Raw genomic sequence first — 115,343 nt, forward strand, 5'->3', positions numbered from 1 at the left:
GATTTCGTGACAGAGGACCTGGCACTTGGTCCCCCCGCGAGGCCGGCCAGCCGTGGAGCCCGCGTGATCGCCGGCTCGCCCGTCGGCTCGCGTTGGACCCCGGCGTGACCAACCGGCTGATCAACCAGGCGTGGTGGTCAATCCGCACCCGAAGGAGAAATGGTTACGGACTCCTGGAGGGACACGGTTGATTGGTCCACTCCGGCGGGTGTGGCGCTCAAGCGGCTGGTTGGCATCCTGCCTCGGGACCGGCTTGACGCGAAGGACGTCGAGGCATTTCGGGTCGTGTTGCGCAGGACGGGGCACCCGACCGAGACCGAACTGATCCACGAGCTGCAAATGGCGGTGGATCTGTTCCGTCCGAGCTTCGACGAAGAGAAAGGCCATGACCTGGAGAACAACTGCCGCCGGCTCTGGCCGCTGATTTACGGTCGCGAGTTTGACCCGCGCACGGAGATCATCGCACCCGCCCTCCGGAAACGCCGCGAGGGCTACGGTGAGCCGACCCGCGATTACAAACAGGAGCTGCGAGAGACGCTGAGTGAATGCCGAGCGTCGTACACGCCATGGGGTCGCATCCGAGCACTTTCCATCCTGAGACCCGACAGGCTCCATTTGCCTCCAACCACTTGTCTCCCAAGGCGGGAATTCAACTGCCGTCTCGAAACTGAAGGAATCCCGCACCGGCACCGCCACCGACCCCTGAACCCGGTCAGGAGTCCGCGAGTTCGTCGAGACGCCGCCGCAGGCGCCGCAATGGCACGATGTGGACGAGGGGTGCCGGTGACCGGGGGCGGGGTTCCATGGAGCCGACGCGATGGACGACATCCATAAACTCCTCCAGGACGTCCTGGAAGCGGCCGGTCTCCGCCGATGCCATCATCGTCTTGCGAGCGGCCGTGACGAACTCATCACCCGCCCCGCCGTCCTCTCCCTGACGGGAGAGAAATTCGGCGAAATCGGCGATCACAGCCAGAGTGGTCGGGATGTCCACGATCAGGGCGGTGGTGCCCGAGCGGCTCACGGCAAGCCTGGCGTGGATCGGACGCGGCCGTCCCGCCGCCAAAACCTCGACCGGCTTGAGGTCAAACCCTGCCCCGGAACCGCGGGACAGGGCGTCAAACAGCGCTCCATGCCGCGCCGGGTCGAACTCGGAAATCTCCTGGGGAATCCCGACGACAATGCCGGACAGCCGGTGGTTTCCGTGGCTGGAAACGGTGGCATGCACCGGGTGTTTCGGATCCCGCACGGCATCAATCAAAGGCCGCAGGAAATTAAAGTAATATCCGGTCGCAAGCCCACGAGCGAGGTGATAGCCGCTGGCCTCATTCCGGGCACCGTCCACACGCCGGATGATCAGGATTGCTGCCAGGATAAAGGCCCCCAGCCCGGCGAGGATGGCCGCCAGCGGCTCGAGCCATCCGTGGCCCTCGTCCGGTCCGACAAAAAGACCCTCATACAGCCAGAGGGCCGTGACCACAAAGGACAGCAACAGGAAGAGCGCCCCCGCCGGCGGCCAGGCGCTGACGATGACGCGAATCCGGGTCGCCCAGTGACGAATGCGTGTCCAGTCCATGACGGCCGCCGCGCTTCAGATCAGGCAATCAACTCCAGGATGGGACTGCCGCTCGAGATCATGATCGGGCGGCCCTGGGCGTCGGTCACCTCGCTCCGCGGGTCAATTCCCATGAGATAATAGAGGGTCGCTGCGAGGTCGTCGGGAGTGACCGGATCCGCGGAGGGATGACTCCCGGTGGCGTCGCTAGCTCCGTGGACGTAGCCGCGCTTCACACCCCCACCGGCGAGCAGAACCGTGTAACAGTGCGGCCAATGGTCGCGGCTGGCGTTGGCATTGATCTTCGGCGTCCGGCCGAACTCGCCCATCCAGACCACGAGCGTGTCCTCCAGCATGCCGCGCTGCTCCAGATCCAGGATCAGCGTGGGCAGCGTCTGCTCGGTGATCGGCAGGTGGTATTGTTCGATGATCGGGAACATCCGGGTGTTGTTGAACCCATGCGTGTCCCAACCCCCGCCGTCCGTCCGCTGTCCGCCGATGTTGTCACTGAAGTAACAGGTGGTGAAGCGCACCCCGCGTTCGGCGAGCCGCCGGGCCAGGACGCACCCCTGGCCGTAGGTGGTGCGCCCGTAGGCTTCGCGGACCCGATCCGGTTCGTCGGCGAGGTTGAAGGCCTCGCGGATGCGCGGACTGTTGAGCATGGCCAGCGCCTTGGCGTAGTAGGCGTCCAGGCCCCGGGCCTCCGCGCTGAAATCCATGAGCTGCGCCTGGCGATCAATGAGCTGTTGCAACCCCCGGCGATGACGGAGGCGGTCCATGCTCAACCCCTCCGGCAGGCTGAACTGCGGCAGGCTGAATCCCGGTTCATTGGGATCCGAAGACACAAACAGCGGGTCATGCTGCTTGCCGAGAAAGCTGGCAAATTGTCCCGGTGTGGGGGTGCCGTCCGCGATGATGTGCGGGTAGGACACATAGGTCGGCATGGCCGGATCCTGGGAATCCAAAAGCCGGCTGGCGATGGACCCGTAGCCGGGAAAAAGATCAATGGATTCGCGCAGGCGCTGGTCGTCGCTCGGCGGCGCCTTGCCCGTCAGGGCATAGTAGCCGGCCGAGTTGTGATTGGTCATCTTGTGATGGACACCCCGGATGAGCGACACCCGGTCCATGATGCCGGCCGTCCTTGGCAGACGGTCGCTGACCTCGATGTCGGGACAGGCCGAGCGCATCGGACGGTGCGGCCCCCGGACCGCCTCTTCCGCATCCGGCTTCATGTCGAAGGTTTCGAGGTGGCTGGGACCGCCCCATTGGAATAGAAAGATCACCTGACGCGCCCGTACGGGCGGGCGGACGCCACCATATTGGCTGGACGCGCGGAGGATCTTCGGCAGCGAAAGGCCAAGCAGGCCCATGGCGCCAGCCTGAATCATCGTTCGGCGGCTCAGCGGATGGGACGGCAACCAGGAGGAGCAGGGATGGGACATGGCGTTCAGTGGCGCAGGAGAAACTCCTTGGCGTTGATCAGGCTCCAAGCGATGTCCTCCAGGGTTTCCCGACGGTTCGAGGGCTCCCGAAGCAGGGGCAGCAGAACCTCCTGCTCCTCAACACCGGGAGGGCGGGTCAGCGCGGCCCAAAACAGGGTTTCGAGGGCCGTGTCCGGATCGCTTGCTGGATCCGCAAGCGCGGTCAGACGGTTGTCCGGGTGCTGCAGCAGCCTTGCCAATCCGGGTCCGCTGGTAAGCGTGAAGACCTGACTTAGGGAGCTTTCGTTGCTGCGCTCGCAGCCACACACGGTGGTCCTTGGCGGCTTGCCGAACTCCTTGAGGAAACGGTCGGCGTCCGTGGCCCGGGAGCGGCGTCCGCCAAGACGCACCCCGGGGATTCCTGCGGCGGAAGGGTTCCCAGGGTAGCTTCCAAACTCCGGCGGCACCCCGAGCACTTGATGGATGGCGTCCAGCAGGGTTTCCGCAGGCAGACGACGGACGGTGGGATGCGAATAATGGAGCGGGTCCCCGAAGTTCTCCGTCGGCGGCGTGCTCGACAGCTGCCATGTCCGGGACTGGCAGATGAGCCGGATCAATGGACGGGCGCGCATTCCGTTTTCGACGAAGAAGGTGGTCAATGCGTCCAGCAGGCGCGGATTCGAGGGCGGGTTCGTCAGGCGGAAGTCGTCCACCGGCTCGACAATCCCGGTCCCCATCAGGTGGGCCCAGATCCGGTTCACCTGCACCCGGGCGAAGAGCGGATGATCGGGCCGGGTCATCCATTCCGCCAGGTGCTCCAACGTCGCGGCCTCCGGAGCCGTGGCGCCGCCATCCCCGAGAAAACCGGGCGTGGGTTCGGCCCCGGACCTCGGATGCTTCAACTCGCGCTTGTCACCAACGAACACGACCTGCTCGCCGACGAATTCCATCTTGTCGTTTTCATCACGGCGGTCGTTCCGGAGAATCGTGTACTCTAGGCGGTCAAACACCGCGGCGAAGCCGTAATAGTCTTCCTGGGTCCAGCGCTCGAACGGATGCTGGTGACATTTGGCGCAGCTCAGCCGGGTTCCGAGAAACACCTGCGCAACGGCCTCCGACCGCAGCGTGGGTTCCCGCAGCGCCCGGTAGAAGTTCGCGGGCGGATGCTGGTAGGTGCTGCCCTGTCCGGAAACGATCGAACGGACGAACACGTCGAGCGGCAGGTCTTCCGCCACGCTCTGCCGGATCCAACGGTGGAACACCGTGACGCCGGTGGAATCCAGAAGCCGTTCCTCCACGCGGAGGAGATCGGCCCACTTCATCGCCCAGTGATCGGCAAATTCCGGACTTGCCAGCATCGCTTCAATCAATCGGTCCCGTTTCCCGGGCGACGGATCGGCCACGAAGGCCCGGGCCTCTTCCGCAGAGGGCAGCCGTCCGGTGAGGTCCAACCAGGCGCGGCGGGCAAAGGTGGCGTCGGCGGCGTCGGCGGAGGGCCTCAGTCGTCGCTCTCGCAGACGCTCGAAGACCGCCTCGTCCACCAGGTTGCGCGGTGCCGGCCCGCGCCCTGTCAATGGAGGCCGGTCGGGGATGAAGGCCAGGCGCACCGGTGTCTGCAGATGCTGAAACCGCACCACGACGGTGGTGTCACCCGGCGCGTCCGCGCTCACCACGCCCTCCGGGGACACCGTGGCGAGCAGGTTGGACGGCTCGTACACCGCCCAACGCGTGATATCGCGGGAAGTTCCGTCCGAAAAATGGGCGGTGACGGCGAGGGCCACCTCCCGAACCGGTTCGACGAGCAAGGCCTCCCGGGGGGCGACGGTCAGCCGGTCCAGCACCGGCGTCGTGGGGGGATCCGGGCGGGCGCCGCCGGCAATCCAGTCCCGGAGCAGGTTGAACGACTCGCTGCCGGCGGCAAACCGTCGCCCGCCCTCATGTTCCACCAGTTCCGCCGGTTTGCGCAGGAGGAGGCTCTGCTCCGGCTCATCCACGTGAAGGCGGCGACCGCGTCGGTTGGCGGTCAGCGTGGCGAAATCCTCCTCCGGAGACTCGCCGCGAAGCGAGAGCTTGAGCTTTCCCTTGCCGCTTGCACTGCCATGACAGGCGCCCGTATTGCACCCTGCCTTGCTCAGGAGCGGCATCACCTCGTGTCGGAACGAGGGGGAAGCGGGAACCTCCTCATCGGACCAGAGGGTCTGAGCCATCACCGCAGCAGCGAGAACCACGCAAATCCTCAATCGCGGGGCCCGCCGACGGCACGCCCCGCCCCAGGCCTCATCAGGGCGGGGATGCAGGATCATCTGCGTGGAAACGTGTGCGCTCTGGAACGGCCTGACAAGCCTGCCCTGGCCCCGAAGGCAGCCGGGTGGGGAGCCTCCGACGAGCCGTGTCCGTCGGGAGCTCCGGCGACGCCTGACGTCGGCGCCCGTGGTGCTTTGCCCGCCTGAGGGACAGGCGTTGGTGACCCAATGTTGGACGGCGCTCCTTTGGACGCATCGTTGGTGCGTTCATCCACACCGAATTGCACCGGGTGGACGGCCCTCACCTTCAAATTCCCGTCATCAGTATCCGCGGCCCGGTGATCGAGGTTTACGGATGCGCAAGGCCCGCACCGCGAGCGGGACCGGGCTCGCAGTCACGGCAAGGTTTGTGGCTTGACGGCCCGCGAATCACGCAGTAACGACCGACTTATGGGGTTGTCCTCTCGGTCCAATACGGCGGGGGTCGGGCATGAGTCGCGCGGTTGCCGGCTCAGAGCCTCTCGCCAGGTGCAAGACCCAGGCATTGATCGGGCCGGGTCGGGGCAACCGCATCCGTCCGTCAGCATTGTCGGGGCGGCTGTCACCCAACCGGAATTGTGAACATGAAAACACTCTTCAAACCTCTGTCTCTTGGTTTGTCACTCCTTGTTTGCCTCCGAGCAGGCAGCGTGACAATTACTCTCATCAACAACGAAACACCCGCCTACTACAACGGCTCGATTGGGACACTGCTCAACGGCACCTCGAGCGCCTTTCCGGAATTGGGAGACCCGAGTCTGGATTTTCCTGATCCACCTGATCTAAGCCCGGCTCAGGTCGTCCTGGGGGCCTGGCTGAATCCTTCCCCCGTTCTGCCACCCCAATATTGGACCCCCATCCCGGTACAAGTTCCCAGAAAGTGGCCGGTGGGAACTGAAACGGCCATCGTCTATCCGATCGTGGTTCCATCCGGCGGATACAGGAATGTCACCATGAGATTTGGTGTCGATAATGGGATCTTTGTCTGGCTCAATGGCCAGTATCTCGGCGGCCATATGCGTCCCGGAATTGCCATCCTCGGCGAGCACGAGTTCGCCGTCGAAAGCCTCCCCGGGGGCCTCCACCATCTCCAGGTGCTGCGTGAGGATCACGGCAGCACAGCGGATTATCTGGTGGAGGTCACTGCGGAAACCGATCCTGCGCCCGTCCTCGCGGAGGTATCCGTCGCAGTCGAGGTCTCTTGGAACAGCGCTCCCGGGGGTCTCTATCAGGTCCAAAGAGCCACCAGGCTGAATCCATCCGCCTGGCACAACCATGGATTGCCCGTCGAGGGGGATGGAAGCAGGACATCGGTTTTCGACCGCACTGGGGACCTTGAATATCAGTTCTACCAGGTTCTGAGAATCCGATGAATGCCCGGCGCTATCACGAGGCGTCATGGTTCCGCGAGCCGACGGGCCAAACAGAGGGACCGGTCGTTGGTGGCCCTCTGCCTGAGGGTGCGTTTCGAGCGGCGGGCACCGGGGCTACCCCCACACCTCGAGGACCGCCTCAACGACACGCGACACCGGGATGCCCTGGAGACACCGGAAATCCACCGGACATTCCCGGAGGAAGCAGGGCGCGCAGGGCACACCTGCCCTCAGCAGCCGGTGCCGGGGATCCCCGGGCAGGCCGGGCGCGGTCAATGCGGGCGAAGTGCTGCCGAAGGGCACCACGACGGGTGCGCCCACGGCCGCGGCGGCGTGCATCGGGCCGGTGTCGTTGGTGAGAACTACCCGGCAGAGGCTGAGGGCAGCCAGCAGTTCGCGAAGTGAGGTCCGGCCTGCCAGCACCCTGAGCGTGGGCGCCGCCGTCGCCAGTTCATCGGCCAGCGCCGAGGCCAGCCCCACATCGGCCAGGCCGCCGAACACGGCGATCCCGCATCCGCGCTCCCGATGCACCGCGGCCGCCGCGGCCGCGAAACGTTCCACCGGCCACCGTTTGGCCGGCCCGTACTCCGCACCCGGGTTGAGTCCAAGCCACTGCGACCCCGGCTGGAAACCGAACCGGCGCCGGACCGCCTCGATCTCCGCCGGAGTCACGTGAAGGCGCGGCGGCAACGGTTCCCGGATGGCCCCCAGATGCGCCACCAGGTGGAGATAATGAAACATCTGATGCGCGTGCCCGTCTGCAACAGGCGCGGATCCTTCCGTCCAAACACGCGCACCCGGCGCGGCAACCAGCAGGTCCCGGATTTCAGCCGGAGTGCGCTTGCGCATCCGCCCCGCGCCGGGTCCCGGCTGCACGACGTCCGTCAGGAGCGCATTCCGCCACGGCCGGGCGCCCCCGATCCGACGTGGGACGCCCCCCAGCCAGGACTCCAGTGCAGCCCGGGGCGAATTCGGAAACAGCAGTGCCGCGTCGAACCGCCCCCGCCGGAGCCGGCGTCCGACCGAAAGCACGCCCTGGTGCGACCCGATGGACAACACCTCGTCAATCGCCGGATGCCCGATCCAAAGATCGGCCAGCTTCGAGGGCGTGATCAAAGCGATATGGGCGTCCGGGTATCGCTCGCGGAGACGAAACAACGCCGGCGTGGTCATGATCGCATCGCCAAGCCAGTTGACCCCCCGGACCACCAGTCGCGCGGACGCGCCCTGCCTTTGGCGAACACGGGAGGACATGGCCTCTATGCCGGCACCAGGGAGGTTCCGTTTCCACCGCCGGCGCTCGCCTTGACCTGGGCCGGTGACGCGGGCTTCCACCGGCGGTGGACCCAAAACCAATTTGCCGGATCCCGCCGAACGGCCGCCTCGTAGGCCGCATTCAGATCACGCGTCACCGCCTCCACCGAACGACGGCGTCCACCCTCATGCACAGGAATCTCTTCGCCCACCTCGATCCGCCAGCGGAGCGGGCTCACTTGGAAGCAGAAGGCGGGAAGCAGGGGGCGCCGGTATCGGAGGGCGAACAGCGCCGGGCTGACGCTGCAGGAACAGGCGTGTCCCAGAAAGGGAAGCCACGCGCCCTTGGGACCGGCGTGCTGGTCGGCAAGGAGGACCAGCCAGGAACTCCCCGTGCTCAAGGCCGCCTTCATCGCGTCGCTCTCGCTGCGGCGTTCAAAGAACTGGACCCCCCAACGGGTACGAAATTCCTGCATGAGGCTGTTGAACACCGGCTGACGCAAAGCGCGGTATGTCGAGATAAACCGGAGGTCCGGGCGGGCACTGGGGAGACGCTCGAACAGTTCAAAATTCCCGAAGTGACCGATGGCAAGGATGCCGCAGCGCCCGTCCGGCTGGGTCAGGCGCTCCATGCCCCGCCATTCAAGGTGAGGCTCCAATGCGAAGGCGGGCATGGCGGCAATCTTGATCAGGCTGAAATAGTTGGTCGCGATGCGCAGGTAGTTCTCGCGGGCGATGGACCGGATCGCCGCGTTCGACAGCTCCCGCCCGAAAACGCGTTGGAGGTTCCCGATCGCCACCCGGCGATGACGGCCATCCACCCACCAGGCCACCTGGCCACCAGCCCTTCCCAGGCCGGCCACGAGCCAGAGGGGCAGACAACGCAAACCGGCGATGGAGGCGCGGAGGACCCAAAGGAAGAAGGCGTTCATGGAGGGGTCTGGGACCGCTGGTGGCTTGAGGCGGGTTTCCAACGCCGATGCACCCAAAACCAGTTGGCCGGGTCGCGCCGGATGGCCTCCTCAAACCGCCTGTTTATTTCCCGCGTGATGTCTTCCACGGTACGCCGCCGGCCACCATCCGTCTCTGGAATCCAGTCGCCGAATTCCCACCGCCAGCGGACCGGTCCGGTGCGATAGCAGATGGCGGTGATGATCGGATGCCGGTGGCGGAGTGCGAAGACGGCGGGGCCCGGGCTGCACGAGCAGGGGTGTCCGAGCAGGGGCAGCCACAATCCGCGATCACCGGCATGTTGATCGGCCAGGAGCGCGAGCCAGGTGGTGCCGCTGGCAAGCGCCTCCTTGAGCCGGCCAGCCTCGGTGCGGCGTTCGAAGTATGCCACGCCCTCCCGACGGCGCAGATCCTGCATCAGCCGGTTGAACGCCGGCTGCCGCAAGGCCCGGTAGGTGGTGGCAAACTGCTGCGGTGGCATCCCGGGCGGCAGTTGGGCGGGCAGGCGGGTGAACAGCTCGAAATTGCCGAAGTGCCCGATGACCAGAACCCCGGCCCGGCCGTCGGGACGGTGCAACCGCTCCACACCGTGCCATTCGACATGCGGCGCGATTTCGGCATCCGTCATGCCGCCGATCTTGGCGAGACTGAGGTAGTTTTCAGCGAGCCGCAGGTAGTTCTCCCGCGCGATGGCGTATCGTGCTGCCGGGGACAAGGTGTCGCCAAAGACCCGTTCCAGATTCGACAGCGCCACGCGTCGTCGCCGCCCGTCCAACTGCCACCCCAGCCGCCCGATCGCCCGCCCCAGCCGTGCCACCGTGGCCAGCGGAAGCCGTTGCAACGATCGGATGACCCCGAGCCCGAGCCCATGCAAGAGGTCGTTCATCGCACCTGTTTGAAACAAATGCGACGCACGGCGTCATCAAAGCCCTCAGCACCGGCGATGATCTTGATCTCGACCCGCATGAAATAGATGGGAAGATCGCGCCGATCAATCTTGGGAAAACGCACCGCGTCCTTCTGGGTGGTCACCAGCATGCCGGCACCCCGCTTCTTGGCACGGTTAATGGCGTCGAGCACCTCCTGCTGGCTGAAGCGATGGTGGTCGGCGAAACGCCGGGCCAGGACGATCCGGGCGCCCAGCTCCGACAGCTTGCCCTCAAAGCTCTCCGGCTGCGCGATCCCGCTCAGGCTGGCCACCTTGCAATCCTGCACCAGCCCAAGTCCATGGCGCTCACCGGTGAAGACATCCTGGAAGTACAGCGGGTGATGCACGCACTCCACCATCTCGGCTCTCGGGTTGTGGTGACGCAGCCGGGCGCGGAGGTCGTTCATGGACTGCGCCGCCTCCGGGGTGGAGCGGTCCACCTTGGTCAGGAAAATCACCTTGGCCCGCGCGATGTGTGAGGGAGGCTCCCGCAGCGTGCCCCGCGGCAGCAGGTGTCCATTGCCGAACGGCTGCTGGGCATCCACCAGCACGACATCTGTTCGACGACCGGCAAGGCGCCAGTATTGGAAGCCGTCGTCCAGCAGCAGCGTGTCGCATCCGAAGTGCTCCACCGCGTAGCGACCTGACTTGACCCGGTCCTTGTCCACCAGCACCACGACGTCCCGCAGGTTGCTCGCCAGCATGTACGGCTCGTCACCGGAGGATTCCGAATCCAGCAGCAGGGACTGTCCGTCGCTGACCACCCGCGGCGGCGTGGTGTCCTCACGCAGCATCAGCTTGTCGAGCAGCCGCTCGCGCAGGGGTTTCGGACGCGACCGGTAGCCACGCGACAGGATGGCGACCGTGCGCCCGGCGTCCTGGAGGGCCCGTGCAAATTTCTCGACCACGGGGGTCTTGCCCGTGCCGCCGACGGTGAGGTTGCCGACGGCGATCACCTGCACCCCGAGCGTCGCGTCGCGCAGCAGCCGGACGTTGTACAGAAACCGACGCAACTTCACGGCGCCGGCGAATCCCTTGGAGAGCAGGAGCAACAGGAATCGGACCATCGCCGCCTTCTTCCCGGGCCGATTGTGGATGATGACGTCGAGCAGCCAGGTCTCCGCACTCTCGATGAACTGGCTCCACGCTTCGCGCATCTACCGGCGATGATGCCGCGGGGGCGGTCCGGTTCAAAGCGGCAAGGCAACGGCGGGCGGCGGAGGCTCCGGTGCGGCTCATCGCTCAAGCCGGTAAAAATCCATCAGGTCCCCCAGTTGGGCCTGAATCCCCTCCCGCGTCATTCCGAACTCCTCCAAGGTGTACTCGTGGGTGCTCTTGAACCCGCGCTGCCGGTCGGTGGCTGCGGTCAAGCGCGCCCGAAAGGATTCCGACACCGGCCAGTCCAGATGCCGATACAGGGCCTCAATGGCTTCGCCGGGGTTGCGCACCAGATCGCGGTAGTCCAGACAGTAGTACCGCGCCGGATCCACCCGGGTTCGAAACTCGAAGAGGTGGCGGTACCAGTCCACCGCCAACTGCGCATACTCCCGGGCAACGGGGCCGTCCTTGGCAATCTCCGGGGAGTGCGCCTTCCAGACGGGCACGAACAGACTGACGTGTGACGGCAGCGAACGGTAGGGGTGACGGACGATGGTGATGAAGACCGCGTCGGGAAATTCGGCATTCAGTGAATCGAGGGTTCCGCAGGACTGAGTCGCCTTTGAGAGCAGCGTCCTGCCGGGCCCGTTCGCGTACAGATGCCGCTGGAGGCAGCTCCGGTAATACCGCATCAGGCGCACACGGTCCCCGGCCGGCAGGGAATCCGGGAACCCCGCCTCCCGAAGTTCCCGGATGAACGGGAAGAGCATGTACACGGCCTCCGAGGCGAAGGCGTAGAGGAACAGGGCATCGTCTTCCTCGGGCTGGTTGAGCCGCATCTTGTGCCGGTCGTCCCAGCCGCCAAACCAGCGCTTCTCAAACCACCCCAGCAGCCGTTCGGCGGGACGCCCCGCCCGCCGGTCCATCCAGGCGACGCCGTCAATCAGGCGCTGGAAGCACACGGCCGGGAAGATGGTCTGATACATCTTCAGGTGGACGAATCGCTCCTCGTCCAGGCTCAGCAGCTTCTGGGTCAGGGTCGTTCCGGACCTGGGGGGAGCGATGATGAACACGGGCTTGCGCACCGGCTGACGTCGAAACCCCGGAAACAGCAGGTGATCCATGAGGCGCCCGAGGGCCACCGCCACCAGAAACAACAGGAACAACCCTGAAAAAAACAGCACATAGGCCCAGCGCCGAAGCCGAAAGGGCTGACAGCCCAGCGAGAGCCACAGGGCGCGAAAGAACAAACGGCTGTTGAAATACATCGGGCATGCCGTGCCCCGGTGCGGAAGCCCGGGGCAACCGGAACCCGGGAGGAAACGGGACCCTCGGGGCGACGTCCAGCATCAGATACACCGCCGATGCGTTCTTTTCCGCCGTCACGGTTGCGTCCCACCGGCCGGCAGATGACCGTGCAGATACCGGGTGAGCAGATGAAACAGGTGCCGGCGCGTATTGTGACCTTCGGCAATCGAATGGCTCCGGTTCGGATAGGCCATCATGGAGAACGGTTTGTTGTGGGCGACCAGCTCGTTGATCAGCGCCTCCATGCCCTGGTAATGGACATTGTCGTCGCCCGTACCATGAACCAGCAGGAGATCCCCCTGAAGTTGATGGGCATGGCTGAGCGGGGAACCGAGGCGGTATCCCTCGGGATTCGTGGCGGGCAGGCCCATGTAGCGCTCCTGGTAAATGGTGTCGTACAACCGCTGGTTGGGCACCGAAGCCACCGCCATCCCCATCCGGTAAACCTCCGGATGTTGGAAGAGAGCGTTCAGGGTCATCGAACCCCCGCCACTCCAGCCCCAGATGCCAATTCGCTGCGGATCCATCCAGTCCCAGCGCCGCAGCAAGGACCGCACCGCCTCCGCCTGGTCGGACGGCGCGAGGATTCCAATCTGACGGTGTACAATTTTTCTCCAGTCGCGGCCCCGGGGAGCAGGGGTGCCCCGGTTGTCCACGCTCATGACAACATAGCCCTGCTGGGTGAGCATCCAATGCCACAGGCCCGTTCGACCCGGCCAGGCGTCGCGCACGGTCTGGCCCCACGGCTCGCCATAGACGTAAAACAGAACCGGGTACCTCCTCGAAGGATCGAAGTCGTGAGGCTTGAGCACCCAGCCGTCCAGGACCGTGCCGTCGCCGATCCCGACCTGAAAGAATTCCGCGGCGGGCCGGACGAGCGCCTCCGTCTTCTCGCGGAGCGTGGAGTTGTCCTCAAGGATGCGAAGGGATTCGTGGTCCGGGAGGCGGACCACCCCGGTCACGGGCGGCCGCGTGAACGTCGAGAAGGTATGGATGGCCCAGCGGGCCTCCGGGGAGAGGACATAGCGATGGGTGCCGGCCTGATCCGCAGGCGTGAGGCGGGTGACCTCGCCGCCGTCCAGGCGGACGCGGTAGAGGTAGCGCTCGGCGGGACGGTCGGGAGACGCCGCGAAATAAAGCCAGCCGCCCGCATCATCCACGCCCTCGATGGCCATGACATCGAAGGCACCCCTGGTGATCTGTTCTGCACGTCCGCCATCACGGTGGACCCGGTAGGCATGACGCCAACCGTCGCGTTCGCTGAGCCAGACAAACTGCCGTCCCGCGTCGAACCAGAGCACCGGGTTCTCGGACTCCAACCAGGCGGCATCGGTTTCCTCAAGGATCAGACGAGGTGCGCCCGTGGCCGCATTGGCGAGCAGGACCCGGTTGGTGTTCTGCACGCGGTTGAACTGCTGGATGAGCACCTCGGTGGAATTCGATGCCCAGTTCATCGCGGCGGGGTAGTGCTCGCGCGGATCCCCGGGAATGGACAGCCAGCGGGTCTCACCGCCGGACGCGCTGACGACGCCGATCCGGGCGGCGGCGTTCCGGGAACCCGTCTTGGGATACGGAAAATGGGTCAGGCGCGGGTAGAGACCGGCCGTGTGATCTACGAGCGGGAACTCCGCAACCCCGGACGTGTCGAGCTGCCAGTAGGCAATGGCGTGTCCGTCAGGACTCCACCGAAAACCGTCCCGGAGTTGGAATTCCTCCTCATACACCCAGTCGAAGGTTCCGTTGATCTGCGTCGGAATTTCGCTGGCGGTCAGCGCGGTGATCCGGCCCTCCGCGAGGTCTTCCACGTACAGATTGCGGTCCCGGACGTAGGCGACGTGCCGTCCGTCGGGCGAGAACTTCGCGAAGCTCAGGCTCGACGGTGGGGCGTCCCCTCCCAGCCGGGTCAGTTCCCGACTGGTCACGTCAGCGACCCAATAGTCACCCCGGCTGTTCTCGCGCCAGACCCGTCGGGCGTTCGTGAACAGCAGCACCCGCGATTCGTCGCCGGAGAGCTCGAAGCGTTCGATGGACAGCGGACCCGGCTCGCCAGGTGGCGTCAACGCGTGTGCCGGAAGGATCACGTTTGTGCGTCCCGTGGCGGCGTCGCATCGGATCAGGTCACGCCCGCCGCCACCGGCGCGTGGCCGGGCAAGGGTGAAGTACCCGGATTGATGGCGGCTCCAGACGATTTCCGGGACGGATTCCTCGCGGAACTCCTCCCCGTCGAAGAGCCGGTCCACCGTCAGCAGCGGCGCGTGGATGGCGTTGGTTTCGCCGGCGTCGTCCGCCCAAGATTGCAAGCCTTGGAGCAGCCCGAAAACCAGGGCGGCGATGAACCTGAGGCGGAGGCTCCGGCGGCCGATGCAGTCGCTGCGCATGGCCCGATGCTTCGCGACAGTCCGCTGGAATGTCAAAAGCACGCCAGTCCCCGGCGCCGTTTGAAGTTGGTCCCATTTCAAGCCCATGGCGCAAGCGATGTCCGGTGTTGGACAATCGAAGGCTGGCCCAGCCCGGCATCCGGGAGTACCGAACCAGCGTGAGGTTGTACTTTCCGCTCTTTGCGCCGGTCCTGGCTATCGGATGGGTCCCCTTCGCCGACGCGGCGGATGCCACTTTTCTTCGTCTGGCCAAGGGTACCGCCCACCGCCAAACCGGCGCCGACTCCCATCAACTCATGCCAGGTGCCTGGCAGTTCGAGGCTGCAGTAACGGCCGGGCGCCCTGGCAGCATCCTGGCTGCCACGGTGACACCGCCCGGTCGTCCGGAGACCGCGATGCGACTTGATGATATGGAGTGGTGGCATGGCGCCGTCCATTCCAGCGAAGCTGCGCTCGACGATGCGTATCCACCCGGAACCTACACGATCCGGGTGACCGGGCAGACGGACGGGGTGCAAGGTTTCTACCAAGCAGAAATCCTCCCGTGAGGCTTCGAGCCGAACGGCCCTGCTCCCCCTTGAGTCCTACTCCTGGGGATACACCAGCACCCGGTCGTGGACGACGAGGATCAGGTCGTTCCTGCCGTCTCCGGTCACGTCGGCCACCACCGCCTCCCGAGGTTCGGGGACCTCGTTGCGGCGCTGGCGAAAGGTCCGTTCCTCAAACACCGGCCAGCGATTGCCCGGTTCCAGGCGGTTGGGAGCCTCGAACCGCACCAGGTCCACGTAGTGCCTGGCGGTCTCAAGAAATACCAGGTCCTTGCGTCCGTCACTGTCGAGATCGCCGCTGGTGACATCGTGCAGCCAGCCGTCCCGGATCGGCGTCTCGTAGCTGTCCAGTTCGGCCATGTCCCATACCTCGCCGGAAAACTGCTTCCAGGCGACGGCGTTGCTCCCGATGAAACCGACCGAGTTGGTCTCGCGTCCTCCCAGGGCCAGGGGGACCAGGCGGGTGAACTCGGTGACCGGAAGCGAGGTGTTGCGCACGGACCTCCAGACCCCGCCGGGGTCGCGGCGCGCGACGGTCAACGCCTTGCGGTCGGAGTCCAACAGGAACAACAGCGGGGCCTCCCCGCCGGGCTGGGGCACTGCAGCGGCTCCGGCGATGCGCGAACTGCTCGTGGCGCCGTTGATCTGGTCGCGCACCGAGAAGGTCCAGCTGGGATTCCCCGGCGAGTCCGCCACCAGCACCACCGCCCGCAGGAAGTTCCGCTGCGGCAGCAGCAGTTCGGCGCGTCCGTCGCCATCCACGTCAGCCGTGATCATCCATGGCGCCTCCAGGGAACCGCCGGGCGGCGTGACGTCCACCTCCTGGAACCGGTCGCCGTCCACCGGCGCGGCACGCTGCACAAAGACCTTCACCTTCTCGTACGGCGACAGTGCCACCAGGTCGTTCAGCCCGTCCTGGTTGGCGTCATGAAATGCAAGCACCGCCGGACTGCCCTTGTATTCCTCGGCAATGCGGCGCGTGAGGACGTCGCCTTCGGCGGACCGCAGGACCAGTTCGCGCACGGTTGCGGATTCCTCCTTGCCATCCTTGCCCGGACGCTTCTCGTCCCGCTCCTGAAGCACCGCCAGTCGGGGGGCCTCCCCGGACTTGAGGGTCCCGACCGCGATCGCCATGGGTCGCCCGGTCAAAGGGATCAGCTGCGGAAACGGGAACCGCCCGGAGGCGTCCAGCGCGGTGATGCCCACCTGGCGTTCATCGGCGCTCAACAGGAAGAGCTCGGGCTTGCCATCTCCATCCCAGTCGGCGGCCACCAGGTCCGATACCCCCGAGAGGCTCGGAAAGTTTCGGGGGGCCGTGAGGGAGCCGTCGGGGCGCTGCAGCCACAAGGTCAGCTGGCCGCCGCCGGGGTCGCCGGCGACGAGGTCGGGCAGGCCATCTCCGCTGACATCGGCCCACACCACGCCCCGGCGCGGCTTGTCGGTGCGCGTCAGGGGAAGCACCGAGAATTGCCCGTCCACCAGTGCACCGACCAGCGGATCGGCCGCCCGCAGGGCAAAATGGGCAAGGGCGGCGCGGCCTGACTTGGCGGCGATGGTGATCACCTCGGTGCGGCCGTCGTCGTCGAGATCGTCCGCCCAATAGCTGCGAATGCTGGTGAGGGGCAGATGGATTTCCGGGCCGAACTGGCCGTCGGCCTGCTGCAACCGGAAGCGGAACGGATTGGCGTGATCCCAGTTCACAAAGAGGAGGTCCTTTCGTCCGTCCCCGTTGAGGTCGAGCACCTGGACTGCCTTGACCACCCCGGTGTAGGGAAGGCGCTCAGGCTCCCCGAGGCCGCCGTCGGGTTCCTGCCGCAGCAGGTAGAGGTGCTTCTCCGCGAGCAGCAGCAGGTCGGCCCGTCCATCGGCGTTGATGTCGCCGGAGGTGAGCGCGTTGTAATCGGGCGCCCCGTCGTCGAGCGGATAGCGGCGCGGCTGCGACCAGCCGTTGGTGCCAAGGTTGAACTGGACGATCAATTCCTTGGGCTCTCCGAAGTAGGCGATGTCGGTGCGTCCGTCGCCATTGAGGTCGGCGGCCGTGAGCGAGGTGATGCGCTTTTCAGACGCGATGGACTCGACCCGGAACCGCGCATCACCGGGCAGTTCATTCAGGTCCCGACGCCCCACTTTCAAGGGTGTCGCGGGCGCATTGGTGTCGCCGGTGCGGTTGTACAGGAGGTTGATCTTCGACCGCAGGTTATTGACGACGACCAGATCCTTCAGCCCGTCGCCATCGAGGTCGGCGACATGCAGGAAGGCGATGCCCAGGTCGAGCGGGAAGACCTCAGGTCCTGAGAACGCGAACCCTCCGTCCGTTTCCGAAGCCGCGACCGCAGCTCCACCCAGCAACGCGACGACCACCGGCAACATCCGCTTCGACATGGCCCAACCTTCGCCAGTCCCGCGCCGCGGGCAAGGCGCGGTTCGGCCCATCGCTCCGCCGGTTCACGACCCGGAGCCGGGGCGCTGCGGATCGAAGGGATCGTCGGTCCAGTCCACCGGGAGTCCCTCCAGGAATGAATTGAACCAGGATTCGGGCGGCGCGCTGAACTCACGTTCCGCGCCGCGCCACGGGAACCACAGCCGGCCGGCGTGCAGTGCCTGGCAGGGAACCAGAAGCCGGGCCCGCTGCCCCGCCGTCAGCCGGCGCTGCACAAACGCAAGGTAGGCCGCGGGCTCAGGGCCGTAGAGCTTGTCGCCGACCACCGGATGCCCGAGGTGCGCCAGGTGGATGCGGATCTGGTGCTTGCGTCCGGTGTCCGGCCGCAGCCGCAGCAGCGTGAAGGTGCCCTCCGGGCGGTGCACGATTCGCTCGCGCCACCACGAGGTCCGGGCCGGTGCCCCGTCGGGGCGGACGCAATCCCGCACCGCCACCTCGCTCGCCAGATCCCGGCCCAGCGGTGCGTCGCAGACGCCCCGGACCCCCGGCACCTCCCCGTACACCAGGGCGACATACTCCTTGGTAACCAGTCCCATTTCCCAGGCGCGACGCAGCTCGAGGGAGGCGTCCGGCGTCTTGCCGAAGACCATGACCCCGCTGGTCTCCCGATCCAGCCGATGGACCATCTGAGGTTCCGAGCCCAATCCGAGGTGAAGCCGGACCCTCCCGATCAGGCTCGACCAGGCATCCCCCTTGGTGGGGTGACAGACCAGCCCCGCGGGCTTGTGAATTACCAGCAGCTCGGAGTCCTCATGAATGACCGGAAACAACGGCATCCTCCGGACAATGATGGTGGTCGCCGGCCGGCGGCGCGAGGCGGTATCCAGTCCACCAGAGCCAGCGCCACCTCCCCGGGACCGGATGCCTCCAAGGCGGCCCCGCGAACGCTCTGCGGCGGCCGACCTAATCGAAATCCCCAGAAAAGTGAGTCAAACTGATCCGGCGGACTGCTTGACGCAGGGTCCCCTCCCGGTAGGTTGCCATCCGAGCAACGCTTCCGCGTGCCCGTCCGGAATCCTCCGGTGCGAGCACGCGGAATTTTTCACCCGAAAGTCACGTCGTCCATGAGCGAAGTCGCCCAAGCCCCGGAAACAACCGGGGGCCCGTCAAAACTCACCAAGATCACCGAGGCGGTCATCCGGATCGCCGGCAACTCCCAAGACGGCATCCAGGCCATTGGCGGTTTCCTCGCCCGCCTTGCGGGGCGGAGCGAACAGGAGGTCATGACCTTCATGACGATTCCCTCGACGATCTCGGGGGGGCCCTCGATTTTTCAGGTGCGGATTGCCTCCGGCGAGGTGCTGTCCGCGGGCGATGAGGCCGACATGCTCCTGGCGTTCTACCAGCACAGCTACGACGAGCACATCCATTCGCTCAAGCTCGGCGGGATCGTGCTGTACGACTCCGACCATGTCACCCCGAAGCCCGACTGGCTGGACAACTACCGTCATGTCGGCGTGGCCATCTCCAGCAAGACGGTCGAGGCCATCGGCGGGACCGGCCGGGACAAGGGCAAGAACATCTTCGCCCTCGGATTGCTCGCCCGGATTTTTGACCTGAACGTGCCCAAGCTGGCCAAACTCATCGAGGAGCGTTTTGGCGGCAAGGATCCGGCGGTCGTGGGCAACGCGCTGACCTGTTTCCAGGCCGGATACGGACACGAGCTGCAGGACCTGCTGAAGACCTACCAGCTGCAGCATGCCGAGCTGAAGGGGCATTCGCAGGTGGTGATGAACGGCAACGAGGCGCTTGCCTACGGCCTGCTGGCCGCCGGGGTCCGGTTCGGTGCCGGCTACCCCATCACCCCGTGGTCCGACATCATGGAACTGCTGCGCCGGGAGCTGCCGAAATACGGCGGCATGTTTGTGCAGTGCGAGGACGAGATCGCCTCCATCTCCATGGCCCTTGGGGCCAGCTATGCCGGCCGGGTGGCGGTGACGGGATCCTCGGGGCCGGGGATCTCCCTCAAGACGGAGGCGCTCGGTTGGGCTTCGATGGCGGAAATGCCGCTGATCATCGTGGACGTGCAGCGTGGCGGACCCTCGACCGGCATGCCCACCAACATCGAGCAGTCCGACCTCAACATCGCCTGCTTCGGCGGCCACGGAGACAGCCCGCGAGTGGTGATCGCGCCCAGCTCGGTGGAGGACTGCTTCTACACCGCGATCGAGGCGGTGAACATCGCCCGCAAGTACAGCACACCGGTCATCATCCTCTCCGATCAGGGCATCGCGACGCGCATCGAGGCGTTCGTCGAGCCCGACCTGAAGTCGGTGTGCCAGGACCTGACTCCCGACCTCACCCCGGTGGCCGATCACAAGCCCTATGATCTTTCGGCTCCGGATGGCATCACCCGGCATCTCGCCCCGGGCACCCGGGTTGCCAGCGGCAAGTATCCAGTGGTGACCGGGCTTGAACACGACGAACTCGGCCACCCCACCGGCTCGCCCAAGCTGCACATGACGATGACCGCCAAGCGCCGCAACAAGCTCAAGCGCCTGGCCGCGGACCTGCCGATACCGGTCACCTACGGCCCCAACGAGGGCCAGGTGCTTCTGGTCGGCTGGGGCAGCACCCAGGGACCGCTGCGGGAATGCGTGGACCGGTTCCGGGGACTGGGCGATGCGGTGTCGTCGCTTCACATCAAGTACGTGAACCCGCTGCCCAACGGCCTGGATGAGGTGTTCAAGGGATTCCGCCACATCTTCGTGGTGGAACTGAACGACGAGGGTCTGTACGGCGTCGGCCAGATGGCCTCCCTCCTCCGCGCGCGTTTTGCCGATCCGCGGATTCGCGGGATCAACAAGTCGGACGGGCAGGTCTGGAAGGTGAAGGAGATCATGGACCGTGTCCGCGCCGCCCTGACACCCCCTCTGTCCGGAGTCGTTGCCTGACCGGACCCCGGACTGATTTTTCCCCACCACCGACGCCCATGAGCACCAACCCGTTCGCCTACGCCGCCCTGCCCCGCACCACGACCCCGCCGGACACGTTGACCGTGACGCCGCTGGAGGATGCCGACCGCAAACCACTCACCAAGAAGGAGGTCTCGGCCGACCATCCGACCTGGTGCCCCGGCTGCGGTGACTTTTCCGTACTGGCCCTCTACTTCAAGCTGATCGAGAAGCGAAAGCTCTGGCATGAGAAGATCACCACGGTGGCCGGCATCGGGTGCTCCAGCCGGTTCCCCTATTTCGTGCAGGCCCACGGCGCCCATTACATCCATGGCCGGGCGCTCCCGTTCGCGAGCGGCATTTCGCTGAGCCGCCCGGACCTGCACGTCTTCGTGTTCGGAGGGGACGGCGACGCCTTCTCCATCGGGGGCAATCACTTCAGCCACACCGCGCGGAAGAACATCAAGATGACCTACGTGGTCATGGACAACTTTGTGTACGGGCTGACCAAGAAGCAGACCTCGCCGACCTCGCCGATCGGGTTCAAGTCGAAGACCGACGTCTGGGGGTCCACGGATCGTCCGATCAACCCGCTCAAGCAGGCGATCGCCGCGGGGGCCACCTTCGTCGCGCGCACGACGCATACCAATGCCGCCCATGTGCTGAAGATGATGGAAGCCGCGATGGACCATGACGGATTCGGGTTCATCGAGTGCCTGAGCGAGTGCATTGAATTCTATCCGGGTGCCTTCGACGCGTCGAATCCGCGCAAGGGGGGCCAGTTCGTAGAGGTCCCGGCGGATCACGACGTGACCGATGAGTTTGCCGCCTATCGCCTCGCGGACGAGCCGTTTCCCGGACGCTTCGGCATCTTCTACCAGGTGAAGCGGCCGACGAAGAACTTCAATGAGGCCACCTTGATTGCTGAACACCGGTCCAAGGTCGGGACGCTGGCGGACTGGGAGATCCTCCAGCGCAGCTTCGACCGGACCAAGTAGGACACTGGCGACGCCGACATGGCGTCCGGAATCCCCTCCCAGCGACCCCGGCGTCCCACCGGGGCTTTTCTTTGCCCCGACCGAAACCATCGTTGAATACCCGGCTCGGGCTTTCCAACCTGACCCCCCAGGGGCCCGCCATGAACGAATCCTCCCACCTCGACGAACTGCTCGCCTCGCGAGCAACCACCTCCCGCCGCCCGATCGAACCCTGCACCGTGGTGATCTTCGGCGCCTCGGGAGATCTCACCTCCCGAAAGCTGATCCCCGCCCTGTACCACCTCGCTCTGGAGCAGGCCCTGCCGAGGCCCTACCGCATCATCGGATTCGCCCGCAGGGAAAAGACCGACGCGTCCTTCCGCGCGGAACTCCGGGAGGCCCTCGGCAAGTTTTCCCGGACGCAGCCCGTGGACGAAACGGTCTGGAGTGCGTTTGCGTCACGGCTCCAATACTGCCAGGCCGACATCTCCGATCCGGCCGGGTATGCCCGGCTTCGGGATCTGGTGAACGCCACCGACGACGACCGGCTCCGTCAAAACCTGTTGTTCTACCTGGCAACCAATCCCAGCCAGTTCGGCGAGATTGCCTCCCACCTCAACGAGGTCGGTCTGCTGGAGAAATGTGAGAACGGCGGCGCGATGAAGCGCCTGGTGGTCGAGAAGCCCTTCGGGCATGACCTGCCCAGCGCCCAGGCGCTCAATGCCGAGTTGATCCGTCACGCCCACGAAAGCCAGGTCTTCCGCATTGACCACTACCTCGGGAAGGAAACGGTCCAGAACATCCTCACCTTCCGTTTCAGCAACGGAATCTTCGAGCACTTGTGGAACCGGGACAGCGTGGACCACGTCCAGATCACCGTCGCGGAAAAGCTCGGCGTCGGCGCGAGGGGCGGCTACTACGAGGAGTCGGGGGCCATGCGCGACATGCTCCAGAATCATGTGCTCCAGGTGCTGTCGCTCATCGCCATGGAGCCTCCCGTCTCGCTGGAGGCGGAGAATGTTCGCGACGAAAAGGTAAAGCTGCTGAAGTCCATTCGCCCGATGACGCCGCGCGACATCGCGAGCCATGTGGTGCGGGGACAATATTTTGCCGGGGATGTGGACGGCGACCCGCGTCCGGCCTACCGGAGCGAGCCCAAGGTGAACCCCAAGTCGAATGTGGAGACCTTTGTCGCCATGCAGCTCGCGATTGACAACTGGCGGTGGAGCGGAGTGCCGTTCTACCTCCGCACGGGAAAAAACCTTCCCGTCAGCGCCAGCGAGGTGCGGATCCAGTTCAAGCCCGCGCCAAACATCCTCTTCGCCGCCCGCTCCGACGCCCAGCTCGACCCCAATTCACTGACCCTGCGCCTGCAACCCGAGGAAGGCATCGCCCTCCGCTTCAACGGCAAGGTCCCCGGCGCGGCGACGGAGCTGCGCCCGGTGCGCATGCAGTTCAGCTACGACACCGAATTCGGTGCCTACACCCCCGAGGCGTACGAACGATTGCTCCTGGAAGCCATCGCCGGCAATGCGACGCTCTTCATCCGGCGCGACGAGGTCGAAACGGCCTGGGGCATCGTGGACTCCATCCGGGACGCGTGGCGCGACAAGCCGCTGACCAACCGGGAGTTCTACCTCGCGGGGACCTGGGGGCCGACGGCGGCGGACGAGTTGCTCGCAGCCGACGGACGGGAATGGCGAAATCCGCAGGTCCGGAAATAGGACGGAGACCGACCGAATTCGTGACCCCGCCGGCCGTTGGGTCCACCCTGCGGCCATGAACGGACCGCGGAATCCGGAGCGGCGGGGTTTCCTCAAAGCGCTGGGGGCCGTCACCGGCACGGGAGTTCTGGCGGGATGCACCACCGGAACCTCGCGCCGCATCGCCCCCGGGAGGATTGCCGCCGAAAACGCGTTGCCGGGCACCCGCGACTGGATGCTCACCCAGACCCGGGTGGATCCTCCGACGCGCTGGCGCTGTCCGTGGATCGAGGGCTACGTGTCGCGGACGTCCGTCCGCGCGGGTGAGACGCTGGAGTTCCACGTCAGCACCCGCCCCGCAAGCCCCTTCGTCATCGAAGTGTTTCGCCTGGGCTGGTATGGCGGGGAGGGGGGACGCCGGATGGTGACGCTTGGACCGTTCGAAGGTCGGATGCAATCGGACCCACCGGTCGGCCCCCGCCGGCTGCGCGACGCCGCCTGGGAACCGTGTACCTCGTTGAGGATCCCTCCGGATTGGATCAGCGGCGTCTACCTGGGAAAGCTCACCGGACTTCGCGAGGGTCTCCAGAGCTATGTCATCTTCGTGGTGCGGGACGATCGACACGCCGATTTCCTGTTCCAGTGCAGTGACTTCACCTGGCAGGCCTACAACCGGTGGCCGGACCACTTCTCGCTGTATGACGACGGCCGCAGCGAATGGTACTGGGGCGGCGGGGTGCAGGTGGGATTCAACAGACCCTACAGCCGTTATTGCCAGATCTTTGATGCGCCGTTGTCCCAGGGATCCGGCGAATTTCTGCTGTGGGAGTTTCCGGTCGCCTTCTGGCTGGAGCAGCAGGGGTACGACGTGACTTACGTGTCCAATCTCGACACCCATCTGGATCCGGCCGGGCTCCGCCGCGCCCGCGGACTCCTTTCGGTGGGGCACGACGAATACTGGACGATCGAAATGTTCCGGAATGTCCGGTCCGCGATCCAGTCGGGAGTCCATGTCGCCTTCCTGTCCGGGAACACCTGCTGTGGTCGGATCGTTCTCGGGCCGGACACCGCAGGACGTCCGCACCGAGTGTTCGAGCGGGTGGGGGTGTTTGGCCCCCCGGGCGGCACCCGGGATTTCGTTGCCATGGCCTCCCTGCTTCACGAACGGCCCTACGCCAATGAACTGATCGGAGCCCACAGCACGGGTCCGGTGACGGGGGGCGCCGACTGGACCTGCGTCCGCCCGGACCACTGGCTGTTCCACGGCACCGGGATGCGCCACGGAGAGGGCATTCCCGGCCTCGTGGGCTGGGAGTGGCACGGCGATCCCGCACCCATTCCCGGCCTCGAAGTCGTGGCCTCCGGGCCGACCCAGGAGACCCCTGGACAGCTCAACGGCGGCACTTTCACTGCCACGGTGTATCCGGGCCCCAAGGGCAACGTGGTCTTCAACGCATCCACCATCTGGTGGGGTGACGGTCTTTCGGCACCACCTGGGTACCAAAGGCCGGCGGTCTACACCTCACCGCAAGGACCGGACCCGCGCGTTCAACAGATCACCCGCAATCTCCTCGGACGGATGCTCGACGACTGATCCGGGTCCCGGCGCTTCCACTCAAACCGCCCGCCCATCGGCACGCGGCGACGAGATCACCGGTGGCCTCGGATCCTCCGACGAGCGCGCGCGCCGGATGGCGATAAACTCCCCCGCGTTCTCCAGCGTCAGCAGTCCGACGAGACGCTGTTGCCACATGACCGGCGCCATGGGCACCGGAGATTCACTGAGGCGTCCCAGCGCGGGTTCGAGCGGCTCGTCCGCCTGAAGCGTGATGAAATCGGTGCGCATGGCCGTTCGCGCGGGTGCCGTGGCGCCGGATCGGCGCAAGGCCTCCAGCAGTTCGGTGCGGCTCAACACCCCAGCCACGGCCGGTCCGTCCATCACCGGAAACTCCGATTGGGAATCACTGATGATCAGGTTGGCGACTTGATCCAGCGGGTCGTCCACAGACACCGAATGGAACCGGGTCAGCATTGCCTGGCCGACCACCGCGCCCCCCATGGCGGTCCGCGCCTCCGTGGCGCGCGCCTCGCCACCGGCGCCCAACCAGACAAACACCGCGATGAACAGCAGCAGGTACATTTGGAAGTAGATCGCCACCCCGGCGAACACGAGCGCCATGAACTTGCCGACGGTGGCCGCAATGCGGGTCGCGCGGACAGGGCCCATCTGCATCGCGAGCAGCGCCCGGAGAATGCGCCCGCCGTCCATCGGAAACGCCGGCAGCAGGTTGAAGGCAACCAACGAGACGTTCACAAGCAGCAGGCGTTGCGCCAGACCGATGGCATCCAGTGGCCCCCGCGGGAGGAGGGACTGCTGACCGAGGATCAGGAAGGCGGCAAGTGCTCCCCCGATGGCGACATTGACCAGGGGGCCCGCGATGGCGATCACGAGTTCGTGGCGCGGGTTGTCCGGGATGCGCTCCAGTCGGGCGACGCCGCCGATCGGGAGGAGGGTGATGTCCCGCGTGCCGATCCCGTAATGCCGGGCGGCGAGGGCATGGCCAAACTCGTGAAGCAACACGCAACCGAAGAGCGATCCATACAACAGGACGCCACCGGCCGCCGCGATCAAACTGCCTCCCTGAAGGCCTACCACGGCCAGGAGAAGCAGAAAGGTTGCGTGGACGTACACATCCACGCCCCACCAGCGGCCGACCTTGAAGGACCATTTCATGTTGGCAGCAATCCCTAACCCGGACCGACCGAAGGTCAACGACCCGAGGCCCCCGGGGCCAGTCTATTTCCCGAGACAGAATTGCCGGAAGATGACGTCCAGGAGGTCCTCGGTGGAGGTGGCACCCACGATCTCGCCCACGGCGCCGGCGGCCGCCCGCAGCTCCAATGCGGCAAATTCCGGCGATTCCCCGACATGCAGCGACGTCCTCGATCGCTCCAGCGCCTCGGCAGCTCGCCGCAGGGCGTCGTCCTGCCGCGCATTCACCGTGACCGGCAGGGCCTCCCCCGGCGCCCGGCCGCTCCAGACGAGCGACTCAATGGTGCCGCGGAGTTCCTCGAGTCCCTCGCTGGTGGCACAACTGACGGCAACCTCGCGGTGGCCCGGCGGCATCAGAAGCCGGCGCGGCAGGTCCGCCTTGTTGACGACCGCCACCACCGTCCGGCCCTTCCACCGACCCAGGAGTTGTTCATCAGCCGGATCCATCGGCACGGAACCGTCCATCACATGCAGGATCAATTCCGCGGCCGCCGCGGCCGCCTCGCTGCGTCGCACGCCCTCACGCTCCACATCGCCGGCCGCGTCGCGCAGGCCTGCCGTGTCAATGAACACCACGGGGATTCCCCGCACGGAGGCGGTTTCCTCCACCGTGTCCCGAGTGGTGCCCGCCTCCGGCGAAACGATGGCCCGTTCATGGCCCAGCAGGCGGTTCAGCAGCGACGACTTGCCCGCATTGGGCCGTCCCACGATCGCCGCCCGGATGCCGCGGCGGAGCACCTGTCCGTCGCCCGCAGTCCTGCGCAAAGCGGCAAGGGCGGTTGCCGCCTCCTCCAACCGCAACTGGAGCCGGGCCCCCGTGTCCGGGGAAATGTCCTCCTCCGGAAAATCCAGCTGGGCCTCGATGTGGGCCAGCACCTGCATCAGTGCATCGCGAATCGCATGCACCCGGGCCGAGAGCGATCCGGCCAGCTGGGCCTGCGCGGCCGCCGCCGCCAGCACGGTGCGGGCGTGGATCAGGTCCGCCACCGCCTCCGCCTGGGCGAGGTCCAGGCGGCCGTTGACGAAGGCGCGCTGCGTGAACTCACCCGGCAGTGCCGGACGCGCCCCGGCGGCCAGGATCGCCTCCAGAACCTGCCGGGCCACCACAATTCCGCCATGGCAGGAGATTTCGACGGTGTCCTCACGCGTGTAGGTCCTTGGGGCGCGTAACACCGTAAGCAGCACCTCGTCCAGCCGCGTTCCCGACCGAACCACATGGCCATAATGGACCGTGTGGCTCGCGGCCTCCGAAGGCCGCTGAGAGCGGGATCCCGCGGGAACGAACACGGCATCACCCACTTCAACGGCAGCAGGTCCCGACACCCGCAGAACCGCCAGGCCGCCTTCACCCAGCGGCGTCGCCACCGCGGCGATGGTGTCCCGGGAGGATGGAATGGGCGTCACAGGAAACGGCGCCGGAAGTTCAGGCTTCCCGGTCACGCAGGCAGCCGCCCCGTTGGATCGCCTCCCGACGCCCGAGGAGGAACAGCCGCGCCTTCTCGTAGCTCCGGCGCCGGAGAAAATGGACCAGTTCCGGGTCGGCGCTCGACGGCAGTTCGCCGGTCATCCGGTCGAGTGCCGCGAGCAGCGGACGCACGTCGGCTGCCCCCGACCCGACGGCGGCGTCGAGCTTCATCAGTGCAGTCAGCAGGCGGGATTCGACAGGTTCCATGCGCTTCGGGAGATCAAGCGGCCTGCGGGATCGCGGTCGAATCCGGCGGCGCGGGTAGCGGACCGGATCCCGCCGGCTCGTAAAAGGTATTTCGGCGGACCGGCTCCCGTCCGGCCTCCCGGATGGCACGGACGAAGTGACGTTCGGACAGGGCCTGAGGCGACCGGGCGCCGGCCATGTGAAAGATGTGCTCCTCCAGAATGGTCCCATGCAGGTCGTCCGCCCCGTAGCTCAAGGCCACCTGGGCCATCTTCAGTCCCATCCCGACCCAGTAGGCGGTGATGTGGTCGAAGTTGTCGAGGAAGAGCCGGGCCACGGCGATGGTGCGCAACTGGTCAAAACCCGAGGGAGCATGGGCCACCGGGATGCCATTGTTCTCCGGCTGATACGGAAGGGGAACGAATCCTGAGAAGCCGGCGGTTTCATCCTGAAGTTGTCGAAGCATCCCGAGGTGATGAACCCGGTCTTCAAGGGATTCCACGTGGCCGTAGAGCAGGGTGCAGGTGCTGCGTCCCCCGAGTTGATGCCAGGTACGATGGACGTCCAGGTATTCCTCGGCCGACTCCTTGCCGCGGGCGATCTGCTCCCGGACGCGAGGCCGGAAGATCTCCGCCCCCCCTCCGGTGAGTGAATCCAGTCCGGCATCGCGCAGCGCCAGCAGCGTGTCCCGGACCGGGGTCCCGGCCAGCCAGGCCAGATGCAGGATTTCGATGGCGGTGAAGCACTTGAGCTGCAGCCGGGGATCCAACGCCTTCAGGGAGCGCAGGAATCCGGTGTAGTACGAAAACGGCAATGAGGGGTGAAGGCCCCCCACAATGTGCAGCTCAGTGATCCCAAGCGCCAAAGCCTCCCGTGCCTTCTGCACCATGTCCTCGACCGTGAGCTCGAAGCCGTCCGCATCCCGCTTCTTCCGGCTGAAGGCGCAGAACTGGCAGCTCAGGATGCAATAGTTGGAGTAGTTGATGTAGCGGTTGAGGATGTACGTGGCCCGCAGCCCGTTTCGACGGCGGTTCACCGAATCGGCGAGCGCGCCGAGCGCATTCAGATCGCGACACGAAAACAGCCGCAGGGCGTCGGCTTCAGAAAGCCGTTCACCTGCGGTCACCCGCGCGGCCACATCGGCCAGTTCACCCGATTGCCACAAGGCCTCCACCCCGGGATTTTAACCCCGGAACGGCGTGGACGCGATCGCGGAAAACGCGAGGACGGCCGGTTCACAGATTCAGAGCTCGCTGGCCGCCGCTGTGCCGACCACACAGGTCAGCACGGCAAACAGCACAACAAAGCCGGCTAAGAATAGAATGCTCATGCTCCAACAATGGCATTGCGCCGCGAGCGGCGCGGTTAGGGGACACCGCAATTGAGCATGCGAGGCCAACGGCCGCAAGGAACCTGCGGGGAAACTTTGGAAGGTGGGGATCGCCGGAAACTTGGTCTCGTCCGGGACCCGGGAGAAACGCGCCAGCGCGACCGGCGCCCTAGCCGGGCAACTCCTCAAGCGCCCACCCCCGGTTCGCGAGCCGTCACAGCTCGCTCGCGACCGCGGTGCCCACCAGCAACACGAGCACGGCAAAGAGGACGACGAATCCTGCAACGAACCAAATGACCATGGACCAGCAACGACTCGGGATGAACCAGCACTTCTGGGGTGTGCGTCATGCCATCACGACGGTCTTCGCTCCGCAAGTGACAGCGATCGATTGCGAATAACTTTTCGCGTTCACCGCCCCCCAACTTCTCCTTTCGCACCGGTCGGGAACCCTTCAGACTCCACAGCATCATGAGGCGCCTGGGTTTTCTGGTCCTGACGGCGGTTCTATTTTTCGGGTCGGGCGGCCCCGGCCGGGCGGGCGTCACTCAGGAGTTTCGCAGCCAGACCTCGCTGGGAGTCCGCACCGCCGACACCCTGTCGCAGATCACGGGCATTGCCATCTCTCCCCTTCTCGGCATGGGCGCCCTCGGTGCCTACAAATACTACCGCACGCCGGAGATCGAGCGGGCCCGTCTGCCATGGTATGCCCAGCCGTGGTTCTTCAGTGCGGCCCTGCTGGTCGTGGGATTGTGCATGGCCAAGGACGCCGCCGGTCCCGCCGTTCCGACGGCTTTGAAGAAGCCCTTGAACCTTCTGGAACTCTTTGAAAACAAGGCCAGTGCGCTGCTGGCGACCGGGGTCATTGTTCCGTTGGCTCTCGAGCTGTTTGAGCATCTGAAGGCGGTGGATTCCACCGAGCTGGATTTCGCGGGAGCCCACCTGGCCGCCGCCAACCTGCACGTGTTGGGCGGCCTCATCGCAGTCCCCTTCGCGCTGGCCATCTACGCGGTCGTGTGGCTGGTGTCCCACACGATCAACGTGCTCGTCCTGATCAGCCCCTTCACCACGGTAGACGCCGCGCTCAAGTCGTTGCGCGCAGGCATCCTGGGCACCGTGGTTGGTGCCGGAGCCCTCGACGACCGGCTCGGGGCCGGTTGGGCCATCGTGGTGGTCCTGATCTGCGTCCTGCTGGCGCCTTGGGCGTTCCGGACGGTGGTGTTCGGCACTGTATTTGCCTGGGATCTGGTGACCTTCCGACGCCGGCGGTTTGTCCCGGAGCGTTCCGGAAACTGGATGTTCAGCGCGCGCCCCATCGGGACCGCCCCCTCGCGAGCCTTCGGCCTCCTTCGCACGACGGCAATTGGCGGGCTGGAGTTTGTGTGGAGGCCTTGGCTGGTGTTTCCGGCTCGGGTCGAGCCGCTGCCCGAGGGGCGGTACTGGGTCGGAAGGGGGTTGATCCACTCTCAAATCCTTCGACAGGAGGGCGATCGCCCGGCGGACGTCTTCAACCTCCCACCCCGTTGTAGTAGCCATGAGGACGCCATCGCCCGCGTGTACGAAATGGATGGGGTCCGCCCCGTGGGACTACGCGCAGCATGGGCGTGGCTGAAGGGGCTTTTCCGGTCCGGGCCCTCACTCCAATCCGTTGGCAGTCCCGGCAACCGCACACCCGCGTTTGATTAGGCCGACGTTTGGTCCCTCGGCCTCCTCTTGGAGCCCTGCCTTCGGGGCAGGGAAACTTCAGCGCCCGGTGACGGAGGTCCACCACCGGCGGGGCTCGTCCACCAGCAGCTCCCGAAACAGATGCTGGACCTCCGCAGCCCGCGGTTCCTCCAGCCGCTGGCAAAGCCAGAACGCCGCCGAAAACGCCGCGGCCACCAGCGCAAAAAAGACCGTGTAGCGCGTCCAAATGAACCCAAGCACCGAGGCCTGCCACGGCCCGATCGCATCCAGCAGCAATCCCCAACCCACTGGTGAAATGCCCAGCGCCAGCTGCCACACCACCATGAACAACGCAAAGAAGTGGTTCCGTCCAAGCCGGGGAACAATCTCCATGGCCAGGCGGTTGTTGGCGGCGGTGAACAGGGCGTTCACCAGGCCAAACAGCATCATCAGCGGCACGGTCAACGCAGCCGTCGGGGCGATGGCGCCTCCGGCGGCCAGCCACCATCCCGCACCGATCACAAATCCCAGGACCATGGAGAATGCCAGCAGGGGTTTGCTGCCCAGGCGGTCAAGGCGGTGCCCGGCCAGCCAGGGCGACAGCACGCCCCCAATGAACGAAAGCGACATGAGGTACAGGATGCGATCCTCGGGAATGCCCGCACCGGTCTTGAGGAAGGCGACAATGAAGGTGGTCAATCCTCCGAATGCAATGGACCAGGCGACGTTGACCCGCAGCAGTTTCCGGAACGGTGGGTGCGCGGCCAGGGTGCGCCAGGGAACGTTTCCACTGCCATCGCCCGGTTCCGCGGGGGGCGGCACATCCGGAATCCTTCGCAGGTGGCGCAGGCTGACGGCGCCGGTCACTGCTGCGAACAGAAACACCGCCGTGAACCGGATCGGACCCCCATCGGCACCGAGAACGAAACCGCAAAAGGCAAAGGTGAGGACGCTGGCCCCGTTCATGCAGACTTGATCGCGCGCGAAATGGCGTCCGCGCAGCGCCACGGGGACCAATTCGGTCACCCACGGGAGCCAGGCGGCGCTGGCCACGCCCCGCGAGATGTTGAACACCAGCAGAAGCACCAGCATCAGGACGAGGCGGGTTGTGGCGTCCAGAAACGTGCTGGTGAGAGGCACCAGGGCCATCAGAAAGATCATGCCCACGCGCAGCGACCAGCCGGCCACGAGGAAGCGCCGATACCCCACCCGGTTCACGAAACGGGCCGCCGGCAGTTGCGCGATGACCAGGATCGGCATCATGCCGGCGAGGATGCCGAGAACGGTGGCGCTGGCTCCCAGCGACTTGGCATACAACACCATCGGGCTTCCCAGCACGGGCTGGAACGACAGGGCATTGAACACCGAAAACCAGTAGAGCGGCGCCAAGGCACTCGGGATTCGATGCGCCCCGGACTCGGAGGACCCCGTGCTGCCCGCTTCACTCACCCCGGAGAGGGTGCCGCGACCGGGTCCCGGCGGTCCACCACGGACGGCAAACTTCCGTTTCCCCGCTGGCATCCGCCGCCTGCGCTTGGCTAGCGTCCCCCTCCCGAGAGTATGGATTCACCAACCCTGCCGGAGTTCTTACGCCTCGCGGAACAGGGCAACCTCATTCCTGTGACGCGGCGGCTGCTTGCCGATTTCGAAACGCCGCTGTCGGCGTACTGGAAGCTTCGCGGTCAGGGGGAGTCCTTCTTGTTCGAGTCGGTCGAGGGCGGTGAACACCTTGGACGCTACTCGTTCGTCGGCTGCAACCCGCGGGCCATCATCCGCCAATCCGGCGGCCAGGTCGAAATCCGGGAAAACGGCCGCCCCGCAGAGCGTATGGAAGTTTCCCTTCGGCCTTCGGGGACCCAGGTGCGCGACGGTCTGGAGGTGGTCCAGCGGGTGCTCGGCCGCTACCGACCGGTGCCGCGCGGCGGCCTGCCCCGGTTCACGGGTGGCGCCGTGGGTTTCCTCGGTTACGAGTTCATCCACGATGTGGAGCCCATTGTGCCCCGACCGACCCGGGACGAACTGGGAACACCGACGCTCTACTTCCTGATCGCCGACGAGCTGTTGATCTTTGACCGGGTGGCCCAGACCCTGACGGTTCTGGTCAATGCGGTGATCGAACCCGGACAACAGCCGGAAGAGGCCTACGAGGAGGCGGTTGAGGAGATCGGGCGCATCGTTGAACTCCTGGATCAACCCGTGTCGCATCATCCGGTGGAGCTGCCGGACGAGGTGCCGGCGGCCCCCTTTGTCTCGAACACGTCCCGGGAGACGTTCCATGCGAACGTGCGCCGCGCGCAGGAATACATCGTGGCCGGCGACATCATCCAGGTGGTCGGCTCCCAGCGCTTCACCGCGCCGTTCGATGCCTCGCCCTTTGACCTCTACCGCGCGGCGCGCACCATCAATCCGTCGCCATACATGTTCCTGCTGGAACTCGACGGCTTTTCCCTGGTGGGTGCGTCACCCGAGCTGCACGTCCGGTGCGTGGACCGCCACGTGGAGATCCGGCCCATCGCCGGAACCCGCCCACGGGGTCGGACCCCTGAAGAGGACACCGCGAACGCCGCGGAGCTGCTGGCGGATCCCAAGGAGTGCGCCGAGCACGTGATGCTGGTGGACCTCGCACGCAACGACATTGGCCGCGTCTGCGAGTACGGCAGTGTCCGGGTTCGGGACCTCATGGTCATCGAGCGGTACAGCCACGTGATGCACATCGTCTCCCAAGTGGAGGGCACGTTGAGCGCCGACCGCAACGCATTCGACCTGATGCGAACGACGTTCCCCGCGGGCACGCTGAGCGGCGCGCCCAAGATCCGCGCGATGCAGTTGATCTCCGAAATGGAGGGGACCACCCGCGGGCCCTACGGGGGCTGCGTGGGCTATTTCGGATTCAACGGCAATTCTGACCACTGCATCACGATCCGCACCGCCCTGGTGAAGGACGGCATGGCGCACGTCCAGGCGGGTGGCGGCTGGGTGACGGACTCCACTCCGGAGGGCGAATTCCAGGAGACCATCAACAAGTCCAAGGCCATGCTGAAGGCGGTGGCCATGGCGGGCGCCTTTGCCGGTCGCAATGGTCCCGGGCGTCCGCCCCGATAATTCCGGTGCCCCCTCGGGGGCAGCCCCGGTAGCCTTTTCCCCCGAAACATGAAGCAAAAAGCCTACGCAGCCGCAGGCGTGGACATTGACCTCGGCAACCGGGTGAAGCGCACGCTCCCCGAGCTGCTGGCCTCAACGCACCGGCGGGGAGTTCTGGGAACGGTCGGCGGTTTTGGTGGGCTGTTCGCGCTTGATGTCCGCAAGTACCGGGAGCCGGTCCTGGTGTCATCCGTGGACGGTGTCGGGACCAAGCTGAAGCTCGCTTTCGCGCTCGACCGTCACGACACGATCGGCGAGGACCTCGTCAACCACTGCGTCAACGACATTGCCGTCCTGGGTGCTGAGCCGCTTTTTTTCCTGGACTACCTGGGCACCGGGCTCCTGAAGCCCCGGGTGTTCCAGCAGATCCTTCGCGGCTTTGTCCGCGGCTGCACCGCCAACGGCTGTGCGCTGATCGGCGGCGAGACGGCTCAGATGCCCGGGTTCTATCAGCCCGGAGAGTACGACTTGAGCGGCACCATCGTCGGGGTGGTCGAGAAATCCCGTCTCGTGAACGGGCCACGGAACGTGCGCCGTGGGGATCTCGTGCTCGGCATCGCGTCCAGCGGACTGCACACCAACGGGTACTCCCTCGCCCGAAAAATCCTCTTCGAGCAACTTGGGCTGAACCCCGCGAGCCGGGTGCCAGGAGTTCGCGGATCCCTCGGCGCGGAACTCCTGCGGGTCCACGTCACTTATGGGCCGCTGGTCCAATCCCTCCTGCGCCGGTTCAACCGCGCCGGTGCGTCCCCGGGAATCCGGGCCCTGGCTCATATCACCGGAGGCGGGTTTGTGGACAACATTCCACGCACGCTGCCGGGACATTGCGATGTGGAGATCCTCAAGGATTCCTGGGAACGATCGGCCCTCTTCCGATTTCTGGAGGCCCGCAGCGGCGTTCCCCAGGCGGAGCTGTATCAGGTGTTCAACATGGGCATCGGCATGACGGTCACCGTCGCGCCCGACGCCGCCGACGCCGTCCTCGGCGCGATTCGACGGGCCGGCCATGCTGCTTGGCCGATCGGACGGGTGATCCCCGGGTCCGGTCGCTGCCAGCTCCGTTGATCCATTGATGCCGCCGGGGATCCAACGCCAAGGAGCACGCTGGGAAAGGCTTAGACCCGGCGAGCAAGCTCGCCGGGTCCGGGCTCAGGGTGTTGACTCGTTTCCGCTTGGCTGTCTGGGAGTATCCACCCCGTTCGCGGTTGGTTCTGAGTTCTGGGTTTGAAGCGTCGCGACCCTCACGCAAGGTTCTTGTTCGGTGGCGAGTTGCCTAGTGTCGTTGCCTCGGATTTATGTCACTAGCCTGGTAGTGACAAATGTCACTATCGACAGGGCTTGCCCGATTCCCTCACGGTTGCCGACAAGCACCTGATGAACCTTCCTCCTGCGGCCTCCGACCGGGTGGGGCGACTCGGCGCGGCGGGATGGCCCGGCCCCGTGCTGGTGGCCCTGGGTGGACTGGTGGCGACCGGGCTGTTGGTGCACACGCTGGTCCGATTGGATCGAGAGCAGGCCGCTCGCACGTTGCAGCAGGTGGTCCACGGGTGTTGCAAGCAGGTGGAGGCGCGCCTGGATGCTCTGGTCGCCCGATTGTCCTTGGCCGAGTACCTGCTGGTGCACCGCGGCCCCCCCGACGAACGGGCGTGGCAGGCCTGGTTTGACGCCCGTGTCCGCGATGCGTTTCCCGAGGTCCTCGCGCTGGCCTACTGCCCGCAGTCCATGCTTCCCGAGGCGGCCGATCTGGATGACCGCCGGCCGATCCCCCTCGTCTCGTACGCGACCCGTGATCCAGTGGCAGATGACCCGGGTGGGATGGCCCGGACGATTGAGATCCACAAGGGTGATCCGGGCGATCTGATCGCAACGCTTGAGGAGGCGCGGTCACTGGGATCCCCGCGACTCAGCGCGTTTCTGGACGCCGGATTGAAGCCGGGGATGCTCTGGATGCTGCTTCCCGTGCCGGCGGACGGAACCCACCTGCCGGATTCCGGAAATCTGGCCGGCATGCTGATGGCCATGCTGGATCCACGGGTGCTGGAGGGCGGCATGTCGCCGGCAGTGCAGCGGCGCTGGCGCGTTCAGCGCTCCGACAACACATGGCAGGGACCTCCGGATTCCTGGAGACAGGCGCAGGTGCCGGGCCGGGTGGCCATCACCGAAACGACGCGAAGTTGGTGGCTCGGCAGGCAATTCGAGTACGCCTTTTGGCTGCCTGCGGCGTCTTTCCGGGATCGGGTCCAGTCCCGTGCGGGCGCAGCCGCCTTGTTCGGGGTCGCCGGGACCGGATTCCTCACCGGCCTGGTGTGGATTCAGAGCCGGACCCGCCGGGACCAGGTGTCCACGGCCCTGCAGCTCCGCGCGGCGAATGAACGGCTGGCGACGGTGACCCGCGAGCGGGAACGCCTCAGCCGGGACCTTCATGACGGGACAATCCAGAGCATTTACGCAATGGGCTTCGACCTGCAGCGCGTTCGGGCCATCCTCGAAGACGACCCGTCGGAAGCCCGGGACGAAATCACGCGGATCCTGTCCGGCCTGAACGAGGTGGTGACGGAGCTCCGCGAGTTCATTCTGCAGGCGGAACCGGCAGGAGCGGAGCCACAGCGCGTGGACGCCGTGCTGCGATCCCTGGTGGGGCGAATCCGACGCAACACCAAAGCAGAAGTCAGCCTCGATCTGGCCCCCGAGGCCGCCACCCTTGTGCCCCCGCAACAGGCCCTCGACCTCCTCCAGATCGTTCGCGAGGCGGTGACGAACAGCATTCGTCACGCCTTCCCACGCCAGATCGGCATTGCACTGACACGCGATGGCCGGGACTGGAGGTTGACGATCGCGGACGACGGCGCCGGTTTTGATTCGCAACGAATTCCTGGGCGTCCGGGACACGGCCTGCATAACCTTCAGGAGCGCGCCAACGAACTGGGCGGCGACTGTGTGATTGTCTCCGTTCCCGGCACCGGCACCGCCGTTCGGGTCATTTTTCCGGTGCTCGGGGACCCCGATGCCCCCGGGGAGGTCTGATGCCTGCTTCCAATCGAATCCTGTCCGCCCCGCGTCCGGCCCGCCCGGACGGCATCCGGGTCCTGCTTGTGGATGACCATGAGATTGTCCGCATCGGCCTGCGCACCGTCCTGAGCCGGGATCCACGCTTTCAGGTCGTCGGGGAAGCCGAGACCGCATCCGGCGCCCTCGATCAAGCCCTCCGGCTGAAGCCCGACGTCGTCCTGTTGGACCTGCGGCTGCCCGATCGGTCCGGCGTGGATGTCTGCCGGGAACTCAAACAGCGGGGATCGCGGCCCAGTGTGCTGTGCCTCACCTCCTATGCGGACGAGCGCACGATTCTGGCCGCCATGGACGCCGGAGCGGACGGCTATCTGCTCAAGGAAGTGGACGGACTCAACATCGGCGATGCCATCGAGACGATCGCCCGCGGCGGCTCGGTGATGGATCCGCGAGTCACCCGCCGCTTCCTGAGCGCCGTCCGGGATCCAGGCGGGGGCACCATCCAGCTTCGACGCCAGCTGGAACGGATCTCCCCCCAGGAGCGGCGGGTGATGGACCTGGTGGCGAATGGCAAGACGAACAAGGAAATCGCCGAGGCGCTCAGGCTGCGCGCTGGAACGGTCCGCAATTACTTGGCGACCATCTTCCAGAAGCTGGGAGTCGCGCGCCGGGCCGAGGCCGTCGCCCTGTGGATCCGTGCCAACGAGGGATCCGATCACCGGGACGATGACCCCCGAAATCCCATTTAGTACGCACCCGTACCATTTCAGTTGCCAGCGGGAGTGGATGCTTCCATTGTGCTCCGGTAGCTTGGAATCTTGCCGGCTTATGAAGCGTCTTGCTGTCGTCCTATTGATTCTTTCGGCGGGACTCCGTCCCGCGGGTGCCGCCGTGAGCGGATGGCTGAGCTGGCGCGGACCTCTGGCGACCTCGGTCTCCCTCGAGACCAATCTGCCGGTGAAGCTCGACGGACTAAGGCCGCTTTGGACCGCTGACTTCCCAGGGCAAAGCACACCGGTGATTGCCGGGGACCGGCTCTACATCAACGGGTATCTCGGCGACGATGCGTCCCTGCAAGAGACCCTCCGCTGCTACGATGCCGGCACCGGGCGCCTGCTGTGGGAGCACCGGGAGAGCGACTTTCTGTCGGACACGATCTACCTGCGCTATTCGACCTCGTCTCCGACGATTGATCCCGAAACCGGCAATGTGTACGTGCAGTTTACGCAGGGAATTTTCGCCGCCTTCACTGCGGAGGGGGAATTGCTGTGGAAGCACTCGATGATGGAGGAGTTCGGCCGCCTGACGTTCCCGAACTCGCGCACCGGATCTCCAGTGGTGGATCGCGAGCTGGTCATCACCCGCGGCATCATGAGCGCCTGGGGGGCCCACGGGGCCGCCGGGGACCGGTTTTACGCGTTCGACACAAAGACCGGCGAGCTGGTGTGGAGCTCGGCTCCGGGGGGGCGTCCGCAGGACAACACCTTCTCCCATCCCATCCTGGATTTCTGGAACGGTCGGCGGGTGCTGTACAGCGCGGGCGGGGACAGCACGATCCTTGCGCTGAACGCCCGAACCGGCGAGCCGATCTGGCGGTTTCCCTTCGCCAAAGCCGGGGCCAAGGGGGGAATCAATGCCTCGCTGATCCGCTTTGGCGACACCCTCATTGCGGTGCATGAGTCGGAGAACCTCGACTCCTCGGAGATCGGGCGGATGGCGGCGTTTCGCATCCCGGCACCCTCGGAAGTCCGCCCCACAAACGCCCTTTCGCCGGTCGAGTTCAGTGCGGAGCAACTTGAGGTGTGGCGCAACCACATCGGATCCCTCGCCAGCTCGCCGGTGCTCGTCGGTGACACCGTGTACGAAGTCACCGGGACGGGCGATCTCGCGGCAATCAATGCCCGTACAGGCGACGTCCTGTGGAAAAAGAAGCTGGCCATTGAGCAGCGTCAGAGCACGCCCCTGTACGCCAACGGTCACCTCTACGTTGCGATGTACATCGCCTCCGAGGGTGCGGAGACGGCAGGCGAGGAGTCCGGAGCCCATGGGGACCTGTGGGTGCTGAAGCCGGGTGCCGACGGCGCCGAGGTGGTGAGTCGCGTGGCGCTCGAAGGCCGGTGCTACGGTTCGCCGGTCGGTTTCAACGGGCGCCTGTACCTGCAGACGGATCGCAAACTCTACGCATGGGGACCCGCCACGCCTTCAGCCGGTCTTTCGGGCCCTCCGGAACCCGCGCCATGGCCGGCTCCCGGTCCCGCCGCGCAGCTTCAGATCATTCCCTACGAAGTGCTCCTGCGTCCGGGTCAGACGCAGTCGTTCCGGATCCGGGTGCTGGACGCCAACGGGTTCACCGTCCGGGAGTCTGTGGATCCCTCCGCGGCCCGATGGGAGCCCTACATTCCCCCGACGGCCCTAGTCCGCGCGACGTTGAATGCCACGGTCAACAGCTCGGGTCAGCTGGTGGCGGACACCTCCCCGGTGGGCAGCGCCGGTCAGTTCAAGGCGACCTGGGCATCACCGGATGGCCGCGAGGTTTCAGGTTTCATGAAGGGCCGTATCCTTCCCTATCCACCGGTGACTTTCGACTTCGAGGAATTCGAGCTGTCCAACACGACCACCAACACGATTGAGCCACCGACGTCGTTTGCCTACCCCCCCCTCCCGTGGAATTCGGCCCGGTTCCGGTTCGAGGTTCGCAACCAAACCGACGCTGCGGGGGCCGCCAGCAAGGCGTTGGTGAAAACCATCGAGAACAAACTGTTTCAACGAGGCCAGATCTTCTTTGGGTTCCCGACCGCCTCCAACTACACCATTGAGGCCGACATCCTGAGCGAGGGCAACCGTCGCAAAATGTCGGAAGGCGGGCTCATCAACCAGCGCTACGCGGTGATCCTGAAGGGCAACTCCCAGGAACTGGAGGTCAATTCCAATCAGGAGCGTCTGAAGGTCGCCACGCCTTTCCGGTGGTCCCCGAACACCTGGTACCGGCTCAAGGTCCGTGTGGACGAGAATCCCGACGGCAGCGGCGTCGTGCGCGGCAAGGCCTGGAAGCGCGGCGACCCCGAGCCCGGGGCCTGGACCGCCGAGGTGGCCGTGCCTCGGGTTCACCGCAACGGATCCCCGGGCCTTTTTGGCTTCGCTCCCCAGGAAATGCGGGTGGCCTTCGACAACATCTCCGTGACTCCCAATTGAACCGCATCGGGCCCTGAGACACATCCCCACGAGTTCCCATGATGAAGATCCTCCCCCTCCTGACCCTCCCGCTGCTGGCCTCCGGATTCGCCTCCCGCGCCGACGACTGGCCCCAGTGGGGCGGCAACGATCCGGGCCGCAACATGTATTCGCCGGCCCGGGGTCTGCCCGACCGGTTCGATCCGGGCCGCATGAAGCCGGGCACTGAGGAGATCGCCATGGACACCACGAAGAACGTTCGGTGGGTCGCCAAGCTGGGCTCCCAAAGCTATGCCAATCCGGTGGTGTCCGGCGGCAGGGTCTTCGTAGGCACCAACAATGAGTCCCCCCGGGACCGCCGGCACCTCGGGGATCGCAGCGTGCTGTACGCGTTCGATGAGAATTCGGGCGACTTCCTCTGGCAGCTGGTGGTGCCGAAACTCAAGTCGGGGAAGGTCAATGACTGGGAAAATCTCGGACTGCTCTCCGCGCCGCTCGTGGTGGGCAACCGGCTCTGGGTCGTCACCAGCCGCTGCGAGGTGCTCTGCCTCGACACAGAGGGCATGGCCAACGGGAATGACGGCCCGTACAAGGACGAGGCCCTGTACGTCACCCTCGACACCGGCAAACCGCCCGTCGAACCCGGGCCGAAGGACGCCGACATCATCTGGCGGTATGACATGATGGAAGAACTCGGCGCCTTTCCCCACAATGCGTCGAACTGCTCGGTGATCCTCGTGGATGGCAAGCTCTTCGTCTGCACCTCCAACGGACAGGATTGGACGCATGTGAACATCCCATCGCCCAACTCGCCCAGCTTCATTGCGCTCGACCCGGAGACCGGGGAACTGCTGGGGGAGGACAACGCCGGGATCGGACACCGGATCTATCACGGTCAGTGGTCGTCTCCCTCGGCGGGGAGGGTGGACGGGCGCTGGCAGGTGTACTTCGGGGGAGGGGACGGTGTCCTCTATGCATTTGGCACGACCCCGGAGAAGGGAAGCGGCCAGCCGATGGTCAAGGTGTTCCCAAACCAGCCGGACCAGATCGAGGATTCCGAGGTGGACTACATCAAGAAGATCTGGTGGGTGGACTGCGTGCCTCCCGAATACAAGACCCGCAATGGACGGCCGATCAAATACCCGGCGGCGGACGGCCCCAGCGAGATCAATTCCACGCCGGTGTTTTATGACGGACGCGTCTATGTGGCCATTGGCCAGGACCCGGAGCACGGCGAGGGCGTGGGACGTCTGGTTTGCGTGGATCCCTCCGGCAAAACCGGCGACATCACCGAAGGCGGCATCGTCTGGGACTACAAGGGCATCAAGCGCTCCATTTCCACGGTCAGCGTTGATCCCGGAAACGGTCTGTTGTTCATCGGCGATTTCTCGGGGTACGTCCATTGCCTGGATGTCAGGACCGGGAAGCTCCACTGGATCTACGACATGAAGGCGCACATGTGGGGTTCGACATTTGTGGCCGACGGCAAGGTGTATGTCGGGGATGAGGACGGGGATTTTGTGGTTCTGGCCTCGAAGGCCGGCGACAAGGCGACGCTGATCAGCGAGACCAACCTCGGCGCACCGATCTACGGCACGCCCATTGTGGCCAACAACACCCTTTACATCATGAGCCAGACCCACCTTTACGCCGTCGGCGCCGACGCAAGGCCGGTCGGCACCGACGCCCCCAAGGAGAACGAGGTGGGGACCAAGTAGACCGCCTGCATCCCCTGGATTTCCCGCGGGAGTCGCCCCCGGGAACGCTTTCAATTCCTATCCCCCATGCCCATACCCACCGTGCCCGAGGCCGAAGTCGCCACCGCCCGGGAAGCCCTCAACCGCCATCTGATCGAAATCGTCTCCTGGCATTTCAGTCCGGCGACCGGGTGCCCCTTCTGGCTCGACTGGGCGGCCCGGCACTTCGACCCGCGACAGGAAATCCGGAGCGTCGAGGACCTGCAGAAATTCCCGCACTTCCAGGACGAATTTCTCCGGGACCTCCAGCCGGAAGTCTGGGTGCCGGCGGCGTACCAGGGGCAGCCGTACAACATTTTCGAGACGGGTGGCACGACCGGCATGCCCAAGCAGCGCATCGGCTGGAACGATTACAAGGTGGACTACTCGGAGTTCAGTGACAAAATTGCCGATGCTCATTTTCCACGCGGCGGTGCATGGCTGATGATGGGGCCCACCGGGCCCCGCCGCCTGCGTCTGGCGATCGAGCATCTGGCCAATGTCCGGGGCAGTTCCTGCTACTTCATTGATCTGGATCCGCGCTTCGTGAAGAAACTCCTGGCGAACCGTCAGTTCGACGTGGCGAAGCAGTACATGGCGCATGTGGTGGACCAGGCGGTGACCATCCTCAAGCACCGCAAGGTCACGGGCCTCTTCACCACGCCCAAGCTCCTTGAGGCGCTGGCGGAGAAGGTCAACCTGTGGGATGCGGGGATCCGCGGCGTGTTCTGCGGCGGCACGTCCATGAAGCCCCAGGAGGTGCGCTTTCTCGTGGAGGAACTGCTCGAGGGGCGGATCGGCTTCTACCCGACCTATGGGAACACCCTCATGGGACTCGCGGCCAGTGTGCCGTTGCTGCCCGAGGACCAGTTCAGCGTCACCTACTATGCCCCTCAACCACGGGCCGTGCTGCGTGTGGTCCGACCCGATGCCACGAACGAACTCGTGAACTATGGCGAGTTCGGGCGGGTCGAGCTCACCACCCTGACCCGTGAATTCTTCATGCCGCGTTTCCTCGAACGCGACGAGGCGATCCGACGGCCGCCGCGACCCCCGTACGCCTGGGACGGCGTCGGTGACGTCCGGCCCTTCGGCGCGATGGAAAAGACCATCGTCGAGGGTGTGTACTGACACTGCCGCCAGTCCGGTGACCGCAGTTCCCGGTCGTCGCGGTCAAAGAATTCTCGCCCGGGCGGACAATTTCGGTCCAGTCTTCGACAAGCCATGGATGGACCCGGACGGCGTCCGCGCCGGATGGTGTCCCGTCGTCCGGCTGCAGATTTCCCCGAGGTCTCCGGGGCATCGAATCGCAGCGGGACGGCAGGGCACCGGGTTTGACAACGGGCCCGTGAATACCGGAAGCGATGATCACAACGACCCATCCGCCCCGGGGCCGCCGCCTGCAGGCGGCCCTTGAGCACGCCAGCGGGGACAAGCGGTTCCGGATCCTGGACACGCACCTCAAGCGCCATCAACACCGTCCGGATGCCCTGATCGAGATCCTTCATCGGGCCCAGGAGTTGTTCGGATACCTTGAGGAGGATCTGCTGCTGTATGTGGCACACGCGCTGAAGCTGCCGCCCGGACGGGTGTATGGGGTCGCCACCTTCTACCACTTCTTTACCCTCAAGCCCCAGGGAGAACACACCTGCGTCGTCTGCCTCGGCACGGCCTGCTACGTCAAGGGTGCGAGGGAAATCCTGAGGGCGGTCGAGGCGGCGGCCGGTGTCCCGTCGGGACAGACGACGCCCGACAAGCGGGTTTCCCTGCTCTCCGCCCGCTGCATCGGTGCGTGCGGAGTGGCGCCCGCGGTGGTTTATGACGGAACGGTGTCCGTCCGACAGACTCCGGAGCTGGCTGCGGATCGGATCCGGCAATGGAGGTCCCATGGATCTGGCTGAACTTGAAGCGATCGCCGGGCGCGAACAGACGTCACGAAAGCGGTGGACCCTCCGTTGCTGCGCCGCCGCCGGTTGCCTGTCGCTTGATGCGGACGCCACCCGGGTGGCGCTGACGGAGGCCGTGCGAACTGCGGGGCTTGAGGATCAGGTGGAGGTCCGGCCGGTCGGCTGCCTGCGCCTCTGCTGCCAGGGGCCTCTGGTCCGGGCGGATCCCGACAACACACTGTTTGAGAAGGTTGAACCCGACCAGGCGGCGGCGGTCCTGGCGGTGGTTACGGACGGTCCCGGAAAGGACCCCGGCGTCCGGATCGGCGATCCCGGTCACCCGTTCTTCACCCGCCAGGTATCGGTCGTCCTTTCGGACAGCGGACAGGTGGATCCCGGACGAATCGAGTCCGCGATCGCCGCGGGCGCCTATCTGGGGCTGCACACCGCACTGCTGGAGCGCACGCCGTCCGAGGTGGTGGAAACCATCCAGCGGAGCGGTCTTCGCGGTCGCGGCGGCGCCGGGTACCCGACGGGTCTCAAATGGTCCACCGTGGCCCGGTCACCCGGCCCGCGGAAGTTTGTGATTTGCAATGCAGACGAAGGGGATCCGGGGGCCTTCATGGATCGCAGCGTGCTGGAGAGCGACCCGCACCGGATTCTGGAGGGAATGGCCATCGCCGCATACGCGGTGGGCGCGGACCAGGGATACATCTACGTACGTGCCGAGTATCCCATCGCCATCCGCCGCCTCCAGGAAGCCATCCGCCAGGCGCGTCAGCGGGGCCTCGTCGGCAGCGGCATCTTCGAGTCACCGTTTCATTTCAACGTCGAGCTGCGCATCGGCGCCGGCGCGTTCGTCTGCGGCGAGGAGACCGCGCTGATGGCGTCGGTCGAGGGGCGCCGGGGCACGCCGAGGCCCCGGCCCCCCTTTCCCGCCGAGAGTGGCCTATGGGAATGCCCCACGCTGATCAACAACGTCGAGACCTTCGCCAATGTGCCTCCGATCCTCCGCCACGGTGCGGACTGGTTCGCCGGAATCGGCACCGACCGCAGCAAGGGAACCAAGGTGTTCGCGCTGGCCGGGCGCATCACCAACACCGGCCTGATCGAGGTGCCGATGGGCACGTCGCTCCGCGAAATCGTCCAGTCCATGGGCGGCGGCGCCCCGGGTGGCGCGACCATCAAGGCGGTCCAGACCGGAGGTCCTTCCGGAGGCTGCATTCCCGCCGGCCTCCTCGACACGCCGGTGGATTACGAATCCCTGGCGGCGCTGGGTTCCATCATGGGATCGGGCGGAATGATCGTGATGGACGCCTCCACCGACATGGTGGACGTGGCCCGGTACTTCATGGATTTCTGCCGCGACGAATCCTGTGGCAAATGCATCCCGTGCCGTGCTGGTACCGTGCAAATGCACCGGCTGCTGACCCGAATTCTGGAAAGCAGGGCCACGGCGGGGGATCTCACCCAGCTCGAGGCGCTCTGCGATCTGGTCCGGCACACCAGCCTTTGCGGACTGGGTCAGACGGCTCCCAACCCGGTCCTGAGCACCCTCCGTCATTTCCGCCGGGAGTACGAGGAACGTCTCCGCCCGGATCCGGACACCGCCAATCCCCGCCACCCGGCCCCGGGGGCACCGTAATCCTCCCTGCCATGGCCGCCCGCACCCTGACCATTGACGGCACGCCCACCAGCGCCGCCGAGGGATCCAGCCTGCTCCATGCGGCGCGCGACGCGGGCATCACGATCCCCACCCTCTGTCATCTCGACGGCGTGGACGACGTCGGGGCCTGCCGACTGTGTCTCGTGGAGATCGAGGGGGAGTCCAGGCTCCTGCCGGCCTGCGCCACGCAGGTGGCGGAGGGGATGCGGGTGCGCACCGCAACCGCACGCCTTCGGGAGTACCGCCGGATGCTTCTTGAACTGCTCTTTGCCGAGCGCAACCACGTCTGCGCCGTCTGCGTCGCCAACGGGCACTGCGAGCTCCAAACCCTGGCGTGGCAGCACGGGATGGATCATGTCCGCTTCGAGTACCAGTTCCCCCGGTGGGAGGTGGACCTCACCCATCCACGATTCGGCATGGACCACAACCGCTGCATTCTGTGCACCCGGTGCGTGCGCACCTGCTGGGAGCTGGAGGGGGCGGGCACCAAAAACGTGTCGGGACGCGGTGCCGCCTCGCAGATCATCACCGACCTCAATCAGCCCTGGGGTGAATCCGACACCTGCACCGGCTGCGGCAAATGTGTCCAGGCCTGCCCGACCGGCGCGCTGTTTGAGCGGGGCGTCACCACCGGTGAAATGGAGCGGGACCGCGTCCGACTCGAATCCCTGGCGCAGACACGGAAAGGGGGACCATGGAGCGCCTGAAACTGGCCACCGTGTGGTTTGGCGGCTGCTCGGGCTGCCACATGTCGTTTCTCGATCTGGACGAATTCCTCATCACCCTGGCCGGACGCGTGGCGTTCGTGTACGGGCCGCTGGTGGATTCGAAGGAGTACCCGGAGTCCGTGGACGTCGTGCTGGTCGAGGGGGCGATCTGCAACGAGGAGCATGTGACGCTCGCCCGCCAGATCCGCCGCAAGACCCGCCTCGTGGTCTCCCTCGGCGATTGCGCGGTCACCACCAACGTCACCGGCATGCGCAATCCGCTGGGGGGGCCGGAAGTGATCCTGAGCCGCGCCTTTGTGGAGCTGGCGGATGTCCATGCCGGACTCCCGGACGCCCCCGGCCTGCTGCCAACGTTGCTGGACCGGGCGGTGCCGGTGCACGAGGTGATCCGGGTGGATCACTTCCTCCCGGGCTGTCCGCCACCGGCCCCGCACATCCGGGCCCTGCTGGAGCACCTCCTGGACGGGGGACCCCCGCTGGCGGAGCCGCAGTTGAAGTTCGGCTGATCCGCCGGCAAACCCGACCATGGCCCAGCGCATCGTCATTGACCCGGTCACCCGCATTGAGGGGCATGCGAAGATCAGCATCTACCTCGACGACGAGGGCCGGGTGCACGATGCGCAATTTCACGTCGTGGAGTTCCGGGGATTCGAGCGGTTCTGCGAGGGCCGCACGCTCGGAGAAATGCCGTCCCTGACCGCACGCACCTGCGGCATCTGCCCGGTAAGCCATCTGCTCGCATCGGCCCGGGCGGGTGACCAGATCCTTGCGGTCGAGGTGCCGCCCCCCGCCGTGAAGCTCCGGCGCCTGATGAACCTCGGCCAGATCGTCCAGTCGCACGCGCTCAGCTTCTTCCACCTGAGTGCTCCCGATTTTCTGCTGGGTTGGGAAACCCCGCCAGCGCGCCGGAACGTGTTCGGGTTGCTCGGGGAGCATGAGGATCTCGTCCGCGCCGGCATCCGGCTGAGGCAGTTCGGACAGGAAATCATCGAGCATCTGGGGGGGCGGAAGATCCATCCCGCCTGGGCCGTTCCGGGGGGCGTGCGCTCCGGCCTGGGCCTCGAGGGGCGCGATGCCATCCGCCGCCGGCTACCCGAGGCCTTTGAAACCACCGCGCGAGTCACCGCGTTGTTCAAGGGGCTGTTTGATGGATTGCGGGAGGAAATCGGGGCGTTTGGCAACTTTCCCTCGCTCTTCCTCGGCCTGGCGGGACCGGGTGGCGAATGGGAGCACCACGAGGGAACCCTGCGCTTCTCCGACAGCTCGGGGAACCTCGTTGCCGACGGCATTCCCCCGGCGGACTACCGGCAGTTCATCGGCGAGGCGGTGCAGTCCTCGTCGTACCTCAAGTCGCCGTACTACCGGCCGCTGGGATTCCCCGACGGCATGTACCGCGTGGGGCCGCTGGCCCGCCTCAACATCTGCACCACGATGGGATCGCCGCGGGCCCAGGCGGAATGGCTCGAATTCCGCCAGCTCGGGCAGGGCGCGGTGACGTCGTGCTTCCATTACCATTTTGCGCGGCTCATCGAGATCCTGGCCTGCCTCGAACGGATCGAGATGCTCCTGGAGGATCCGGCATTGCAGTCGGAGGACCTGCGTGCCGACGCCGGCATCAACCGCCTGCACGGCGTCGGTGTCAGCGAGGCGCCGCGCGGAACCCTGTTTCACGACTACGAGGTGGACCGGAACGGGCTGGTCCGGAAGGTCAACCTCATCATCGCCACCGGACAGAACAACCTGGCAATGAACCGGACGGTCGCGCAAATCGCCCGTCATTACGTCCGGGGACAGAAAATCCCCGAAGAGACGCTGAACCGCATTGAGCACGGCATCCGGTGTTTCGACCCGTGCCTCAGCTGTTCCACACACGCCGCGGGCAGGATGCCGCTGCACGTGGTGCTGATCGGAGCCGACGGGAGCGTCCTCGACGACATCCGGCGGCCGTGAACTCCTGGCTGCTGGTGATTGGTTACGGCAACACCCTGCGGGGCGATGACGCCGCCGGCCCGATCGCGGCCGGGGCTGTGGCGTCTCTGGGATTGCCCGGAACGCGGGTCGAGACGCGTCACCAGTTGGTCCCGGAACTGAGCGCCGACATTGCCACCGCGGGCATCGTGATTTTCATGGATGCCGGGACGCTCACCGACCGGGACCCGCCCCGGGTGACGCAGTTGCGATCCCTGCGCGTGACCGGGCGGCCCATGCGACAGCCGTTGTTCGGGCACCATCTGGACCCGTCCGCGGTCCTTGCGGTTGCGGCGCGGGTTTACGGGCGGCGACCCGCCGCGTGGCTGCTCACCATCACCGCCGAGGCTTTCGAAGCGGGTTCGGCACCTTCGCCGCGCTGCACGCAGGGGATCGCCGAGGCGACCCGGATCGTCGTGTCCATTGCCCGGTGCCGCCGCCTGGCGATGCGATTCCTCCCGGACGCCGGGGTTTCCTGAGGTCATGCACGAAGCGGGCATCATGGCGGAGGCTCTGGAGATGGCGACGGCCGAGGCGGTGCGGGCCGGCGGGTCGCGAATCCACCGGTTGCGCCTCCGCGTCGGTGCGTTGAGCGGAGTGGTGCCGGAGGCCCTGGAGTTTGCCTTTGCCGCCCTCGCGCCGGGATCCGCGGCAGACCAAGCCCGCCTGGAGATCGAACCGGTCCCGGCTGTGGGCTGGTGTGCGCCGTGCCGGACCGCGTTTCCAGCGGGCGATGGTGGGGAACGCTGCCCCGGTTGTCGCCGTCCACCGACAACGCTCTGCCAGGGGCTTGAGCTTGAGCTGGCTTCGGTGGAAATATCGTGAGGCTCCGATATGTGCGAGGAATGTGGATGCGGACTGGAAAATGCGGCGAGTCGCGAGGCGACGTTGCCTTCCGATCATGCCCACCCCCGTTCCCACTCCCACCCTCATCCCCCGGCAGGACCCTCCGGCAGCGCGGAATCCGGGCACGGCGGTCCCGGAGAGGATTCCCCGGAAGGTGCCAGGATCCTCTCGGTGCAACGCCATCTCTTGGAACGAAATGAGCGCATGGCCGAGCGAAACCGGGGTTTCTTCGCTGCAAAGCAGCTCTTGGTGGTGAACGTCCTGTCGGCTCCCGGCTCCGGAAAGACGCTGCTGCTCGAGGAGACCGCTCACCGACTTTCCGGACGTCTCCGCACCGGCGTCGTGGTTGGCGATCTGGCCACCGACCGGGACGCGGCGCGCCTGCGGGCGGCCGGCGTGCCGGTGGTCCAGATCACGACCGGCACCTTGTGCCATCTGGAGGCCGACATGGTGGCCCGCGCCGTCGCCGCGCTCGACCTCGATGCGCTCGACCTGCTTCTGATTGAGAACGTCGGCAACCTCGTCTGCCCGGCCTCCTACGACCTGGGCGAGGATTTGCGGGCGGTGCTGCTGTCGGTCACCGAGGGCGAGGACAAGCCGCTCAAGTACCCCCCGTTGTTTCACTCGGCCGACGTCGCCCTGGTGACCAAGTGCGACCTGGCCAACGCCACCGGATTCGATCGCGAAACGGCGCTCGCGAATCTCCGGCAGATCAGCCACCACGCTCGGATCTTCGAGGTCTCCGCACGGACCGGCGAGGGTCTCGCTGACTGGTGCGACCATCTCGAGGCACGCCGGAGACACAAGGCGTCGCCCCTGCGGCCCCAAGCCGGATGAATTCCGTCCCGCCGTCGCCGCACGCGGAACGGATGGAATTCGAGATCCGTGGGATGGTTCAGGGGGTCGGGTTCCGCCCGTTCGTTCACCAGTTGGGCGTCGGGATGGGCCTTTCGGGATGGGTGAGGAACACGCCCCGGGGGGTCCGGATCGTCGTTGAAGGTGGGACCGAACCGCTCGGCACCTTCCAGTCGCGGCTGCGTCCGGAAGCACCCCCGGGGAGTTGGATCGAGGACATCGAGGTGCGCCGGACCGCCGCATCCGGCCTGCGCGGATTCGAGATCCTGGAGAGCGAAGTCTCCGGGTCGCCCGACACTTCGGTTCCAGTGGACCTTGCCGTCTGTGCCGACTGCGTAAGGGAAGTACTCGATCCCGCAAACCGCCGGTACCGTCATCCGTTCACCAACTGCACCCGGTGCGGCCCGCGCTTCACCATCATCGAGCGCATGCCCTACGACCGGGAGCGCACGTCCATGAAGTGCTTCGCGATGTGTGCGCCGTGCCGTTCGGAGTTCTTCGATCCCGCAGACCGCCGGTTCCACGCCCAACCCAACGCATGCCCGGATTGCGGGCCCCGGCTGGCGCTCTGGTCGCCGGAAGGAGCGGTGCTGTCCACCGGCGATGACGCGTTGCGGGAGGCGGCGGCAGCCTTGCGTCGTGGACGGATCGTTGCGGTGAAGGGACTTGGCGGATTCCAGTTATTGGTCACCGCCGACCAACCGGAGGCCGTTGCGCGGCTCCGCGAACGCAAGCAGCGGGAGGAGAAGCCGTTCGCCGTCATGCTCGCGGATCTCAAGGCCGTACGCAGTTGGTGCCGGATCCGGCCGCTGGAGGCGCGCCTGTTGTCCGGCCCGGAGGCGCCCATCGTCCTGCTCCGGAGACACGCGGACACTCCGGGGCTCGAAGGGGTCGCACCGGGGAACCCGCTCCTTGGAGTGCTGCTGCCCTGCACCGCGCTGCATCACCTGCTGCTCCGGGAGGTCGGGGGGCCGGTGGTGGCCACCAGCGGCAACCGCCATGACGAACCCATCTGCGGCGACGAACACCAAGCCCTCGACCGGCTCGCCGGCATGGCGGACCAGTTCCTGGTGCATGACCGTCCGATGATTCGGGCGCTCGATGATTCGGTGGTCACCGTCGTCGCGGGACGCGCCCTCGTCCTGCGCCGGGCCCGCGGTTTCGTGCCGCGACCGATCCCACTTCCACCACCGGACGCTCCGGAGGGCCGCCGCACCGCCGCGACGCTCCTCGCAGTCGGGGGCCACCTGAAAAACACCGTGGCTCTCGCGGTCAACGGCCGGGCGTTCCTGAGTCAGCACATTGGAGACCTCGAGACTGCCGCGTCGCTGGAGGCGCATCACCAGATGATCGAGGACCTGCAGCAACTGCAGGGCGCGACGGCATCCGTTGCGGTCACCGATGCCCATCCGGAATATGCGTCCACACGCGCCGCCAGAGCATCCGGAGGTCCGACGATCGCCGTCCAACATCACCACGCCCACCTGCTGTCCTGCCTGGCCGACAACCGCATGGGGCCGCCCGCCTTTGGCGTGATCTGGGACGGTTCGGGCGACGGACGCGACGGCACGCTGTGGGGCGGCGAGTTCCTGATCGTCCGGGAGGTCGGTCTGGGATTCGAGAGGATCGGCACGCTGCGGCCCTTTCGGCTGCCCGGAGGCGAGGCCGCCATCCGTGAGCCGCGCCGCGCCGCCCTTGGCCTCCTTCATGCGTTGCTCGGGGATCGCCTGTGGACCCTGGGGGACCTGCCGGCACTGGAAGCCTTCACGCGTCCGGAACAAGCCACGCTCCGCCAGATGCTCAATCGCGGCGTCCAGTCCCCATGGACCTCCAGCGTCGGTCGCCTGCTCGATGCCGTGGCCTCCCTGACCGGGCTCCGGCAACGCTCGCGCTTCGAGGGGCAGGCCGCCATGGAACTCGAATTCGCCGCCGAGTCGGCCCCGCGCAATGCCGGTCGCAGCCCGGGGCTGGCCTGGGTTCCGAACCCGGCCGCCCCAGGCGAGGCGGCCGGGAATCGGGCCCGACTTGTCCTCGACTGGGGTCCGTTTGTCTTGGAACTGATCGAAGCCCACCGAGGCGGTGTCCCAGCCCGGATCCAGTCACGCCGGCTGCACGAGGCACTTGCCGACGCCGCGGTGGCGGCTGCGGTCCGGGTTGGACTTGAACGGGTGGTCCTCAGCGGCGGATGCTTCCAGAACCGGCTCCTGACCCGCCTGGCCGTCCGCCGGCTCCGTCATGCGGGCCTTCGTCCGGTCTGGCACCGTCAGGTGCCGCCCAATGACGGGGGCCTGGCGCTCGGTCAGTTGATGGCCGCGTCGGGAACCACTGCCAACGACAGCAACGAACCATGTGCCTCGCTCTTCCAGGACAGATCGTAAGCGTGTCGGGGACCGACCCGCTTTGGCGCGAGGCGCGCGTGGATTTCTGCGGCGTGATCAAGGTGGTCAGCCTGGCCTGCGTGCCCGGGGCCGCCGTCGGGGATTACGTGCTCGTCCATGCCGGCATGGCCATCAGCATCGTGGACGAGGAGGAGGCCCGGGCGGTGCTTGAGCACTTCCAGGAGATGGAGGAGGCCGTCGTTGGCGAGGACGGTGGCGGACCATGAAACATCTGGACGAGTTCCGCGATGCCGAACTGGTGCGGCGCGTGACGGCGGCCCTTCGGCGGACCGTCACCCGCCCGTGGACCCTGATGGAGGTGTGCGGTGGGCAGACTCATGCCATCCTCCGATTCGGATTGGACCGGCTCCTTCCCGACACCCTCACCCTGCTCCACGGACCGGGCTGCCCCGTCTGCGTCACGCCCGCCGAGGCCATGGACCACGCCCTCGCAATCGCCAGCGTGCCCGGGGTCCTCTTCTGCTCCTTCGGCGACATGCTCCGCGTCCCCGGCTCCCGGATGAATCTGCTCGCGGCAAGAGCCGCCGGAGCAGACGTCCGGGTGGTGTACTCACCGCTGGACGCCGTCCGTCTGGCGGCCGCGAATCCCGGCCGCGAGGTGGTGTTCTTCGCTGTCGGTTTCGAAACCACCGCACCGGCCACCGCGCTGGCGGTGCGCCAGGCCGCCGCGCTGGATCTGCGGAACTTCTCCCTCCTGCTTGCCCATGTCCTCGTGCCCCCGGCGTTGGAGAGCCTGCTCGCCGCACCCGACTGCCGGATCCAGGCGTTTCTCGCTGCGGGGCACGTATGCGCGGTCATGGGACACCGCGCCTACGAACCCATCGCAGCCACGCACCGGGTTCCCATCGTGGTGACCGGGTTCGAGCCGCTCGACATCCTTGACGGCGTTCTCCGGTGCGTCCGACAACTGGAGGCCGGGCGCGCCGAGGTCGAGAACGCCTACCGGCGCGTCGTCCGGCCGGATGGCAATCCTTCCGCCGTGGATCTGATCAAAGAGGTCTTCATTCCCGTCCCACGCTCGTGGCGCGGAATCGGCGTGCTCCCGCACAGCGGCCTCGGCCTCCGGGAGGCGTACGCCCGGTTCGATGCCACCCACCGATTCGAAATCCCCGCGGGCACAGACCCGGAGACAGGCGACTGCCGCAGTGGCGACGTGTTGCTCGGACGGATTCGCCCCACGGAATGCCCCCATTTTGGAACCCGTTGCACTCCCGATCGTCCCCTCGGCGCCACAATGGTGTCCACAGAGGGCGCCTGCGCGGCGTATTTTCGCTACCGGGAGGGCGTGGCATGAACCCGACTGAGGCGGCCGGCCTGTCCTGTCCGCCGCCCATGCCGGACCCACCCCGGATCCTGCTGGGCCACGGGGGGGGAGGGCGCCTGACCCGCGAGCTGGTCGCGCGTCTGATGCTCCCCGCCTTTGCGAACCCGGCCCTCGATCAGCGGCACGATGCCGCGGTGGTCGACGCCGGCGGACCCCGTCTGGCATTCACCACCGACGCCCATGTGGTGCATCCGCTGTTTTTTCCCGGCGGTGATCTGGGGAGTCTTGCCGTGATCGGCACCCTGAATGATCTCGCCATGAGTGGCGCGCATCCGGCAGCGCTCAGCGTCGCGTTCATCCTTGAGGAGGGGCTCGCCCTGGAGACGCTCCAGCGCCTGGTGAGGTCCATGCGAGATGCCGCGGCCGCGGCCGGGGTCCCGGTCGTCACGGGAGACACCAAAGTGGTCGAAAGGGGACGAGGACACGGTGTCTTCGTGACGACCGCGGGGATTGGATGGATCCGGCACGGACTGGCCATCGGCCCCTCCGCGGTGCGCCCGGGGGACGTCGTGATCCTCAGCGGTGACCTTGGCCGCCATGGGGTGGCCATCCTCGCCACCCGCGAGGGGCTGCAATTCGAGAGCACCATTGAGAGCGATTGTGCGTCCCTGGTCGGACCCGCACTGGCGCTCGTGGATGCCGGCATCTCCGTGCACTGCCTGCGGGACCTGACCCGGGGCGGCGCGGCGGCGGCCCTTCACGAAATCGCCACCGACGCCGGGGTCACCCTCTCGCTGGAGGAGTCCAGCATCCCGGTGCGCGGGGATGTTCGCGCCGCCTGCGAGTTACTGGGCCTGGATCCTCTCCAGGTCGCCTGCGAGGGGCGGTTCGCAGCCGTGGTGCCGGCATCCCAAGGTGACGCGGCCCTCGACGTTCTGCGCCGCCATCCAGTGTCGGCCGGATCGGTGAAGGTCGGCACCGTTTCGGCGCCCGGACGGGTGCCGGTGTTGCTGCGAAGTCCGCTGGGTCCCTCCCGGGTCCTTGATCCGGGATCCGGCGAGCAACTGCCGCGCATCTGCTGAACTGCGGAGAGGACGTCAGCGCCTGGACGATTTCAAACCCGCCCCGGACGGCCGTCTTGGGCGAATCTGGGTCACTTTGTAGGGCTGTCCCTTCGCGTCGTAGGTGACCCACTCGCCCACCGATTCACCGCCGTCGAAATGGCCCGATCGAAGCTTCACACCATTGCGTCGGAACCATTCCCAATACCCGTGCGGCCTGCCGTCCCGCATGAGGCCGCGCGCCCAGAGGCTGCCATCCTTGTGGCGTTCCTCGTGTACAGTCGTGGGGGCGGCAGCGGTTCGAGGCATGGTTTCGCCGGTGATGGGTGCGGAATGGGTGGCGGTGCACGGAAGGTCACCACCATGTGAAGGCCGGATCCGGTCGCGGGCCGGTGTAGTTCCACTGGTAGGCCTCGCGGGGGAACATGAAGAACTCGGTGTGCCCGTCGCCGAACAGCACGTTGAATTTGTATTGGCCGCGGTAATTGTGCCACTGGCTCCAAGGGTCGTTTTTGTTGCGGTCCGCCCACCAAGGCCAGTCTCCCTGGATGAGCTTGTTGGCAGCGCTGATGGCGATTTCGCTGGTCTTGATCGGGGTGCCCTGCGGCGAGCCCCGGGGCGCCCGGGAGTCGCCGGTGACGTGCTTGACCCGCAGCGTCTCGACCGCCCAGACGGTCAGGTAGCTGTTGCCCCATGCGTCATAGCAGGTCTTCACGCGGGCCCCGCGCATGTCGTTCTGCCAAAGGGAATCCCCCTTGTCGGCCGGACACTTCCACGCCTCGAATGCGGGGACGTACTTGTTCATCGGCCGGTTGGTCACCGACACCCGCCCCCCGTGCAGGGTCATCACCCCCGTCTTGCCACCCATGGTCCCCCAATCTTCGTACACCGGGAAGGAATCGCGGTTGTCGTCGGCGTACATGTGCAGCCCGATGCCGATCTGGCGATGGTTGCTGTTGCACCGGATCGTCAGCGCCTTGGCCTTTGCCCTCGCGAGAGCCGGCAGGAGCATGCCCGCGAGGATGGCGATGATGGCGATCACCACCAGCAACTCGATCAGTGTGAACGCGCCGCGAAGGCGTCGGGGCGAGGGGGATCCCATGGGAGAGGTATCCCCCAAGCGCATGCCGGCGACAAGCGCAGAACGCTGGCCGTGCAGTAGCTCCCGGCTGCAGTCGCGCCCCCCCCCGAATCGAGGAAAGGCCTCCCAATAGTTCTCCCGGCCTGACAGGTTGTCTGCGCTTCAACCTCCCGGACGTGACATGCTGCGCCCCCTGATTGCTCCCGGCTTGATCGTGCTGCTCGGCGCCGCCGGCTGCCACCGCGCAACGCCGCCCGAGGCCGCGAATTCCGCGGTGTCGGCGCCCGCCATCCCCGTCACCGTCGCTTCCGTCACCGCCGGGGTGGATCCGGTGCGCGAGGAGGTGGTGGGCACCGTACGTTCCCGCCTTCGAGCGCTCGTGGAGGCCAAGGTGGCCGGACGCATCGAGGTCGTCCATGCCGTCCCCGGGCAGCCGGTGCGGGCCGGGGACACCCTCGCAACGCTGGATGCCCGCGAATGGAGTGCCCGACGGGACCAGGCTCAGGCGGCCCGGGAACAGGCGGATCGCGACCTGGAGCGCGTGGAGCGCCTGGTGCGCGACGGCGCGGCGACGCCGTCGGAACGCGATACCGCCCGCTCACGGCAACGCATCGCCGCCGCCGCGGAGTTGGAGGCGGAGACGATGCTGGGCTACTCCCGGGTGGTCGCCCCGTTTGACGGGGTCGTGACCCGAAAGCTCACCGAGGTGGGCGACCTGGCCATCCCCGGACGCCCCCTGTTCGAAGTGGAGGATCCGGCGAGCCTCCGCTTTGAGGCCGATGTCCCGGAAGCGTTGCTGGACCACATCGCCATGGGTGCCCGGCTGCCCGTACGCATCGGGGATTCGCCGGAGTCGCTCGAGGGGGTGGTCAGTGAGATGGCGCCGGTCGCCGATCCGACAACTCGCACGTACGCGATCCGCCTTGATCTCCCCCGGGGAACGGGCCTTCGCGCGGGCCGGTTCGGGCGCCTCCTGGTCCCGACGGGCGCTGCTTCGGGAGCCCACGTCCCTCACGAGGCCGTCGTGCGGCGGGGCCAGATGGAATATGTCTACGTGGTGGACGCCGGACACGCCCGGCTGCGGTTGGTCCGCACGGGCCGCGAGGGCGCAACGATGGTGGAGTTGGCCGCAGGGGCCGACCTCGGTGAAGTGGTGGTGCTGAACCCGCCCGCGCAGCTTCGGGATGGCCAGGAGGTCCGCACGCCATGAAGCACCGCGAGGAATGGCGACCTTTCCCTCCGGGCCTTCCATCTCCCCGCAGCCGCCGGTCATGAAGCCGGAAGCCCCCAGTCCCCATCACGGCCTTGCCGGCCGGATCGCCGGTGTGTTCGTGAATTCGAAGCTCACGCCGCTGGCCATCGTGGCGTCACTGTTGCTGGGCATCGCCGCGGTGCTGCTGCTGCCACGTGAGGAGGAGCCGCAGATCAAGGTGCCGATGATTGACGTGCTTGTGGCGATGCCCGGGTTCTCGGCGCGCGAAGTTGCCGAGCGGGCGACCCGGCCGATGGAGAAGCTGCTTTGGGAGATCCCCGGGGTCGAATACCTCTACTCCACCTCCCGCGAGGGCGAGTCCCTGGTCGTCGTGCGGTTTCGAGTGGGCTCGGATCCGACCCTCAGCCTCGTGGCAGTCAGTGAAAAGCTCCGGAGCAATTTTGACCGCATCCCCCACGGGGTCTCCCCGCCGCTGATCAAGCCCCGATCCATTGACGATGTTCCAATCCTGACCCTCACCTTCCACAGCGCGCGCCACGACCATCTGATGCTCCGGCGCCTGGTCCAGCAGGTGGACGATGCGGTCAAGCAGGTGCCCGACGTTGCCGAAACGCAGGTGATCGGCGGGGTCCGCCGGGCGGTGCGCGTCCTCCTCGATCCCGTCGCCCTGGCCTCCCGGAATCTCACGCCCGCCGCGCTGGTGCCCATGCTGCAACAGGCCAACCGCCAGTTCCGCTCGGGTTGGCTTACCACGGATGACCGCGAGGTGGTGGTGGAGACGGGCGCCTTCCTGCGCTCGGCCGCCGAGGTGGGTGCGGTGGTGGTCGGGGTCAGCGACGGGCGACCGGTGTCCCTCCGCGAGGTGGCCACCATTGAGGATGGGGCGGACGAGGTGACCCAGTATGTCCTGTTCGGCCGGGGGGCCGGGGCCGGGGCCGGGGCCGGGGCCGGGGCCGGCGGTGAAGAGCCCGCCGTGACACTCACGGTCGCCAAGCGACCGGGGGCCAATGCCATTTCGGTCGTCCGCGATGTCCTGCGCCGGATCGAGCCGCTTCACGGTACCGTGATCCCTGCGGATGTCACCGTCACGGTGACCCGCGACTACGCCGCCACGGCGGCCGAAAAGTCCAACGAACTGCTCCTGCACATGGCGATCGCCGTGGTCGGCGTCTCCCTGCTCATCGGCATCGTCCTGGGCTGGCGCGAATCGCTGGTGGTGGCCGTGGCGATTCCCGTGACCCTGTCGCTGACCCTGCTGGTGTTCTACCTCCTCGGATTCACGCTGAACCGGATCACCCTCTTCGCGCTGATCTTCAGCATCGGCATCCTGGTGGACGACGCGATCGTCGTCGTGGAGAACATCGTCCGGCACCTTCGGTTCCCGGGGAACCGGGGGCGTCCCATCGCCGTGGTGGCGGTGGAGGCGGTGGGCGAGGTGGGGAACCCCACCATCCTGGCGACATTTGCGGTGATTGCGGCCGTCCTGCCCATGGCCTTCGTGGGCGGGCTCATGGGTCCGTACATGCGTCCGATTCCCATTGGCGCCACCGCGGCGATGGGCTGGTCGTTGCTCATCGCGTTTGTGGTCACGCCATGGGCCGCGATCCGGCTGCTGCGCGCCGACACGGGACACCACGGCACGGCTTCTGACGCCCACGAGGATCTGCTCACGCGGTCCTACCGGCGGGTCATGGCGCCGCTGCTGTCGCACGCCGCGTGGCGCTGGGGATTCCTGGCCGGCATCACCCTGCTGCTCCTGGCCGCGTTCGCGACCGTGCCCCTGGGCTGGGTCAAGGCCAAGATGCTGCCCTTCGACAACAAGAGTGAATTCCAGGTGATCCTGAACATGCCGGAGGGCACTTCGCTGGAACGGACCACCCGTGCGGCGCGCGAGATCGCGGCCTCGCTGCGCGACGAGCCCGAGGTCACCGACTACCAGATCTACGCCGGCGTCGCCGCCCCGTTTAATTTCAACGGACTCGTCCGCCACTACTTCCTCCGGTCCGGAGCCCACGTGGCGGACATCCAGGTCAACCTCCTCCCCAAGCACGCCCGCTCCGTCCAGAGCCACGAGTTCGTGAAGCGGATCCGGCCCCGCGTCGCCGCGGTCGCGGAACGTTTCGACGCCCGGGTCGCCCTGGCCGAGGTGCCGCCAGGACCACCGGTGCTCCAGACCCTCGTCGCGGAGGTGTACGGACCTGATGAAGCCGCCCGACGGCGCCTCGCGAATGAGGTGCGCCGCATCTTCCAGCAGACACCCGGGGTGGTGGATGTGGACTGGTATGCCCAGGCCGACCAGCCCAAGGCCCGCTTCGTCATTGATAAGGAAAAGGCCGCGTTGCATGGGATCAGCGCGGACACGATTTCCCAGACGCTGCGGATTGCCGTCGGGGGAGAATCCGTGGACCTCGTGCATCTCCCCGGGGAGAAGGAGGACGTGAACCTCATCCTCCAGCTCCCGCGAGCGGCACGCAACCGTCCGGAGGAACTCCTCGCGCTTCGCGTCCGCCGGGGCGACGCCAATGCACTGCCGGAACCGGGCGCCGCCGGGGTCGGCCCGCTGGTGCCGCTCCGCGAGCTGGTCCGCATCGAGCCGGGGGTCGTGGAACAGAGCCTGTACCGCAAGAACCTGATGCCGGTCACCTACGTGATCGGCGATGTCGCCGGTGAAGCGGAAAGCCCGGCGTACGCGCTCGCGCGGATGAACAAGGCCCTGGCCCGACTCGCGGACGCCGACGGCGGTGGCCACGTGACGGTGTACCACCTGGGCCAGCCGGAGTCGGAGGATCACCCCGCCGTGAAATGGGATGGCGAATGGCACATCACCCTCGAGGTCTTTCGAGACCTCGGCCTCGCCTTCGCCGCCGTGCTGGTCCTGATCTACGTGCTCATGGTTGGTTGGTTCCGCTCGTTTCTCACGCCGCTGATTGTCATGGTCGCCATTCCGTTCTCGCTGGTCGGGATCCTGCCGGCCCACGGATTGATGGGGGCGTTCTTCACCGCGACCTCCATGATCGGCTTCATGGCGGGTGCCGGCATTGTCGTGCGCAACTCGATCATCCTCGTGGATTTCATCGAGCAGCGGCTGGAAGAGGGCCTGCCGTTGGAGGCGGCGGTCGTGGATGCCGGCGCCGTGCGGTTCCGCCCGATGCTCCTCACCGCGATGGCGGTGGTCGTGGGGGCCTCCGTGATCCTGTTCGACCCGATCTTCCAGGGCCTGGCCATCGCCCTCATGGCCGGTGAGATTGCCTCGCTCCTGATCAGCCGCATGGCGGTGCCGGTGCTTTATTTCATGGCGGCGCCCCGCCGCATGCCCGGACCGGCAAGGCCCGGGCTTGCTGGGGCGGCGGAATCCGCCTAAGAGCGTGACCGAATGAATTTGCCGGAAAACCGCCAGGTTCTGGACGGCCTCTCGCGATCCCGGATCTTCGCCGACTACCAACGGGCATTTGGAGAGGCCACCGGACTCCCTTTGGCGCTGCGCCCGGTGGACGCCTGGCGCCCCGTCCACCAGGGCGATCCGCACGAAAATCCGTTCTGCGCCCTCATGGCCTCCAGAAGCCGTACCTGTGCCGCCTGCCTCGATGTCCAACAGCGCATCGCCGAAAATCCCGGTCCCGGTCCGCGCACCGTCACCTGTTTTGCCGGACTCAGCGATACCGCGATCCCGCTGCGGTTCGGCCATGAGCTGGTGGGATTTCTCCAAACCGGTCAGACCTTCGTGGGCCGATCCGGGGACGACCGCCAGTTCACCCGGGTGGCGCAGCAACTCCTCGACTGGGGTCTGACCACCGACCTTTCGAAACTCGAGGAGGCCTGGTTCCACACCCGGGTGCTCGCCCCGGAGCAGTACCAGGCGATGGTCCGCTTGCTCGCCATCTTTGCCCAGCACCTGGCCCTCGTGGGCAACCAGCTTCTGGTCCAGGAACGGACGGCGGAGCCGCCGTCCGTGACGCGGGCCCGGAAGTACATCGAGGAGCACCAGTCCGAGGCGATGCCCCTCGGCCGCGTGGCCCAGGCCGTGAACATGAGCAGTTTCTACTTCTGCAAGGTCTTCAAAAAGGCCACCGGATTGACCTTCACCGATTACGTGTCCCGGGTCCGGGTGGAGCGCGCCAAGAACCTGCTGCTCAATCCCAATGTCCGCGTCACCGAAGTGGCCTACGAGGTCGGATTTCAGACGCTGACGCACTTCAACCGGGTGTTTCGCAAGATTGTCGGTGAATCGCCCACCGCCTACCGGCAGCGGCTCCCGGGGCCGCGCGCGGCGTGAGAACCGCCCACATCACCGCCGCCACCGACCGCTGGCGTCCGATGGCGCTGCGAACCGGACTCTGCCTGGCGGCTGGGATCGGCGGCTGGGTGCTGCACTCCACCCTCCCACAGGCCTCGCTGGCCTGCTACGCCGTCGCCTACCTCGCCGGGGCGTGGGACTTGTCCCGATCGGTTGGCATGGATCTGCGGCGGCTCCGGTTCGACACGGAGTTCCTGATGCTGCTGGTGGCGGCCGGTGCCGCCGTGATCGGTGCCTGGGCCGAGGGCGCGCTGCTGCTGGTGCTCTTCGCAGCTTCGGCCACGCTGGAGGAATATGCGGCCGGACGCACCCGCAGAGAGATCAGTGCATTGTTGAAGGGCGCCCCCAAGGTGGCGCGTCGGCTGGAGGGCGGCACGGAACGCGAGGTCACGGTGGAGTCCCTGGCTCCGGGCGATGTGGTGCGGGTCACCGCCGGCGAGCAGCTGCCCGTGGATCTGGAAATCCTCCGCGGTGACAGCGCCTGCGACGAATCCACGCTGACCGGGGAAGCGGATCCGATGCCGAAACACCCCGGGGACACCGCCCTTGCGGGAACGCTGAACCTGTGGGGCGTTCTGGAGGGCCGGGTCCTCCGCCCGGCGGGTGACAGCGCGTTGCAGCGGATTATCCGACTGATTCACGAAGCCCAAGGCCAGCGGGCCCCGATCCAGCGGTTCACGGACCGGTTCGGCACCCGCTACACGGCATCCGTGGTGGGGGGGTGCGTCCTCTGGTTCTTCATTTCCTGGCAACTGCTGGACCACCCACCCTTTGTGGCCTCCGACACGGCTCGCAGCGCGTTCTATCGCGCCATGACCCTGCTCGTGGTCCTGTCCCCATGCGCTCTCGTCCTGTCCGTCCCCTCGGCGATCCTGTCCGCCATCGCCGCCGGCGCCCGCCACGGCGTCCTGTTCCGCGGCGGTGCCGCGGTGGAGACCCTTGCGGAGGTGACGGTCGTCGCCATGGACAAGACCGGCACCCTGACGGAGGGGCTCCTCCACCTCGAGGGCCTTGACCCGCTGGAGGGAGCGGAGACCGACCTCCAGCGGGTGGCTGCAAGCCTCGCCCGACTTTCGAACCACCCGGTGTCCAGGGCCATTGCCCGGGAACTTCGCCGGCAGGGGGTCGAGCCCGAAGCGGTGGACGGCACGGAAACGATCCCGGCCCAGGGAATCCGCGGCATCTGGCGGGACCAGCCCGTCGCCCTGGGCAGCCGGACCTGGGCAGCGCAGAACGGCGCGGATCCCGCAGCGCTGGATCGCCTTCCGCCGGTGGAAGGGGGCGGGTCGGTGTCCTGGGTGTGCGGTCCCGGACTCCTCGGACGCCTTCGCCTTCGGGATCAGCTGCGTCCGGCCGCCCGCGGTCTGGTCGAGCAACTTCGCGCCGGGGGACTCCGCACCGTCATGCTGACCGGCGACCGCGAAGCCGCGGCAAAACTCATGGGTGAAGCGGCCGGGGTGGATGAGGTCCGGTCCCAGCTCAGCCCGTCGGACAAGGTGGAGGCGGTGCGCGGGTTGCGCGAGGGTGGGGTTCGGGTGGCGATGATCGGGGACGGGGTGAACGACTCGCCGGTGCTCGCGGTGGCGGATGTCGGCCTGGCGATGGGATCCCGGGGATCCGACGCCGCCCTGGAGGTGGCCGACGTCGTGCTCATGAATGACCGCCTGGAAAACGTGCTCTTCGCCCGCGACCTCAGCCGTCGGGCGCGGACCATCATCCGGCAGAACCTGTTCATTTCCCTGGGAACCATGGCCGGGATGGCGGTGCTCAGCCTGGCTTCGGCCACATTGCCCCTCTCGCTGGGCGTTGCCGCGCACGAAGGCAGCACGGTGATTGTGGTGCTCAACAGCCTGCGGCTGCTGTTCACTCCGGGCCGCAAGGGCGCAACGTGATCCGGTTCTTCGCGCCCCGCCGGACGCGCCTTCGGGACGGCCGGGTGCCCCGTGAATCGCCCGTTCCGGGGTCGGGTTGCGTTTCCCCCGTTCCCCCCCATGCTGGCGGCTCAACATGGGAAGTATTGTCACGCGAACCGGCGATGCCGGCGCCACCGGGTTGATGTACAACCGCCGGGTCCCCAAGAACCACCCCCGGGTAGAGGCATACGGCAGCGTGGACGAGTTGAATGCCGCCCTTGGCCTGGCCCGGGCGCTCTGCCGCGCCCCGTTCCTGACGGAGACCCTCCACGAGCTGCAGCAACAACTGGTCGTGTTGATGGGGGAGCTGGCCACGGGAGTGGAGGACCTCGGACGTTACGTGCGCGACGGCTTTCAACTGGTGACCGCCGATCACGTGGCCCGGGTGGATGCCCTCGTGGCGGGCATTGAATCGCAGCAGATCTCGTTTCACGGGTGGGCAACGCCGGGCGCCACCCCCTGCGCCGCGGCGCTCGATGTGGCCCGCACCACCTGCCGGCGGGCGGAACGTCGGGTCGTCACCCTCCATGAATCCGGCGAACTCCAGAATGCCGAGATCGTGGTGTTCCTGAACCGGCTCAGCGACCTGCTCTGGCTGATGGCCCGATGGGCGGAGGCGCACGCCGAGGCGGGGTAAGCCAACCCGCGCTCCGTCACGCCGGGATGCGATCGGCCCCCAGGTGCGGCCGCAGGGGCTCCGGGATCGCGATGCTGCCGTCGGCCTGCTGATGGGTCTCGATCAATGCCACATACAACCGGGCCAGCGCGGTGCCCGAGCCATTGAGCACGTGCGGGAACCGGTTCTCCCCGGCGCCATCCTTGTACCTCAGGTTCATCCGGCGGGCCTGAAATTCCTCGGTGTTGGAGCAGCTCGACACCTCCAGAAAGGATCCCTGTCCGGGCGCCCAGACCTCGATGTCGTAGGTCTTCGCCGCGGCGAACCCCAGGTCGCCCGTGCAGAGGCTGATCACCCGGTAATGCAGCCCGAGCAACTGGAGCACCCGTTCCGCATCGCGGACCATGGATTCCAGCTCGTCATAGCCGGACTCCGGGGTGGTGATCTTGATCAGCTCCACCTTGTCGAACTGGTGAACCCGGATCATGCCACGGGTTCCCACGCCCGCGGCGCCGGCCTCGGCACGGAAGCAGGGCGAATAGGCGCAATAACGGACCGGCAGCCGCCCTGACGGGAGGATTTCTTCGCGATGAATGTTGGCCACCGGCGCTTCCGCCGTCGGCAGCAGGTAGAGCCGCCCCAGGGAGGCGGCATCGAGACCCTCCTGGACGGCATAGGCCTGGTCCCGAAATTTCGGGAACTGTCCGACGCCCACCATGCACGCCTCCCCGATGAGGTGGGGGGGTGCGACCTCCGTATAGCCATGAGCGACCGTGTGCAGTTCGAGCAGGAAATTGATCAGTGCCCGCTCCAGTCGGGCCCCCCAACCGGTGTACAGGAGAAACCCGGAGCCGCTGATCTTGGCGGCACGGGCGAAATCCACGAGCCCCAGCCGTTCGCAAAGCTCAATGTGATTGCGGGGTGCGAAGCCAAACGCTGCCGGGGCGCCGTGTCGGCGAACTTCCGGGTTGTCCGCCGCATCGTGCCCCGAAACCACGCTGGCATGGGGCAGGTTGGGCAGGGTCAACATCAGGGCGTCCCTCGCCGATTCGGCCTCCGCCACGGCACGGTCGAGCCCGCCAATCCTCTCCCCGAGTGCTCGAACCTCCGCCTTGCGCGATTCGGCCTCGGCCAGCTGCTTCCGGCCCATCAGCGACCCGATCTCCCTTGAGGCGCTGTTCCGCTGCGCCTTCAACTGGTCCACCTCCGTCACCGCCACCCGCCGCTGTTCATCCAGGGCCAGCAACGCGTCCAGACGCGTCTCATCCCCCCCGTGGCGGGTCGCCAGCCGGTCCCGGAATTCGTCCGGACGCTCCCGCAGCCGCTTGATGTCGAGCATGGGCCGGTGACCCTAGCCGGGTGTCCACCGAAGATCCAAGACTCCAATCGTTCCACCCGAAGTGGCATCCAAGGGGCGCGCTGTTCCCGGGAGCGCCGTCGGGCTGGCCACCCCTCGTGGACGCTGTCAGGCTGCGCCCGGTGGACCGACTGGACGATCACGACACCCAATGACGGCGGAATTCCCCCACGCCCGGCGCGCTCATGCCGTCCGCGACGCCCTGCCTCCCGGAGGGTTGTTCGCCGGCCAGACCTGGCGGGTCGCCCCGGAGCCGTTCCCTTTGAGCGCACCGCTCCTGCGGGAACTGGAAAACCTGGGCCGTGTCCTGCTGCAATTTTACCGGGCGGTGAACACGCTCTACCGGCGGAGTGCCGATGGGCGCGCCCCGGACTGGATCGCCACGCTGCTCGACCAGGGGAAACCCGCGGCCCTCATCGCCCTCCAGCGCGACCCGGCCTTTCGCCAGGACGTGCCCCGGGTTATTCGACCCGACATCCTGCTGACCGAGGAGGGCTTCGTGATCTCGGAGCTGGATTCCGTGCCCGGCGGGATCGGACTGACGCAGTGGCTCAATGAAGCGTACTCCGACCTGTCCCCGGAGGTCCCGGACGTCGTCGGGGGGCGCGAGGGCATGCGGGACGGCTTTGCCTCCATCTTCAGAAGTGGTGCCCGGGTGCACTTGGTGGTGTCCGAGGAATCGGCCGCCTACCGGCCCGAGATGGAGTGGCTGGCCCGCGGCTGGCCCGGCGGCGGCTGCGAGGTGCGGGATGCAAATTTCACGGGCTTTGGGGACGGCGATGCGGTGTACCGGTTCTTCGAATTGTTCGACCTTTCCAATGTCCCGTCTGCCGGGCGGCTCTTCGAGCTGGCCCGGGCGGGAAGGATTCAGGTCACCCCGCCCCCAAAGCCCGTGTTCGAGGAGAAGCTGCTCTTCGCGCTGCTCTGGAACCGGAATCTGCACGACTTCTGGCGTCAGGAGCTCGGGGATGCCTTCTTCCGGCGCCTCCGGGCCCATGTGCCGCGGACGTGGCTGCTGGATCCGTCACCGCTGCCCCCGTCCGCAGGCTACCCCGGCCTCGAGCTCACCGACTGGCGCCAGCTCAAGGGACTCAGCCAGCGGGAGCGCGAACTCATCCTGAAAGTCTCCGGTTTCCACGCTGACGCCTGGGGCGCGCGGAGCGTCCATCTGGGGAGCGACCTCAACACCGCCGACTGGAGTGCCGCGGTCGAGCACGCCCTGACCGCCTGGCCGGCGACCCCGCACATTCTCCAACGCTTTCACCGGCCTCGAATCGTGGAGTCCGCCTGGTTCGACTTTGAGCGAAACCTCTTGCAGCCCATGCCCGGACGCGTCCGCCTCTGTCCCTACTACTTCGTGCCCGGGGATCTTGACACCGCCCGCCCCCGGCTTGGCGGCGTGCTGGCGACGATCGTCCCGGCCGACAAGAAGATCGTGCATGGAATGAAGGACGGCATCCTCGCGCCGTGTTGCGAGGGCCCCGCTGCCCGACCGGCGGAAGCCTTGCCGATTGGGCTTTGAAATCCGGCCTGCGGGCCGGGAGGGTGCCGCCGTGTCGCTGTTGGAATACGCGCTGCTCGCGCTGAGCTCGTTGTTCGTGATCATTGATCCGATCGCGACCGTTCCGGCCTTTCTGGCGATGACGCCCCGCGACTCCCCGGAAGACCGCACGCGAATGGCCCGGCTGGCGTGCCAGGTTGCGGCGGTCCTGCTGCTGATCTTTGCCGTCGGGGGTCCGTGGGTGTTCCGGTTTCTCGGGATCAGCATTCCCGCCCTGCAAATGGCGGGCAGCGTCATCCTGATGTTGATCGCCCTCGACATGCTGCGCGCGGAGCGCTCACGCGCACAGGAAACCGTGGAGGAGGTCGAGGCGGGCGCCGCCAAGGACGACATCGCCGTGACCCCGCTTGCCGTACCGATGCTTGCCGGCCCGGGCGCAATCTCGACGGTGATCCTCCTGCACGCCAAGGCCGATTCCCTGGCCAAGCATGCCGCGCTGTTCGGGAGCATCCTGCTCGTCTGCGCCGCGAGCTACCTGGTGTTTGCCTTGTCCGCGCGGGGCGCCCGCTGGTTGAGCCCGATCGTTCTTCGCATCACCACCCGCGTCATGGGCCTGCTCCTCGCGGCCATTGCCATGCAGTTCCTGCTCAACGCGCTCCGCGAACTCAAGGTGGTTGCCCCCTGAGCCCGCCTCTTGTCCGCTGGGAGCTCGCCTGAAGTGCAACGGCGCCTTGCGATGGTTCTCGTCGCATGAGCCGTCTGCCGATCACGAGGCTGGTCCTCAAACGCTTCCGCAGTTTCCCCACGGCGACGCTCCCTTTGACAATCCGATCTTCGTGGTCGGACGCAACGGTTCCGGAAAAAGCAACCTCGCCGGCGCCTTTGGCTTTGTCTCCGAGGCGATGTCGTCTCCTTTGCAGGCGTTCTTTGACCGGCGGGGCGGCATTGCCTCCGTCCGAAATCGAAGTTCGGTGAGAAGTGCGCCACCGAACCTCGGCATCGCTTTCGAGTTCGGTCCCATCAACGGGATCGAGGGCGGGCGCTATGCCTTCGAGGAGAAGGCGCTCCCCAACGACGGCTATCGGATTGTTCACGAACAGTGTCTCGTACGAAACGCGCGAGGTTGTCGCATTACCGATGCCGACCTCAGGATTGTTTCCTGGCAGGGCGGCGCATCCCATCTGCTGCCGCTCTCGAAGACCAGCAGGGAGGCCATGCGCCAGCATCTCATGGGCGCGGGCGAATTGCTCCGATCCAATGCACTTCATGCCGACGACTTGTTCATCGGGCACGGGGATCTCCGCGATGGCGACCTCGTTGAGGCCCTCGAATGAAAAGAGGGGCGGTGCTCCCCAGCACCGCCCCCCCAACCTATGCGCCCGACGGACCGGCCATCATTCGTCTCTCGAGTCTGACAGCCGGGGTCAGGCTCCACCCAACAGCAAGTCCGACAGCCGGCCTGCCGGTTCGTTCGAAAAAACATTTCGTCCCGTCTCCCATTGGGTCCCGGGCCGCGACTGTTTCTGGAGCACGGAATCCCCCTGGGTGTCGAGGCCCGCTGGCTTGGGGCGGTTTGCCGCCCGGCCCGCGTGGAGGTGTGCGGAAGCACGGACGCCAGGCACGGTGCCGGCGGCCCTCTTCGCGCCGGTGAAGCATCGGCCCCGTCGTCATTCGATGGACAGCCCGCCGGACAGGGTGGTCGGGGCACTTTGGCGTTGAGGCCGTACGATCGCGGGAGCCACGCTCCCGGGGCTCACCTTGATGCAAACGGCCTCCACCAATTGGACTCCGGGACGCCGGCGCGTTTGGTGGACGGCCCTGCCAGTCACGCTCCTCGCCGCGATCGCCGTCGCCACGCTGGCACCCGTGGATCTCGATCCTCAACTCTCCGCCTCCTGGCGGATGGCCACCGAAGCCCGGCTTTCCGCGTCGGAGACTTCCTCCGGCGTTGCGACAGCGTCGCTCCGGGCGGGGTTTGCTCGAACGCGACTCACTCCGGCCCTGGGAGTATCCGGTGGCAACCCGGCGCTCGGCGAATTCGATGCGATCCCGCTTGCCGGCTACGGGAACCGCAAGGGCCAGCCCGCAACCGGGGTGCTGGATGACGTCTGGGTCAAGGCGGTGGCCTTCGCCGTCGCTGGTCGCACCGGGGTCGTGGTGTCGGCGGATGCCCTGATCATCCCGCGAGAAGTCGCCCTGCAAGCCACGGACGCTGTGACCGCTGCCACCGGACTCCGTCGAGACCAGATCTTTTTCGGGGCCACCCACACGCATTGCAGCCTTGGCGGTTGGGGCGAGGGGCCCGTAGGGCAAGCCTTTGCCGGCCCGTTTCACCCGGGGGCGGTGGTTTGGTTTGCCGGGCAGTTGGCCGCGGCGGTTCGCGAAGCGGTCGCCGATCTGACGCCCGCATCGCTGGGTACGGGAGGGTTTGAGGCGCCGGAGTGGGTCCGCAATCGCCTGGTCGGCGAACAGGGACCGGTGGATGCCCGCTTCAGCCTGATTCGCGTCCGGCAGGAGGACGGCGATGAGGCCGTCATCGGAAGTTACGGCGCCCACGCAACGGTGCTCGGCGCGTCCACGATGCGGTTCAGCGGGGACTATCCGGGGGCGTGGCAGCGGACGATGGAACGGAACTCTGGCGGCCTTGCCCTGTTCCTCGCGGGCGCCGTCGGCAGTCAGGGCCCCAGGACCCCGGTGGGCGGCCCGGACGGTGCCACCGCCATGGGCGAGGCCCTGGCGACTGCGTCCCGCAAGGCCCTCGCCGAAATTTCCATGAGCCAGGAAGTGATCTTCGGGCAGGCTTCCGTGGAGGTCGGGCTTCCAGAACTTCAAAACCGCATCCTGGATGGCGTCCGCCTCCGCCCCTGGCTGGCCCGCCGGCTCCTGCCGCCGCTGGCTGCGGACGTCTGGATCCAGGCGGTCCGGATCCAGGATGCCGTCTGGTGCTCGACCCCGTGCGACTACAGCGGGGAGCTGGCGCTGGCACTTCGCGGGGATGCCTGCCTCCGGGGGCTGGATGCGGTGGTCACCAGCTTCAACGGGGACTACATCGGCTACGTGATTCCCGGAAAATATTTCCACCTCGGAGGCTACGAATCGCGGGTCATGAGCTTCTACGGACCCAACATCCCCGACTATTTTGACGGCGTGCTCCGACGGTTGATGCACCGGTTGTCGCCGGCGGCCAGCGATCCTGTCGTGAACTCCGGGCCGGGGCGGCACTGAAGGGGGCTACCGCTCCTCTGGCGTCAGTCGCGAGCGCTTGGTGCCCGCCGCAGCCGGGCGGCGTAGGCGCCATCCACGCCATCGGTCACCGGATGCAACTGCCGCTCCACTTCAAGGAGGAACTCCGGGGCTTCCGCCAGGAAGCGATCCACCACCTCGCGGTTCTCGGCGGCTTCCAGGCTGCAGGTGGAGTACACCAGCCGTCCGCCCGGCTTCAGCCGGGCCGCGAGCGGGCGCAGGAGCTCCAGTTGACGCGATGCCAGGGCCTGGAGGGCATCGGATTGCAGCCGCCAACGCGACTCCACGCGGCGTCGCATCACCCCGGTATTGGAGCAGGGCACGTCGGCCAGGATGCCGTCGAATGCAGCATCGGAATCCGGAGCGGATTGCCGGATCTCCACAAAACCGGCCCCGAGGCGGGCACAATTCTCGCGCAGCAGCTCGAGGCGGGATGCCGAGAGGTCCTCCCCCACCAGACGCCCGGAGCCCGCCTGCAACTGGGCGATGAAGGTCGTCTTGCCTCCGGGTGCCGCGCAGGCATCGAGCAGAACCTCGCCCGGCTGCGGATCGAGCAGCGTCACGGCCAGCAGTGTGCTGGGATCCTGCACGTAGAAGCCGCCGTCCTGAAAGGAGGCCAGTTCGGGCAGGGGTGGATGCGTCTCGAGGTCAAACATCCGTGCCGCAGGAGCCCAGTCCACCGGCCGCGAACGGAAGGCGACTCCCTCCGCGGCCCAACGCGCGGTGAGCGCCTCCGGACGGGTGCGCAGGGTGTTGACCCGGACGCTCACGCCGGGTGGGGTGTTGTTCCATGCCAGGAGCTGCTGGAGCTTCTCCGGGCTCCAGATCCGGGCCCATCGCTGAACCAGCCATGTCGGATGAGACCAGCCCGTCGCCGGATCGGACCGCCGCAGACTCGCGAGTGCGGCCCGGATGGCGTCGCGTTCGCGAGCCGTCCCGCGCAGGAACGCGTTGACGAAACCGCTCTGATGGGCACGTCCTGCGCGGCGACACAGCTCAACCGCATCGTTCACCGCCGCGTGGTCCGGGATGCGATCGAGCCAGAGCAGTTGGTAGAGGCCCAGCCGCAGCGTTTCGAGCACCCGGGGGTCCTGGGCTCGGGCTCCCTGGCGCCTGGCGACGAGCCAGTCCAGTGTGGTCCTCCAGCGCAGCACACCAAGAACCAGTTCCCGGGCAAGCCGGCGGTCCGCCGGTCCGAGGGCGCAAAAGTCGGGATCAGCGTCCATCCGATGTTCCGCGAAATCCCCCGGCAGGCCCATGGAGCACAGGAAGCGGAACGCAAATTGTCTTGGTGCGGAAACCATCGAACCGGCATACTGCCCTCCTGTCCCCAGTGGGACAATTTTTGCCTGATGAAAGAGGAAATGGATCAATTGGTGGCCGCCGGAAAGATTCATCCGAAGCATGTGGCGTCGCTCACGGCGTTGATGGAGGCGGGGTTCTGCCAGCACAAGAGCTGGGGGTTTGGGAAGGTGAAGACCCTCGACGGAATCGCCGGCCGCCTCCTGATTGATTTTCACGGAAAGCCGGGGCACGCGATGGACCTCACCTTTTCGGCGGAATCCCTGAGGCCGATCAGCAAGGACCACATTCTGGCCCAGAAACACTCCAACCTGAAGGGACTCCAACAAATGGCGGCGCTGCACCACCTGGAGGTGGTGAAGCTCGTCTTGGACAGCCATGGCGGCCGGGCCACCGCGGATCAGATCCAGGCCATGCTGGTGCCCGACGTGATCCAGAGTGACTGGAAGAAATGGTGGGAGGCGGCGCGTGCCGAGCTGAAGAAGGACGGCCATTTTCTCGTGCCGCTGAAGAAGACGGATCCCGTCGTGTATCAGGCCGAGGAACTGCCGATGGCGGCGCGGCTTCGGGCCGAGTTTCAGGCGGCGCGTGGCCTCAAGGCCCGGGTGGCCGTCGCGCATGAGGTGCTTCGGAGCCTTCCCGACATCTCCGATCCCGCACTGGTGGACGAAGTGATCGCGCAGCTCAACGCCGACATCCAGAGCCACCTCAACACCCGCCAGTCGGAGACCCTGGAGGGCATCTTCGTGCGCGACGACCTGCGGGTCGCCGCCCAGCGGTCCGCGCCGGAAGGGGAGACCGCCGCGCGCGATGTCTGGTCGCAGCGAATCCGCCTGCGGGAGATCTTTGACGAACTCCCGGCGGCAAAACACCGGCGCACACTCGAGTCGTTCCGAGACTCGGTGCCCGACTGGGCACCCCAGATCGTGCTGCTGATCAACGACGTTCCGGCCAAGCTCGCCGGCGAGGCGGCCCGGATCCTTCTCCAGGAAAACAAGGGGCCCCTGCTCAAGGACACGCTGGCCCGCCTCATCAGCCAGCATGGCGCCAGCAGCGAGCTGCTCCTCTGGTTTGGCAAGGAGCGCAACGACTACTTTGCCGACCTGCTGACGCCGGAGGTGTTCCGCTCGATGCTGACGGCGATCGAACGCGACCAGTTTCTTGAAAAGAAGAACAACCGCCTGCGCGACCATGTGCTCGAGGACCAGCAACTGCTCCCGGACCTCATCGAATCCGCCGACATCGAGGTCATCCGTGACCTCACCCGCACCCTGCAGCTGAGCCCCAGCTTCGACGACATGGACAAGCGCTCCCTGCTGGCGCGGATTGTGAAGATGTACCCGGCCATCCAGGAGATGATCACCGGGGAGCATTCGCGCGAGGACCGAACGTTCCTCGTCAGCTGGGCCAGTCTCGAACGGCGCAAGGGGGAATATGAGGACCTGGTCCAAAAGGCGATCCCCGCGAATGTCCGGGACATCGCCCTGGCCCGAAGCTATGGCGACCTGCGGGAGAACGCGGAGTACAAATTTGCCAAGGAACAGCAGAAGGTGCTCAACCGCCGGAAACACGAATTGGAGGCCCAGCTGAGCCGCGCACGAGGGACGGACTTTACCAACGCGCGCGGCGACGTCGCCTCCATCGGCACCTCGGTGACCGTGACCAATCTGGATTCCGGACAGCCCGAGGTTTTTCACCTCCTGGGCGCGTGGGATGGTGATCCCGACCGCGGCATCCTGAGCTACCTGTCCCCGCTGGCCCAGGCCCTCCTCGGCAAGGGGGCCGGCGCCGAAGTCGCCGCCGGCGAGGCGGGCAGCCGCCGCCGCTTTCGTATTGAAGCGATCGGCCTCGCCGACCCGGCCCTTTGGACACCGGCGTTGCGCCCGGAACCGGCCGCCCCGGAGCCGGAGCCGGCCGCACCCGCAGTGGCTGATGCTCCACCGACCGCGCCCCCGCCGGATTCTCCTCCGGTGATGGCGTCCGGACCCGTCGGCAATGCGGTGTCCACGCAGCCGGCCTGAGCCGGAACCCGGCAACGACACGCTGGATTCCGGCCGGTTTCTTGACGCTCCACAGGGCCGCCCGTAGGCTGGACCCGCCTTGAAAAACGAGCCGATTCGCAACTTCAGCATCCCCTACGTCATTGAACAGGAGGGCCGCTCCGAGCGCGGTTACGACCTGTACAGCCGCCTGCTGAAGGACCGCATCGTGTTCCTCGGAACTCCGGTGGACGACATGGTCGCCAACGTGATTGTCGCCCAGTTCCTCTTCCTGCAAATGTCGGATCCAAAAAAGGACATCCACTTTTACATCAATTCGCCGGGGGGATCCGTGACCGCGGGCCTGGCCATCTACGACACCCTGCAATGGCTGACCTGCGACGTGAACACCTACGTGGTGGGCATGGCGGCAAGCATGGGCGCCGTGCTGGCCTGCGCCGGAACCAAGGGCAAGCGGTTTGCCCTGCCCAACGCCGACATCATGATCCACCAGGTGCTCGGAGGCGCCGAGGGCCAGGCAAGCGACGTGGAGATCCGGGTCCGGCACATGCTCCGTCTCAAGAAGCGTCTCAACGAGATTCTGAGCCACCACACGGGCCAGCCCTACGAAGCGGTGGAAAAAGCCTGTGACCGCGACAATTTCATGACCGCCGAGGAGGCCCGCGATTTCGGGCTGGTGGACGAGGTGGTCGTCTCACGCCGCGAGGTGCCCTCCCTGGTCGCCACCGACACCCGCCCGCCCGGAACCTGAACCATGGCCCGCGCCCACCAGATCACGATGTGCAGCTTCTGCGGCAAGAGCCGCTCCGAGGTCAAGAAGCTGATCGCGGGTCCGGGGGTCTACATTTGCGACGCGTGTGTCGGCGTCTGCCAGAACGTCCTCGCCAAGGAATTTCGCGATGATTCCCAGCGCGAGGTCCGCCGGGTGAGCATCCCCAAGCCGGCGGAATTGAAGCGGCAGCTCGATGGCCACCTCGTCGGCCAGGAGGACGCCAAACGGACCCTCAGCGTCGCGGTGTACAACCATTACAAGCGGATCCTCAACCCTCCGGACCCCGCCGCGACGGACGACGTCGAGCTTCAAAAAAGCAACGTCCTCCTGATTGGTCCAACCGGCTGCGGGAAGACCCTTGCCGCCCAGACCATCGCCCGGTTGATTGACGTGCCCTTCGCGATCGCCGACGCCACGTCGCTCACCGAGGCCGGCTACGTCGGCGAGGACGTCGAGACCATCATCCTGCGCCTCCTCCAGAATGCCGACTACGACGTCAAGCGCGCGCAGATGGGCATCGTATACGTGGACGAAATTGACAAGCTCGCCCGCAAAACGGAGAACGTCTCCATCACGCGCGACGTCAGCGGGGAGGGGGTGCAGCAGGGGCTGCTGAAGTTGCTTGAAGGAACCGTATGCAATGTGCCGCCCCAGGGGGGACGCAAGCACCCGCAGCAGGAGTACATCCGGATAGACACCACCCACATCCTGTTCATCTGTGGCGGTGCCTTCACGGGGCTCGACCGCATCATCCAGCGACGGCTGGGACACCGCATCATCGGGTTCAACGCGTCCGGGGACGCGGCAACCGCCGTCGAGAGCCGCGGCGACATGTTGCGCCGGATGGAACCCGAGGATCTGGTTTCCTTCGGATTCATCCCGGAGTTCATCGGCCGGCTTCCGGCCGTCAGCGTGCTCGATGAGCTGACCGAAGACGACCTGGTGCGAATTCTCGTGGAGCCAAGGAATGCGCTGGTGAAGCAGTTTTCGCGGCTGTTCTCCCTGGATGGCGTCGACCTGGAGGTCACCGCCGATGCGTGCCGTGCGCTCGCGGCCGAGGCGATTCGCAAGGGGACCGGGGCACGGGCCCTCCGGAGCCTGATGGAGCGCCTGATGCGCGACCTGATGTTCGAGATCCCCACTTCATCAGACATCGCCGGCATCACCCTGACCGCGGCCGCGGTCCGCGGAGAGGCCCCGCCGCTGATCCGGCGGCGCCCCGAGGCTGCCGCCGCCTGAATCGCAACCGGAAAACTCCGCTTGCAAACCTCGGGGCCTTCCACAATCTCTCCTCCGCAGCGAGTGCGAGCGTAGCTCAGCCTGGTAGAGCGTCACCTTGCCAAGGTGAATGTCGAGGGTTCGAATCCCTTCGCTCGCTCCAATCTTTCCGACCCCGGAGGCTTGTCGGCTCCCGGGTTTTTTGTCGGGATCCCGGACTCTGGGTTTCGAACGCAGACGCCGCTGGCGTGGGCAAGCGCACGAAGGATCCGGTCCAGCACCTCATCAAGCCGCTCGGTGGCATCTGATGTCAGAAATCTGAGGATCCGATACCCGTTCTCTTGGAGCAGCGCGTCCTTTCGCCGGTCGCGACGGTAGGCCTCTGCGTCCGCAAGGTGCTGCGGGCCGTCCAACTCCAGCACCAGTCGGGCGGACGGATCCAGGAAGTCCACCTCCATCTCCCCAGCGCCATCGAATGGCAGCGGCAAAACGGCGTTGAGCGTGAAGCGCCCGGACGTCGCTGCGAGAGTCTCCAGCCGCCGAAACAGAAAGGCCTCGACAGCGCTGCGGGCACGATCCGCACCCCGGGATTCCGGGGAGGGCGTCCCGGCCGATGCGACGAACAGACGCCCCAACGAAGGATCCACGCCGTCCCGGACCAGTCTCCGAACGCTGGCGGCGTAGTCCCGTTTCCACTCCGGATCCACTGGAAGCGGCACGTCCGGGGGCCAACCTGGCAGCGCACTCGCCGGGAGCAGGACCACATACCCGACCGCCTCATAACCCCGGCAGCGCCGGTCAAACATCCGGCTGAGCATCGGCACGTCGAGGTCCGCATAGTCGTACACGCGCACAACCCGCTTGCCCTCCCGCAGCCGGTGCAGCCTTCCCACATACTGCGCCACCGTCCCGTGCCACGACACAGGCAGGGTGAGGAACAGCGTATCCAGGGACGGCTCGTCAAAGCCCTCTCCGACGTATCGGCCCGTGGCGAGGATCACCCGGCCACCGGCATCGGGCGCCTGCGCGAGTCCCGCCAGAATGGACTTGAGCGCCCGGCGGCCCAAGCCTCCGCGAAGCACCACCAGATTCGGAACGGCTCCGCGCAGCGAAGCCTCCAGGCGCTCCAGATGATCCGTCCGCTCCGTGAGCACCAACGGCCGGCGTCCCTCATGAACGGCCTCCACAACCTCCCGGCAGATCCTGGCATTGCGTGGGTCATCCGAAGCCAGCGCCTCGCAGAGCTGACGAAACGCAACGCGAGGATCGGGGTCGGGAGCCTGATGCGGACGGAACCCGGTCGGGCGCACCATCACTTCATGGCGAAACGGGCGCGTGGCGGCCTGGCGCCTGGCGTCCACACGATGACGCACCGGGCCACACTGCATGAACAGGATGGGATGATGGCCGTCCTTGCGGGTGATCGTTGCGGAAAGTCCGGTCACGAACCGTGCCCGGACCCTGCGAATGACCTGCTCGAAGCTCGCGGCGGAGACGTGATGACATTCATCCACCACCACCTGTCCGTAGCCACCGACCCCGTCGTCCACAATCCCGCCGCGAACGAGACTCTGGATCAATGCGACGTCCAGATGTCCCGTCAGACGTCTCCGCCCCCCGCCCAGCCGTCCGATGGATTTCGACGGGATATCGAGGAATGCGGCCAGCCGTTCGATCCACTGCTCCAGCAACTGCTGCCGGTGCACCAGCACCAGGGTGTTCACCGCCCGGGCCGCGATGAGCCACGCGGCAACCACGGTCTTCCCAAACGCGGTCGTCGCAGAAAGGACGCCGGTGTCGTCGGCCATCAAGGCGTCCGCAGCCTGTTGTTGCTCCGGGCGCAGGGTTCCGTGGAAGCGGACGGACAGGGGCGTTCCGGCCTGTCGCTGATCCCGCAGATTGGCGGCGATGCCCAGCGAAGCCATCAATTGCCGGACCTCCTCCACGCAGCCGCGTGGCAGCCCGAGGTAGTCCTCCGTATCCTCGGCACAACTGATGATGCGCGGCAGCTTCCGCGTCGGCAGCCGCATCGCCTGTGCCCGGTGAAAGCCGGGCGATTCCGGCAAGGTAATCCCACGGATCGGCGCAGGGCTGCAGGGCCTCGTCAAGAAAGACACTGTTCCCGCGATTCCGCGCCTCCCGCTGCAGCGGCAGCGCGATCAGGTTGCCAAGACCGCCCCTGGGCAGGGTGTCCTGGTTGGGAAACAGCCGGTCGTAGGATCGCAGGCCGAGTTCAGGACGGGATTCCATGGCCTCGGTCAGCACCCAAGAGGCGAGCCTCCGCGCCAGCGTCGCCGGAAGGGCCTGATCGAAAAAGATCCAGGCATGGCCACCATTGCCGGAGCGTGAGCGCTCGCAGGCCACCGGAATGCCCAGGTCGCGCCCGGCGCCGGCGAAGGCACGGAGATCGTCCTTCCAGCCGTCGCCATCGAAGTCCGCCGCCACCCAATGGCAGGTGTCGTCCACCAGCAGCGGGTAGCACCCCATTACGAACGGTTTGCCGGAGGCATCCCGGCCGGACAGGTGCCACCGGATGACCTCATCCGTCACCGCCAGAAAGAGGCGGTGCGGGCACTCGAGGCATTTGACCCGGGGCTTCTCGCAAATCCCCCGCACCCACTCGTTGGCGCAAGCCGGGGCATATCCGGAACGTCCGGTCCGGAGATTCTCAAACCGACGCGGGTAGACATCGTCGCGTCCCCGGAACAACGAGCGGAACAAAGCAATCTTCTCCGCCGCCGGCGAGTGGCCGTTCACGCCGCGTTCGGGCACGGGCACGGGCATGGAGCCGGTTGCCGTCGTCGTCGCACTCATGGGACATCGGGAAGCGGTTTGGCGCAGGCCGAAGTGCGGCCCTCCACGGTCCGATCACGGCTCCCGCCGGAACACGATCACGCTCAGCGGCGGGAGGGTGAACGCGGCGGAGTGCCGCTGGTTGTGGACCGCGTAATCCTCCGCAATCACCCCGCCGGCATTGCCCAGATTGCCACCTCCATAGGCGGCTGCATCGCTGTTGAGCACTTCCGACCATCGCCCGGGCAGCGGCAGGCCAACGCGATAGGCGTACAGCGGATTCGGGGTGAGGTTCAGGATCGCCAGGACATGGTTGCCGGTCTCGCGGTCGTGCCGGATGAAACTCATCACGCTGTTGGCATGGTCGCCGCAATCCACCCACCAAAAGCCGTCCGAATCGTAATCCCCCCGCCACAGCGCGGGCTCCGAGGTGTAGAACGCGTTGAGGTCCGCCACCCACTTCCGGACCCCCGCGTGGTAGGGGCCCGCCTCCAGCAGCCACCAGTCGAGTTCCGCATTGGCATTCCACTCCGCGGACTGCCCGAACTCGCCGCCCATGAAGAGCAGTTTCTTGCCGGGGAACATCCACTGGTGGCCCAACAGCGCCCGCAGATTGGCGAACGCCTGCCAGTCGTCCCCGGGCATCCGCTGCCGGAGGGATCCCTTGCCATGCACCACCTCGTCATGGGACAGCGGCAGCACGAAGTTCTCGTGACCGTGGTACAGCATGGCAAACGTGAGGTCGTTCTGGTGGTAGCGGCGATGGATGGGGTCGCGCTGAAAATAGCCGAGGGTGTCGTGCATCCACCCCATGTTCCACTTGAGCGTAAACCCCAGCCCGCCCAGCCAGGGAGGACGTGAAACCATCGGCCACGCGGTGGATTCCTCGGCGATGGTCACCACGCCCGGATGATTGACGCCCACGTGGTGGTTGAACCCCTTGAGAAACTCGACCGCTTCGAGGTTCTCCCGGCCACCATGCGCATTCGGGATCCATTCGCCCTCCTTGCGCGAATAGTCCAGGTAGAGCATCGAGGCGACGGCGTCCACCCGCAGGCCGTCCACGTGGAACCGCTCGCACCAGAACAGGGCGTTCGCGATGAGAAAATTCCGCACCTCGTGCCGTCCGAAGTTGAAGATGAGGGTTCCCCAGTCCTGGTGCGCCCCCTGACGCGGGTCGGCATGTTCATACAGCGACGTGCCATCGAACTGCGCGAGGGCCCAGGTGTCCCTCGGGAAGTGCGCGGGCACCCAGTCCACAATCACACCGATCCCGGCCTCATGAAGGGCATTCACCAGGAACTGGAAGTCGTCGGGCGTTCCGAAACGGCTGGTCGGGGCGTGGAAGCCGGTGACCTGGTAGCCCCAGCTCGGGTAAAAGGCGTGCTCGGCGACCGGCAGGAACTCCACATGGGTGAAGCCCAGCCGGCGCACATACTCGATCAGCGGCGCCGCCAGCTCGCGGTAGCCCAAGGCTTCCCAGCCGGATTTTCGGCGCCAGGAACCGAGGTGCATTTCGTAGATGCTCATCGGACGCCGCAGCGGGTTGGCCTCCGCCCTGCCGCGGATCCATTCGGCATCCGTCCAAACAAACCGCCGGTTGTTCCAAACAACCGACGCATGCTTGGGCGGCACCTCGTACAGCGATGCAAACGGGTCGGTCACGACCTTCAGGTTGCCGTGGGCATCAAGCAGTTCGAACTGGTACAGCGCCCCCTCGCCGACCCCCGGAATGAAGAGCTCCCAGATGCCCGAGGATCCCAGGAGTCGCATCGGATGCCTCCGCCCGTCCCAGGCGTTGAAGTCCCCGACCACCGAAACCCTGCGGGCATTCGGCGCCCACACCGCGAAGGCAGTGCCCTGGACGCCGTCCGGATCGCGCAGGTGAGCGCCAAGGACATCAAACAGGCGCTGGTGGTTGCCCTGATTGAACAGGTATTGGTCCGTCTCACCGACGCTGGGAAGGAAGGAGTAGGGGTCGCGCCCCTGGAACCGGCTCCCGGCGCCATCGGTCACGACGAGGTCGTACGCGTACACCGCGCGCGCCTTCCGGCTGACGCCCTCAAACACGCAGGTGTCTCCGAGTCGCTTCAGGGCGAACCGGGGGCCGGCACCGGCATGAACGGGAACCACCTCCACCCGGGCGGCTCCGGGGATCATCGCCCGCGCGACCAGCCCGGAGCCATCACCCAGCGGCTGCAACCCCAGCAACGAGTGGGGGGAAGGATGCAGCAGGTGGCTGAGCGACTCCAGTTCCGCCGGCGCCAGGATCATGGTCGGGAGGATGAAGCGAATGGGGGAACTTCAAAGCCTTCTTTGGACCCCGATTCCTCACGACCACAGAGGTCCACCCACCGACCGGGCAGGGATGACAACGATTCGCATCCTTCCGGGAGTCGCCGCTGATGGGGCCGCGGCGGCGGGCATGTCTGCCTGGAAGGGATCCGCTGGTTGAAGTCTCCGATTCGAGGGCCCGCGCTCCTCGGCATCCCAATGGACTGCTGCAGACCGGATCCCTCATCGCCGGATTGGGCCGGGCTGCATCGGGCTCCGGAACTCCAGAGGGGCGAACGCTCATTCCATCGGACCGATCAGTTCGACAAAGGTGCCGTCCGGGTCCTGGACGAGTACGAACTGGGTGGTACCACCGATGGATACGGGTGTGTCCCCGAGCAGCTTCACATTATGCTCACGGATCCGGGAGAGGAACGGCTTCAACGCCTTGACTTGGATGGTGATGTATTGCGGGCCGGTGTCGTCCTGAATGTGCTGCTTCTTTGGCGGCACGGCCGGCTTGGCGAAGCTCATGAGCTTCCAGTCCGTGGCCGCCTTGCCGTCACCGAGCCTGAGCACCGTGATGTCCACCGGGACGCCACCGGTCAGCCCGGTGCGCCGGGCCATGTCCGCATTCACCGTGAAGGTGCCGGTCTTTTTCATGCCGATGACCTTCGTGTAGAATTCAAGGGATTTGTCCAGGTCACTGACCACGACGCCGACAGAAATGGTCTCGCTGGCGAATTCGTCCGACTCGGCGGCCCCGTGGGTCCAGAGCAGCGCAGCAGGGACAAGGACGGTGCAGAGGCGCAATAGTGTGTTCATGTTCCGGCGGTCAGGTTGAACCGCCGCTGGCCGCACGGCGACGGGAAATTTGGCCGGTGAGTGCCCCGGGGCGACGGCCGTCCACTCGGCCGCAATCTCGAAGAGGCGGCGGAGTTGATCGCCCTCCAATCAAGGCGATGGCGGGTTCCCGTCTTGACCGCGTGTCCAACAGCAGGCGCGATTCGTGTCGTGTCTCTCAAATGGATGGAGGGATTTCCATTGTGAATGTCGAGGACGACGCGGTGTTTTTGAGCAAAAGCGGCCAAGGATTACTTCAGACGTTTACGAGGCACTACCCTAGCAACCGGTTGCGGCGATACAGCCATGCAGCGGACCAACAGAGGGTCAGGCCCTCGGTCCCCAACAGTGACACACGGAAGCCGATGCCTTGACGGAAAGCTGGAAAGCTGGAAAGCTGGGACCGTGAAAACTACCTTGGATTTACCCGGCGACCTCGTCCGCGAGATGAAACTTCGCGCCGCCCGCCAGGGTCGCAAACTTCGGGACGTGGCCGCTGAGATTGTCCGCCGCGGCCTGGCCGAAGCCCCAAAGGGCGCGAAGCGGCACCGGGTGCAACTGCCGTTGATCCAATGCGGATGCCCACCGGCATCCATCCGGGAATTGACGCCGGACGAGGTGGCGGGCGTGCTCCTAAGGCAGGAGGCGGAATGGAGCCATGGTGCTGCCGGACGTTAACCTCTGGCTGGCTCTGGCCCTTTCCGGGCACTCGCATCATGCCGCTGCGCGCGCCTGGATGGACGGACAGGAGGCGTTTGGCAGCATCTGCTTTTGCCGGGCGACGCAGCAGGGACTTCTTCGGTTGCTCACGACCGCGGAGGTGATGGCACGCTATGGGATTCCACCGCGCACCAACCGGGAGGCTTGGGAGGTGGTCGGGTGCTTCATGGCGGACGAGCGCATCACGTTCGCGAACGAACCCGAGGGGGTGGAGGAAGCATGGAAGGCGTTCGCTCTCCGGGACGGAACTTCGCCGAAGCTTTGGATGGATGCATGGCTCGCCGCGTTCGCGTTGCGCTGCGGATTCCAGATGGTGACGACAGACCAGGCGTTCTCCCAATTCAGGGGCCTGGACCTGCTGGTGGTAAAAGCAGGGAGAGCGTGAACCTCCCCAACCGGAATGCGGGTTCTCCCGGCCCCCCTCGCGTTCGTGTCGCCGTCATCCCGGAACGTGAAGTCTGCGCGCCGGCGTCAAAACTCACGGAGCTCGACCCTCGCAATTTGGCGCAGACCGGGACGCTCAGACCTCGAGGACGGTCCAGACGGTGTCGTGCTCCAGATCCGCGTAGAGTTGGTAGCCGTGCTTTTGGAGATGATCAAACTTGGAAGTGTCGTCGTTATATTTCTCCGTGATGATGGCACGCGGCCTGAAGTGCGAAAGGTTGAGGCCACGGAGAACCGCGAAGTCCTGTCCCTCGGTGTCCACTGTCAGGAGGCCGAACCGCTCCGGAATCCGGTGATGTCGCAGGAGCGCTTCGAGCACGGTGACCTGAACGGTGATGGCCCGGGCGATGCCGCGTTTTGAGGCGGTGACGGCACCGGCACCGGAGAGAGCGGAGAGGCTTCCTGCCTCGTCCCCCTGAAACAGATTCAGCTCCTCCCGGCCCTCGTGGTCACTGCAGGCCAGGTTGAGGACCGTGACCGAGGGGTGATTGCGATGCAATTGCTGCGCCTTCTCGAATGCGCCCGGGTGGGGTTCGATCAGCAACGCCCGCCAACCCCGTTTGATGAATGGGTAGGAATTCGAACTAAAAAATCCGTCATGGGCGCCCACGTCCACCACAACGGGTTCGATCACCGGACGTTTCAACAACAGGCGGCCAAGCGCAGCAAACTGGCCGTGCCAGGTGGTATCGTGGAGGAACTTGTACCGCAACCAGTGTCTGAGTTTCATATGAACGGCGCTGAATGGTCGCGACGGGTCCGGACTATGGGGAGCCGGACGAGTTTTTCCAAGCAACGCAGTTCGCCCCGGGGGAGGACTCCGACCGTCGCTCCGCACAAGGTGGCCACGCCAACCGTTTCCACGTTCTGCCCGGGCAAACCAAGACCGCGGAGTCTGGCGTTCAGGCTCCGCTGGGAGAGGGCACGGCTTGGTTTCAGCGGACCGGAATCTCAGCGGAGTCCTCCCCGGTGGCCCGCCGGAGCGCAAACTGCGCCTGGTTGTGGGCCGCCACCAGGGCGAGATATTCCAGGCGTACCTGCGTCAGATCGGCCTCGGACTGGACCGCCTCCAGAACGGCGCCCACGTCGAACGCCTTTCGCTCGCGGGAAAGGCGCAACAAGTGCTCCGCCGACTCCACGGTCTGGCGGGTGATCTCCAACTGATCCGTCAGGGACTGGGCACGGGCGAGGGCGGTGACGACCTGCCGGACCACTTCATCAAGGACCTTCCGCGTCTCCAGTGAGGAAATTGCTTCGCGCGCCTCGGCGCTCCGTATCCGGCTTCGATCCCCGATGCCCCCGGGTCCAATCCGCCAAGTCGCCCCCAGCAAATAGTTGGCGGTACCGTCGAAATTATTCCAGGCATCATTCACTCCGCCCCCAAGCCCTCCAAGATAAGCCATTGCGCCCACGCTCGGGATCCACGGCCCCTTCACCGAGCCGTTCCGTTCCGCCTCCGCGCTCCGGACCAGGGCCGCGGCCCGGCGCAGTTCAGGGCGACCTCCCATCGCCCGGGCCACCAGCGAATCGAGCGCCAGATTGGTGGAGACCAGGATCATCGGCACCAGGTCCCCGGGCGCCGGCAAGAGGTCCACCGCCGGATCCAGCCGGAGCAACTGGGCCAACCGGGCCGCCGCGAGCCGCCGTTCCTCATCGGCCCGGCGGATCAACAGCTGGTTCCTTCGAGTCTGCAGTTCGGCGCGAAGGACTTCCCCCTTGTAGGCCAGTCCGACATCCATCGCACGATGAACCTGGGCGGCATAGTCCTGTGCGATCCTCAACCCATCTTGCAGCACGGCGATCGAGGCTTCGGACCTCGCCAGCTCGAGGTAGCCGGTGGCGGCGGCCAACATCTCGTCCTGCCGCGACACCTCGACCGACTCCCCGGCCGCCCGCGCCAACTGACGGGCGGCCAGGGACTGGTAGATGGCATCGCCCAGATCCACCTGGAGCGTCAGGGCGGCGCCCACGGTGTACGCCTGCTTGTTCGCTTCGAAGATGACGCCGCCGACATCCTGGATATTTCCGTCATGCCGCCGATAGCCGATTCCGGGCTCCAGCCATGGGAGAAATCGAAGCATCGCCTGATCCTCCTGCGCCCGGGCTTCCCGAAGGCGCTCCCGGGCAATCTGGACATCCAGGTTCTGTGCCCCGGCCAGACGGAGTGCGGTGGGGAGGTCAATGATGGAGGGCGCGGCATTCGTACCCGCAGCTCCCAAAGCGGCGCAGCCGAAATGCACCAAGAGAATTGCGGCGCCCACCGGCCAGCGATGCAGTATGCCCGGAGCCTTCATCACCGGGTCTCCGTGATCTGGATCGCCTGGCCATCCAACAGCGTCTGCTTCCCTGGAAGGACCAGGGTTTCGTTTCCGGAAAGCCCGCCCAGGATTTCCGCATGGATCCCATCATTGAATCCGACCTTGAGGGCCTTCTTGAAGGCCAGACCGCCCTCGACGACGAAAACAAAGGCGCCGGACTTCTCCACCACCAGTGCGCCAACGGGGATCCGCAGCGCATCGGTGTGTTCTTCAACGCCGAGACGCATCCGGGCGTACATCCCCGGACGGAGTTCCAAGGAGGGGTTCGGCAGATCCGCCTCAACGAGCATGGTGCGCGTTGCTTCGTCAAGTGCGTAGCTGAACCGGCTGACCCTGGTTTCAAACCACTGGCCCGGCAGACCCTCGACCGCCACCTCGACCGGCTGGCCCGTCCGGACGAGCGAGGCTTCGTGTTCCGGGACGCGGACCTGCGCCCGGATGGTGGAGAAATCCATGAGGGTGAGCACCGCCGCTCCGCCGGAGGTGTTCGCTGAAGTCGCCGCCGGAACGAAGGCACCCGGATCCATGAAACGGGCTGTAATCACTCCGGAAAAGGGCGCCTTGAGCTGGCTGAATTCGAGCAGGGATTCGATCCGTTCCAATTCCGCACGGGCCACTTCCAGCCGCCCGGTGGCCTCATCCACGGCCTGGGGCGTGACCAGGTCCGGGGCATGCTGGCGCGCAGCGGTCATCCGGGCCGCGTCGGTCTTGGCGACCTTGACCTCCGCGCGGAAGCGGGTCCGGTCGGCCTGCAGTTCCGGTACCTCGAGTTCCGCGAGCGCCTGTCCTGCCTCGACCCGGTCTCCCGTATCCACGGCGAGGGACTTCAGATAGCCGGGCACCTTGGCGTACAGGGTGGCCTGCTGGTTGGCCCGGAGCGTCCCGGGCAGGATCACGTACCGGACCACAGGGCCGCGGGAGGCCTGGACGACGGCAAACTCGGCAGTGCGCGCCGGGAGAATTCCGGCCAACACCGGAAGCAGGAGCGCGGGCAGGACCACCATGCGGGACCGTCTCCAAACGGGGGATTTCATGGACGAATACGGAATCGGCAGGACGGCCTCAGACCCCCGGACGGACCGATGCAGGGAGTGGTTCATAGTGATGGCTCTTCGGATCCTCCGGATCCAGCGACGCAGAGCGCACCTGCCGGGACGCCAGGAGCGCAAAGGCCGCCGGTAGCACGAACAGGGTCGCAAGAGTGGCGAGGGCCAGCCCGCCGACCACCGCACGATGTAAAACCGCACGAGGTCGGGCAAACATTTGCGAAGGTTAGGTAAACGCCCGGGAGGCCAGGCGGGGGCAGAAGGGCATTCGGTCCCAAGGTTGCAGGCGGGCTGCGGAGGCTGTGCAGACCCCCTGCGGGTGGACGCACCGCGCCAGGATCCCGCCTCCAAAGTCGGCCCAATGGCACACGTCGCATGCCTCGCAATCTGACCGGCTGGGGCGCGGGAGCGGCCGCCGGACGGCCGTCACAGGCGCCGGGCCCCCAGAGCCTGTCAGCCTCCGGGGCGATGGGGGGGCGAATACCCTATGGGAGACAGCTAAGAGCTTCATCCTCCCTCGTAGGGGACCGTTGGGACCCGGATGATTGAGGTGCCGTCCTCAATGACGTTTGCGGTGGCGCTGCTGCTGCCACCGCCTCCCCCAGAGGTGCCCACATCCCCACCGGGCACCCGGGCATACCCGACGTCGCCGGCGGGGACAACCGGGGCAGACACTCTCCTGTGGCCCATGGTGCAGACCGACCACGTGGTGGTGTGACCATCCCACCAGGCCCATGCACTCGGGCTGCACTGTCCGGCCACGAACACGGGCTCAGGCCCCAATGCGGTCTCGGTGTACCTCAGGGTCGCCACTGTGACGGCGTACTGGACTTCCATGGCGACCACCGCGTCGGTCTCCAGGAGGGGCCTGATGTCTGGGGCCAGGGCGAATAGGGCGTCCGGGTGGATCGGGGCCCACCGGAACTCGATGTCGTTTGTCGCCGCCTGGATGAGCCACCGATCCCCGGAGCACGCCACCCCCGCGTTGGTGCCCCCCACCATAAAGTACCCTCGATTCGCCCCACCACTTCCCACGCCTTCGTACCAATCCCCGACCTCACTAGCCCCGACGTTTAACCCAGATCGGCCTGTCGCGAAGTAGCTGCCCCCGGGCAGGCAACCGATGGGCACGCCGCACTCGTCCACGGCGGCCACGGCTTCCGTGGCGAAGCCTTGGATGCCGCGCGCTTCGAGTTGGGCGGGCAGGTAGATCCTGGCGTCCGTCAGCAGGTTCCAGGCACGAGCCAAGGCGTTGTACACCTCGGCCGACAAATCAGTGTTCGGGCTTGGCCCAAAGCCCTGGGGATTGTCCGGACGGACCGAGGCCGGTTGCCAGGGGATCCACCGATTGCCGGTGGCCGCGTAGTGGAGGTTCTCGTAGGTGAAGTCAAAGGCCCCGATGGTCAGATTGGCGCAGGCAAATTCCGCGGTGGTGATGCCGTCAATGAACCCCTCGCACATCGCCCTCAGGTAGAGCTCGGCCTGCCGCACCTGATCGTGGAACAGCGGGGAGTCGTGGGCATCCTGGTCATCATTGTCGTCGAGGTAGGGCTCCGGTATGAGCTGCACGAAGAACAGGGTGGGCAGGCATGCGCCGAACGGCGCGCCCGAATCGAAGGCCATGTCCGAGTTCAAAGCCCAATCGCCTACCTTCCGCGACGCGTTGGTGCCGATGTTCTGCCAGACGAGGTACTCGCGGAGGCCGTTCTCGATGCTGCGGTAGGGTTCAGTATTCCGCAGCGCGTCGATGTTCCAAGTGCCGACGTCCGGACCGATGGTGCCCGGCGCAATCCCTTCGCAGTGATGGAGGCGCCCGGTCAGGGTGAGTTTGACGACCTCCACGCCCCCAAACGTGACAACCTCCGTGGATTCAATCTCCACCGGCGGCTCGTAGATTCGGCAGCTGCGGTAGAAGGACTCCCGCTCCGCCAGGCACTCCTCGTCCTCCTCGACGCAGTTGCGCCGGTTGGCGTGGGTGAAGTGGAAGCTGTTGGGCCCGATCTTGACGTACCGCTGGCCCGGCAGCGACTCAGTGCCCAGCAACGGCGATTGGCCGAAGGTGAAATGTGCCTTGAGCGTGTTGTCCACGGAGATCTCCGGTGAGTCCACATGGCATCGGTCCAGGAACGGGGTCACCTGGTCCCCGTACGCCTCGGGTTTCCAGATGCTGCTCTCTGAGTTGCGGTAGCCCTTGAGGGTGGCATGCACGCACCAGCGGTTGCTGAATCCGCCGGGCTCTGCGGTGCGCCGGATGCCGTCGGTCTCCCGAACGTCGGCGCCGAAGCTCTCGAACTCCCTCAATCCCTGACGACCGGTGAAGACCGCGCCCTCACGGTATTCGACGCCCCCGTAATTGATGCGCCCGCTCTTCACGCGGTACTTGCGCCCCCAGGCGATCTGTCCGGGCTGGATGGGCAGGCGCTCCGGGGCGATGCCCTCCAGCAGGTCAATCGGCACGTTGTTACTCATCCCGCGCGCATACCGGTCGAGGTAGAGGACCGATTTCCCGCCTTGGACGGCGTAGCCGACGAGATTCCACCGGGGCACGATGCGCACGCACTGGCTCATGCGCCGGGCCGTGTCGAAGAGCGCATTCTGGTTGATCGGTGGGTCAATGCCGGCAGGGATCGTTTCGGCGGACAACCCCAACGGGAGCACGCACCCCACCTCAAAGAGCGTGTCGCTGATCTTCTTCGCCTCAGAGCATTCCAAGCCGATCCCATCGGGTCGGTCGAAGGAGCCGTCGTAGGTGGCCAGTCGCGTGACCAGGGCCCAGTCATGCAGCTCCGGCTTGTATGCCAGCCGCTCACTGGCCTCCACCTGGAGTTCTCCTCCGCCGCCCAAGTTCAGCCCGGCAGGCACATCCACAGAAAGCCGGCCCGGCCCGGCGGCCGCCGCAAAGATCTGGATGGCCTCCGCAGTCCCGCCGTCCGGATCCGGATCGAGGCGTAGGCGCCCAATCTCTTCGCCATCCCGCAGCAGCCGGAGGGTCGCGGGGGCCTGCAGCCCGTGGGCCCGGGCCGCCCAGCCATGACACACGTTGCCCTCGCGCACGCGGTCGCTACCTCCGTAGAACGGCACCGCGGCACCGGGCGCCAAGCCGGATCCAGCGCGATACCAGGTGGCGTAGATCGGCTGGACGGCCGCTTGTCCGATGGCCACGCCCACCTGCGGAGCCAGTGCGTACTGCCGGGTGCAGAACTCCTGCACGGCGAATGCCTCGCCCATCCAGGCGGAGTCGCGCTGCTCCTCGGTGCCTCGCACCTCGGCCGCGAATGCATTCAAGACCCGCCCGATTGCCTGGCTCTGGGTCTTCTGCAATCGGGGCTCCTGCTGGTACGGTCCCTCGATCCACTCAGCCTTCGGGAGGTAAACCAAGGCGCCGGAGTTCAGGAACACGTAGTAGGCGTGTGGCGCGTACCCGATGCCGGCAATATCTCCAGCGTTTTCCGGGCAAGTGCCGAAATGCCGCACCTCGTTGGTTTTGAGGTTGGTGAAGAAGATGTCGAAGTCGGCGGTTTCCTCGTCGGCACAAATCCCCTGGAAGGCCGGGGTCGGCAGCCAGCCGCCGTAGGCGTTGCCGTGCGGCGACCGGATGGAGGATCTCACCCACCCGTATGCGCGCGCCTCCTCAATGGCGGGCGACCCCACCAGGCCGGTGGAGGGGTCGTAAGCTCCGGCTTGTGCGGACCCCAGGATCCAGAGCCGCCATGCCGTGAGGGGTTCGCCGTCGAGGAATCCCGTGGGAATGTGGCTCAACCGCTGGCGCTCGCTCTCGAGGCCGATCGCTTCGGCGCCCTGCAGGAAGGCGACCAGCGGGTTGGCCACGTTGGTCCCCTCGGGATCGCCGGGCCCGGACAGCGGCCACTGGGCGTCGCGCGGGCGCAGCATCTGGTAGAAGTGGAAGAACTCCGCCTGGGCCGGATAGAGGTTGAAACTCGAATCCGGGTTCCGGATCTGCCGGAACAACCCTCCGAACAGGTAGAAGGCGATGCGAAAGGCACCGTCCCCCACCCCGCTCAAGAGCCGGGTGTTGGCGGCCGCGGCGAGCGAAGCGAGATCCCGGGATGTGACCGCCTCCCCGGTCTGGACGAGCCGAGCCTGGGTGAACGTCTGGGCCACGGCGGAATCAGCCAGCCACCACCATGATGCGGGCGCCCCCGCCGACGGCTTTGACGTAGATCGTGGTCCCCAGCTTGGGCGTCCAGACCGCGAAGTCATTCACCTGGCTGAGCACCGCAAATCGGTTCGCGTCGAACGATCCCCCCGTTTGCAAGCTGACCTCCACCTCCACTCCGGATGCAGGCGAGATGAGTTTGAGCAGGATCTTTTTGCACGGCAGTCCGACATCCTTGAGGTCCAGGGCTTCGGCGGTATTGGCCGCGAGGTCCTGCGTGTCGGCCACACCATCCGGGTCGTCCGTTTCCAGAGTGACGCTGACGTCGCCGCTGCTGGGGGTGTAGCCGGTCTTGGCGATGGCGAGGCGGGCAAATACAGAGAGGAGTTCAGCCATGGGATTGGTGGGTGGAGTGTGAGATCAGCCCCAACGGGGCACAGTGGAGACCGGTCGCCGTGGGGCGACCCGGAGATTGTCGGAGACGCCGTCGGGCTCAACGAGGGTGCCCCTTGTGGTGTGCGATACCTTCGCCCCGGCCGAGAATCCGGGACGGACCTTCCCGACGGCCGCCTGGAGCTCTCGGATCGCGCGGGGAAGGCGCCCTTTGCCAGTGACCGTCGTCATACTGGAAGCCCGTAGATGAAGGTGGAGTACTCTTCGGTCCACCAGTACTCGGTAATCACTTCGCGGACGCCCTCCCCCGCCGGACGATCCACCGGGTTTTGTTTGAGCCAGTAGCCCGTGAACGGCAGCGCCGTGCGGAGGCTGGACGGAGCCAGCCCCTCACCCAGCAGTGTGCTGTAGGTGAGCATGCGCCCCACGTTGGCGGACGATTCGGTAAAAACGACGACCGCGGGGACTCGACGCGTCCGGCGCAAGGTCCATGACGCCGGAGTGAATGTGGTCACCCCACGGAACAGATCGCGGAGGAATGCGCGGAACACGAGCACCGACAACCCCAGTTGCCCGACGATCGCCAGCAGGATGGACGGACTCATCGGCAGGGTCTTTACCCCTTGTTCGTCCTGTGGGTCCGGGACCGTGGTTTCGCCGCGTAGCAGGGCATCAATGTAGTTGCGGAGCCGCCGCGCGTCCGACAGGCCGGCATCATCCGTGCCCAGCTTCTGGAATTCGGCAACCACCGCCGGCAGCTCCCAGATGGACTTGGAGAACGTTGCCGGCTCGCTGGTCCACTCGGTGATCATCTCCGATGCGGTGGGATCCACCTGGCCGGTGCCGGGATTGATCACGCCAGAGAAGTCGGCCGTGATCTGCAGGCCCATATCCCCCAGCGCTTCGGAGACCCGCACCCGGACCCCTTGCGCGCGCAGTTCGGCGTACTTCTCCTTGATGCGCGCCGGAGATCCCACCCAGCGCCGCTGCACCACGTCCCCCGTGGTAATGTCGAACGCGGGCAGCGGCTCCAGCTCGGCGATCGGCGGCTGGCCGTCATGGCTGATCCACTCGCTCATCCCCAAATATCCCGCTGCTGGTTCTTGGTTTCCCGCATCTCCCGCACCAGCGTCTGCAACTCCACGAGCTGTTTGTCGAGGATGGCCGGGACCCGCTGTTGCCCGCCGATGAACATGCCGCGCTGGGCGAATTCGTCTGCGGAGACTGGCGCGGAGTAGAGCGACGTCGGGCGGCTTTTTGTCGCGTCCCGCACTTTCTCGAGCCTGTCGAGCTCTTGATTCAGCAAGCGTCTATCGGATCTGAGCTGCTCGAATTTGACGGAATTGGTCTCCGCCTCCATCCGCCGTTGGATCTCAGCGCGCTCGGCGGTCACGGCAGTGATTTGCTTTTCGATGTCGAGTTTGGACCGCACAACCGCGAGGTCGGCCTGATCGTTTAGATCCCGCATCCGCTTGGCCCTCTCCTCGTTGCCAGTGCCAGCGAACGAGATGGGCTCGATGTTTTGCTTGTACCGGTCCCCGGCCAGCATTGCCTCAATATTTCGCTGGTAGATGGACGAGTGCTGGTAGAACGCGGTCGAGAAATCACCGCGGAACAACTTCCCAAAATCGAGCTGATCTCCGCCAGCTCCTCCGGCGAGATACGGAGCCAATGCCTGCGCCTGGCCCAGGCCGATAATCCCCGCGAGCCCAACCAACCGTTCCCGCGAAATTCCTCCCTCCTTGAACGTCTTGGCAATCCTTTCGAACAACTCTTCCGGCTTAAGGTCCCGGATTTCCTCCAGGGCCAAGCCAAGCCGCCGAAAGCTGGCCAATGCATTCTCGTCGTCTCCGGCGGCATCTTGTCGGGCCTGGCGAGCATTCATGATGGCGCGCTCGACCGTATCCGCCGGAGCGTTGATCCGCTCCGAGAACCACCGGGCGCCAGACAAGAAATTGGGGTCAATACTCGCCGACCTCGCGTCCGCCAGGAGCTGCCTGGCCGACGCGATCTGATTCGCAATCATCTGCACGATTGAGCTGACAGCGCCAGCGATGCCGCCACCTATTACTCCTCCGGTGAATGCAACCAGCATGCCCTGTGCGGCCGTCTTCACCTCGTTCAGCGCGTTGACCGCCCTGCGAGACTCGGCCCCAAGCTGGGTCGCATCTCCGGCGATCTTCACCTTCAGCTCTTTGTCCCCGGTCATTTCAATTCCTTCGGATCACGGTGCCTGGCTCCGGTAGGCGCCCGGCGGCTTTCATGCGGTCGTAGGCCCGCGAGATTTCTTCGTCGAGTTCGCCACGGATTGAGATCGCCCCGTTCCGCTCGGCCTCAATGGCGGCCGCCCAACACGCGACAGGCAGATGCACGCCCAAAGCCTCCTGAAGGGTCAGCCCGGCCCGGATCTGCCGATCAATCAGGACGTGCAGCAGGTCGGCACCAGATCTGCGGGACCGCCCTTCCGCCGGCTGCCACCAGTTGATGGTGGGCCAGGCGGCCTGGAGGTAGGCGACCAACTCGTCGCCGGTCCGCGCCAGACCAGCCCGCGTCACCCGCCAAGAGGCGACCGCCAACCAGACCCGCTCGCGCCAGGTGTCAATCATGCGCAACGCCTCGGCGTGCGGCCGGGAGCACACCAGCAGCGCCTGTGCCACGTCCCCGAGCCGTGGCGACACAGCGTCGGCCTGCGGCCGGCCGGCAAACGGATTGCCAAGCCGCTGCAGCAGCAGTGCATGGCCCAAGGTGTGCGGCAGGAGGGCCATGCCGGCGCACCGGTACCTGTCCGGGAAGACTGCCGTGGCGAAGCTCATGGCCAGGTCAGGTCACGGGCGACATCGCGGCCATGCCTCCAGCGGCGTTCTCCATCCGGGCGAGCGTCAGGGTGACTTTAGCCTCCCCCACGTTGCTGTACACGATCGCGCCCTCCTCGTAGTTCCAGGAGCCGTCCAGGAGCGCATTGTTGAAGCCCCCAAGAGTCACCAAAGCGAACGGGGTCGGGAGTTTGATGTTCGACTTGGCCGAGGCCCGACTCGCGCTGCCCCCGGTGTCCTTCACGGTGACATCCACGGTGACGGTGTGGCGCCGGTTTGCCCCGCCGCGTGCGATGGTTCGGCCGGTCGCTCCCTTGATGTCCACCTTGTCGAAGTTGTCCCGGACGTTGGCGCCGGTGGGTTCGAGGTGCGCGGCCGCGGTACCAGCGAATGCGACGGTGATGCCATCCATGGCGAAAACGACTGCCTCTCCGACGAGTGTGGACATGTGAATTGAGGGTTAGGGATCGGTTGGAAAGTCTGCGAGGCGCACAATGATGGAGGTGTTGAACAGCACCTCCATCACCACCTGATCGGTGGAGGCGAATACGATGCGGTACCCGTCAAAGAGAAACCGGGTCCACACCGCTGACGGCGACCACCCCGGAGTGATCCCATCGAACCCCAGCGCGCCGAATACAGCCTCAGCGGCGTCCTCGATCGCGATCTGGCGCCCCTTGTGGGACCAATTGAGTGTGGGTCGCTCGTAGATCTGGACGGCCAAAGTGGCCCGGAGCTGCTGGGGGGATTCCGGGCCGGGATCGGCGCGCGGCACGCTCACCACCAGGCACATGCCCGCCGACCGCTTGGTCAGTGCCTCGGCAACGGCCCGGTGGATCGCGGTTCCACCGCCATCCACCACCGGCACCGCGTGGGGATCGGCAAAGGCGTCGGCCGTCGCGAGCCGCTCCACAACGGCCGACCGGAGATTGGCGAACAGGCCAACGGGCTCGTGGATGGCGCTCATGTCCCCACCATGACGATCTCGCCCAGGGCGCTGGTCGCCTCCCGGAGCATTTCCTCGTCGGTGGGCAACACCGATGGATCCGCCTCCTGCTCCACCTGGGCGCGGAGCACATAGATGACCGGCGCATCGGCCCCCGATCCCAAGACGAGCAGCCCACTGGTGTGTCCATCACGGCCCCCATCGAGCGGGACCAGCCGCAGCTCGGCCCCGAACTCCGCGGCGCGCCGGCCGTGGCCCAGCGGATGAACGGGTACGGTGAGGGCTCGGGCATGGATGGGGCGGATGGTCCCACCCAGGAGGCGCTGGCGAATGCCGTCCTGAGAGATGGAGACCTCGCCGACCCGCTCGGATGCCAACCAGTGCGTGGCCTGAGCGGCCGCGGCGTAGAAATGGGTCCGACGACCGCCGAGCTGATTGGGGACGCGGTCCTTGGCCACCAGGTGGCGCCTGATCTGCTCGGCGACCGCAGCGGCCATCGCCGCATGGGCCCGCCGACCGGACGCGTTGACCGCGATCCGTCGGATTGCCGGGGTCGCGGTGTCGGACTCGATGACGACGGTGGCCATGCAGCAGATCCGATGTACCCCCCGGAGGCGCGGGCGGCACGTTCCCGGCGAATCACGCCACGGTCAGCAGCCCATTGGCGATGGTGTACCCGGCGCGCTGGAGGGCCTGCAGGAACTGCTCTCCGACGGTCGGCACCGGCACCGAAGCGATCTCATCCGGCGACTCGCCGGGCTGGCTTGGGACCACGTCCCCGGGTTCGATCACCCCTAGCCGGATGGCCTCGCTGCGACGGATCAGCTGGGTGCCCATGCCGCTGTTGAAATCGAACGGAGGATGGGGCAGTCCGAAGCGGCTGATGCCCGTCCACACCGGATCATCGAGCCTGGCGATCATGCGGCCGTCGTAGATCTCGCCGCCCGCCTCGCGCCACCGCCGGCGCCAGTGATCGGACTCCATCTGGACGAGCTGTCCTTTGCGGCGGACGAACCCGCGCGGGGTGTCGCGCTGCTCCACGCGCACCAGCTCGGCGCACGGGAAGATGGCCAGGGAGTCCGGATCATTGGCCTGAGCAAACTGACCGCGACCGCGGGCCAGCTTGGCCTCGGTCTCGATGATGAGATTGAGGCGCTGGTCGGTGCGCAGATCGCTGATGGTGCCGACGCGATCCGCGTCGGGCTGATAGCCGGTCTCGGCGAGGAGCTGCTTGAGCTCGGTGCGGATCGTTGCGGGGTTGGTGTAGTCTCCCGGGCCGGTGCTTACGCCGGAGACCATGCGCCGGATGTCGCGATCCACCTTCTCCAGGACCTCGGCCTGGACGACTCGCGCAAGGACCAGCGCCCGCCTGCGGATGGCCTGTCCGAGCTGCTCCAGATCTGCGTGGCCGAGTGTCGTGGGCAGGCGCCGGCGGCCGCTGATCGAGGCCACCGCCTCGGCGAATGGTCTTGGCTGGGAGAGCATCACGGGATCACCACGTGACCGTGCTCAGGTTCGGTGCGGTCGTGGACAAGACTGAGCCGAGCGTGTTGCCCTCGGCCTGCAGTCCAATCACCTTGATCGGTGCGGTGGTGCGTGTCGCACGGATCCCGTACCGCTGCTGCGGCGTGTAGGTGACGGTCGGCAGGGCCACCTTCCACAGCGAGCCCGAAAAGGTTCCGAATTGCCGCTCCAACATGAACCGCCGATTCGGCGTGCCGTTGTTCGCCATGCCCGTCTTCAACCCATCGCGCAAGGTATGGACCCGGACGACGTCTGTGGAACCGGTAAAGGTCCCAGAATTCGCCAAAAACCAGAGGCCATCGATCTGCCCGGCCACATCCTGTTCGGGATTGGCACTGGGCGGCTTCATGATGCCCCCTTGCCCGTAGGTCACGTTGCCAAACAGCTGGTTCTCTCCGGTCTGGACCCAACTTCCAGCCACTGGGATGAGCGCTGGAGGCACCAGATCCGCAGACGTGGGAGGAACCGAACCCGGAACCAGGCGGATCGTTTCAACCTCGGTGACGTCCGCGTAACCTGTGCGGTTGCCCAAGACGCGCACCACCAAATCCGCCGGATTGCTGGTGCGCGGCGTGTTGATCGTGACGTTAAATGAATAGTTCGTACGGCTCGACCCGGTGTTTGTTGCCTTGATGGCTACCGTGCCGCTTCCAACCGAGTCAACGACGACAGTCACCCCAGATCCTGTATGGCTCATGGTGAAATCGGTGCCGAGCACCATTGTGCTCGACACCCCGGGAGTCTGGATTGTGTTGGTGCGGCTCGCGCCGTTCGCCCACGTCCCAGACGCGGTGAAGGCGCGAGTGTTGACGATGTTCCGGGCGCGCGCCGGGATCGTCAGGTACTGGCCTGGGAACGTATTTTGCGACCCAAGCGTGAACACCAAGTTCGTGAGCCTTTGGACAGTCTGTATATTTTTGGCGTCGTAGCTGACAGTGTTGGACTCCACCCAGGCCTGGCTGTTGCCCGACTGCACGTTGACCAGGCGGATCGGCCCCTGGTCCGCAGTGTCTATCGCGATCACATGGCTCGATGTGGGCACCACGGAGAACGGAGGTTCGACGACGATCACCGAGGCCGTCGTCTCGTGGGTCATGATCCGACTCTCCACGTATGTGTTGCCGTTCCACAATGAAGCCCGGCCGAACCCACCCACCCAGCCGCTCGGGAATGACGGGGCGACACTGGCCACCGGGATGTTTGCGGCGGTCGCGTTGGTTGTCGGGGTGACGACGTGTCTGGGTTGGATGTTCACCCCGCTGTCGTCGCTGCCCATCTGCCCCTGGTTATTATCCCAAAACTGGCAGTTGTTCAGCGAGACGTACGCCCCTCCGAATATCCGCATTCCCGCGGCCGTAGACCCTTGGACCAGCACGTTGTCGAACTCCCAGCCGCCACTCCTCATGGCGGTGCGGCGGAGGAAATACGCCTCCGCCCCGCCCGTTTGCGAATCAATGTCTGAGAGCACCACCCCAGAGTAGCGGGATCCGAGGATCTTTCCGTTCGACCACTTCTGGTACGGCGTGGAGGAGTCTATCGCATTCCGCGCGTTGATTATGGTGAACCCGTTGATCGAGGTGTATCCCTCCTGCGCCCGGCCTCTCGTCACCTGGAATGGGAAGGCGCCTGGGGGTGTGCTCGTCGGGGTGCCCGGCCCATTCCAGATGTTCTGGTTCCGGCAGTAAATGCCGGTACCACTCCCGCTAGACCCCGAGAGGTCAAACACCAGATTCGACAGCTCGCATCCCGGGGCACCGGTCATCTCCATGCCCATGTCAAACGGCGCGTTGACCACGATGCCGTCAAAGGAGGTGCCCCACTGGCTGTCGAGGAGGACGCCGAGCTCGAAATTCATGCTGCTCGCGGGGTTCCGCCCCTGCACATGGAGGTTCCGCACAGATCCTCCCACCAGCCCGCCAAGCCAGATGCCAGAGTAGAAATGGGAATCCCAACGGTTTGTCGCGCCGCAGTTCTGCAGATAGACACCATCCAGGTTCCCGTTCACCTGCTGCACCCACTCGAACCCGTAGGGTTTGATGCCCCCCTGGGTCTGCAGGCAGTCGATCATCCAAATGTCCCGGCCGTTATTGTTCCACCCGACGCGGATCTCTCCCCCGCGCTCGCATCCGATGAACTTGACGCGATTGACTTCAGAGTTTGAGCAATTCACCAACAGAATTGGGCTATCGATCCCGCGCCTGACGGTCACGTTTCGGATGATGACGGAGTCTCGGTTTTCCCCCCAGATGGCCATGAAATTCCGCGTCCGCTGCCAGATGGCTCCATCTCCAGGGAGACCACTGCTATTGAGGGGCACCCGGAGGTTGAAAAACGCAGGCCCATTCACGTCCACGTTGACGTCCTGTATCAGGACATTGTTCCCGGCCACGCGGAAGACAGCCTGATTTGTCCTCCCAGGATCTCCCGCGGGGAGCAATTCGCCCTCTGGAAATTTCCTGGCAATAAACAACGCGTTCTCCCCGTAAATCGTGGATCCGGCCGGCACGCTCAGGTAGTCCACATTGTAGGTGTAGCCTCCGCAGAACAGAGGCCTCCCCGCTGCGGCCGCCGCGTTGATCGCCGCCTGAACTCCCAGCGTGTGATTGCCAGACCCCATCCCGGACGCGCCATAGAGCTGTGGGGTGATTCGGTCCGAGGATCCACCGCCAGGGCCCCCACCGGAGCCGATCAACAGCAGCTGATCGGCATCCACAGGAGAATAGGTCAGGACGCCGTTGGGGCCGTAGATCGCGATCTTTCCCGGCATGCCGTCGAGCACCGTGATGCCGCTGCCCGTCATCCCGCTCACCGTCGGGCCGACGAGCGTGGCGCCCACCAGCGTCGCGTTGGTGCGTGGTGCCAGCCAATCCAGGGACCGGGATGTCCAACTGGTGCGATCCGCATTGAGCACGTGCCAGAGCAGCGGGTCGGCCGTGTCGGGGACTACCATGGCGGGGTGCCGCCTCGCCATCGGCAGCACCATGAGATTCGTGCGGTCGGCGCTGTTGGTCAGGCCGGTCTGCCAGCCGCCGGCGCCCCAGAATGGCTGAGTTACGGCCAGTGTGTCGCCTGGGGAGCTCGGCACGAGGGTGCCGGTGACCGTCACGCCACCCGGAATCGCCTGGCAGAATGCGGCAGCGGCCACCGCCAGAGAGAGGAGGAACGAGGCGGTCTTCATTGCTGCCATACGTTGACGGTGACGGTTCCAGATGAGAGATCGAACGTGGAGGACCCCACGTTACGCAGGATCACTTCTGCGGTGTCCGCGACGGATACTTTCCCGACCAGGATGGCGTCTTGGGTGCCCAATGTGGTCAACCCGACCATCACGGGCCGGCCCACCGTGGCCCCGGGCACCGAGACGGTCGTCTTGGCAAACTCACCGGCCGCCAGAGAGGGGGGATCCCATGTCGCGGTCCCCGGGATGATCTTGACCGGCGGAGAGCCGGTGCCCACGCGGACTGTGCCCTCCAGAAGCACGGTGCGTGTCGCCTCACCGATTTGGAGATTCTGTGGCGAATTGTCGCTGTTGGCCCGGGTCTGGATGAGATTGCCGGTTAGCTGGAGCTGCCTGTCCGACGCCTGATCCCACTGGATCTTGATGTTTGAGCGCGAAACTCCCTGGGCGCCAAACGTAATGGCGTTGTGGCCGGCGAAGATGATGTTCGTTCCGTCGAGGGAGAAGATTAACTTGCTGTTCAGCGTCCCGGCGGGGTTGAACAGGAACTGGTAGTCTGTGCCGCCAGACTGGCCAGAGAACACGGTCCTGCCGTTCTCATAGAACCCGAATCTCTCCGTGCCGTCGGCGTCGTACCCGAACCACCGACGGTTGGCCACCGGAGTCCCCGCGTTGATCCTCTGGATCTCAAAGACGTCGGCCGGCGCAGAAAACCGGCGCGCGTTGTTGGGCACCCGGAGTCCACCCATCTGCTGGAGAAAACTCTGGGCGATCTGCGCGTGGCCCGCCGAATTGGGATGAACATTGTCGCCCGACATATTTGACGGGCTGAACACCTCCCCAGCAGGGACGTGCTGCACCCGCAATCCATCCGATGCCAGGGCGGCCGCCACGTGCCGCTGGGCCTTTGTGAACACCCCCATATCCTGGTCTGGCTTCGAGAACGACCCGGCCGGATTGCACCTGAGGGTGCCGCCGATCCATACCGATGGGCCCGAAGTATATCCTTGGGCGGCGCAGGCATCGCCGGAGCCTCCAGCCCACAGGATGGTCACCGGCAGCGCCGACACCGTGATCACAACAGTGTGGGTCGTGTCGTCCAGGCCGCTGATCCGTGCGAGCACGGGGGTTTGGGTGATCGTGCCATCCCCGTTGGGGCCCGCTTGATTCGGGATGGGCCCCTGGGAGCTGCGGACCGCTCGGTTGGCGTAGGCGGTGTTGCAGGCGAACGTGCCGCGCGACACGCCGTCCACAGTCACCGTGAAGGACCCCAGGCTGTCGTCGGAAGAGTCGAGGTACCCGATATACACCGTTCGCCCCATCAGATTGGTCCAGGTCAAGGTGGATCCGTTGACCGATGAGGACCTACCGATGGCGCCCCCGTGCTGCGCGTAGTTGATCCAGCTGCCCGTAGAGCTGGCAGTCTGCGCGTAACGCTTTGCACTGGTCGGGATCCCCAACCACGCCGCCACATGCGCCAGGGCATTGCGGTAAAACGTGATGTAGCTAGGGTCCCCAGCGAAATTGTCCCTTGCGTCGTTGTAGCCGGTCAGAATGACCGAGACGTCGTTCGTCGTGATCGTGGTCGGCGAAGCAACGCCGGATCCCCCGTGGAATGCGGCATTGGTGATTGGAAACCCCGGCATCGCCTGCCAGGCGATGTCTGGAATGCAAGCGGAGCTGTAGGCCAGATTTGTGAGGGACAATCCCAGGGAGTTCGCGACGACGCCGTTCCAGTTGTTTTGGGCAACGGGGGCCGACGGGGAGGATCCCCAGGTGATTGAGTCCCCAAAGCTCCAGACGCGCCCTACCCCGGAGTGGATCGCGCGCGCATTAATCGCAGGCTGTACGTCCTCGGTGACCCCCTTGAGTCGCGTGGCTTCGGTGGGGGTGACATCGGCGAACGTCATCAACGCCCCACCCCCCCAAGCCGCCAATCGGTTGGTGATGCCGGCCGCCAGCTTGATGTCATTGGCCGTCAGCGTGCCATTGACCGCGAGCGTCCCCTGGATCACCCCGTTGGTCGTCAGGACGTATGGCAGCGGGATCCAAGTCGTCAGGTTTGGCGTCAGCTGAAACAGTCTGGACGGCGGGTTCGTCGAGCAGACGATCATCGCCGGCTCACGCCGACCCATTGGGAGGATGGCGGTATTCTCCCAGTCACCCTCGGCGGCGAACCAGTTCTGGAACCCGCCTTTCTGCGTGCGCGTGTCGGTGGTGGCGAAGGTGTCGCTCGGATCGGTGGTGGTGATCCGCCCAGTGATGGGCACGGTTCCCTGGCCGAGGGCGCCGACCGTCAGGACGGGCAGGAGCAGGAGCAGATATTGGAGACGCTTCATGAGTCGGTTGGTGGGTTACTGCACGGTGATCGTGATCGCTCCGTTCAACTGGTTGAACGTCCAGTAGTGGCGATAGCTGACGCCGCCGATGGTCACGGTCTGCCAGTACCAGCCGTTCTCTGGCCCGCTGGTGGCCCCCTCGGTCGCCGTGGCCATGGCCACCGGGAACGGCGGCAGCAAGAAACCGTCCCCGGCCCGTGGGCTTCCCAATGAGGTTGGCCAGACGAGATGCTTGTATACGCCACTGCCGGACGAGAACGAGTACTGACGAAACGGGGTGGACTCTGCGGAGGAATTGCTGAGGGCCTGCACCTGCGCCGCAGACATGGTCGTGGCGCTGCTGTTGCCCCAGTACACGATGCCGGTCGGCGCCGTGATGGTGTAGGTGCCTCCGGCCACCCCACTCACCTGATGCCCCGGCGCCCATGCCACTGCCTGGAGATTGGTCGTGCTGGTGACCGAGATCGCCCCGGTGTAGACCGTGCTGTTGGTGGTCGGAGTCGTCCCGTTGAGCGTGTAGTAGATGGTGGCGCCCGGAGTGGCCGACGTGATCGCGACCGACTGGGTGCCAACGTAGTTGCCGGGGGGAGGATTGAGAACCGGCGTGGCCGCGATCGGCACCGTGATGGTGTAGGTGCCTCCGGCCACCGAACTGACCTGGTGGTTTGGCGCCCACGCCACTGCCTGAATCGTGGTGGTGGTGGCAACCGAGAGCGCCCCGCCGTAGACCGTGCTGTTGGTCGTCGGGGTGGTCCCATTGAGCGTGTAGTAGATGGTGGCGCCCGGGGTCAGAGAGGTGATGGTGACTGACTGGGTGCCGGCGTATGTGCCGGGCCCAGGGGTCAGCGTCGGCGGATAGGTGATCGGCAGAGGCGGATCACTCTTGGCGCTGATCTGGAGCCAGCGTCCCAGTGCTGGATTACCAGCCGGGACGACCACCCCCGCCGATGCCGCCGCGCTGCTGGACGGATTGAAGATCCAGAGTCCGGCCGACCGATCGCCACCGGTGTCTGCCAGCACCACAGCCAGGCGGGCCTGGGGCGGAATGGGAACCGCCGGCAGATCGCCGATCACGGACACGATGATCGGTGTGTCGCTGGGCGGCAGATTCGTCCGGCCCAGCACCTGCCAGATCCGGTTCGAATTGATCACGAAGAAGGACTCCGGGAAACGCAGTGAACCCGTGTTCGCGTTGACCGTGACCGTCTCCAGTTCGGGCTGGAACTGCGCCGGCACAGACAGCGGCAACAGGACGACGAGGAGCAGAAGGTTGATGGAGCGCATGGGGGTCAAACGAGTTCCGGACCGAAGGCGAGGGTTTCGTGGCCAGGGGTGCCGGAGATGAACCAGGTGCGAAACCGCCCCGTGGCCACGTCCTTCAGCTGCCAGAGGCCGCCAGCGATCCGATCCACCGGTTGCGGTGTCGCATCAGCCACCGCCACATACAGCGACCCGTTATACAGGTACGGGGCGTGCCAGGTGCCATTGCCGAAGTCGGCCAACTCCAGCATGCCGTCGCGGTATCGGAAGTTGGGGGCGTCGGGATTCGGAGGAACGGTGGTGCTGAATCCGAGGCGCCGAGCCTCCGGGGGGCCGACGACCGCGAGCGTCCAGAAGGTGCCGTCATTGGCCGAGACCAGCTGGCGCGACCCGGCAGTGATCCGGTAATTGCCGCCAAGGGTCGGCATGGCGCCGGGGATCCCCAGGAGATCCGGAAGGAAGTACTCGCCGGCATCCTCAGGGACGAGGACGGCGATGCGCCGGCTCGCCCCGATCCAGAAGTAGTGCGTTCCGGGCGTCAGCGAGATCGAGAAGTAGCCAGTCGGAGCCGAGCGCGCGCGCACGTCGCCTGCCGCCCGGACCCCAGAGACCCAACCCCGGGCGCGTCCTTCGGCCGGACGCGCCAGGATCGGCATGTCGGGCGCCGGATTCCCATCCGCGCCGAACAGAATGCCGAAGACTCGCCAGGCCATTTCGCCTGTCAGGTACCATCAGCGCTGCGGCCCTGCTCGTTCGCCGCGACCGTCAGAGACCGGCCAGCGTGGTGCGGGTCGCCCGGCGGGGCTCGGACCGGGCCAGTGTCACGCTCGCCCCCAGGCTGCCCACGCTGGGGGCAGCCTCGGGATTGGCGGGGGCGGTGACCGCCAGCTGCCCCATCGCCACCGCCTGCAGGTCTTTGTCCAGCGCGTCGAGCCGCTTGTTCTGCTCGGAGGTCAGACTCATGGGATCGCCCGCGGCCGCCCCGCCGGCCGCGGCGGTCGGCCCCAGGCGCCCCAGGACGGCGATGAGCAGCCGCAGGATGGCCAACTCCCGGAATTCCGGCGGAATCAAGGTCGGATCTGCATCGAGCCGGTTGTGCTGGCCGGCGGCGACCTTGGCCCGGATCTGGGCGACGACAGACTCTCGCTGGACGTCGAACCAGGCATCGCGTTCGGCGTCGCTATCGGCATCCCAGGCTTCGGTGAGGCGTGCATCGCCCGCATAGGCGAACACCGTGTCTATGGTGACGGGAGTCCAAGGCATTGGTCGGTGGGGTCTAAAACAGGACGGCCGCGAGCCCGGGGGCCCGCGGCCGTTGTGTGCGAGCCGGGAGGAGGGGTAGACCGACTCGGAAAGTGGCTTAGGAGATGGTCTCCTTCCGGATGCCCAACGTGCTGGTGATCTTGATCAGGTCGTAGTGTTCGACCGTGAGGTCCCAGAGCTTGGCCGACACCTGGTGGAGGTACACCCGCACCGGGCCGCCCGACGCCGTGGGACTCACAAAGCGCTTGATGTTCGACGGATCTTCCACCGCAGCGTTGGATTGTGCGTAGAACGAAAGCACCAGGTTGCCGGTGACTTCGGACTTCGCGGCCGGGGCACTTTGGTAGCGAGCCCGAGACACCAGCACCCGATCCACGGCTAGGAATTGCGCCAACTGCGCCTCAGACAGCGAGGACGAGGCGAATCCGCCGGCGGAATTCTGCGCCCGATGCGCGAGAATGCGGCGTGACCAGGCGGTCTCGCCGTATCCGACACGATTCGGCCGCAGGCCCGACGCGGTCGTTGCGGTGATCAACGTTGTGTTGACGTCCTGATCCGGATCCTTGCCGACGGTGGTATCCCATGTGCGGGCAGTATTGACCCCTGCGGCGCTGAGCGCCTCGACGGCTCGGCGAAGTGCAGACCGCTTCAGACGCTGCATGAGCATCTGCGTTTTGGCCTGCTGCCAGTTGGGAGTCTCGGCGACCTCGTCCATATCCAGACGGATGGTCAACCCGCGGTTCTCGGTCTTACCCTCGGTCTTGATGGACCGGTACTCGACCCGCTTGAAGTCGGCGCCGATGGACCGCAGATCGTCGGGGGCAGAGTCCGAGAGGAACGCCTCGGCATTCAACCACTCCGCGTAGGTGAATCGGCGCGGCACGGGGGTCGCTGGGGCGAAGAACTCCAGCTCCTCGCTGAGGTCGAGCCGATCCCAACCGCCCACAGCGTACGTGGTGAGCGGCTGGTTAAAGTGTGCCTCGACGAATCGAGACTCGTTGGCGAGGGCGATTTGGCCGGGCGCCAGGGAGCCGGAGTCGAGCACGAAACCGTCGTTTGCCAGCGACAGCCCAAGTGCAGTGAGTGCGAGTGACATGGTGATCTTTTTTGGGTTTGAGAACTTCGAGGGGGCGCGGTGCTTACGCGTTGGTCTGCCAGGCGCCGACGGGAATGACTTCGACCAACAGGCCGTCGGTCGCTGCGGCTCCAGTGATGGCAATACCGGCGATGTAGTAATTCCCGGCGCTGGCCGCCTTCTTCGCCACTTTGCCGGTGGCCGCAGGCACAAGCAGATCTCCAGGGACGATGACGCCGGCGCCGTTCGACACTACCAGCATGGTGCCCGGCGAGCACGCCAGCGATCGGCAGCCGATGAGATCCTCCGCGGCGGCCGCCTCATCAATCGCCTGGTACAAGGCCAGTTCGCCCGCACCGGCGAGTGCGACGTGATCGGCATCTGAGCCGACCTTGAGCAATCGGTAGCGCGGCACGGCCGCATCGGCCCGCTTGCTGAGGATACCATCGCCGTGGACGCCCTCGCCGATATTGGCCAGGCGCACCCGGAGGCTACGCCGGTGCCAGACGATCATGAGGATCGCGGTGATGACGGCCACGACGGCGGCCACGAGCAGGAGAGTGGAGAATTGCATGGGATTCTGTGGGGTTGACTACGTGGAGAGGGTCTTGTGGGAACGGCTTACTTCTTGCCCTTGTCCTTATCCCCATCCGGCTTGGTCGGGGGCGCCTTGGCGCCGCCGTTCACGGGATTGGCCGGATCAGCGTCCCAGTCCTCCTGGGCGGCGACCACATCCTCAGCCTGCTGGCGGGTCAGGCCCGCCAGGATTTTCGATCGAATCTGTTCGGCTTTTTGCTCGGGGCTCATGATTGGGATTGGAATTGGAATTGGAGATCGCCGCTTCGATCGCTCAGGCCTGCGGCTGGCTCAGCGCCTCCAGGAGTGCTGGCTTTTCCGTGCAGGCCAGGGTCCATGCCTGATTCCAGTCGCCCGCCTCACCCGATTTGATCTTGGCGTTGGCCAGGGCGATCAGCTGAGCGCCGGCCTCCTGGTCAGGACTGGTGTTGCGCCGCTCACCGCTGGTCTGACTGGCGGTGCGATACCGCGGCTGCAGTGCCGCCAAAGCCGCGCTCTCGTTGGCGCATGACGCGGTGAGGCGGCTTTCCCACAGGGGCTGCTCGGCGACCGAGATCCGCCCGTCGGCCAGAGCCGCCGCCAGCAGCGCGTCCCGCGATGCCTTGCGCTCGTTGGCCAGCTCCGTGCGAAGCCGATCCCGCTCGGCGCTCAGAGCGTCCCGCTCGTTGGCGAGCGTGAGCGAGGAGGAGATGGCCTCGCCCAGGCGACGGAGGGCGGCAGTGACCTGCTCTTCGGTGGCGTCATTGGCCAGGGTGATGCCCTGGACATTCAGTCCTGCGATCAGGGCGATGAGTTTCTTGAGGTCCATTTCAGGATGTTTGGAGTTGAGAAGGGTGACCGGGAGATTGGGAGTGGTCGTCAATCCGGCCGAGATGAAGCGGGTGGGGCGAAACACCAGACGGCCGTCGTCTCCCAGGGCGGGCTCGCCATCCCAATGCGCAGACAGGCCGAGCCGGGGTTTGTTGAGCAACAGATCTGCACCGGACTCATTGAACACGGGCAGGCAGTAGAGACCGTCATCCCGGGCTTCGAGGCGTTGGATCAGCCCCTTGGCGCCCTTGTCCGTGTACCGCTGCTGCATGGACGGCACATCGGGGTGGCCGAGGAAGATTGGCGCGCCGCGGAAGAACCGCTTCACCTTGCCCAGCACGCCGTTGAAGTCCTCCGCCAGTCGGGTCGCGGATTCGCGGTCCACCCGCTGGACGACTTCGACCGACCCATCATTGCCGATGCGCAGGCTTTGGAAGTGGGCCCGGAACGCCTCGAGATTGGCCGGAGTACCTGTGGTGACCTTGTCGCAGTACGGGGCGAGCATCGCCCAGCCGTCTTCGCCGATGGCCCCATCGTTCATCAGCACGACTGCCGCGCCGAGGGCGTCGTCGTTGGCGAGGCGGACATGGAGATCGCGGAGGGTCACATGTGGCCTTCGTTGTCCGTGAAACGGCTCAAAGCGGCTGCGTTGTCCCATGGGGTTCATGGGCGCGCACGTTCGCCGGGAAGCTCCGGTGCAGACAGCAGACCGTTCACAGTGGAGGAGCCGAGCAACCCTTCGATCGCCGCCACCAGATCGGCATCGGCCACGTCGGCGCGCAGCAGGAAATCCGGCAGATCCCTGCGCACCGCCTCCATGGCCATGCGCTGCTGGACCGCATCCTCCATCGCGGCGATGTCTTCCAGGCGGGCGAAGAGCGGTTCCAACGCCCGGCGCAGGGCCGGAGTGATCTCGGCCATGGCGGATTCCTTCAGCGCCTCGGAAACGCGCGCATCGGCCGCCGCGTTCAGGATGCGCACCGCGTTGGACAATCCCAGCCGCGGCCGGCCGGGCTGACCCTGCGTGGGCGCCGCTTCGGGTGCGGACCGGCCGATGATGATTTCTTCGGGAGGCGTTGCCGGATCCGGCATCCTGCGGCTGTAGCGCTCGTAGAAATCGGCACGGCCCAGCGGCATTCCGTGATTCAGGAACATCGCGTCCACTTGCAGCTCCCTGGCGATGTCCGACTGCACCGGCGGTTGCAACTCGAAGTACGCCAGTGGCTCGACCCCCGGCCCGAAGTAGTAGGCGATCACCTGCCGATCCACGCGCTCCTGCAGCTTCTCGCTGACGAACCGCGCATCGTCTTCCTTGAGCAAATTGGTCTCGCCGTCCTGGACTGACGCGCCTTGCCCCTCGCCCTGGGTGGAACTGAGGGTGCTGAGATCACCCCCCCGCCACAGGGTGATGATCGAGCGGGTCATCACATTCACCAGCTCGGGGTAGGGCAACGTGCCGCTCGAGGATGCCTCAATGACATCAATGCCCGCCTCGCGGTTGACCACCGCCGCCCAATCCTGCCCGAACTCACGTACCGCAGTGACCATGGCGTCCCACTCCTTGCTGCCCTGGGCGGCATCGGTCTTCCCCAGCAGCCCGGGCATGCCGAACTTGTCGCAGAACGCCAGCCAGTCGTTCAGACAGGCGTGCGTGAACAGCCACGCCACGGTGGTGGCCTCCATCAGGGGGGCCGGCGCGGCGCTCACGAGCCACTCCTTGGGATCCATCGGCACGCCGTACATCTGACCGTCGTCGGGGAGGTAGCGGAGCCGGCCTGTGCGGTTCTCGAACCACCACATTGGGCAGGCCCGGAACTCGGCGGTCAGGCCACGTCCACGGCTGGGCAATCTCCAGATCCATTCATGGACCGAGTACTCTTTCCCGCGGGCGTCCAGGATCTGCTGCGCCAGGAGTCCGACACCCCCGGTCTCGTCCTGTTTGAGGGCGCTGGTCACCTGCAGGTTGTCGTAGAACCCCTTCAACGCATCGGCGTGACGCTGCGCCTCCGCCTCCAATCCGTCGTCGAGATCCGATCGCACCAGGACCTGCCAGTCCATCCGCCCCACGTCAGCCTTCCGCTTGCCCACGACGGCGGCGATCGTCGGGTGCCGCCGCTCCAAGGCATCCCACAGTTTGGCGATCTCGAAGCCGCCGGTGTAGTACGCGTCGAGCAGGTAACCGACTTTCTCCGGGGTCGCGTAGCGGATGTAGTTCAGCCGGTTTTCGATCCCCAGCCGGATCCGTTCCACCGAAATTTGGGTCTGAGCCATGGCAGTTTGGGTATTGGCGATCAAAACAGGCCTCTAAAACCGCAGGAACCGCGTTGCAATTCGTTGCAAAGTGGCCTCTGAGTCGCGGCTGGTGTCTCCACAAGGGGGGAACGCGCCAAGGGGCGTTTCCGCGCGATTGCGGGGGCTTCCTGAGGCCGATTGGAAACCGGGGTGTTCATCCGATCGGGGTGCGTTCAGTCGGCGTGACCTTGGTGTAGGAGAACGTGGCGCTGCCGGTGCCGGCTGCCCGCAACGCAAGCGCAAGAGCCGTGCATCGGTCGGCATGCCCGTCGGCCGTGTGCGGGGCCCGGTAGGTGACGTTGCCCCCGGGAGTCGTCACCCGATGCACCGAATGCAGATCCTCCCGGACCACCCGCGACGCCGGGATCCCCAGCGTGCGCTGATCGAACGCCATCCGCAGCTTGGAGAAGATTTCCTGCTTGAGGTCCGCGGTGAACGTGCAGAGCTCGACCCGGCCGAATCGGTCCTTCTGGGGATCCCATTCGCCGAACTCCTTCACGAGGAAATCTCCCAGGCCGACCCCCGGCCCGGTGTAGTCGAAGCACGCCCGGCGCGACCGCGCGATCCGGGGGCGCAGGATCTCCATCTGTTCGCCGGTGGGCAGCTTGGCCAACTCGAGGACCTCGCGGGTCAGGTGGTAGGTGCCCGCCACCTTGACCAGCGCCCAGCAGACGGTGAGGTCACGCTTGCGCCCAAAATCAATGCCCAGATACAGCGGCTCGGCGTTTCGCGCGGTGGTGGCCCAGAACTCCGGGGGTTGAGCGCTGGCCGCCTGGGGATTCTCGGCCGCGGCGATCAAGTCGTAGGACAACAGCACGGCGGCCGTGTCCATGAACTCGCACAGGTACTCCTGAGCCCAGCCGTCCGGATCATCAATCGCGGCCCGTTGCTCCTCGATATCAATCGGCAGCCCCTCACGCACCGCATCTTCAATGGTCACCCGATGGCACGACCATTTGGCCCCGTCCACCTGGTAGTTCTTCACCCAGAGGTCGTGGAACTTGTTGCCCTGCCCGTTGGGCGTGGAGATGAGCCGGATCTTCTTCAGCCCACCCCGGAGCGGGTTGGTTATGCTCGGGAAGACCGCCCTCCACGTCGCGTCCGGATCGTCGAAGAAGGCGAACTCCGTCAGCAGGACATTGGCCGAGAATCCCCGGACCGTGTCCGGCCGCCCGGGCACCGCGATGACACGGCTGCCGCCCGGGAACGTCATCGTGGCGCTTTTGAGCAGGGCCTCGCTGCCGCCGTCGCGCTTTTCCTGGTAGTCGGCAATGGCCACCCGAAAGGCCTCGGCCCACTCCTTCCATTTTTCGAAGCTCTCCAGGGCCTGGCGCTCCGAGGGCGCCCCGATCATCCACGTCACCTTCTCGTCCCTGAGCTCGGCCGCGTAGCAGTCACGGATCCCCTCCGCACCGCTGGAGAAATCCTTGCCCACCTGGCGGGCCATCAGCCCGATCTTGAACCGGTGCGCATCGTCAGCCCACCGACGCTGGTACCGCAGCAGCAGATCCAGCGGACTGGTCACCGGGTGGATTGCGGGGCCAAGGGCCGGAGTCGGCTTTGGCTTCACGGCGCGGGTGCGCGCTCCGCGGGCCGGCTTTCCTCCGGGCACCCCACTGGCCCCTCTGGTATTTGAAATCTTCACGTCATGCCGAAGATCGCGTGGATCTGCGCCTGCTTCTCCTCGGGTGTCATCGTCGGGTCGCCCACCACCCGCTCCGCTTCCTCGGCTTTGGCCGCCTTGGCCTGCAGCAGTTCCAGTTTGCCCTCGTCCACCGAGACCTTGCGCTCCAGCAGCTGCATCCGGATCCCCTCCAGGGCCGTACGCACTAGCGCGGGCAAGACCTTCATCTGGGCTGGCATCTCGCCACGGACCGAGATCTGAAGGATCAGGCGCTCCATCAGCTTGACCAAGGTCGAAACGTCGGTCGGCGCTGCGGCCGCCATCTCGCCCACTTCCCGGGCGATCCGGGATCCTGTGGCCAGGTCGGCATACAGCCGCGCCTCCGCCTCGGCATGCAGCTCCTGCTCCTGGTAACCGGCCCACCAGTCGCTGAGCCGGCTGGGACTCACCTTGACCCCGACGGATGCCAACCGCTGCACGGCTTGGGCCAGCGTGAGCTTTTCCTCCGAAAACCACTTGGCGAGGTTCTCAACGTGGGCATCCAGTTTGGAGGGCACCTTTTTCACCGCGGGGTGACGATGAGTTCGCCGAACTTGATGCCTTTGGTGGTCCGGCGATTTGCCAGGCCGTTGACCGTCGCAATCTGGCGGACCGTGCAATCTTCAAACAGGCGACGGTTGGGGTCGGAGTCGTTGATCGTGAGGATCCAGCGGCCCCGGAGCCGATCCAGGCGACCCCTCAACTGAACCATTTCCTGCTGTGACCAGCCTTGGTACGCCCCTGTCGGGGCATCCACATACGGAGGGTCCAGGAAAAAGACCGTCCGCTCGGAATCGTAGTTCTGCAGGCAGCGCTCGTAGGGGAGATTCTCGACGACGACCTTATTGAGCCTCCGTCGAACGGCCTCCAGGCGTTGGCCGACCTCGTCGCGATCGAACCCGACGCCGCCTCCAGGAGTTTTGGAGACCCCGAAGGAGGTCATCTGTCCGCCGAAGGAGATCCGGTTGCGGAGGAGAAATCGAGCGGCCCTCTGGATCTCGGTCAGGCCCGGCTGATCCCGGAAGTCAAAGAAGTCGCGACGGGAAGCGACAAACCACCGCATCTCCTCCAACAAGGCCGGCAGGTGGAAGTGTGCGTTGCGCATCAGTGCCACGATGTCGGTGTTCAGGTCGTTGACGACCTCCACCGGATGACGGTCCTTGGCCAGCAGCAACGCAGCGCTCCCGGAGAACACCTCGCAGTAGCAATGCGCGTCTGCCGGCACCAACGGCAGCAGATGCTTGAGCATCCGGCGCTTGGATCCAGGCCAGCGGAGAAGCGCCTTGGGAGCCTGAGGTGCAGTCATGAGCGGAGAGATTGCGCTTTGAGGGACCCCTTGGTGGTGAGCGTCCAGAACACCCCTTCGAGGTCCACTGTGGTGCCGGTGATGTATCCGGAAGTCTCCGCCTCAAGGATCGCCGCCTCCACATCGCCCCGGGTCGGCCGCGGGTGGAACCGCAGCGTCATCGCGTCCACCAGCAGATCCTGCTGCATCGGATTGCCGTCCATGGCCGCCAGGGCGACCAGGCAGCGTCGAGTCAAGTCAGCGCGAGACGGGGTGGTCATTGGCGTGTTGTTGCTGGTCGAAGCGCCCGGAAAGTCGGGAGATCTCCCGCAGGATCTCGTTGATGCGCTCGTGCGTCTTCAGGGCCCGATCCTCGCTGGCGTGGTTCAAGCGACGTTCCAGATCGGAGATATCCTCCGAGATGGAATCGAGCTGCATGCGGGTCTCGTTGATCCGCCGTTCCAGAGCCTCGACCTCACGCCTCGTGGCGAAGACCCCCACGAGTGCCACCAACGACGACAGGGGTCCCGACGCCGCCAGCAAGCCGGCAAACCACAGGACGCCCGTTGGCAAACCCGGTTCGGTTGCCGCCGCCAGAAACATGGGGCTCATGGACGCAGGTCAATTGCTCTCCTCTGGAGGTGGGATCAGCTCGAAGAGATCTGCAAACTCCGCGGGAATCCACCGGGTGGGCAGTTCGTCCACTCCTTCACGCTTGGAGTCCACGAAGTCCTCGCCAACGGCCACGATTTCGAACCGGTTGGGCGGTTGCTTGTCGTGCGGGCCATACTTGATCACGTGGCGGTGGCGGTAGATGGCGCCAACGGTTGGGGGGGTGTTCATGGGTGTGGTGGAGGTTCCGGGGGGGCGATCGATGATCAGCGGCGGGCGCGGGATGGCGTGCGGCCACTCGGCTGCCAGTGCGCTGCGGTTTCGAATGCGGCCTTGGTCTTGGCGCGATACGCGGCCTCCTGGGCGGGGGTCCACTCCCCCTTGCGCTGCGCCTCATCGCGCAGCTTCATGGCCAGGTTGATCAGGGCGGTGGCGGTATTGATTGCGAGGATGGGATCCATGGGAGGGTTGATGGAGGGCGTTGTGAAGACTGGTCAGCAGAGGTCAGGGGGTGGCGATTCGTGCGCGGGCCTCCATGGCGGCATCCGCCATGCCCTGCAGCGTCGCCAGCCATGTGAGCAAGGCGTCGTGGCTAGACGCGTCGCGCGCCTGCTTGTAGGCCGCGAGGGCCTGCAGCGCGCCGTCATGCGCCGGCGGGTACGTGGTGCGGAGCGTGTCGGCCACGGCGGTCACCTGGTCGGAGAGCACGTCCCGATTGGCGTGCTCCCAGGCCAGGAATGTGTCCACCGTGTTGAAGGACGTTGTCAGGGCCTTCTCCGAGTTGAGTGCGACGCCTCCACCACTGCCCGCGCACCCGGCGAGCATCAGCCCTGCAAAGAGGGCGCAGCCCACCAGCACGGGAGCCAAGGTGGACGGGGGGGTCTCGGGAGGACCCGCCTGGCCCGCGGCCGGCTGGCGGCGCTTGGCCCAGAGGGACCAGCCAATGCCGGCGAGGGTCAGGAGGGCGCCCACCCCCTGCTCCATTTCGGAGGAGGTGAGGGAGCCAGAAGTGACGAGTCCACCGCCAGCAACGGTCAGGAGGTGGCGTACGATGCCGAGGAGGGATTCGCGATTCATCCGCGCTGGCATACCCCGGCCCGCCTACGGATGCCCGTTCGCGAGGCAGCCGAACGTGCTCAGCGGAGAAGTTGACCGGCACCAGAAATTCCGGATCAATTGCGGCGCCTATGCTACGCAAACCATTCTCCGTGCATGCCGGGCCGACCCGCCAAGCGGACGCGATCTGCCCATGAAAGGAAAGCCCAAGACTGCAAATTACCGCCGGTGCGAGATTCAATCCCATCCGCCCCAGGACGAGAACCTCCAAAATCTCCTTTCCGAGGCCATTCGCCGAGTGCAATTGCCGCATTTCCGCGAAGTTGGGATCGGCAATAGCACTCGCCACTTACTCACCAGTATCCAAACAAAAGAGAAGTGCCTCTGCGGAGAATTGGTGAAGTACAGTCCGGGGCGCCATGTTCCTCTGGTTGGAATTCAGGAGGAAGGCCGCCCTTGGCAGGGAACCGCACCGCCCAAGGATTCCAATGGAATCCCTCGAAACCTACAGGAACAACACCTGGTTTTCGCGGTTCGAGAGAACCACGTTGCCGTAATTCAAAGTCGTGAACTGGACATCTCGAACCTAAACGACTTCCTCCTTTGGTTGATTCAGAACGCTGAGCCCAGTTCCAAGCGAATGATCGCACTAAAAAACGTGCCGAATGCCACAGCCATCGAGAAACTGAAGCGGTCGAACGAGATTCGCGCCATCGAGCTCTCGGGACACGCCTTTCGAAAGTTCCGAGAACCGCTTCCCGAAGGCCATCCAGATCGGAAAGGTAATCGGAAGTACGTTCGGCGAATTGAAGTCTCGCAATGGCATCGCGAGATACTGGACCGTCTCGGGATCGGGGGCCCAATTCTTGATCAGATGACCAAGGACGGAGCCGATCCAGGGTCTCTTTCCATTTCAATCGAACTACGCTACAGGGGCCGGAAAGATGGTGATGCGCAAAACTTGCTCAGGAGCTTATCGGCTTCAGTCGGGGGAATCGAAGGGCTCGATACGACGATTCTCCTTGGCGGAAAATCGAAGATCCAAGGAAACGAGCTCACTGTCGCCGAGCCAATTCAGGTACACCACCATGATGGAAACATGTCCGTCGACGATGCGATGGCGCGCCTTGCTGAGTGGTTGATGAACACGATTCGGAATAAAGGGGTGTTGTAGGATGCGCGACCAGCTTCAATCGGGAAGAGGGCGCTTGGGGATTTCATTGGCCGCATTCGCGGTGATGGCAGTCGCGATGGGCTTGGCTTGGGGAAGTCTCCGGGCCGGCGGAATCCAGCCCTTGGAAGCGATGCAAAAGGTTGCATTCGTGGTGGCGACTTTTTCAGTCACGGCATATAACTTGAGAACTCGCGTAGTCGACTTGGTGGTTAGATGGGATGCACCGCCCAGGCAGCTGAGTCGGCTCGCCGGCATAGCGCGCGATTGTGGCGAGAGACTCACCGCCTTGGTCCTGTACTTCACGATCTGTGCGACCGCTATGGGGGCTGGCGGATTCCTGCCACAGGACAACCCCATCGCCAAGTGGGTTGCCTCGGCTTTGGCAGGCTTGTTTGCCTGGTCCTTTGTCCAGTTTGTCTACATCGTGTTCGCCTTCGAGCGCTTGGAACGTGCCGCCCTTCAGGAAGCGGAAGAAGCCAGTCGCCGGAAGGAGGCCGAGCGCCTCTCTGGCGGCAGAGGTGGATAACACGGCGAGATCGCTTTGCGATCGCCCCGGCAGCCCCGGACCTTAGAACCATTTCCCGATGGGGGCTTCGGAACTTCCGCAAACTCCAAGGCCGAGCGCCATTGCCAATTGGGCGCTCCAGACGACGCGGGATTGACGGTCGAGAGGAGCTAGAGCAGCCTCAGCAGATGTCGATCGCCCTGTTGAACCCCGTCGAGCCAATCAAAGTCGAGAACAGCATTCTCCACGCCCGGATTCCGTTGGTGGAAGGATTTGTCCTCGAATTTCATGGAGTGACAAAGACCCAGCTTCCCGAAGAGGGCGCAAAACTATGTTCCCGAATGGTGGTCAGAAAGCCCGAGGATCCTGAGACTGAAGCGCCGATCGTTGAACTCGAATTTGGACCGGATCGAATGCCTCCTGCTTGCTTGGCACTATTTCGGAAAGCCATCGACCAACTTGAAGAAGCGGCGAGAATCCTTGGAACAGAGATCGATCCACCGCGCGGTCGGAAGCTGTCCATGGAGTTACCGGTTGGCATGGGATACGTTATTTGGTCGCGGAATGATGGAGTGGGCGTCAGCGTTGACAGGTTTCTGACCCTGCAGAACAGGTGGTTCAAGATCGCGAACGATCAAATCGAGGACTTGAAGATCGGACTCGTGAACGCCCACGAACACTTTCGCGCCGAATCCGTTTCCTGATCGGTTGTGGATTTTCGCCGGCGGCCCAGTCGGCAAAATCAACTTGAAGCCCGAAAAAAAGGGGGCGGCCACGCACTACCAGGCCCTCAACACCACCCCGGGGGAGCCATCGAAACCTGCGTATGGCCCCTTGGGAGTGCAAGAGGGCAGCATGGCAAAATTTAATTCCCGCATCGTGCGGGAATTACAACCGCCTCACTTTCAGAAGGTTGCCGGTTTGGGTTATTGCGGGACCGATTCGGTTGCTGCTGCCCTACCACGCTCTCGGTTGCGTTTGCGAAATTGCTCAAAATCGCAAACTGAACCATCCGTTCCGCTCGCTCAATTTGGAACCGTTAAGCCCAATACCATTCCCGCACGCTATGCTCACTGGTTTGGTGGTGAGGATCTTGTGAGCAACGTTGTCTTGCTGCCGAGCACCTCGTCGCAAGGTTCCGACCCACCCCTGAATCAAGGATGAGCTCCAAAAACAGCCGTATTCGCGATGTTACGTGCGCCGGTTCGCTTTCGTCGGTACTCGCGCAGCCAAAGCATGTGAGGAGGCGAATCATGTG

96 protein-coding genes, 1 tRNA gene and 1 pseudogene are annotated in these 115,343 nt (G+C 65.9%); 44 read left to right on the forward strand and 54 right to left on the reverse strand.

The window, feature by feature from the left end; genetic code table 11:
- Positions 1–712 precede the first annotated feature (712 nt).
- Genes KF791_07970 through KF791_07980 form a run of 3 tightly spaced genes read right to left on the reverse strand, consistent with a single transcriptional unit; the run spans position 713 to position 5,204 of the window.
- Positions 713–1,576 carry a hypothetical protein gene (locus tag KF791_07970; GenBank protein MBX3732515.1) on the reverse strand — a complete coding sequence of 288 codons (864 nt, stop codon included), beginning with the start codon at positions 1,574–1,576 and terminating at the stop codon, positions 713–715.
- Between the two features lie 20 nt (positions 1,577–1,596).
- A complete protein-coding gene (locus KF791_07975) occupies positions 1,597–2,997 on the reverse strand; it encodes a DUF1501 domain-containing protein (GenBank protein ID MBX3732516.1) in 1,401 nt (466 codons plus the stop codon).
- A 5-nt stretch (positions 2,998–3,002) separates the two neighbouring features.
- Positions 3,003–5,204, reverse strand: a complete 2,202-nt coding sequence (locus KF791_07980) for a DUF1549 domain-containing protein (protein ID MBX3732517.1) — start codon at positions 5,202–5,204, stop codon at positions 3,003–3,005.
- A gap of 638 nt (positions 5,205–5,842) precedes the next feature.
- On the opposite strand from KF791_07980, the gene KF791_07985 reads away from it, so the two are divergent.
- Positions 5,843–6,631 (forward strand): hypothetical protein, encoded by a 789-nt coding sequence (locus KF791_07985; protein ID MBX3732518.1) that lies wholly within the window; start codon positions 5,843–5,845, stop codon positions 6,629–6,631.
- A 114-nt stretch (positions 6,632–6,745) separates the two neighbouring features.
- On the opposite strand, the gene KF791_07990 is transcribed toward KF791_07985, so the two are convergent.
- The 6 genes from KF791_07990 to KF791_08015 all read right to left on the reverse strand — a co-directional run bounded on the left by KF791_07990 (position 6,746) and on the right by KF791_08015 (position 14,548).
- Complete coding sequence (locus KF791_07990; protein ID MBX3732519.1) at positions 6,746–7,885, reverse strand: hypothetical protein; 1,140 nt, start codon at positions 7,883–7,885, stop codon at positions 6,746–6,748.
- Between the two features lie 5 nt (positions 7,886–7,890).
- Entirely contained in the window at positions 7,891–8,817 is a 927-nt protein-coding gene (locus tag KF791_07995) for a lysophospholipid acyltransferase family protein (protein ID MBX3732520.1), read from the reverse strand.
- Complete coding sequence (locus tag KF791_08000) at positions 8,814–9,722, reverse strand: hypothetical protein (protein MBX3732521.1); 909 nt, start codon at positions 9,720–9,722, stop codon at positions 8,814–8,816. Before KF791_08000 ends, KF791_07995 begins: the two co-directional genes overlap by 4 nt.
- Positions 9,719–10,921 carry a tetraacyldisaccharide 4'-kinase gene (gene lpxK / locus KF791_08005; GenBank protein ID MBX3732522.1) on the reverse strand — a complete coding sequence of 401 codons (1,203 nt, stop codon included), beginning with the start codon at positions 10,919–10,921 and terminating at the stop codon, positions 9,719–9,721. Before lpxK ends, KF791_08000 begins: the two co-directional genes overlap by 4 nt.
- A 78-nt stretch (positions 10,922–10,999) precedes the next feature.
- Positions 11,000–12,130 carry a sulfotransferase gene (locus KF791_08010; protein MBX3732523.1) on the reverse strand — a complete coding sequence of 377 codons (1,131 nt, stop codon included), beginning with the start codon at positions 12,128–12,130 and terminating at the stop codon, positions 11,000–11,002.
- Between the two features lie 114 nt (positions 12,131–12,244).
- Positions 12,245–14,548, reverse strand: coding sequence for a S9 family peptidase (locus KF791_08015; GenBank protein ID MBX3732524.1), 2,304 nt, complete (start codon positions 14,546–14,548; stop codon positions 12,245–12,247).
- A 29-nt stretch (positions 14,549–14,577) separates the two neighbouring features.
- On the opposite strand from KF791_08015, the gene KF791_08020 reads away from it, so the two are divergent.
- The gene (locus KF791_08020; GenBank protein ID MBX3732525.1) at positions 14,578–15,096 is read left to right on the forward strand and encodes a hypothetical protein; all 519 of its coding nucleotides are present in this window, start codon (positions 14,578–14,580) and stop codon (positions 15,094–15,096) included.
- Between the two features lie 36 nt (positions 15,097–15,132).
- On the opposite strand, the gene KF791_08025 is transcribed toward KF791_08020, so the two are convergent.
- Both KF791_08025 and KF791_08030 read right to left on the reverse strand, forming a co-directional pair.
- A complete protein-coding gene (locus KF791_08025; GenBank protein MBX3732526.1) occupies positions 15,133–17,478 on the reverse strand; it encodes a VCBS repeat-containing protein in 2,346 nt (781 codons plus the stop codon).
- Positions 17,479–17,541: 63 nt separating this feature from the next.
- Positions 17,542–18,312: an RluA family pseudouridine synthase gene (locus KF791_08030; GenBank protein ID MBX3732527.1), complete on the reverse strand. Its 771-nt coding sequence runs from the start codon at positions 18,310–18,312 to the stop codon at positions 17,542–17,544.
- A 288-nt stretch (positions 18,313–18,600) separates the two neighbouring features.
- Between KF791_08030 and KF791_08035 the strand changes: the two genes are divergently transcribed.
- The 4 genes from KF791_08035 to KF791_08050 all read left to right on the forward strand — a co-directional run bounded on the left by KF791_08035 (position 18,601) and on the right by KF791_08050 (position 24,704).
- Positions 18,601–20,430 carry a 2-oxoacid:acceptor oxidoreductase subunit alpha gene (locus KF791_08035; GenBank protein ID MBX3732528.1) on the forward strand — a complete coding sequence of 610 codons (1,830 nt, stop codon included), beginning with the start codon at positions 18,601–18,603 and terminating at the stop codon, positions 20,428–20,430.
- A gap of 38 nt (positions 20,431–20,468) precedes the next feature.
- Positions 20,469–21,428, forward strand: a complete 960-nt coding sequence (locus tag KF791_08040; protein ID MBX3732529.1) for a pyruvate ferredoxin oxidoreductase — start codon at positions 20,469–20,471, stop codon at positions 21,426–21,428.
- Between the two features lie 140 nt (positions 21,429–21,568).
- Positions 21,569–23,131, forward strand: coding sequence for a glucose-6-phosphate dehydrogenase (gene zwf / locus KF791_08045; protein ID MBX3732530.1), 1,563 nt, complete (start codon positions 21,569–21,571; stop codon positions 23,129–23,131).
- Between the two features lie 55 nt (positions 23,132–23,186).
- On the forward strand, positions 23,187–24,704 hold the full coding sequence (locus tag KF791_08050) for a twin-arginine translocation signal domain-containing protein (protein ID MBX3732531.1): 1,518 nt from the start codon (positions 23,187–23,189) through the stop codon (positions 24,702–24,704).
- Between the two features lie 21 nt (positions 24,705–24,725).
- Here KF791_08050 and KF791_08055 read toward each other — a convergent pair whose 3' ends face one another.
- From KF791_08055 to mqnE, 4 genes are all read right to left on the reverse strand, one after another.
- On the reverse strand, positions 24,726–25,844 hold the full coding sequence (locus KF791_08055; protein MBX3732532.1) for a site-2 protease family protein: 1,119 nt from the start codon (positions 25,842–25,844) through the stop codon (positions 24,726–24,728).
- A 63-nt stretch (positions 25,845–25,907) separates the two neighbouring features.
- Positions 25,908–27,278 carry a tRNA uridine-5-carboxymethylaminomethyl(34) synthesis GTPase MnmE gene (gene mnmE / locus KF791_08060; protein MBX3732533.1) on the reverse strand — a complete coding sequence of 457 codons (1,371 nt, stop codon included), beginning with the start codon at positions 27,276–27,278 and terminating at the stop codon, positions 25,908–25,910.
- A gap of 28 nt (positions 27,279–27,306) precedes the next feature.
- Positions 27,307–27,555, reverse strand: coding sequence for a hypothetical protein (locus KF791_08065; protein ID MBX3732534.1), 249 nt, complete (start codon positions 27,553–27,555; stop codon positions 27,307–27,309).
- 13 nt (positions 27,556–27,568) lie between these two features.
- Entirely contained in the window at positions 27,569–28,708 is a 1,140-nt protein-coding gene (gene mqnE, locus KF791_08070) for an aminofutalosine synthase MqnE (protein ID MBX3732535.1), read from the reverse strand.
- Between the two features lie 627 nt (positions 28,709–29,335).
- On the opposite strand from mqnE, the gene KF791_08075 reads away from it, so the two are divergent.
- Entirely contained in the window at positions 29,336–30,550 is a 1,215-nt protein-coding gene (locus KF791_08075) for a hypothetical protein (protein ID MBX3732536.1), read from the forward strand.
- 57 nt (positions 30,551–30,607) lie between these two features.
- Here KF791_08075 and KF791_08080 read toward each other — a convergent pair whose 3' ends face one another.
- The gene (locus KF791_08080; protein MBX3732537.1) at positions 30,608–31,918 is read right to left on the reverse strand and encodes an MFS transporter; all 1,311 of its coding nucleotides are present in this window, start codon (positions 31,916–31,918) and stop codon (positions 30,608–30,610) included.
- 171 nt (positions 31,919–32,089) lie between these two features.
- Here KF791_08080 and trpE point away from each other — a divergent pair, with 171 nt between their 5' ends.
- The 19 genes from trpE to hypE all read left to right on the forward strand — a co-directional run bounded on the left by trpE (position 32,090) and on the right by hypE (position 54,277).
- Positions 32,090–33,631, forward strand: a complete 1,542-nt coding sequence (gene trpE, locus KF791_08085) for an anthranilate synthase component I (GenBank protein MBX3732538.1) — start codon at positions 32,090–32,092, stop codon at positions 33,629–33,631.
- Between the two features lie 48 nt (positions 33,632–33,679).
- The gene (gene purM, locus KF791_08090; protein MBX3732539.1) at positions 33,680–34,735 is read left to right on the forward strand and encodes a phosphoribosylformylglycinamidine cyclo-ligase; all 1,056 of its coding nucleotides are present in this window, start codon (positions 33,680–33,682) and stop codon (positions 34,733–34,735) included.
- Positions 34,736–35,044: 309 nt separating this feature from the next.
- On the forward strand, positions 35,045–36,694 hold the full coding sequence (locus KF791_08095; GenBank protein ID MBX3732540.1) for a sensor histidine kinase: 1,650 nt from the start codon (positions 35,045–35,047) through the stop codon (positions 36,692–36,694).
- Entirely contained in the window at positions 36,694–37,425 is a 732-nt protein-coding gene (locus KF791_08100; GenBank protein MBX3732541.1) for a response regulator transcription factor, read from the forward strand. Before KF791_08095 ends, KF791_08100 begins: the two co-directional genes overlap by 1 nt.
- Before the next feature lie 79 nt (positions 37,426–37,504).
- Positions 37,505–39,868 carry a PQQ-binding-like beta-propeller repeat protein gene (locus tag KF791_08105; GenBank protein MBX3732542.1) on the forward strand — a complete coding sequence of 788 codons (2,364 nt, stop codon included), beginning with the start codon at positions 37,505–37,507 and terminating at the stop codon, positions 39,866–39,868.
- Positions 39,869–39,906: 38 nt separating this feature from the next.
- Positions 39,907–41,565, forward strand: a complete 1,659-nt coding sequence (locus tag KF791_08110; GenBank protein ID MBX3732543.1) for a PQQ-binding-like beta-propeller repeat protein — start codon at positions 39,907–39,909, stop codon at positions 41,563–41,565.
- Between the two features lie 66 nt (positions 41,566–41,631).
- Entirely contained in the window at positions 41,632–42,714 is a 1,083-nt protein-coding gene (locus KF791_08115) for a hypothetical protein (GenBank protein MBX3732544.1), read from the forward strand.
- A gap of 233 nt (positions 42,715–42,947) precedes the next feature.
- Entirely contained in the window at positions 42,948–43,484 is a 537-nt protein-coding gene (gene hoxE / locus KF791_08120; protein ID MBX3732545.1) for a bidirectional hydrogenase complex protein HoxE, read from the forward strand.
- Complete coding sequence (gene nuoF, locus KF791_08125) at positions 43,471–45,114, forward strand: NADH-quinone oxidoreductase subunit NuoF (GenBank protein MBX3732546.1); 1,644 nt, start codon at positions 43,471–43,473, stop codon at positions 45,112–45,114. The genes hoxE and nuoF overlap by 14 nt, the downstream gene beginning before the upstream one ends.
- Before the next feature lie 11 nt (positions 45,115–45,125).
- Complete coding sequence (gene hoxU, locus KF791_08130) at positions 45,126–45,842, forward strand: bidirectional hydrogenase complex protein HoxU (GenBank protein ID MBX3732547.1); 717 nt, start codon at positions 45,126–45,128, stop codon at positions 45,840–45,842.
- Complete coding sequence (locus tag KF791_08135) at positions 45,830–46,369, forward strand: oxidoreductase (protein ID MBX3732548.1); 540 nt, start codon at positions 45,830–45,832, stop codon at positions 46,367–46,369. The genes hoxU and KF791_08135 overlap by 13 nt, the downstream gene beginning before the upstream one ends.
- 19 nt (positions 46,370–46,388) lie before the next feature.
- Positions 46,389–47,813 (forward strand): Ni/Fe hydrogenase subunit alpha, encoded by a 1,425-nt coding sequence (locus KF791_08140; protein ID MBX3732549.1) that lies wholly within the window; start codon positions 46,389–46,391, stop codon positions 47,811–47,813.
- The gene (locus KF791_08145; protein MBX3732550.1) at positions 47,810–48,310 is read left to right on the forward strand and encodes a hydrogenase maturation protease; all 501 of its coding nucleotides are present in this window, start codon (positions 47,810–47,812) and stop codon (positions 48,308–48,310) included. Before KF791_08140 ends, KF791_08145 begins: the two co-directional genes overlap by 4 nt.
- A 4-nt stretch (positions 48,311–48,314) precedes the next feature.
- On the forward strand, positions 48,315–48,656 hold the full coding sequence (locus tag KF791_08150) for a hydrogenase maturation nickel metallochaperone HypA (GenBank protein ID MBX3732551.1): 342 nt from the start codon (positions 48,315–48,317) through the stop codon (positions 48,654–48,656).
- Positions 48,657–48,665: 9 nt separating this feature from the next.
- Complete coding sequence (gene hypB, locus KF791_08155) at positions 48,666–49,514, forward strand: hydrogenase nickel incorporation protein HypB (protein ID MBX3732552.1); 849 nt, start codon at positions 48,666–48,668, stop codon at positions 49,512–49,514.
- Positions 49,511–51,910: a carbamoyltransferase HypF gene (gene hypF / locus KF791_08160; protein MBX3732553.1), complete on the forward strand. Its 2,400-nt coding sequence runs from the start codon at positions 49,511–49,513 to the stop codon at positions 51,908–51,910. Before hypB ends, hypF begins: the two co-directional genes overlap by 4 nt.
- Positions 51,880–52,137 carry a HypC/HybG/HupF family hydrogenase formation chaperone gene (locus KF791_08165; GenBank protein ID MBX3732554.1) on the forward strand — a complete coding sequence of 86 codons (258 nt, stop codon included), beginning with the start codon at positions 51,880–51,882 and terminating at the stop codon, positions 52,135–52,137. Before hypF ends, KF791_08165 begins: the two co-directional genes overlap by 31 nt.
- Complete coding sequence (gene hypD / locus KF791_08170) at positions 52,134–53,225, forward strand: hydrogenase formation protein HypD (GenBank protein ID MBX3732555.1); 1,092 nt, start codon at positions 52,134–52,136, stop codon at positions 53,223–53,225. The genes KF791_08165 and hypD overlap by 4 nt, the downstream gene beginning before the upstream one ends.
- Complete coding sequence (gene hypE / locus KF791_08175) at positions 53,222–54,277, forward strand: hydrogenase expression/formation protein HypE (protein ID MBX3732556.1); 1,056 nt, start codon at positions 53,222–53,224, stop codon at positions 54,275–54,277. Before hypD ends, hypE begins: the two co-directional genes overlap by 4 nt.
- A gap of 15 nt (positions 54,278–54,292) precedes the next feature.
- Here the strand turns inward: hypE and KF791_08180 are convergent, their stop codons facing one another.
- Both KF791_08180 and KF791_08185 read right to left on the reverse strand, forming a co-directional pair.
- Positions 54,293–54,565, reverse strand: a complete 273-nt coding sequence (locus KF791_08180) for a hypothetical protein (protein MBX3732557.1) — start codon at positions 54,563–54,565, stop codon at positions 54,293–54,295.
- 46 nt (positions 54,566–54,611) lie between these two features.
- Positions 54,612–55,358, reverse strand: coding sequence for a type II secretion system protein (locus KF791_08185; GenBank protein MBX3732558.1), 747 nt, complete (start codon positions 55,356–55,358; stop codon positions 54,612–54,614).
- Between the two features lie 160 nt (positions 55,359–55,518).
- Here KF791_08185 and KF791_08190 point away from each other — a divergent pair, with 160 nt between their 5' ends.
- From KF791_08190 to KF791_08210, 5 genes are all read left to right on the forward strand, one after another.
- Complete coding sequence (locus KF791_08190) at positions 55,519–56,547, forward strand: efflux RND transporter periplasmic adaptor subunit (GenBank protein ID MBX3732559.1); 1,029 nt, start codon at positions 55,519–55,521, stop codon at positions 56,545–56,547.
- 61 nt (positions 56,548–56,608) lie between these two features.
- Positions 56,609–59,911, forward strand: a complete 3,303-nt coding sequence (locus KF791_08195; GenBank protein MBX3732560.1) for an efflux RND transporter permease subunit — start codon at positions 56,609–56,611, stop codon at positions 59,909–59,911.
- Positions 59,912–59,923: 12 nt separating this feature from the next.
- Entirely contained in the window at positions 59,924–60,823 is a 900-nt protein-coding gene (locus tag KF791_08200) for a helix-turn-helix domain-containing protein (protein MBX3732561.1), read from the forward strand.
- Entirely contained in the window at positions 60,820–62,736 is a 1,917-nt protein-coding gene (locus KF791_08205; GenBank protein MBX3732562.1) for a cation-translocating P-type ATPase, read from the forward strand. The genes KF791_08200 and KF791_08205 overlap by 4 nt, the downstream gene beginning before the upstream one ends.
- Before the next feature lie 115 nt (positions 62,737–62,851).
- Positions 62,852–63,394: a cob(I)yrinic acid a,c-diamide adenosyltransferase gene (locus KF791_08210; protein ID MBX3732563.1), complete on the forward strand. Its 543-nt coding sequence runs from the start codon at positions 62,852–62,854 to the stop codon at positions 63,392–63,394.
- 16 nt (positions 63,395–63,410) lie between these two features.
- Here KF791_08210 and serS read toward each other — a convergent pair whose 3' ends face one another.
- The gene (gene serS, locus KF791_08215) at positions 63,411–64,712 is read right to left on the reverse strand and encodes a serine--tRNA ligase (protein MBX3732564.1); all 1,302 of its coding nucleotides are present in this window, start codon (positions 64,710–64,712) and stop codon (positions 63,411–63,413) included.
- Positions 64,713–64,881: 169 nt separating this feature from the next.
- Between serS and KF791_08220 the strand changes: the two genes are divergently transcribed.
- From KF791_08220 to KF791_08235, 4 genes are all read left to right on the forward strand, one after another.
- Positions 64,882–66,252 carry a hypothetical protein gene (locus KF791_08220; protein MBX3732565.1) on the forward strand — a complete coding sequence of 457 codons (1,371 nt, stop codon included), beginning with the start codon at positions 64,882–64,884 and terminating at the stop codon, positions 66,250–66,252.
- Between the two features lie 31 nt (positions 66,253–66,283).
- A complete protein-coding gene (locus KF791_08225; protein ID MBX3732566.1) occupies positions 66,284–66,916 on the forward strand; it encodes a MarC family protein in 633 nt (210 codons plus the stop codon).
- A 46-nt stretch (positions 66,917–66,962) separates the two neighbouring features.
- Positions 66,963–67,565 carry an ATP-binding protein gene (locus KF791_08230; GenBank protein ID MBX3732567.1) on the forward strand — a complete coding sequence of 201 codons (603 nt, stop codon included), beginning with the start codon at positions 66,963–66,965 and terminating at the stop codon, positions 67,563–67,565.
- A gap of 427 nt (positions 67,566–67,992) precedes the next feature.
- Entirely contained in the window at positions 67,993–69,456 is a 1,464-nt protein-coding gene (locus KF791_08235; GenBank protein ID MBX3732568.1) for a hypothetical protein, read from the forward strand.
- A 23-nt stretch (positions 69,457–69,479) separates the two neighbouring features.
- Here the strand turns inward: KF791_08235 and rsmB are convergent, their stop codons facing one another.
- Entirely contained in the window at positions 69,480–70,700 is a 1,221-nt protein-coding gene (rsmB, locus tag KF791_08240) for a 16S rRNA (cytosine(967)-C(5))-methyltransferase RsmB (GenBank protein MBX3732569.1), read from the reverse strand.
- Between the two features lie 126 nt (positions 70,701–70,826).
- Here rsmB and KF791_08245 point away from each other — a divergent pair, with 126 nt between their 5' ends.
- The 4 genes from KF791_08245 to KF791_08260 all read left to right on the forward strand — a co-directional run bounded on the left by KF791_08245 (position 70,827) and on the right by KF791_08260 (position 74,929).
- On the forward strand, positions 70,827–72,797 hold the full coding sequence (locus KF791_08245) for a GreA/GreB family elongation factor (GenBank protein ID MBX3732570.1): 1,971 nt from the start codon (positions 70,827–70,829) through the stop codon (positions 72,795–72,797).
- Positions 72,798–72,876: 79 nt separating this feature from the next.
- Positions 72,877–73,527 (forward strand): ATP-dependent Clp protease proteolytic subunit, encoded by a 651-nt coding sequence (locus KF791_08250; protein ID MBX3732571.1) that lies wholly within the window; start codon positions 72,877–72,879, stop codon positions 73,525–73,527.
- Between the two features lie 3 nt (positions 73,528–73,530).
- Positions 73,531–74,787: an ATP-dependent Clp protease ATP-binding subunit ClpX gene (gene clpX / locus KF791_08255; protein ID MBX3732572.1), complete on the forward strand. Its 1,257-nt coding sequence runs from the start codon at positions 73,531–73,533 to the stop codon at positions 74,785–74,787.
- A 65-nt stretch (positions 74,788–74,852) separates the two neighbouring features.
- A tRNA-Gly gene (locus tag KF791_08260) sits at positions 74,853–74,929 on the forward strand.
- Here the strand turns inward: KF791_08260 and KF791_08265 are convergent.
- The 3 genes and pseudogenes from KF791_08265 to KF791_08275 all read right to left on the reverse strand — a co-directional run bounded on the left by KF791_08265 (position 74,880) and on the right by KF791_08275 (position 80,658).
- A pseudogene (locus KF791_08265) lies at positions 74,880–77,550 on the reverse strand (DEAD/DEAH box helicase family protein). The gene KF791_08260 and the pseudogene KF791_08265 overlap by 50 nt on opposite strands.
- A gap of 84 nt (positions 77,551–77,634) precedes the next feature.
- On the reverse strand, positions 77,635–79,833 hold the full coding sequence (gene glgB, locus KF791_08270) for a 1,4-alpha-glucan branching protein GlgB (GenBank protein ID MBX3732573.1): 2,199 nt from the start codon (positions 79,831–79,833) through the stop codon (positions 77,635–77,637).
- A 300-nt stretch (positions 79,834–80,133) separates the two neighbouring features.
- Entirely contained in the window at positions 80,134–80,658 is a 525-nt protein-coding gene (locus tag KF791_08275) for a VOC family protein (GenBank protein MBX3732574.1), read from the reverse strand.
- A gap of 423 nt (positions 80,659–81,081) precedes the next feature.
- Here KF791_08275 and KF791_08280 point away from each other — a divergent pair, with 423 nt between their 5' ends.
- Both KF791_08280 and KF791_08285 read left to right on the forward strand, forming a co-directional pair.
- Positions 81,082–81,354 carry an antitoxin gene (locus KF791_08280; protein ID MBX3732575.1) on the forward strand — a complete coding sequence of 91 codons (273 nt, stop codon included), beginning with the start codon at positions 81,082–81,084 and terminating at the stop codon, positions 81,352–81,354.
- A complete protein-coding gene (locus KF791_08285) occupies positions 81,335–81,781 on the forward strand; it encodes a PIN domain-containing protein (protein MBX3732576.1) in 447 nt (148 codons plus the stop codon). The genes KF791_08280 and KF791_08285 overlap by 20 nt, the downstream gene beginning before the upstream one ends.
- A 135-nt stretch (positions 81,782–81,916) precedes the next feature.
- Here the strand turns inward: KF791_08285 and KF791_08290 are convergent, their stop codons facing one another.
- The 31 genes from KF791_08290 to KF791_08440 form a co-directional block, all read right to left on the reverse strand.
- Positions 81,917–82,570 (reverse strand): FkbM family methyltransferase, encoded by a 654-nt coding sequence (locus tag KF791_08290; GenBank protein ID MBX3732577.1) that lies wholly within the window; start codon positions 82,568–82,570, stop codon positions 81,917–81,919.
- Positions 82,571–82,775: 205 nt separating this feature from the next.
- Positions 82,776–84,137 (reverse strand): TolC family protein, encoded by a 1,362-nt coding sequence (locus tag KF791_08295; GenBank protein ID MBX3732578.1) that lies wholly within the window; start codon positions 84,135–84,137, stop codon positions 82,776–82,778.
- On the reverse strand, positions 84,134–85,192 hold the full coding sequence (locus KF791_08300) for an efflux RND transporter periplasmic adaptor subunit (protein ID MBX3732579.1): 1,059 nt from the start codon (positions 85,190–85,192) through the stop codon (positions 84,134–84,136). The genes KF791_08295 and KF791_08300 overlap by 4 nt, the downstream gene beginning before the upstream one ends.
- A gap of 28 nt (positions 85,193–85,220) precedes the next feature.
- A complete protein-coding gene (locus KF791_08305; protein MBX3732580.1) occupies positions 85,221–85,421 on the reverse strand; it encodes a hypothetical protein in 201 nt (66 codons plus the stop codon).
- A gap of 290 nt (positions 85,422–85,711) precedes the next feature.
- On the reverse strand, positions 85,712–89,326 hold the full coding sequence (locus KF791_08310; GenBank protein ID MBX3732581.1) for a hypothetical protein: 3,615 nt from the start codon (positions 89,324–89,326) through the stop codon (positions 85,712–85,714).
- Between the two features lie 7 nt (positions 89,327–89,333).
- Positions 89,334–89,717: a hypothetical protein gene (locus tag KF791_08315; GenBank protein ID MBX3732582.1), complete on the reverse strand. Its 384-nt coding sequence runs from the start codon at positions 89,715–89,717 to the stop codon at positions 89,334–89,336.
- Positions 89,718–89,941: 224 nt separating this feature from the next.
- A complete protein-coding gene (locus tag KF791_08320; GenBank protein ID MBX3732583.1) occupies positions 89,942–90,793 on the reverse strand; it encodes a hypothetical protein in 852 nt (283 codons plus the stop codon).
- Positions 90,790–91,923, reverse strand: coding sequence for a hypothetical protein (locus KF791_08325; GenBank protein MBX3732584.1), 1,134 nt, complete (start codon positions 91,921–91,923; stop codon positions 90,790–90,792). The genes KF791_08320 and KF791_08325 overlap by 4 nt, the downstream gene beginning before the upstream one ends.
- A gap of 1 nt (position 91,924) precedes the next feature.
- On the reverse strand, positions 91,925–92,527 hold the full coding sequence (locus KF791_08330) for a hypothetical protein (GenBank protein ID MBX3732585.1): 603 nt from the start codon (positions 92,525–92,527) through the stop codon (positions 91,925–91,927).
- A 7-nt stretch (positions 92,528–92,534) separates the two neighbouring features.
- Complete coding sequence (locus tag KF791_08335; protein ID MBX3732586.1) at positions 92,535–92,975, reverse strand: hypothetical protein; 441 nt, start codon at positions 92,973–92,975, stop codon at positions 92,535–92,537.
- Positions 92,976–92,987: 12 nt separating this feature from the next.
- Positions 92,988–93,494 carry a hypothetical protein gene (locus KF791_08340; GenBank protein MBX3732587.1) on the reverse strand — a complete coding sequence of 169 codons (507 nt, stop codon included), beginning with the start codon at positions 93,492–93,494 and terminating at the stop codon, positions 92,988–92,990.
- Positions 93,491–94,060: a hypothetical protein gene (locus KF791_08345; GenBank protein ID MBX3732588.1), complete on the reverse strand. Its 570-nt coding sequence runs from the start codon at positions 94,058–94,060 to the stop codon at positions 93,491–93,493. The genes KF791_08340 and KF791_08345 overlap by 4 nt, the downstream gene beginning before the upstream one ends.
- Positions 94,061–94,112: 52 nt before the next feature.
- Entirely contained in the window at positions 94,113–94,961 is an 849-nt protein-coding gene (locus tag KF791_08350; protein ID MBX3732589.1) for a hypothetical protein, read from the reverse strand.
- Between the two features lie 4 nt (positions 94,962–94,965).
- Positions 94,966–98,184, reverse strand: a complete 3,219-nt coding sequence (locus tag KF791_08355) for a hypothetical protein (GenBank protein ID MBX3732590.1) — start codon at positions 98,182–98,184, stop codon at positions 94,966–94,968.
- Entirely contained in the window at positions 98,172–100,514 is a 2,343-nt protein-coding gene (locus tag KF791_08360; GenBank protein MBX3732591.1) for a hypothetical protein, read from the reverse strand. Before KF791_08360 ends, KF791_08355 begins: the two co-directional genes overlap by 13 nt.
- A gap of 15 nt (positions 100,515–100,529) precedes the next feature.
- Positions 100,530–101,798: a chitobiase/beta-hexosaminidase C-terminal domain-containing protein gene (locus KF791_08365; protein ID MBX3732592.1), complete on the reverse strand. Its 1,269-nt coding sequence runs from the start codon at positions 101,796–101,798 to the stop codon at positions 100,530–100,532.
- Positions 101,799–101,803: 5 nt separating this feature from the next.
- Complete coding sequence (locus KF791_08370) at positions 101,804–102,487, reverse strand: hypothetical protein (protein MBX3732593.1); 684 nt, start codon at positions 102,485–102,487, stop codon at positions 101,804–101,806.
- 52 nt (positions 102,488–102,539) lie between these two features.
- Complete coding sequence (locus KF791_08375) at positions 102,540–103,037, reverse strand: hypothetical protein (protein ID MBX3732594.1); 498 nt, start codon at positions 103,035–103,037, stop codon at positions 102,540–102,542.
- Between the two features lie 97 nt (positions 103,038–103,134).
- Positions 103,135–104,133: a hypothetical protein gene (locus tag KF791_08380; GenBank protein MBX3732595.1), complete on the reverse strand. Its 999-nt coding sequence runs from the start codon at positions 104,131–104,133 to the stop codon at positions 103,135–103,137.
- Positions 104,134–104,176: 43 nt separating this feature from the next.
- On the reverse strand, positions 104,177–104,686 hold the full coding sequence (locus tag KF791_08385) for a hypothetical protein (GenBank protein MBX3732596.1): 510 nt from the start codon (positions 104,684–104,686) through the stop codon (positions 104,177–104,179).
- A gap of 47 nt (positions 104,687–104,733) precedes the next feature.
- A complete protein-coding gene (locus KF791_08390; protein MBX3732597.1) occupies positions 104,734–104,919 on the reverse strand; it encodes a hypothetical protein in 186 nt (61 codons plus the stop codon).
- Between the two features lie 43 nt (positions 104,920–104,962).
- The gene (locus tag KF791_08395; protein MBX3732598.1) at positions 104,963–106,165 is read right to left on the reverse strand and encodes a hypothetical protein; all 1,203 of its coding nucleotides are present in this window, start codon (positions 106,163–106,165) and stop codon (positions 104,963–104,965) included.
- Positions 106,162–107,769, reverse strand: coding sequence for a DUF935 family protein (locus KF791_08400; GenBank protein MBX3732599.1), 1,608 nt, complete (start codon positions 107,767–107,769; stop codon positions 106,162–106,164). Before KF791_08400 ends, KF791_08395 begins: the two co-directional genes overlap by 4 nt.
- Before the next feature lie 175 nt (positions 107,770–107,944).
- Positions 107,945–109,315, reverse strand: coding sequence for a terminase family protein (locus tag KF791_08405; GenBank protein MBX3732600.1), 1,371 nt, complete (start codon positions 109,313–109,315; stop codon positions 107,945–107,947).
- Between the two features lie 116 nt (positions 109,316–109,431).
- The gene (locus KF791_08410) at positions 109,432–109,980 is read right to left on the reverse strand and encodes a hypothetical protein (GenBank protein MBX3732601.1); all 549 of its coding nucleotides are present in this window, start codon (positions 109,978–109,980) and stop codon (positions 109,432–109,434) included.
- Positions 109,977–110,759, reverse strand: coding sequence for a DNA adenine methylase (locus KF791_08415; GenBank protein MBX3732602.1), 783 nt, complete (start codon positions 110,757–110,759; stop codon positions 109,977–109,979). The genes KF791_08410 and KF791_08415 overlap by 4 nt, the downstream gene beginning before the upstream one ends.
- Positions 110,756–110,995, reverse strand: a complete 240-nt coding sequence (locus tag KF791_08420) for a hypothetical protein (GenBank protein ID MBX3732603.1) — start codon at positions 110,993–110,995, stop codon at positions 110,756–110,758. The genes KF791_08415 and KF791_08420 overlap by 4 nt, the downstream gene beginning before the upstream one ends.
- Position 110,996: 1 nt before the next feature.
- Positions 110,997–111,350, reverse strand: coding sequence for a hypothetical protein (locus KF791_08425; GenBank protein MBX3732604.1), 354 nt, complete (start codon positions 111,348–111,350; stop codon positions 110,997–110,999).
- Between the two features lie 9 nt (positions 111,351–111,359).
- Complete coding sequence (locus KF791_08430; protein ID MBX3732605.1) at positions 111,360–111,581, reverse strand: hypothetical protein; 222 nt, start codon at positions 111,579–111,581, stop codon at positions 111,360–111,362.
- A gap of 35 nt (positions 111,582–111,616) precedes the next feature.
- Positions 111,617–111,811 (reverse strand): hypothetical protein, encoded by a 195-nt coding sequence (locus KF791_08435; protein ID MBX3732606.1) that lies wholly within the window; start codon positions 111,809–111,811, stop codon positions 111,617–111,619.
- A 43-nt stretch (positions 111,812–111,854) separates the two neighbouring features.
- On the reverse strand, positions 111,855–112,427 hold the full coding sequence (locus KF791_08440) for a hypothetical protein (protein ID MBX3732607.1): 573 nt from the start codon (positions 112,425–112,427) through the stop codon (positions 111,855–111,857).
- Between the two features lie 172 nt (positions 112,428–112,599).
- On the opposite strand from KF791_08440, the gene KF791_08445 reads away from it, so the two are divergent.
- From KF791_08445 to KF791_08455, 3 genes are all read left to right on the forward strand, one after another.
- The gene (locus KF791_08445) at positions 112,600–113,580 is read left to right on the forward strand and encodes a hypothetical protein (protein MBX3732608.1); all 981 of its coding nucleotides are present in this window, start codon (positions 112,600–112,602) and stop codon (positions 113,578–113,580) included.
- A 1-nt stretch (position 113,581) separates the two neighbouring features.
- Complete coding sequence (locus tag KF791_08450) at positions 113,582–114,106, forward strand: hypothetical protein (GenBank protein ID MBX3732609.1); 525 nt, start codon at positions 113,582–113,584, stop codon at positions 114,104–114,106.
- Between the two features lie 167 nt (positions 114,107–114,273).
- Positions 114,274–114,789, forward strand: coding sequence for a hypothetical protein (locus KF791_08455; GenBank protein ID MBX3732610.1), 516 nt, complete (start codon positions 114,274–114,276; stop codon positions 114,787–114,789).
- Positions 114,790–115,343: the final 554 nt, after the last annotated feature.

Source organism: Verrucomicrobiia bacterium, assembly GCA_019634635.1.
In the GTDB taxonomy this organism is placed as follows: Bacteria; Verrucomicrobiota; Verrucomicrobiia; order Limisphaerales; family UBA9464; genus UBA9464.

Excerpts from the sequence above, each read along its gene's own strand:
- KF791_07970 (MBX3732515.1), bottom strand. The coding sequence starts at position 1,576 with ATGGACTGGACACGCATTCGTCACTGGGCGACCCGGATTCGCGTCATC.
- KF791_07975 (MBX3732516.1), bottom strand. The coding sequence starts at position 2,997 with ATGTCCCATCCCTGCTCCTCCTGGTTGCCGTCCCATCCGCTGAGCCGC.
- KF791_07985 (MBX3732518.1), top strand. The coding sequence starts at position 5,843 with ATGAAAACACTCTTCAAACCTCTGTCTCTTGGTTTGTCACTCCTTGTT.
- KF791_07990 (MBX3732519.1), bottom strand. The coding sequence starts at position 7,885 with ATGTCCTCCCGTGTTCGCCAAAGGCAGGGCGCGTCCGCGCGACTGGTG.
- KF791_07995 (MBX3732520.1), bottom strand. The coding sequence starts at position 8,817 with ATGAACGCCTTCTTCCTTTGGGTCCTCCGCGCCTCCATCGCCGGTTTG.
- KF791_08000 (MBX3732521.1), bottom strand. The coding sequence starts at position 9,722 with ATGAACGACCTCTTGCATGGGCTCGGGCTCGGGGTCATCCGATCGTTG.
- lpxK (MBX3732522.1), bottom strand. The coding sequence starts at position 10,921 with ATGCGCGAAGCGTGGAGCCAGTTCATCGAGAGTGCGGAGACCTGGCTG.
- KF791_08010 (MBX3732523.1), bottom strand. The coding sequence starts at position 12,130 with ATGTATTTCAACAGCCGTTTGTTCTTTCGCGCCCTGTGGCTCTCGCTG.
- KF791_08015 (MBX3732524.1), bottom strand. The coding sequence starts at position 14,548 with ATGCGCAGCGACTGCATCGGCCGCCGGAGCCTCCGCCTCAGGTTCATC.
- KF791_08020 (MBX3732525.1), top strand. The coding sequence starts at position 14,578 with ATGTCAAAAGCACGCCAGTCCCCGGCGCCGTTTGAAGTTGGTCCCATT.
- KF791_08025 (MBX3732526.1), bottom strand. The coding sequence starts at position 17,478 with ATGTCGAAGCGGATGTTGCCGGTGGTCGTCGCGTTGCTGGGTGGAGCT.
- KF791_08030 (MBX3732527.1), bottom strand. The coding sequence starts at position 18,312 with ATGCCGTTGTTTCCGGTCATTCATGAGGACTCCGAGCTGCTGGTAATT.
- KF791_08035 (MBX3732528.1), top strand. The coding sequence starts at position 18,601 with ATGAGCGAAGTCGCCCAAGCCCCGGAAACAACCGGGGGCCCGTCAAAA.
- KF791_08040 (MBX3732529.1), top strand. The coding sequence starts at position 20,469 with ATGAGCACCAACCCGTTCGCCTACGCCGCCCTGCCCCGCACCACGACC.
- zwf (MBX3732530.1), top strand. The coding sequence starts at position 21,569 with ATGAACGAATCCTCCCACCTCGACGAACTGCTCGCCTCGCGAGCAACC.
- KF791_08050 (MBX3732531.1), top strand. The coding sequence starts at position 23,187 with ATGAACGGACCGCGGAATCCGGAGCGGCGGGGTTTCCTCAAAGCGCTG.
- KF791_08055 (MBX3732532.1), bottom strand. The coding sequence starts at position 25,844 with ATGAAATGGTCCTTCAAGGTCGGCCGCTGGTGGGGCGTGGATGTGTAC.
- KF791_08065 (MBX3732534.1), bottom strand. The coding sequence starts at position 27,555 with ATGGAACCTGTCGAATCCCGCCTGCTGACTGCACTGATGAAGCTCGAC.
- KF791_08075 (MBX3732536.1), top strand. The coding sequence starts at position 29,336 with ATGAGGCGCCTGGGTTTTCTGGTCCTGACGGCGGTTCTATTTTTCGGG.
- trpE (MBX3732538.1), top strand. The coding sequence starts at position 32,090 with ATGGATTCACCAACCCTGCCGGAGTTCTTACGCCTCGCGGAACAGGGC.
- purM (MBX3732539.1), top strand. The coding sequence starts at position 33,680 with ATGAAGCAAAAAGCCTACGCAGCCGCAGGCGTGGACATTGACCTCGGC.
- KF791_08095 (MBX3732540.1), top strand. The coding sequence starts at position 35,045 with ATGAACCTTCCTCCTGCGGCCTCCGACCGGGTGGGGCGACTCGGCGCG.
- KF791_08100 (MBX3732541.1), top strand. The coding sequence starts at position 36,694 with ATGCCTGCTTCCAATCGAATCCTGTCCGCCCCGCGTCCGGCCCGCCCG.
- KF791_08105 (MBX3732542.1), top strand. The coding sequence starts at position 37,505 with ATGAAGCGTCTTGCTGTCGTCCTATTGATTCTTTCGGCGGGACTCCGT.
- KF791_08110 (MBX3732543.1), top strand. The coding sequence starts at position 39,907 with ATGATGAAGATCCTCCCCCTCCTGACCCTCCCGCTGCTGGCCTCCGGA.
- KF791_08115 (MBX3732544.1), top strand. The coding sequence starts at position 41,632 with ATGCCCATACCCACCGTGCCCGAGGCCGAAGTCGCCACCGCCCGGGAA.
- hoxE (MBX3732545.1), top strand. The coding sequence starts at position 42,948 with ATGATCACAACGACCCATCCGCCCCGGGGCCGCCGCCTGCAGGCGGCC.
- nuoF (MBX3732546.1), top strand. The coding sequence starts at position 43,471 with ATGGATCTGGCTGAACTTGAAGCGATCGCCGGGCGCGAACAGACGTCA.
- hoxU (MBX3732547.1), top strand. The coding sequence starts at position 45,126 with ATGGCCGCCCGCACCCTGACCATTGACGGCACGCCCACCAGCGCCGCC.
- KF791_08135 (MBX3732548.1), top strand. The coding sequence starts at position 45,830 with ATGGAGCGCCTGAAACTGGCCACCGTGTGGTTTGGCGGCTGCTCGGGC.
- KF791_08140 (MBX3732549.1), top strand. The coding sequence starts at position 46,389 with ATGGCCCAGCGCATCGTCATTGACCCGGTCACCCGCATTGAGGGGCAT.
- KF791_08150 (MBX3732551.1), top strand. The coding sequence starts at position 48,315 with ATGCACGAAGCGGGCATCATGGCGGAGGCTCTGGAGATGGCGACGGCC.
- hypB (MBX3732552.1), top strand. The coding sequence starts at position 48,666 with ATGTGCGAGGAATGTGGATGCGGACTGGAAAATGCGGCGAGTCGCGAG.
- hypF (MBX3732553.1), top strand. The coding sequence starts at position 49,511 with ATGAATTCCGTCCCGCCGTCGCCGCACGCGGAACGGATGGAATTCGAG.
- KF791_08165 (MBX3732554.1), top strand. The coding sequence starts at position 51,880 with ATGTGCCTCGCTCTTCCAGGACAGATCGTAAGCGTGTCGGGGACCGAC.
- hypD (MBX3732555.1), top strand. The coding sequence starts at position 52,134 with ATGAAACATCTGGACGAGTTCCGCGATGCCGAACTGGTGCGGCGCGTG.
- hypE (MBX3732556.1), top strand. The coding sequence starts at position 53,222 with ATGAACCCGACTGAGGCGGCCGGCCTGTCCTGTCCGCCGCCCATGCCG.
- KF791_08180 (MBX3732557.1), bottom strand. The coding sequence starts at position 54,565 with ATGCCTCGAACCGCTGCCGCCCCCACGACTGTACACGAGGAACGCCAC.
- KF791_08185 (MBX3732558.1), bottom strand. The coding sequence starts at position 55,358 with ATGGGATCCCCCTCGCCCCGACGCCTTCGCGGCGCGTTCACACTGATC.
- KF791_08190 (MBX3732559.1), top strand. The coding sequence starts at position 55,519 with ATGCTGCGCCCCCTGATTGCTCCCGGCTTGATCGTGCTGCTCGGCGCC.
- KF791_08195 (MBX3732560.1), top strand. The coding sequence starts at position 56,609 with ATGAAGCCGGAAGCCCCCAGTCCCCATCACGGCCTTGCCGGCCGGATC.
- KF791_08200 (MBX3732561.1), top strand. The coding sequence starts at position 59,924 with ATGAATTTGCCGGAAAACCGCCAGGTTCTGGACGGCCTCTCGCGATCC.
- KF791_08210 (MBX3732563.1), top strand. The coding sequence starts at position 62,852 with ATGGGAAGTATTGTCACGCGAACCGGCGATGCCGGCGCCACCGGGTTG.
- serS (MBX3732564.1), bottom strand. The coding sequence starts at position 64,712 with ATGCTCGACATCAAGCGGCTGCGGGAGCGTCCGGACGAATTCCGGGAC.
- KF791_08220 (MBX3732565.1), top strand. The coding sequence starts at position 64,882 with ATGACGGCGGAATTCCCCCACGCCCGGCGCGCTCATGCCGTCCGCGAC.
- KF791_08235 (MBX3732568.1), top strand. The coding sequence starts at position 67,993 with ATGCAAACGGCCTCCACCAATTGGACTCCGGGACGCCGGCGCGTTTGG.
- rsmB (MBX3732569.1), bottom strand. The coding sequence starts at position 70,700 with ATGGACGCTGATCCCGACTTTTGCGCCCTCGGACCGGCGGACCGCCGG.
- KF791_08245 (MBX3732570.1), top strand. The coding sequence starts at position 70,827 with ATGAAAGAGGAAATGGATCAATTGGTGGCCGCCGGAAAGATTCATCCG.
- clpX (MBX3732572.1), top strand. The coding sequence starts at position 73,531 with ATGGCCCGCGCCCACCAGATCACGATGTGCAGCTTCTGCGGCAAGAGC.
- glgB (MBX3732573.1), bottom strand. The coding sequence starts at position 79,833 with ATGATCCTGGCGCCGGCGGAACTGGAGTCGCTCAGCCACCTGCTGCAT.
- KF791_08275 (MBX3732574.1), bottom strand. The coding sequence starts at position 80,658 with ATGAACACACTATTGCGCCTCTGCACCGTCCTTGTCCCTGCTGCGCTG.
- KF791_08285 (MBX3732576.1), top strand. The coding sequence starts at position 81,335 with ATGGTGCTGCCGGACGTTAACCTCTGGCTGGCTCTGGCCCTTTCCGGG.
- KF791_08290 (MBX3732577.1), bottom strand. The coding sequence starts at position 82,570 with ATGAAACTCAGACACTGGTTGCGGTACAAGTTCCTCCACGATACCACC.
- KF791_08300 (MBX3732579.1), bottom strand. The coding sequence starts at position 85,192 with ATGAAATCCCCCGTTTGGAGACGGTCCCGCATGGTGGTCCTGCCCGCG.
- KF791_08305 (MBX3732580.1), bottom strand. The coding sequence starts at position 85,421 with ATGTTTGCCCGACCTCGTGCGGTTTTACATCGTGCGGTGGTCGGCGGG.
- KF791_08315 (MBX3732582.1), bottom strand. The coding sequence starts at position 89,717 with ATGGCTGAACTCCTCTCTGTATTTGCCCGCCTCGCCATCGCCAAGACC.
- KF791_08320 (MBX3732583.1), bottom strand. The coding sequence starts at position 90,793 with ATGAGCGAGTGGATCAGCCATGACGGCCAGCCGCCGATCGCCGAGCTG.
- KF791_08325 (MBX3732584.1), bottom strand. The coding sequence starts at position 91,923 with ATGACCGGGGACAAAGAGCTGAAGGTGAAGATCGCCGGAGATGCGACC.
- KF791_08330 (MBX3732585.1), bottom strand. The coding sequence starts at position 92,527 with ATGAGCTTCGCCACGGCAGTCTTCCCGGACAGGTACCGGTGCGCCGGC.
- KF791_08335 (MBX3732586.1), bottom strand. The coding sequence starts at position 92,975 with ATGTCCACACTCGTCGGAGAGGCAGTCGTTTTCGCCATGGATGGCATC.
- KF791_08340 (MBX3732587.1), bottom strand. The coding sequence starts at position 93,494 with ATGAGCGCCATCCACGAGCCCGTTGGCCTGTTCGCCAATCTCCGGTCG.
- KF791_08345 (MBX3732588.1), bottom strand. The coding sequence starts at position 94,060 with ATGGCCACCGTCGTCATCGAGTCCGACACCGCGACCCCGGCAATCCGA.
- KF791_08355 (MBX3732590.1), bottom strand. The coding sequence starts at position 98,184 with ATGGCAGCAATGAAGACCGCCTCGTTCCTCCTCTCTCTGGCGGTGGCC.
- KF791_08360 (MBX3732591.1), bottom strand. The coding sequence starts at position 100,514 with ATGAAGCGTCTCCAATATCTGCTCCTGCTCCTGCCCGTCCTGACGGTC.
- KF791_08365 (MBX3732592.1), bottom strand. The coding sequence starts at position 101,798 with ATGCGCTCCATCAACCTTCTGCTCCTCGTCGTCCTGTTGCCGCTGTCT.
- KF791_08370 (MBX3732593.1), bottom strand. The coding sequence starts at position 102,487 with ATGGCCTGGCGAGTCTTCGGCATTCTGTTCGGCGCGGATGGGAATCCG.
- KF791_08375 (MBX3732594.1), bottom strand. The coding sequence starts at position 103,037 with ATGCCTTGGACTCCCGTCACCATAGACACGGTGTTCGCCTATGCGGGC.
- KF791_08380 (MBX3732595.1), bottom strand. The coding sequence starts at position 104,133 with ATGTCACTCGCACTCACTGCACTTGGGCTGTCGCTGGCAAACGACGGT.
- KF791_08385 (MBX3732596.1), bottom strand. The coding sequence starts at position 104,686 with ATGCAATTCTCCACTCTCCTGCTCGTGGCCGCCGTCGTGGCCGTCATC.
- KF791_08390 (MBX3732597.1), bottom strand. The coding sequence starts at position 104,919 with ATGAGCCCCGAGCAAAAAGCCGAACAGATTCGATCGAAAATCCTGGCG.
- KF791_08395 (MBX3732598.1), bottom strand. The coding sequence starts at position 106,165 with ATGAACCCCATGGGACAACGCAGCCGCTTTGAGCCGTTTCACGGACAA.
- KF791_08400 (MBX3732599.1), bottom strand. The coding sequence starts at position 107,769 with ATGGCTCAGACCCAAATTTCGGTGGAACGGATCCGGCTGGGGATCGAA.
- KF791_08415 (MBX3732602.1), bottom strand. The coding sequence starts at position 110,759 with ATGACTGCACCTCAGGCTCCCAAGGCGCTTCTCCGCTGGCCTGGATCC.
- KF791_08425 (MBX3732604.1), bottom strand. The coding sequence starts at position 111,350 with ATGAGCCCCATGTTTCTGGCGGCGGCAACCGAACCGGGTTTGCCAACG.
- KF791_08430 (MBX3732605.1), bottom strand. The coding sequence starts at position 111,581 with ATGAACACCCCCCCAACCGTTGGCGCCATCTACCGCCACCGCCACGTG.
- KF791_08435 (MBX3732606.1), bottom strand. The coding sequence starts at position 111,811 with ATGGATCCCATCCTCGCAATCAATACCGCCACCGCCCTGATCAACCTG.
- KF791_08440 (MBX3732607.1), bottom strand. The coding sequence starts at position 112,427 with ATGAATCGCGAATCCCTCCTCGGCATCGTACGCCACCTCCTGACCGTT.
- KF791_08445 (MBX3732608.1), top strand. The coding sequence starts at position 112,600 with ATGAAAGGAAAGCCCAAGACTGCAAATTACCGCCGGTGCGAGATTCAA.
- KF791_08450 (MBX3732609.1), top strand. The coding sequence starts at position 113,582 with ATGCGCGACCAGCTTCAATCGGGAAGAGGGCGCTTGGGGATTTCATTG.
- KF791_08455 (MBX3732610.1), top strand. The coding sequence starts at position 114,274 with ATGTCGATCGCCCTGTTGAACCCCGTCGAGCCAATCAAAGTCGAGAAC.